The organism is Burkholderia crassaminum (assembly GCF_964265005.1).
Lineage (GTDB): Bacteria > Pseudomonadota > Gammaproteobacteria > Burkholderiales > Burkholderiaceae > Burkholderia.
In genome coordinates this window covers 3182183-3297525 of sequence record NZ_OZ183800.1, presented here as the reverse complement: position 1 = coordinate 3297525, position 115343 = coordinate 3182183, and the positions used below count along the sequence as shown (strand labels likewise).

General features: G+C 65.9%; 101 protein-coding genes and 3 pseudogenes (2 of these 104 running past the window's edge). 54 read left to right on the top strand and 50 right to left on the bottom strand.

What is annotated here, in order from left to right:
* The 3 genes from ACPTTF_RS31815 to ACPTTF_RS31805 form a co-directional block, all read left to right on the top strand.
* Positions 1-2890: the 3' portion of a hybrid sensor histidine kinase/response regulator gene (locus tag ACPTTF_RS31815; RefSeq protein ID WP_423369634.1), read on the top strand. It extends 215 nt beyond the left edge of the window; only the last 2890 of its 3105 coding nucleotides appear in the window; the start codon falls outside the window, past its left edge; it ends in the stop codon at positions 2888-2890.
* A 625-nt stretch (positions 2891-3515) separates the two neighbouring features.
* A complete protein-coding gene (locus ACPTTF_RS31810; RefSeq protein ID WP_423369633.1) occupies positions 3516-4184 on the top strand; it encodes a response regulator in 669 nt (222 codons plus the stop codon).
* A gap of 178 nt (positions 4185-4362) precedes the next feature.
* Positions 4363-7476 carry an ATP-binding protein gene (locus ACPTTF_RS31805; protein ID WP_423369632.1) on the top strand — a complete coding sequence of 1038 codons (3114 nt, stop codon included), beginning with the start codon at positions 4363-4365 and terminating at the stop codon, positions 7474-7476.
* Between the two features lie 344 nt (positions 7477-7820).
* On the opposite strand, the gene ACPTTF_RS31800 is transcribed toward ACPTTF_RS31805, so the two are convergent.
* The 12 genes and pseudogenes from ACPTTF_RS31800 to ACPTTF_RS31745 all read right to left on the bottom strand — a co-directional run bounded on the left by ACPTTF_RS31800 (position 7821) and on the right by ACPTTF_RS31745 (position 21785).
* The gene (locus ACPTTF_RS31800) at positions 7821-8363 is read right to left on the bottom strand and encodes a fimbrial protein (RefSeq protein ID WP_423369631.1); all 543 of its coding nucleotides are present in this window, start codon (positions 8361-8363) and stop codon (positions 7821-7823) included.
* Positions 8364-8590: 227 nt separating this feature from the next.
* The gene (locus ACPTTF_RS31795; protein ID WP_423369630.1) at positions 8591-9640 is read right to left on the bottom strand and encodes a fimbrial protein; all 1050 of its coding nucleotides are present in this window, start codon (positions 9638-9640) and stop codon (positions 8591-8593) included.
* Positions 9641-9666: 26 nt separating this feature from the next.
* Positions 9667-12375, bottom strand: coding sequence for a fimbria/pilus outer membrane usher protein (locus ACPTTF_RS31790; RefSeq protein ID WP_423369629.1), 2709 nt, complete (start codon positions 12373-12375; stop codon positions 9667-9669).
* Between the two features lie 116 nt (positions 12376-12491).
* Complete coding sequence (locus ACPTTF_RS31785) at positions 12492-13256, bottom strand: fimbrial biogenesis chaperone (protein WP_423369628.1); 765 nt, start codon at positions 13254-13256, stop codon at positions 12492-12494.
* 103 nt (positions 13257-13359) lie between these two features.
* On the bottom strand, positions 13360-13902 hold the full coding sequence (locus ACPTTF_RS31780; protein ID WP_423369627.1) for a fimbrial protein: 543 nt from the start codon (positions 13900-13902) through the stop codon (positions 13360-13362).
* Between the two features lie 728 nt (positions 13903-14630).
* On the bottom strand, positions 14631-15557 hold the full coding sequence (locus ACPTTF_RS31775) for a fimbrial protein (protein ID WP_423369626.1): 927 nt from the start codon (positions 15555-15557) through the stop codon (positions 14631-14633).
* A 290-nt stretch (positions 15558-15847) separates the two neighbouring features.
* Positions 15848-18493, bottom strand: a complete 2646-nt coding sequence (locus ACPTTF_RS31770; RefSeq protein WP_423369625.1) for a fimbria/pilus outer membrane usher protein — start codon at positions 18491-18493, stop codon at positions 15848-15850.
* A gap of 80 nt (positions 18494-18573) precedes the next feature.
* The gene (locus ACPTTF_RS31765; RefSeq protein WP_423369624.1) at positions 18574-19314 is read right to left on the bottom strand and encodes a fimbrial biogenesis chaperone; all 741 of its coding nucleotides are present in this window, start codon (positions 19312-19314) and stop codon (positions 18574-18576) included.
* 114 nt (positions 19315-19428) lie between these two features.
* Positions 19429-20013, bottom strand: coding sequence for a fimbrial protein (locus ACPTTF_RS31760; protein ID WP_423369920.1), 585 nt, complete (start codon positions 20011-20013; stop codon positions 19429-19431).
* A gap of 279 nt (positions 20014-20292) precedes the next feature.
* Positions 20293-20512 (bottom strand): annotated as a pseudogene (locus tag ACPTTF_RS31755) (aminocyclopropane-1-carboxylate deaminase/D-cysteine desulfhydrase family protein); the annotation flags it as partial.
* Positions 20513-20697: 185 nt separating this feature from the next.
* A complete protein-coding gene (locus ACPTTF_RS31750) occupies positions 20698-21303 on the bottom strand; it encodes an acyltransferase family protein (protein ID WP_423369623.1) in 606 nt (201 codons plus the stop codon).
* 62 nt (positions 21304-21365) lie between these two features.
* Positions 21366-21785, bottom strand: coding sequence for a fimbrial protein (locus ACPTTF_RS31745; RefSeq protein WP_423369622.1), 420 nt, complete (start codon positions 21783-21785; stop codon positions 21366-21368).
* Positions 21786-22739: 954 nt separating this feature from the next.
* Between ACPTTF_RS31745 and ACPTTF_RS31740 the strand changes: the two genes are divergently transcribed.
* The 5 genes from ACPTTF_RS31740 (at position 22740) to ACPTTF_RS31720 (ending at position 28778) form a co-directional block, all read left to right on the top strand.
* On the top strand, positions 22740-23333 hold the full coding sequence (locus ACPTTF_RS31740) for a fimbrial protein (protein ID WP_423369621.1): 594 nt from the start codon (positions 22740-22742) through the stop codon (positions 23331-23333).
* Between the two features lie 53 nt (positions 23334-23386).
* Positions 23387-24103: a fimbrial biogenesis chaperone gene (locus ACPTTF_RS31735; protein WP_423369620.1), complete on the top strand. Its 717-nt coding sequence runs from the start codon at positions 23387-23389 to the stop codon at positions 24101-24103.
* A gap of 122 nt (positions 24104-24225) precedes the next feature.
* On the top strand, positions 24226-26730 hold the full coding sequence (locus tag ACPTTF_RS31730) for a fimbria/pilus outer membrane usher protein (protein ID WP_423369619.1): 2505 nt from the start codon (positions 24226-24228) through the stop codon (positions 26728-26730).
* Between the two features lie 118 nt (positions 26731-26848).
* Positions 26849-27865 (top strand): fimbrial protein, encoded by a 1017-nt coding sequence (locus ACPTTF_RS31725; RefSeq protein WP_423369618.1) that lies wholly within the window; start codon positions 26849-26851, stop codon positions 27863-27865.
* Positions 27866-28478: 613 nt separating this feature from the next.
* The gene (locus ACPTTF_RS31720) at positions 28479-28778 is read left to right on the top strand and encodes a hypothetical protein (protein ID WP_423369616.1); all 300 of its coding nucleotides are present in this window, start codon (positions 28479-28481) and stop codon (positions 28776-28778) included.
* Positions 28779-28908: 130 nt separating this feature from the next.
* Here ACPTTF_RS31720 and ACPTTF_RS31715 read toward each other — a convergent pair whose 3' ends face one another.
* From ACPTTF_RS31715 to ACPTTF_RS31665, 11 genes are all read right to left on the bottom strand, one after another.
* Entirely contained in the window at positions 28909-29952 is a 1044-nt protein-coding gene (locus ACPTTF_RS31715; RefSeq protein ID WP_423369615.1) for an acyltransferase family protein, read from the bottom strand.
* Complete coding sequence (locus ACPTTF_RS31710; protein ID WP_423369614.1) at positions 29949-31091, bottom strand: hypothetical protein; 1143 nt, start codon at positions 31089-31091, stop codon at positions 29949-29951. The genes ACPTTF_RS31715 and ACPTTF_RS31710 overlap by 4 nt, the downstream gene beginning before the upstream one ends.
* The gene (locus tag ACPTTF_RS31705) at positions 31081-32364 is read right to left on the bottom strand and encodes a lipopolysaccharide biosynthesis protein (protein WP_423369613.1); all 1284 of its coding nucleotides are present in this window, start codon (positions 32362-32364) and stop codon (positions 31081-31083) included. The genes ACPTTF_RS31710 and ACPTTF_RS31705 overlap by 11 nt, the downstream gene beginning before the upstream one ends.
* A gap of 17 nt (positions 32365-32381) precedes the next feature.
* Complete coding sequence (locus ACPTTF_RS31700) at positions 32382-33536, bottom strand: polysaccharide pyruvyl transferase family protein (protein ID WP_423369612.1); 1155 nt, start codon at positions 33534-33536, stop codon at positions 32382-32384.
* Positions 33533-34789 (bottom strand): glycosyltransferase family 4 protein, encoded by a 1257-nt coding sequence (locus ACPTTF_RS31695; protein WP_423369611.1) that lies wholly within the window; start codon positions 34787-34789, stop codon positions 33533-33535. Before ACPTTF_RS31695 ends, ACPTTF_RS31700 begins: the two co-directional genes overlap by 4 nt.
* The gene (locus tag ACPTTF_RS31690) at positions 34786-37083 is read right to left on the bottom strand and encodes a polysaccharide biosynthesis tyrosine autokinase (RefSeq protein WP_423369610.1); all 2298 of its coding nucleotides are present in this window, start codon (positions 37081-37083) and stop codon (positions 34786-34788) included. Before ACPTTF_RS31690 ends, ACPTTF_RS31695 begins: the two co-directional genes overlap by 4 nt.
* Before the next feature lie 4 nt (positions 37084-37087).
* Positions 37088-37618 carry a low molecular weight protein-tyrosine-phosphatase gene (locus tag ACPTTF_RS31685; protein ID WP_423369609.1) on the bottom strand — a complete coding sequence of 177 codons (531 nt, stop codon included), beginning with the start codon at positions 37616-37618 and terminating at the stop codon, positions 37088-37090.
* Positions 37615-38790, bottom strand: a complete 1176-nt coding sequence (locus tag ACPTTF_RS31680) for a polysaccharide biosynthesis/export family protein (RefSeq protein ID WP_423369608.1) — start codon at positions 38788-38790, stop codon at positions 37615-37617. Before ACPTTF_RS31680 ends, ACPTTF_RS31685 begins: the two co-directional genes overlap by 4 nt.
* A 46-nt stretch (positions 38791-38836) precedes the next feature.
* The gene (locus ACPTTF_RS31675; RefSeq protein WP_423369607.1) at positions 38837-40252 is read right to left on the bottom strand and encodes an undecaprenyl-phosphate glucose phosphotransferase; all 1416 of its coding nucleotides are present in this window, start codon (positions 40250-40252) and stop codon (positions 38837-38839) included.
* Positions 40253-41122: 870 nt separating this feature from the next.
* Positions 41123-41455, bottom strand: a complete 333-nt coding sequence (locus ACPTTF_RS31670) for a DUF2322 family protein (protein ID WP_423369606.1) — start codon at positions 41453-41455, stop codon at positions 41123-41125.
* 201 nt (positions 41456-41656) lie between these two features.
* Positions 41657-42358 (bottom strand): flavin reductase family protein, encoded by a 702-nt coding sequence (locus ACPTTF_RS31665; RefSeq protein ID WP_423369605.1) that lies wholly within the window; start codon positions 42356-42358, stop codon positions 41657-41659.
* Between the two features lie 290 nt (positions 42359-42648).
* On the opposite strand from ACPTTF_RS31665, the gene ACPTTF_RS31660 reads away from it, so the two are divergent.
* Both ACPTTF_RS31660 and ACPTTF_RS31655 read left to right on the top strand, forming a co-directional pair.
* Positions 42649-42975, top strand: a complete 327-nt coding sequence (locus tag ACPTTF_RS31660; RefSeq protein ID WP_423369604.1) for a thioredoxin family protein — start codon at positions 42649-42651, stop codon at positions 42973-42975.
* 10 nt (positions 42976-42985) lie between these two features.
* Positions 42986-43405, top strand: a complete 420-nt coding sequence (locus ACPTTF_RS31655; RefSeq protein ID WP_423369603.1) for a secondary thiamine-phosphate synthase enzyme YjbQ — start codon at positions 42986-42988, stop codon at positions 43403-43405.
* 57 nt (positions 43406-43462) lie between these two features.
* Here the strand turns inward: ACPTTF_RS31655 and atsR are convergent, their stop codons facing one another.
* Genes atsR through ACPTTF_RS31640 form a run of 3 tightly spaced genes read right to left on the bottom strand, consistent with a single transcriptional unit; the run spans position 43463 to position 46707 of the window.
* Positions 43463-45274 (bottom strand): hybrid sensor histidine kinase/response regulator AtsR, encoded by a 1812-nt coding sequence (atsR, locus tag ACPTTF_RS31650; RefSeq protein WP_423369602.1) that lies wholly within the window; start codon positions 45272-45274, stop codon positions 43463-43465.
* A gap of 13 nt (positions 45275-45287) precedes the next feature.
* Complete coding sequence (locus ACPTTF_RS31645; RefSeq protein ID WP_423369601.1) at positions 45288-45788, bottom strand: molybdopterin-dependent oxidoreductase; 501 nt, start codon at positions 45786-45788, stop codon at positions 45288-45290.
* 46 nt (positions 45789-45834) lie between these two features.
* Positions 45835-46707 carry a helix-turn-helix domain-containing protein gene (locus tag ACPTTF_RS31640; RefSeq protein WP_423369600.1) on the bottom strand — a complete coding sequence of 291 codons (873 nt, stop codon included), beginning with the start codon at positions 46705-46707 and terminating at the stop codon, positions 45835-45837.
* Between the two features lie 358 nt (positions 46708-47065).
* Here ACPTTF_RS31640 and ACPTTF_RS31635 point away from each other — a divergent pair, with 358 nt between their 5' ends.
* The 3 genes from ACPTTF_RS31635 to ACPTTF_RS31625 all read left to right on the top strand — a co-directional run bounded on the left by ACPTTF_RS31635 (position 47066) and on the right by ACPTTF_RS31625 (position 49751).
* Positions 47066-47653, top strand: coding sequence for a tetratricopeptide repeat protein (locus ACPTTF_RS31635; RefSeq protein ID WP_166955302.1), 588 nt, complete (start codon positions 47066-47068; stop codon positions 47651-47653).
* A gap of 120 nt (positions 47654-47773) precedes the next feature.
* Positions 47774-48601, top strand: coding sequence for a hypothetical protein (locus ACPTTF_RS31630; RefSeq protein ID WP_166955300.1), 828 nt, complete (start codon positions 47774-47776; stop codon positions 48599-48601).
* A gap of 121 nt (positions 48602-48722) precedes the next feature.
* The gene (locus ACPTTF_RS31625) at positions 48723-49751 is read left to right on the top strand and encodes a hypothetical protein (RefSeq protein WP_423369599.1); all 1029 of its coding nucleotides are present in this window, start codon (positions 48723-48725) and stop codon (positions 49749-49751) included.
* A gap of 201 nt (positions 49752-49952) precedes the next feature.
* Here ACPTTF_RS31625 and ACPTTF_RS31620 read toward each other — a convergent pair whose 3' ends face one another.
* Positions 49953-50969 (bottom strand): 1-aminocyclopropane-1-carboxylate deaminase, encoded by a 1017-nt coding sequence (locus ACPTTF_RS31620; protein ID WP_166955298.1) that lies wholly within the window; start codon positions 50967-50969, stop codon positions 49953-49955.
* Positions 50970-51160: 191 nt separating this feature from the next.
* On the opposite strand from ACPTTF_RS31620, the gene ACPTTF_RS31615 reads away from it, so the two are divergent.
* Together ACPTTF_RS31615 and ACPTTF_RS31610 are read left to right on the top strand one after the other, a co-directional pair.
* The gene (locus ACPTTF_RS31615) at positions 51161-51661 is read left to right on the top strand and encodes an Lrp/AsnC family transcriptional regulator (protein WP_423369598.1); all 501 of its coding nucleotides are present in this window, start codon (positions 51161-51163) and stop codon (positions 51659-51661) included.
* 29 nt (positions 51662-51690) lie between these two features.
* Positions 51691-52016, top strand: a pseudogene (locus ACPTTF_RS31610) (RES family NAD+ phosphorylase); the annotation flags it as partial.
* 15 nt (positions 52017-52031) lie between these two features.
* On the opposite strand, the pseudogene ACPTTF_RS31605 reads toward ACPTTF_RS31610, so the two are convergent.
* A pseudogene (locus ACPTTF_RS31605) lies at positions 52032-52178 on the bottom strand (IS5/IS1182 family transposase); the annotation flags it as partial.
* A 75-nt stretch (positions 52179-52253) separates the two neighbouring features.
* Between ACPTTF_RS31605 and ACPTTF_RS31600 the strand changes: the two are divergent.
* The 12 genes from ACPTTF_RS31600 (at position 52254) to ACPTTF_RS31545 (ending at position 62972) form a co-directional block, all read left to right on the top strand.
* Entirely contained in the window at positions 52254-53093 is an 840-nt protein-coding gene (locus ACPTTF_RS31600) for a hypothetical protein (protein WP_423369597.1), read from the top strand.
* A 31-nt stretch (positions 53094-53124) separates the two neighbouring features.
* On the top strand, positions 53125-53622 hold the full coding sequence (locus tag ACPTTF_RS31595) for an Lrp/AsnC family transcriptional regulator (protein WP_423369596.1): 498 nt from the start codon (positions 53125-53127) through the stop codon (positions 53620-53622).
* A gap of 151 nt (positions 53623-53773) precedes the next feature.
* Positions 53774-54853 carry a homoserine dehydrogenase gene (locus tag ACPTTF_RS31590; RefSeq protein ID WP_423369595.1) on the top strand — a complete coding sequence of 360 codons (1080 nt, stop codon included), beginning with the start codon at positions 53774-53776 and terminating at the stop codon, positions 54851-54853.
* Positions 54850-56280, top strand: coding sequence for an aldehyde dehydrogenase family protein (locus ACPTTF_RS31585; RefSeq protein WP_423369594.1), 1431 nt, complete (start codon positions 54850-54852; stop codon positions 56278-56280). The genes ACPTTF_RS31590 and ACPTTF_RS31585 overlap by 4 nt, the downstream gene beginning before the upstream one ends.
* Positions 56281-56357: 77 nt before the next feature.
* Entirely contained in the window at positions 56358-57155 is a 798-nt protein-coding gene (locus ACPTTF_RS31580; protein ID WP_166955293.1) for an ABC transporter ATP-binding protein, read from the top strand.
* 31 nt (positions 57156-57186) lie between these two features.
* Positions 57187-57966, top strand: a complete 780-nt coding sequence (locus ACPTTF_RS31575; RefSeq protein WP_423369593.1) for a transporter substrate-binding domain-containing protein — start codon at positions 57187-57189, stop codon at positions 57964-57966.
* A 74-nt stretch (positions 57967-58040) separates the two neighbouring features.
* Complete coding sequence (locus ACPTTF_RS31570) at positions 58041-58718, top strand: ABC transporter permease (protein ID WP_166955290.1); 678 nt, start codon at positions 58041-58043, stop codon at positions 58716-58718.
* Positions 58719-58730: 12 nt separating this feature from the next.
* Positions 58731-59426 carry an ABC transporter permease gene (locus ACPTTF_RS31565; RefSeq protein ID WP_166955289.1) on the top strand — a complete coding sequence of 232 codons (696 nt, stop codon included), beginning with the start codon at positions 58731-58733 and terminating at the stop codon, positions 59424-59426.
* A gap of 43 nt (positions 59427-59469) precedes the next feature.
* Positions 59470-60639: a trans-sulfuration enzyme family protein gene (locus ACPTTF_RS31560; protein WP_423369592.1), complete on the top strand. Its 1170-nt coding sequence runs from the start codon at positions 59470-59472 to the stop codon at positions 60637-60639.
* Positions 60640-60664: 25 nt separating this feature from the next.
* Entirely contained in the window at positions 60665-61612 is a 948-nt protein-coding gene (gene dapA / locus ACPTTF_RS31555; RefSeq protein WP_423369591.1) for a 4-hydroxy-tetrahydrodipicolinate synthase, read from the top strand.
* Complete coding sequence (locus ACPTTF_RS31550) at positions 61609-62538, top strand: homocysteine S-methyltransferase family protein (RefSeq protein WP_423369590.1); 930 nt, start codon at positions 61609-61611, stop codon at positions 62536-62538. Before dapA ends, ACPTTF_RS31550 begins: the two co-directional genes overlap by 4 nt.
* Positions 62535-62972, top strand: a complete 438-nt coding sequence (locus ACPTTF_RS31545; RefSeq protein WP_423369589.1) for an Lrp/AsnC family transcriptional regulator — start codon at positions 62535-62537, stop codon at positions 62970-62972. Before ACPTTF_RS31550 ends, ACPTTF_RS31545 begins: the two co-directional genes overlap by 4 nt.
* A 300-nt stretch (positions 62973-63272) precedes the next feature.
* Here ACPTTF_RS31545 and mdeB read toward each other — a convergent pair whose 3' ends face one another.
* Positions 63273-66002: an alpha-ketoglutarate dehydrogenase gene (mdeB, locus tag ACPTTF_RS31540; RefSeq protein WP_423369588.1), complete on the bottom strand. Its 2730-nt coding sequence runs from the start codon at positions 66000-66002 to the stop codon at positions 63273-63275.
* Positions 66003-66164: 162 nt separating this feature from the next.
* Here mdeB and ACPTTF_RS31535 point away from each other — a divergent pair, with 162 nt between their 5' ends.
* From ACPTTF_RS31535 to ACPTTF_RS31525, 3 genes are all read left to right on the top strand, one after another.
* Positions 66165-66692 (top strand): Lrp/AsnC family transcriptional regulator, encoded by a 528-nt coding sequence (locus ACPTTF_RS31535; protein WP_039322783.1) that lies wholly within the window; start codon positions 66165-66167, stop codon positions 66690-66692.
* Between the two features lie 281 nt (positions 66693-66973).
* A complete protein-coding gene (poxB, locus tag ACPTTF_RS31530; protein WP_176048814.1) occupies positions 66974-68695 on the top strand; it encodes a ubiquinone-dependent pyruvate dehydrogenase in 1722 nt (573 codons plus the stop codon).
* A 104-nt stretch (positions 68696-68799) separates the two neighbouring features.
* The gene (locus ACPTTF_RS31525; RefSeq protein ID WP_423369587.1) at positions 68800-69240 is read left to right on the top strand and encodes a GNAT family N-acetyltransferase; all 441 of its coding nucleotides are present in this window, start codon (positions 68800-68802) and stop codon (positions 69238-69240) included.
* A gap of 322 nt (positions 69241-69562) precedes the next feature.
* On the opposite strand, the gene ACPTTF_RS31520 is transcribed toward ACPTTF_RS31525, so the two are convergent.
* Entirely contained in the window at positions 69563-70480 is a 918-nt protein-coding gene (locus ACPTTF_RS31520) for a LysR family transcriptional regulator (protein ID WP_423369586.1), read from the bottom strand.
* 119 nt (positions 70481-70599) lie between these two features.
* Here ACPTTF_RS31520 and ACPTTF_RS31515 point away from each other — a divergent pair, with 119 nt between their 5' ends.
* The 5 genes from ACPTTF_RS31515 (at position 70600) to ACPTTF_RS31495 (ending at position 76555) form a co-directional block, all read left to right on the top strand.
* Entirely contained in the window at positions 70600-71583 is a 984-nt protein-coding gene (locus tag ACPTTF_RS31515; RefSeq protein WP_423369585.1) for an aldo/keto reductase, read from the top strand.
* Between the two features lie 591 nt (positions 71584-72174).
* Complete coding sequence (locus ACPTTF_RS31510) at positions 72175-72765, top strand: class I SAM-dependent methyltransferase (protein ID WP_166955277.1); 591 nt, start codon at positions 72175-72177, stop codon at positions 72763-72765.
* Positions 72766-72919: 154 nt separating this feature from the next.
* Positions 72920-74359, top strand: a complete 1440-nt coding sequence (locus ACPTTF_RS31505) for an alkaline phosphatase (RefSeq protein ID WP_423369584.1) — start codon at positions 72920-72922, stop codon at positions 74357-74359.
* A gap of 32 nt (positions 74360-74391) precedes the next feature.
* Positions 74392-75783: an alkaline phosphatase gene (locus tag ACPTTF_RS31500; RefSeq protein ID WP_423369583.1), complete on the top strand. Its 1392-nt coding sequence runs from the start codon at positions 74392-74394 to the stop codon at positions 75781-75783.
* A 34-nt stretch (positions 75784-75817) separates the two neighbouring features.
* On the top strand, positions 75818-76555 hold the full coding sequence (locus ACPTTF_RS31495) for a hypothetical protein (protein WP_423369582.1): 738 nt from the start codon (positions 75818-75820) through the stop codon (positions 76553-76555).
* Between the two features lie 180 nt (positions 76556-76735).
* Here ACPTTF_RS31495 and ACPTTF_RS31490 read toward each other — a convergent pair whose 3' ends face one another.
* The 3 genes from ACPTTF_RS31490 to ACPTTF_RS31480 all read right to left on the bottom strand — a co-directional run bounded on the left by ACPTTF_RS31490 (position 76736) and on the right by ACPTTF_RS31480 (position 80159).
* Complete coding sequence (locus ACPTTF_RS31490; protein ID WP_423369581.1) at positions 76736-77875, bottom strand: acyltransferase family protein; 1140 nt, start codon at positions 77873-77875, stop codon at positions 76736-76738.
* Entirely contained in the window at positions 77872-78681 is an 810-nt protein-coding gene (blaOXA, locus tag ACPTTF_RS31485) for an OXA-1043 family class D beta-lactamase (protein ID WP_423369580.1), read from the bottom strand. The genes ACPTTF_RS31490 and blaOXA overlap by 4 nt, the downstream gene beginning before the upstream one ends.
* Positions 78682-79007: 326 nt before the next feature.
* Positions 79008-80159, bottom strand: a complete 1152-nt coding sequence (locus ACPTTF_RS31480; RefSeq protein ID WP_423369579.1) for a porin — start codon at positions 80157-80159, stop codon at positions 79008-79010.
* Between the two features lie 570 nt (positions 80160-80729).
* Between ACPTTF_RS31480 and ACPTTF_RS31475 the strand changes: the two genes are divergently transcribed.
* From ACPTTF_RS31475 to ACPTTF_RS31465, 3 genes are all read left to right on the top strand, one after another.
* Positions 80730-81767 (top strand): ABC transporter substrate-binding protein, encoded by a 1038-nt coding sequence (locus ACPTTF_RS31475; RefSeq protein WP_423369578.1) that lies wholly within the window; start codon positions 80730-80732, stop codon positions 81765-81767.
* Between the two features lie 70 nt (positions 81768-81837).
* Positions 81838-82803, top strand: coding sequence for an ABC transporter permease (locus ACPTTF_RS31470; RefSeq protein ID WP_423369577.1), 966 nt, complete (start codon positions 81838-81840; stop codon positions 82801-82803).
* Between the two features lie 14 nt (positions 82804-82817).
* The gene (locus ACPTTF_RS31465) at positions 82818-83639 is read left to right on the top strand and encodes a quaternary amine ABC transporter ATP-binding protein (RefSeq protein ID WP_423369576.1); all 822 of its coding nucleotides are present in this window, start codon (positions 82818-82820) and stop codon (positions 83637-83639) included.
* A gap of 33 nt (positions 83640-83672) precedes the next feature.
* Here the strand turns inward: ACPTTF_RS31465 and ACPTTF_RS31460 are convergent, their stop codons facing one another.
* Positions 83673-84704: an NAD(P)H-quinone oxidoreductase gene (locus tag ACPTTF_RS31460; protein ID WP_423369575.1), complete on the bottom strand. Its 1032-nt coding sequence runs from the start codon at positions 84702-84704 to the stop codon at positions 83673-83675.
* A gap of 120 nt (positions 84705-84824) precedes the next feature.
* Between ACPTTF_RS31460 and ACPTTF_RS31455 the strand changes: the two genes are divergently transcribed.
* On the top strand, positions 84825-85718 hold the full coding sequence (locus ACPTTF_RS31455; RefSeq protein WP_423369574.1) for a LysR family transcriptional regulator: 894 nt from the start codon (positions 84825-84827) through the stop codon (positions 85716-85718).
* A 145-nt stretch (positions 85719-85863) separates the two neighbouring features.
* Here ACPTTF_RS31455 and ACPTTF_RS31450 read toward each other — a convergent pair whose 3' ends face one another.
* From ACPTTF_RS31450 to ACPTTF_RS31425, 6 genes are all read right to left on the bottom strand, one after another.
* Entirely contained in the window at positions 85864-86412 is a 549-nt protein-coding gene (locus ACPTTF_RS31450; RefSeq protein WP_423369573.1) for a hypothetical protein, read from the bottom strand.
* Between the two features lie 78 nt (positions 86413-86490).
* On the bottom strand, positions 86491-88158 hold the full coding sequence (locus tag ACPTTF_RS31445; RefSeq protein WP_423369572.1) for a GMC family oxidoreductase: 1668 nt from the start codon (positions 88156-88158) through the stop codon (positions 86491-86493).
* A gap of 15 nt (positions 88159-88173) precedes the next feature.
* Positions 88174-89391 carry a mandelate racemase/muconate lactonizing enzyme family protein gene (locus ACPTTF_RS31440; RefSeq protein WP_423369571.1) on the bottom strand — a complete coding sequence of 406 codons (1218 nt, stop codon included), beginning with the start codon at positions 89389-89391 and terminating at the stop codon, positions 88174-88176.
* Positions 89388-90728, bottom strand: coding sequence for an MFS transporter (locus ACPTTF_RS31435; protein ID WP_423369570.1), 1341 nt, complete (start codon positions 90726-90728; stop codon positions 89388-89390). Before ACPTTF_RS31435 ends, ACPTTF_RS31440 begins: the two co-directional genes overlap by 4 nt.
* A gap of 132 nt (positions 90729-90860) precedes the next feature.
* The gene (aldA, locus tag ACPTTF_RS31430; RefSeq protein ID WP_423369569.1) at positions 90861-92285 is read right to left on the bottom strand and encodes an aldehyde dehydrogenase; all 1425 of its coding nucleotides are present in this window, start codon (positions 92283-92285) and stop codon (positions 90861-90863) included.
* A 335-nt stretch (positions 92286-92620) separates the two neighbouring features.
* Positions 92621-93559 carry a LysR substrate-binding domain-containing protein gene (locus ACPTTF_RS31425; RefSeq protein ID WP_011356424.1) on the bottom strand — a complete coding sequence of 313 codons (939 nt, stop codon included), beginning with the start codon at positions 93557-93559 and terminating at the stop codon, positions 92621-92623.
* 230 nt (positions 93560-93789) lie between these two features.
* On the opposite strand from ACPTTF_RS31425, the gene ACPTTF_RS31420 reads away from it, so the two are divergent.
* Positions 93790-94665: a LysR family transcriptional regulator gene (locus ACPTTF_RS31420; protein WP_423369568.1), complete on the top strand. Its 876-nt coding sequence runs from the start codon at positions 93790-93792 to the stop codon at positions 94663-94665.
* 89 nt (positions 94666-94754) lie between these two features.
* Here the strand turns inward: ACPTTF_RS31420 and ACPTTF_RS31415 are convergent, their stop codons facing one another.
* The 3 genes from ACPTTF_RS31415 to ACPTTF_RS31405 all read right to left on the bottom strand — a co-directional run bounded on the left by ACPTTF_RS31415 (position 94755) and on the right by ACPTTF_RS31405 (position 96672).
* Positions 94755-95021 (bottom strand): hypothetical protein, encoded by a 267-nt coding sequence (locus tag ACPTTF_RS31415; protein ID WP_423369567.1) that lies wholly within the window; start codon positions 95019-95021, stop codon positions 94755-94757.
* Positions 95005-95877: a hypothetical protein gene (locus tag ACPTTF_RS31410; RefSeq protein ID WP_423369566.1), complete on the bottom strand. Its 873-nt coding sequence runs from the start codon at positions 95875-95877 to the stop codon at positions 95005-95007. The genes ACPTTF_RS31415 and ACPTTF_RS31410 overlap by 17 nt, the downstream gene beginning before the upstream one ends.
* Positions 95878-95952: 75 nt before the next feature.
* Positions 95953-96672 (bottom strand): hypothetical protein, encoded by a 720-nt coding sequence (locus ACPTTF_RS31405; RefSeq protein ID WP_423369565.1) that lies wholly within the window; start codon positions 96670-96672, stop codon positions 95953-95955.
* A gap of 223 nt (positions 96673-96895) precedes the next feature.
* Here ACPTTF_RS31405 and ACPTTF_RS31400 point away from each other — a divergent pair, with 223 nt between their 5' ends.
* Entirely contained in the window at positions 96896-97153 is a 258-nt protein-coding gene (locus ACPTTF_RS31400; RefSeq protein WP_423369919.1) for a type II toxin-antitoxin system ParD family antitoxin, read from the top strand.
* 2 nt (positions 97154-97155) lie between these two features.
* Entirely contained in the window at positions 97156-97449 is a 294-nt protein-coding gene (locus ACPTTF_RS31395) for a type II toxin-antitoxin system RelE/ParE family toxin (protein ID WP_423369564.1), read from the top strand.
* A gap of 184 nt (positions 97450-97633) precedes the next feature.
* On the opposite strand, the gene ACPTTF_RS31390 is transcribed toward ACPTTF_RS31395, so the two are convergent.
* The 4 genes from ACPTTF_RS31390 to fae all read right to left on the bottom strand — a co-directional run bounded on the left by ACPTTF_RS31390 (position 97634) and on the right by fae (position 102215).
* Complete coding sequence (locus ACPTTF_RS31390) at positions 97634-98968, bottom strand: MFS transporter (RefSeq protein ID WP_423369918.1); 1335 nt, start codon at positions 98966-98968, stop codon at positions 97634-97636.
* 160 nt (positions 98969-99128) lie between these two features.
* On the bottom strand, positions 99129-100580 hold the full coding sequence (locus ACPTTF_RS31385) for an NAD-dependent succinate-semialdehyde dehydrogenase (RefSeq protein WP_423369563.1): 1452 nt from the start codon (positions 100578-100580) through the stop codon (positions 99129-99131).
* 46 nt (positions 100581-100626) lie between these two features.
* Positions 100627-101649, bottom strand: a complete 1023-nt coding sequence (locus tag ACPTTF_RS31380; RefSeq protein ID WP_423369562.1) for an aldo/keto reductase — start codon at positions 101647-101649, stop codon at positions 100627-100629.
* A gap of 41 nt (positions 101650-101690) precedes the next feature.
* Complete coding sequence (gene fae, locus ACPTTF_RS31375; RefSeq protein ID WP_124520836.1) at positions 101691-102215, bottom strand: formaldehyde-activating enzyme; 525 nt, start codon at positions 102213-102215, stop codon at positions 101691-101693.
* A 326-nt stretch (positions 102216-102541) separates the two neighbouring features.
* Between fae and ACPTTF_RS31370 the strand changes: the two genes are divergently transcribed.
* The 3 genes from ACPTTF_RS31370 (at position 102542) to ACPTTF_RS31360 (ending at position 104991) form a co-directional block, all read left to right on the top strand.
* Entirely contained in the window at positions 102542-103459 is a 918-nt protein-coding gene (locus ACPTTF_RS31370) for a LysR family transcriptional regulator (protein ID WP_044848054.1), read from the top strand.
* A 479-nt stretch (positions 103460-103938) separates the two neighbouring features.
* Complete coding sequence (locus tag ACPTTF_RS31365; protein ID WP_423369917.1) at positions 103939-104289, top strand: hypothetical protein; 351 nt, start codon at positions 103939-103941, stop codon at positions 104287-104289.
* 141 nt (positions 104290-104430) lie between these two features.
* Positions 104431-104991 carry a hypothetical protein gene (locus ACPTTF_RS31360; protein WP_423369561.1) on the top strand — a complete coding sequence of 187 codons (561 nt, stop codon included), beginning with the start codon at positions 104431-104433 and terminating at the stop codon, positions 104989-104991.
* On the opposite strand, the gene ACPTTF_RS31355 is transcribed toward ACPTTF_RS31360, so the two are convergent.
* Complete coding sequence (locus ACPTTF_RS31355; RefSeq protein WP_166955234.1) at positions 104992-105867, bottom strand: LysR family transcriptional regulator; 876 nt, start codon at positions 105865-105867, stop codon at positions 104992-104994.
* 161 nt (positions 105868-106028) lie between these two features.
* Between ACPTTF_RS31355 and ACPTTF_RS31350 the strand changes: the two genes are divergently transcribed.
* Both ACPTTF_RS31350 and ACPTTF_RS31345 read left to right on the top strand, forming a co-directional pair.
* A complete protein-coding gene (locus ACPTTF_RS31350) occupies positions 106029-107348 on the top strand; it encodes a DUF3422 family protein (RefSeq protein ID WP_423369560.1) in 1320 nt (439 codons plus the stop codon).
* Between the two features lie 34 nt (positions 107349-107382).
* A complete protein-coding gene (locus ACPTTF_RS31345) occupies positions 107383-107586 on the top strand; it encodes a hypothetical protein (protein ID WP_423369559.1) in 204 nt (67 codons plus the stop codon).
* A gap of 60 nt (positions 107587-107646) precedes the next feature.
* Here ACPTTF_RS31345 and ACPTTF_RS31340 read toward each other — a convergent pair whose 3' ends face one another.
* Entirely contained in the window at positions 107647-108225 is a 579-nt protein-coding gene (locus ACPTTF_RS31340) for a DUF3304 domain-containing protein (protein WP_423369558.1), read from the bottom strand.
* A complete protein-coding gene (cynR, locus tag ACPTTF_RS31335; protein WP_423369557.1) occupies positions 108188-109084 on the bottom strand; it encodes a transcriptional regulator CynR in 897 nt (298 codons plus the stop codon). The genes ACPTTF_RS31340 and cynR overlap by 38 nt, the downstream gene beginning before the upstream one ends.
* 113 nt (positions 109085-109197) lie before the next feature.
* On the opposite strand from cynR, the gene ACPTTF_RS31330 reads away from it, so the two are divergent.
* From ACPTTF_RS31330 to ACPTTF_RS31300, 7 genes are all read left to right on the top strand, one after another.
* Positions 109198-109857 carry a carbonic anhydrase gene (locus ACPTTF_RS31330; protein WP_111019455.1) on the top strand — a complete coding sequence of 220 codons (660 nt, stop codon included), beginning with the start codon at positions 109198-109200 and terminating at the stop codon, positions 109855-109857.
* Between the two features lie 30 nt (positions 109858-109887).
* Complete coding sequence (gene cynS / locus ACPTTF_RS31325; protein WP_166955223.1) at positions 109888-110358, top strand: cyanase; 471 nt, start codon at positions 109888-109890, stop codon at positions 110356-110358.
* Positions 110359-110465: 107 nt separating this feature from the next.
* The gene (locus ACPTTF_RS31320; RefSeq protein ID WP_166955221.1) at positions 110466-110933 is read left to right on the top strand and encodes a nucleoside deaminase; all 468 of its coding nucleotides are present in this window, start codon (positions 110466-110468) and stop codon (positions 110931-110933) included.
* Positions 110934-111447: 514 nt separating this feature from the next.
* A complete protein-coding gene (locus tag ACPTTF_RS31315) occupies positions 111448-112569 on the top strand; it encodes an ABC transporter ATP-binding protein (RefSeq protein WP_423369916.1) in 1122 nt (373 codons plus the stop codon).
* A gap of 10 nt (positions 112570-112579) precedes the next feature.
* Positions 112580-113566 carry an ABC transporter permease subunit gene (locus tag ACPTTF_RS31310; protein ID WP_423369556.1) on the top strand — a complete coding sequence of 329 codons (987 nt, stop codon included), beginning with the start codon at positions 112580-112582 and terminating at the stop codon, positions 113564-113566.
* Positions 113563-114402, top strand: a complete 840-nt coding sequence (locus ACPTTF_RS31305) for an ABC transporter permease subunit (RefSeq protein WP_166955215.1) — start codon at positions 113563-113565, stop codon at positions 114400-114402. The genes ACPTTF_RS31310 and ACPTTF_RS31305 overlap by 4 nt, the downstream gene beginning before the upstream one ends.
* Positions 114403-114603: 201 nt before the next feature.
* Positions 114604-115343 carry the 5' portion of a hypothetical protein gene (locus ACPTTF_RS31300; protein WP_423369555.1) on the top strand. Its footprint extends 106 nt past the window's final position, so 740 of the gene's 846 nt are visible here — the first part of the coding sequence; its start codon is at positions 114604-114606; the stop codon falls past the right edge of the window.

Below are 115343 nucleotides of genomic sequence, written 5' to 3'. Positions count from 1 at the left end.
CGTTGCGAACGCGCAGCTGATCTGGCAGGAGGCCAGCGACGCGCCGGCGGCCGTCGTCGACGAATTCTTCGCCAACGACCAACGCCTCTCGACCCGGCCGCATCCGTCACTCATCGTCGGTGTGCCGGCGCAAACCGGCAACCGCGCCGAAGTCGCGCGCTATCTGTCGCTGTCGGTCCTGCTGGCACGCATCTGCGCGGCCAGTTCGATCAATCGCGGGCGCACGCTGGAGGGCTACCACTACAGCGCGCGCACGGGATTGTTCGCGCTGATACCTCATCGGGACCGCGACGATCCGGCGCTGGTTTCGCCGGAAAGCCGCACACGCGTGCTGGACGCGCTGCGCGTCGATTTCGAGCGCCCGTATCCGGGCATCGCCGATGCGCGGCCTCATGTGCGGTGGCTGGCGCCGTTCACCGATCCCGTGTCCGGGCAGTCGCGCATTCGGCTCGCGGCCGAGGCGCGCGACAACGACAAGCCATTCGCGGTGCTCGTCACCGAATATCCGTCCGATTACCTGCTGTCCTGGCTTGCCGACTATCGCCCGGAAGGCGCGTTCTACATCACGACGGCCGATGGCCGGCTCGTCACGATGGATCCGTCGGCGCGCGATGCCGATCGCGTGGAAAGCCTGTTGAAGCTGAACCCGTGGCGGGGGGGCGCGTCGGCGTCGGGCGCGCCCGTGTTCCGCGATGGCTTCCTGTTGTTTCACGGCAAGCTCGAATCGACGGGCTGGACGCTTGCCTATGCGCTGTCGTGGACCGACATTGCGGCCGGCGTCGCGCGTTCGGCCGGTACGCTCGGCGCCGCGACGCTGCTCGCGCTCGCGGTCATGTGGGGGCTGCTGCTGCGCTTTCATCGGCGCGAGTTCGTGCCGCTCTACACGCGTTCGCAGCGTGTGTTCGACAGCGAAGCGCTGTGCCGCAGCGTGATCGAGATGGCGCCGATCGGGCTCGGGCTGATCGCGCGCGACGACGGGCGTTTCATGCTCGTGAGCCCTGCGCTCACGGACATGGTCGCGCGGATCGGCGGCGACTATCACGCGCTGTCGAGTCAGGTGGCCGACGCATGGCAGGCGCGCGGCGACGCAGGCGGCGTGTTGCACGACGACCTCCTGGTGGGGGGCGTGGAAGCCGCGCATCTGCACCTCGAATTCATTGCGTGCGGCGCGCGCTATCAGGGCACGGACGTGCTGATCGCCGCGGTCGCGGACATGACCGCCAAGCGGCAACTTGTGCAGCAGTTGGAAGAGGCCGTGCGCGCGGCCGATTCGGCCAACGCCGCGAAATCGTCGTTCCTCGCGGCGATGAGCCACGAGATCCGTACGCCGCTGAACGTGATTCTCGGCAACCTCGAACTGCTCGAGCGCTCGGCGCTCGATGCGACCCAGCATGATCGCGTGCACACGTTGCGCACGTCGGCGACGAGCCTGCTCGCGCTCGTCAGCGACATTCTCGACTTCTCGAAGATCGAGGCCGGTGCGATGTCGGTGGAATCGATCGAGTTCGACGTGATCGCGACGGTCGAGCGCGAGTTGAACGCGTTTGCGACGATCGCGAAAGCGAAGGGCGTACAGCTCTTCTGCGAGATCCATGCGAGCAGTACGCAACGGATGCGTGGCGATCCGACCCGGTTCGCGCAAGTGCTCCGCAACCTGCTGAGCAACGCGCTCAAGTTTACCGACGTCGGCCGCGTGACCGTGCGCGTCGCGGTCGTTGCCGAAAGGCACGGCACGCCGGAACTGGCGGTCGAGGTCGAGGACACCGGCATCGGCATCGCCGCTGAACATCGACGCAAGTTGTTCAACGCGTTTTCGCAGGTCGACACGTCGATCACACGGCGTTACGGCGGCACGGGGCTCGGGCTTGCGTTGTGCGACCGGCTCGTCGCGGCGATGGGCGGCTGCATCGAGGTGGCGAGCGAACCGGGCGCCGGCAGCCGTTTCACGGTACTTCTGCCGCTCGGCCTGGACATCGTCGCACTCGACCGGCCACGCACGGCTCACGCACACGGGCTGACGCTGATCGCCGCCCATCCCGGGTGGCGCGATTTTGCGTTGCCGCATCTGCGCGCATGGGGGTTCGGCGTCAGCGTGTACGACAGTCCGTCGCGTCTGCCGGCCGGCATTGCACGACGCGGCACGGTCATGCTGTTCGGCGATTCCGACACATGGTCGCACGCGGATCTGGCCAGCCTGAGCGATTGCGCACCGCTGATACTCGCGATACCTGACGGCCCGCTCGAACCGTACCGCGCGGGCGGCACGGTACGCGTATCGAGTTATTCGCTCGGAGGCTTGCGTGCTGCGTTGGCGCTTGGCGGCACGGTGGGAGACGAAAGCGGGATCGATGTCGCATCGGGCGATGACCCGCGGCGTGACGACTCGCACGCCCACGATCTGGCGCTGACCGAAACGTCGCGCGACGCGGCCGCGCAAGGCGTTCGCGCCTTGCGCGTGCTTGTCGCAGACGACGAAACGATCAACGGCTCGATTTTCAGCGAACAGTTGTACGCGCTTGGCTGTGCGGCAACCGAGGTCGGATCGGGGCGCGAGGCGCTCGAATTGCTGGCCGGCGACGACTGGGACGTGCTGCTGATCGGCGACGATCTGCCCGACATGCGCGCGCACCAACTGGCGGAAGCGGCACGCGGCGTCGATGCGGCGTGCGACGTACTGGTCGTGACGTCGCATTTGACGCCCGAAGGCATGCACCGCTACGCGGCAGCCGGTGTGCGACGCGTCTTGACGAAACCCGTGACGCTCAAGCACCTGCGCGGCGCGCTTGCACAAGCGCGGCAGCGTCGTGCGGCTACTTCGACGAAGGAGCCGTGCGCGGCCGCGTGCCCATCGGGCTCAACCAAACATGAAACGGCTTTGCATGACAAGTAACCAACAGCAGCGTACGCATCAACGCGTATCCAAAATAACAAAGGCAGGGTGCCGACGCACGTCGCGCGGCAGAGTTCAAATTAATACTGGAGGGGAACGCCGTGCGCCATGTAGGGAAAATATTCGCACTGTTGCTCGAATTTGCTGCACTCTCTGAGAAATCCCGCCGGGAATTCCTGACGATGATGAACGAGTTTCTGCTCATGTCTCCGGTTCAGCGGCGACGTGCGCTGATCGAGTGGAAAAATCGAGTGGATGACAAATCGCACGACCTGCCCGGCGATTCGAGCCACCGATAGCGCGACGTGTAGCGGCACGACCGCGCTGCGAGAGAGCGCAGCCGGACGCCGTCGCGGTATCCCGTAACAGCGCCGAACTGTTGCGAGTTTCGGCAAATCTGCGCGGCGCAGCCGTGCGGACAGGCCGTGCGCATCACGGGCACCGGCGCGTATCGTCCGCCGCGTGGCCCGCCCTGATTGCAGGGCGAACCGGGATTTATCTTAAAATTGAGTCACTATGAGTCCGGTGCGCCGATTGCGGCCAGCCATCGATACGATGGCGCGAGCGTGCCCCCCGTCGCAGCGGGGACCGGATGCGTGACTGAAAGCCTCGGGGAAACAGGAACATGGACGAATTCTTTGTGCGCGTGATGGTGGCCGACGATCATCCGGCGTCCGCGCTCGGCATGTCGCAGTCGCTGCAAGGTAACAGCACGATCAAGCTTGTGGGCACGGTTTCGAACTCGACGGACCTGGTTGCGGCGCTCGACGCGCAGCAGAGCGATGTGCTCGTGCTCGACTATGTGATGCCGGGCGGCAAGTACGGCGACGGGCTCGTGCTGCTGTCGTTCCTGCAGCGCCGCTATCCGGCGCTGCATATCGTGACGATCACGATGATCGACAATCCGAGCGTGCTGCGTGCGATCCACAAGCAGGGCGTGAGTTGCATCCTCAGCAAGTCGGACGCGATCTCGCACCTGATCGGCGCCGTGCATGCCGCATACGTCGGTGCGAATTACATGTCGCCGTACATCAAGCAACTCCTGCAGGACATCCAATCCGAGCCCGCCGCCCGCGCACTGACGACGCGCGAGATCGAGGTTGTCCGATTGTTCGGCGCGGGCTACACGGTGGGAGAGATCGCTGCGCAGCTGCATCGCAGCAAGCAAACCATCAGTTCGCAGAAGTCGAGCGCGATGAAGAAACTCGGGATCGTTCGCGACGCGGATCTGATCCGCTACAACGATGAGCAAAATCTCGCCGGCGCGGCTGACGACGATGCCTCGTCGACGTGACGCGGCGAGGGCCGGTTGACGCTCCGGTCGTTTCGGAGCAGGCGCCGCCGAAGTGACGCATTGCGTATGGATGGAGGCGCGCCACGCGACACGACTACCCTGTTTCCCAGGGAGCCGAGGCGCCCGCATCGGTGAATGATGCGGTATGCCCGGCCACGAGCAACGAGATCGAAACGACATGCCCGCAAAGCTGAAAAGACTTTTCTCGCACGGCGCGGTGGCTGTTCGCAAGCCATTCGAGCCGGGGCGCGTCCGGCGGCAGCAGCAGTTTCTGTTGTACGGCAGCGGCGCGGCGATCTCGGCGTTCATTCTGGTGTGCGCGACGCTCGTTTTGCTGCTCGACGTGCAGGAGTCGCTCGAGCGTTTCCGCGTCGAGTTTACGGGGCGCAGGGCCGAACTCGTCGCCGAGGTCGAAATCATGCGGGCGCTGCGGAATCGCTATGTCGAGGACATGGAGCTGCAGTGGGCCAGCGTCGCTGAAAATTCGCCGGGCCTGCCCGGGGTGCTCGCCGGCAAGCACGGCAAGCAGACGTTCGTCGGGCGAAAAGGGCGAATTGCGATCGCCGCATTCGCCGACATCCCGCCGGCCGTATCGGCGAACAGTCACTTGCCGTACCTCGCGCGCTATCTCGAGGGGGTTGAGGTGACAGGCGTCCTGCCGCCGCCGCAACCGGCCGATCCGGGCGGTTCCGCTTATCTGATCGATCCGAACGGCGATTTCATCGTTGCGACGGGGCATCCACTCGTGAAGCGGGCGCTTGCACTGCCAGCCGGTTTCGACGTGAGGGCACTCGTCGAGCAACTGCTGCCGACGACGAACGATACGGCCGCATCGACAGCGGATGCGGCCGTATTGACCGCGCCCGCCGTTCGTCGAAACGCGATTGCGCTGGACCGGCGATTCGATCCGGTGCTCGGGCGCTCCGTGCTGCGGATGGTGCAATGGGTGCGCGGCGCGAACGGCAAACCGGTCATCTGGTTCGTCATCAACAGCCTGCCGCTGATAGAGGGGATACTGCGCTCGCCGGGCGCCGGCAGGGAATACGCGCTGGTCGATTCCAGCGGAAATCTCCTGCTCGGCGGGCAACCCGATGGCGCGATGGTGGCCACTGCGCTCGAGCATGCGCGCCACGAGGCCGGCGAGCGAGCGGTCGCACATCGCGTCGGCATGAATTTCGTCGTCAGCGACCGGGTACCGAGATCGGACGAGGTGGTGATGGCGACCATCTCATGGCGTGCGGTTCTGAGCGACATTGCCTTGCGCGCGAGCTTGACGGTTGCGCCCGCGCTTTTCGCGATCGCGCTGCTGTGGATCGCAATCGTGATGTTCGACAGGCGCGCGCTGCGTCCTGCGAATCGGCGGGCGATTCGCCTGATCGAAAGCGAGGCGCTCAACCGGACGCTGATCCGCACGGCGCCGGCCGGGCTCGTGCTGCTGTCGTTCGTCGACGGCGAAGCCATCGTGCGCAACGACGCGCTGATCGCGTACGAGCGGGACGTGTCGGGCGAGCCGCTCGGCAAGCGGCTGTGGCGCGCGTACCGGGACGGCGCGCTTGCCGGCAACGCGCGTGCGCGCGTGACGCGGGAACTGGCCGTCGAGCGCGCGGGATACGGCACCGTCTATCTCGACGCGCACATCGTGCGTACCAAGTACCGCGGCATCGACGTGCTGCTGTGCACGCTGCTCGACATCACGGCCCGCAAGCAGGCGGAGGAGAAGCTGCGCGAGGCGCGCGAAGCCGCCGAGTTCGCGAACAAGGCGAAGTCGACGTTCCTCGCTACGATGAGCCACGAGATCCGCACGCCGCTCAACGCGATCATCGGTAACCTGGAGCTGATGGAGCGCGCGCAGATGGCGGCGCCGCTGCGGCGCCGGCTGGGGACGATCATGTCGTCGTCCGATGCGCTGCTGCGAGTCATCAACGACGTGCTCGATCTGTCGAAGGCCGAGTCGAACCAGATGGTGCTCGAAAGCATCCCGTTCGACCTGCGTCGTGTCGTGAACGACGTGGCCGCGATCTTCCGTCCGCTGGCGGATGCGAAAAACCTCGCGCTGACGTGCCGTATTGCACCGGATCTCGCCGATGGTTACGTGGGCGACCCGACACGGCTGCGGCAACTGCTGTCGAACCTCGCCAGCAACGCGATCAAGTTTACGAAGCGCGGCGGCGTGACGATCGACGTGCGGCTTGCGCAGCCGGGCTCGGCCGGTCGTGGCGTCGAAATCGCCGTCTGCGATACGGGCATCGGCATTCCCGAAGACAGCCTGCCGACCCTGTTCGACGTCTATATCCAGGCCGACGCGTCGATCTACCGGCGCTTCGGCGGCACGGGGCTCGGGCTGCCGCTATGCCGGCGCATCGTGGCGCTGATGCGTGGCGAGTTGAGCGTCGACAGCCGTCTTGGCGAAGGCACGACGTTCGTGGCCGAGTTGCCGCTGCCCGAAGCACCGTCCGGCTGGCGGGACGATGCGCCGGAACCCGGGACGTTCGCCGATGCTGCGCGCGGGTACGAAGCGGAGGTGAAGCCCGAAGGAGGGGCGGAGGCGGACGCGGACGCGGAGGCCGACGATGAGGAGCCGCTGCAAGTACTCGTCGCCGAGGATCATCCGGCAAGCCGGGCGTTGCTGCGCGACCAGCTCGACGCGTTGGGCTACGACGCGACGATCGTTTCCAACGGCATCGAGGCGATGCGCGCGTTCTTCGAGCGACCGTACGACGTCGTGCTGACCGATCTCGGCATGCCGGAACTCGACGGCTTCGCGCTCGCGAACTTCCTGCGCGAGCAGGGCGCGCGCGTGCCGGTGATCGCGATGACGGCGCATGCGACCGACGAGGATCGCAGGCGCTGCGAACAGGCCGGCGCGGTGGAGGTCGTGCTCAAGCCGCTGTCGATCGAGACGCTCGACGCGGCGTTGCGGCGGCATGCGGGGCGCGATGCCGCATCGCCCGCGCCGGCGCATGGGCAAGCGCCAGCCGCGCCTGCGATGACGGACGAGGTGCGGCGCACGCTGCGCGACGCGACGCTGCATTCGCTCGTGGCGATCGGTGATGCGCTCGCGAGCGGCGACGCCGATACGCTTCGCATCGAACTGCATTCGATGCGCGGCGGTTTCGCGCTGGCGGGCGACGTCGATGCGCGCGACGCATGTGCGCGCGCCGAACATGCGATGCGGGACGGCGGTCCGGAAGCATTGAAGCGCGTGTGGGATTCGACCGTGGAGGCGGTTCGGTTGGCACTCGGACGGCTGTCGACGGACGACGAGGCGGGCTCGCGTGTGTCGGGAAAATAGGCTGAAGTATTGACCGCCGGTTTTGGGCTGGAAGCCGTCGTGCTGCGCATCGCTAAATGAACATCCCGATAGCCGCCGCGCAGACACAGATGCGTTCCTGCCTGTGCAGGTATGGCCCGATCCTCGCGATAGCCACACGGAATGTCGAGGTGCGTGACAGTGGTCGGCCTGAAGACTTGTCGTCCTGATCGATCACGGATACGTAGTGGAAACACACGTCGTTTCGCCCGGACAAAAGGGCAATCGCACAGATTATTCTGGCGTGTTCGACGTCGAGCGCGCGGGCTACGACGAGCCCGCGCATCGGCGACACCCGGCGCGCGGGCGCGCGCCGGGAGCGTCGATTACTGATACATGATCGAGTACATCACCGACGTGTTCACCGTGCCCTGACCTGCGGCGCCGCCCGTCGCGACGTACTGCGCGTAGTACGGGAGATCCGCGGCACCGTTCGTCAGCGCGACGATCTTCGAGTTTTCGTCGGCCTTGCCGACCCCGATGTTGGTCGTATCGCCGTTGAGCAGACCGATTTCGACGTTCTTTGCCGTCCCCGATACGTTGATCAGTTGACCGGTCGTCGAGTTGACCGTGGTACCCGGCTCGAAGTGCGTGTAAACATTGCCCGTCGCCGGCGAGCAGTTCTTCAGGCCGATCTTGAACGGCGTGCGGCCGGCCGTCGTCCCGCCCGAAGCGAGCGACGACGTCGACACCTTCGGCAGCGCGACGGTGAAGTCCTTGTTGCCGGTGCCGTTGCCGTCGATCGTGCAGGTCTGCGTGCCGATCTTGCCGTTGATGGTGATCGTGCCGTCCGCGGCGTGCGACACAGCCGGCAGTGCTGCCGCGGCAGCGACGGTGAGAGCGGCGATGCTGGAGAATGCGAGTTTCATGTCAATTCCTCTAGTACTAGGAGATGTAAAAACGGACTCCGCCGTCGAGCCGTCCGCATGCCGTGACCGGCCGTACGGGCGACACCCGACTTCGTCCGTCAATGATCTTCCGATGCAATCCTGAAGGACTGCGAAACAGAAGCCTGTTTCGGCCATCGATCGAGCGATGACCGCCGTAGTGCACCGGCCGTTCGCGATTGCCTGCGCCCGGTACGCTACCGAATCATTTACTGATAGCTCATCGTGAACGTCGCGACACCCTTGACCGTTCCGCCGGACACCTGGCCGGTCGCAATGTATTGCGCGGACAGCGGAATGCTGGTCGTTGTCGCGGACGGCCCGACAAGCCATTGGTTGGTATTGCCAACGGCGATGGAATCCGGACCGTAACCGACGGGCTGCCCGTTTCTCAGGATGCGAAGCTTCACGCCTTTCGCCGACGAATCGGGCGTGAGGGTCAATTGATTGCCGGTATTGCTCTGATCGGTCAAATCGGTCAGTGTCACGTAAACCTTCGACCCGGATTTACAGTTCAAACCGATATTGAATTCCTTATCCCCCGCTGTTACGCCAACAGCATTGAGTTTGCTTGCCGCGATGGGCTGCAATGGCACATTGACCGACGGCGTGGTGACCGTGCAGGTATTCGGCATGATGATCAGTTTCCCGTTGCTGTTGTTCCAGTAGAACTGATATTGGGCTTTGGAGTGTGGATTTCCCCGGCTTACTACACCTACGTTCCACCAGCCGGCGGTATAGATCGGAAGCTGTGTGTTATATATCTCGTCATTGAGCTTGATTAATTCGACTTTGACGCGAAATCGGCCTTCAGTCGGTTTGGTAGCCGGATTCGCGGGGGCCCAGTCCTGAGTGGCGCCGCCATACACCATCATGACCTCTCCAGTATCAAGATTGGTAAAGCGCAATCCTAGCGAGTGCGTAGTGGCGGAGTACTTGGTGTAAACCACGCCAGGGATATTGGATTGGTACCCGCCACTAATGAAATAGGTTTGATAGCCTCCGGGCGGGGTCGTATTGGCACCGCAGACATAATCCATTACCGGTTCCACAGTCGTTGTTGCCAGAACGGCACCGTTCGGCGTGTCATAGGAGACGAACACATCGCCGAAGCTGAATCTGCGTTGGTAATCGTTCCAGTTTCCGTTGCCGTAACGGCAAAGATTGGTTTGCGCCAGGCTGGAGTTCGAATGAAGCCAGCTTGCAAAGAAAATCATGGAAATAAAAAGATATTTGAATCTCATGTTTTCATGTTCCATTTATCGTGATTTCGATTGAATTCGACTCAGTGAAAGGCGGCGCTCAGGTGCGAGTCATCGCTCGAGCGGACCGTCGCGTCGCCGGTTTGATCTGAATCGGTGAAATGCTCGCGTGCCTCCGTTGCGACGGCGTTTTGCGGGCGCGTATTTCCCGGCACGGTGCGTGCGCATATCGCGTCGACGCGCGCGTACACTTCGGCCTTGTCGTGTTTGGTCGGCAAGCGGTAGCTGAGCGAGCAGACTTCGGTTGCTCGATTGCCCCATTTCGCCGTCAGCACGCCGGTTTCGCCGAGGCCGCGGGCGAACAACATGCCGCCCTGTCCGGACAATCCAACGGTTTTTCCCTCTGCATCGACCACGGTGCTCCCGAACGGCACCGGTGCACCATCCGGCTGGCGCATCGTCAGCAGCACGGGGCGACCGGTCACTGTCTCGAACTTGAGCTTGACCACCGAATTCGCCCGCGGCGCGATCTGCTGGCTGGTCGACAGCATTTCGACGTCGGTCGGAATGCCCTTCGGGTCGAGCTCGACGGTGTTCATCTTGTACGGCGTCAGGTACGGGAGCACCGCATAGCCACGCCCGTCGATCCGGACGTCCGTGCCGTTCGTGATGCGCGCGCCGATGGCATCCTTCGCCTCGATGATCGCGGCCGTTTCGCCGAGGTCGTTGGCGAGCGTGATGCCGCCCGCATGGCCGACGACCGCACCCGACACGCCGACGGAGGCGCTCGAGTAGCCGCTGCCGCCGCTCGCGCTGCCGGAGAGCGTCGCGAACGGGCTGCGATACTGCGCGTTGCCGCCGCCGGACGTTGCGCCCTCGCCGGTGTTGACGTTCATGCCATACGAGAACGCGTTGGATTTCCCGACGGTGCCGGTCAGCGACATCTGTCCGGTGGTGCCTCCGCGGCTGTCGTGCGCGACGCTTGTGGTCAGCGTCGGCGCGTACGATCGCCGGCCGAGCGGAACCGTCACGTTGGCGTATATCTGGTTGTTAAGGCGACCCGAGTAGCCGTCGCGCTGTCGCGAAACGGACAGGTTGTAGCTCAGGTTGACGCCGGCAATCCGCAGGCTGTTGTTGTAGCCAAGCTGGAACTGCGTCGTCGTGCCCTGGCGGTTCCAGTAGCTGGACGTCGAGCCCACCGCGAACAGGCTGCCGCGTCCTTCGCCGAGCGTCTGGTTCAGCGTCAACTGAACCTGGTTGCGTTGCCGGTATGCGTTGTTCGGATCTGCTCCAGCCGCGGCCTGCTCACGGGCGTACATCGCGTCGCGCAGCTCCCAGTAGCCGCGAGACGAATAGCGATAGGCGGCGACCGCGATGTTCGTGCCGGTTGCCTCGACGGATTTGCTGTAGCTCACGCGTACACTCTGGCCGTTCGTCGCAGACACGCCCGGGATGCGTGCACTGGCGTGCGTGACGTCGACGGCGAGCGCGCCGACCGGCGTGTTGAAGGCCGCGCCGACCAGTCCGGCCAGATAGTTTTCCGCGACGATCGCGCCGACGTAACCCGTCAGCAGGTTGCTGATGCCGCGCTGATACGTGGCCTGCGCGAAATTCGGATGACGATCGAGTTGCGGCTCGCGCAACTGGCCGAGCGCGACGCCGAAACGCGAGACGCCGGGGCGCAGCGATTGCACGACCGCCGAATACGGCACCGTGAAGCTGCGCTTTTTGCCGTCGGCCTCGGTGACGGTGACGAGCAGGTTGCCGCCGTAGCCCGTGGCGTACAGATCGTTGATTTCGAACGGCCCCGGCGCGACGTTCGTTTCGTACAGCACGGCGCCGTTCTGCGTGACCGAGACGTGTGCGTTGCTCGTTGCGACGCCGCGAATCACGGGCGCATAGCCGCGCATCGAGTCAGGCAGCATCCGGTCGTCGGTCTCGAGCGCAACGCCGCGCATGCCCACGCTGTTGAACAGCGTGCCGTCGGTGTACGTCTCGCCGATCTTCAGTTGGCTGCGCCAGGCCGGCAGGTCGCGCTGCACATACGTATTGAGGCTTTGATAGCGGCTGTCGCCCTGCGATTGCGCGGTGTAGGTTCCGTTGTGCCGGAAATGCCAGTTCCCGATGTTGACGCCCGCATTCAGCCCCGCGTAGGCCTGCGTGCTTGAGTAACCCGACGACGCGTTGCGGTACGCGTTCGCGTTGTACTTGAGCGTCGCGCTCGGTACACCGTCGTCCCACAGTTCCGGACTGACGTAGCCGCGCGGATTGCGCAGCAGCGCCGCTTGCGGAACGCTTACGTTGAGGCGCAGTTCCGACATGTCGAATTCATACGCCGCGTCGGCGACCAGCTTGCCGATGTCGGTGCACTCGCCCGCTTGCACGCGTGCCAGCTCTGCGCGCCCGGTGTCGGTCAGTGCCTGGTCGTCGAGGCCGAGCCGCGCCACGAGCGTGCGATCGAAGCACGGCTTCGCGTCGGGTGCTCCCGCTTCCGCGTTGAAGCGGACCGTCGAGCGGCCGCTCCATGCGCCGTTGACGTAGAGGTCGACCAGATAGTCGCCCGCCGGGACTGGGTTGCCTTTCGCGAAACGGTCGAGATCGAGCCGCTGCCCGCGCGGCTTCATCATCAGCGTGTCGTTGAACTGAACCTGCGCGACGTCGAAACGGTCTGCCGGTGCGGCCATCGCGTCGACAGTCCAGCTGCCGAGCGTCGCCATGACGAGCAGATAGCCCGGCTTGAGCGCGAAACGCGCCGGTGCCTCCAGTGTTCGATTGTGATGATCTGTTCGCATGAATTCGATGTGTTAATGCCGCATCTGCATGATGCGAACGACGGATTGCCTGCGCCGATGCGATTGCCGCATCGGTCGGTCAGTTACTGGGTTGATTCAGGGACGGCCGGGAGACGTCAGTGCGTCTTCTTCGGCGCGTACTTGCCTTCGATGCCCGCGCCGTAGTCGTTGAGGAACGTGTAGTCGACCTCGATTGGCCCCGCAGGTAGCGACGGCACGTTGCCGACGTTGAATTGCTCGATGGCGCCGGGCTTGACCATGCCGCCCTTGTCGTTGGTCCACGTTGCGCCGCCGGACTTGACGGTCAGCTTGGTGAACGTCACGTGGTAGGGCGTCGGGTTCTTCGCTTGCAGCGCATAGCCACCGTCGGCCTTCGGCGCGAAGTTCCAGGTCACCTTCTCCGCGGACTCGTCGGCCACGCCTTGCAGTGCGGCGGGACGGAAGAACAGCTTGATGCGCGAGCGGAAGGCGAGCTGCAACAAATTGGGGGTGTCCGGATCGTCGGTCGCCTGCGGCGGGACGTCGAGCACGTTGAGCCAGTACAGCGTTTCCTTGTCCTGCGCGAGCGGCTCCTTCGTGTAGATCAACCGCAGGCTCTGGCCTTTCTTCGGATCGAGGCGGAACAACGGCGGCGTCAACATGAATGGCACCTTCGACTCGTCGGGCAGCGCGTTCGCGTTGCCGTCGTCCACCCAGGCCTGCACGAGCGACGGCCTGTCGCCCTCGTTGGTCAGCTTGACCGTGACCTCGCGCTCCTTCTCCGGATAGACCACGCGCGTCCCGCCGATTACCACGCTCGCGTCCGCTGCGCCAATACCGGACAGCGACGCGACCAGTGCCGCGGCGCCCACGCTCGAGCGCCAGTTCATTGGCATTCCCATCGCCGATTTCTCCTTGTAGATAAACAGATCACATCCCGTCAGTCGGACGCGGCCCGTGCGCCGCGTTGCTTCGCGAGCCCGGGCCGCTAGTCGCGAGACCGGATTACTGATACGAAACCGAGTACATGACCGAGGTGCCGACCGAGCCGGCGGTGGCGGAGCCACCCGTTGCGACGTATTGCGCGTAGTAGTCGAGCGTTGCCGCGCCACCCGAGATCGGCACGACCTGCGAGTTCTGCTGTGCCTGGGCCGCCCCGAGCTTGATGTTCGAACCGTCCTTGTTCAGCAGGCCGACCTCGACGTTCCTCGCGTCACCCGTGGCATTGAACAGCTGGCCCGTCTGCGCGTTGACCGTCGTGCCCGGTTCGAAGTACACCGAGGCATTGCCCGAGTTCGGCGAGCAGTTGGACAGGGCGATGCGGAACGGCTTGCGGCCGGCCGTCGAGCCCGGCGTGGACAGCGACGACGTCGACACGTTCGGCAGCGTGACGGTGAAATCCTTGCCGCCGCCGTCGCCCGAGATGTTGCAAGTCTGGGCGGTGATTTCGCCGGTGATCGTGATCGTGCCGTCCGCCGCATGGGCCGACGACGCGGCGGCGATGAGACCCGCTGTTGCCATCAGGATGGAAAGTGCTTTTTTGGACATGTGATTACCTGTAATTAATGGTCATGCGTCGAGAGACGACGCACCGACGTTTCCATTGCACTGCTGTCGTCGTTGCTGTTGCTGAGGCGCGTCGATAGCAGCGGCAGGAAACAGGTGATATTCTTTCTGAGTAAGAGCTTTGAAAGAATCGGATAAGTCCTAATAGCTGTATAAAAAATGTCGTTCACGTACGAAATATTCGTTAAACAACGTCAGGGAAAAATTGATTCATGAGGCTCGGCGGGTATCGATGACGTAGCCGGGGCGGTCGTGGAAGGAAGTTCACGGAATGGCCCGCCGCTCATGAGGCGGCAAGTCGGGAGTGCAGAGCAGTTGGGCAGTTCGTCGGACGAAGGATCGAGGATGCGCTGTCCCCGGGGGACTTCCTGCGGGGTGTGCGACGGCATGGCGATGCGTGCGTTCGCTAGCGCCGAGCACGCGATGCGGGACGGCGGTCAGGAAGCATTGAAATGCGTGTGGGATTCGACCGAGGATACCGTCCGGCTGGCGCTTGAACGGCTGTCGACGGATGACGGGCAGGGTTCGGACGAGCCGGGAAAATAGTCTGGGGTATTTGCCGTTGGCTGGTGACCGACGGTAATCGTGCAGTGCATGGCGGCTTCGACATTCCGGCGGCAGCCGCGCAAACAGAGAGGTGGCGGCCCGACGGTGATCCGTTCATGCGCCGCCGCTTCGCGGACGGCGCGTGCTGCGCCGTCCACTCATCGTTACTGGTACGAAAACGTAATCGTGCTGAGCGCACTCACGGAGCCTGGCTTGATCGTTTCCGCGACCTTGACGTATCGGGCCTCGAGCGGCACCGAAATTTTGGTGTTGGCTGCAGACGACTTGCCAACCGTCCATTGATTCGTATTTCCCTTGGCGGACGAATCCGGTCCGAAGCTCAACGGGGTGCTTTCACCCTTTTTGAGTATTTGAATCCCTACGCCCGCTGCCGTCGAATTGCGATCGAGGCTGAGGGTGCTGCCTGTATTCGCGGGATTCGTCGCATCGGTCAATGTCGCGTGAACACTGACGTTCGCGTCGCAGTTCAGGCCGACCGAGAACGGTGCCGATCGGGCAGATGCCACGTCGCCCGTCGCCTTGAGGCTTGCCGCGACCAGGGTTGGCAACGTGACCGAATTGGTTGCGCCGGATATGACTTTGCATGCCCTTGCCGTCACCTGCGTGCTCGTCGAGTACAACCGTGCCGATGGGCTACTTCCCGGAAGAAACGCCCCTCGATACTTCAGCCTGTAGTTGAAAAGCGTTGGCGACTTGGATGTGTAGCTTCCCGTCGCGAGCGGACCGGCCGAGACGAGTGTCACCTTTGCTGTAATCGAGCCTTTTTCCTTTGTATAACCAAGTGGTATGGAGAGTTCGCCATCTACAAGTGGTGCCATGGGGGGGGCACCGCCGCTGGAATCCGCTACTTCAACGACAAAGCCGATCCCGGGTATGCCGGTTTCGAAAACGGCAGCGGACATTCCATTGCTCGTTTTGTACGTCACATTCGGAATAGCCTTTGCGACCGGCGTAAAGACATATTCGTCATACTGACAACTCCACGTGTAACCGCCGACAGATGCAACCCAGTCGCTCGCGCTGGTCGAATTCGGAAATTGGCGACCCAAAGGAATTTCGTCCTGGGTCACACTGACAGTCCCGGGGAGCCTGGGGCTAAGCCCCAAGCCATAGCTACTCAATTCACAAGCAGAAAACGCGAATTCGGAAAATGCAATCGTGCACAGCGCCAGGCATTGCATCGTTCTTCGTATTGCGGAACAATTCGACGCGCGCAGCATGCCCCCACGCGGGTTCGCATTTCTCGCCGTATTCATCCATTTCATAAATCTGTCCCGTTAAATCGCAAACGATCCCGAAACTTTCGCAGGCTTTGCCGTCAGCGATGTTCGACCGTTTTCGTAGTGAATATTGCGTAACGTCACCGGCGCGCCGACGCAACACGATTCGGTACGGCCGGCGCGTAGCTAATGACCTCGCTCGCCACGCACGGCAGTTCAAGGCTCTGTAGCGGCTGGTAGGTCGCGGCGCGCTTGCGCACAGGCAGTGAGTACGACAGCGCGCACACCGACTTGCCGCGATCCGCTTCCCACTGCACCTTCAGTTCACCTTGATCCACGAGCCCGCGTGCGAGCAGCTTGCCGCCCTGGCCGACCGTGCCGACGTCCTTGCCGTCCGCATCGGTCACGGTCGCGCCGAACGGCACCGGCGAACCGTCGGCCTGCCGCGCGCGGATGACCGCTGAGCGTCCGTATGCCGTCTTGAACGTCAGCATCGGCACGGCACCCGCCAGCGGCGCGATGCGCTGGCTCGTTTCCTTCAGTTCGACATCGGTCGACAGCCCTTTCGGATCGATGCCGATGTCGTTCATCGCAAACGGCGTCAGGTATGGCACGACCGCATAGCCGCGCCGGTCGATTCGCACGCCCGACGTGTTGGTCACGCGCGCACCCTCGGCATTCGGCGCCTCGATGATCGCGAAGGTTTCCGATAGCGGCTGCGACAGCGTGACGCCGCCGCGGTGCGCGACGATCGCGCCGCGCGCGCCGGCCGAGAACTGCTGATAGTCGGCGGCTGCGCTGACGCTGCCGCTCAATTCAGCGATCGGGCCGCGGTACTGGATGCTCGCGCCGCCGTTGGTCTGCGACGTGCCCGACGAATTGCCGTGGTTCACGTTCAGGCCGTACGACACGTTGTTGTCGACGCCGAGCGCGCCCGACAGGCTCGTTTGCGCCTGCGTCGAGCCGCGCGTGTCGCGGCTGAGGCTGGTCGCGAGCGTCATCGGCCGCGTCTTGCCGAGCGGAATCGACAGGTTGGCGTAGTACATCGTGCTCGACTTGCCCCATGCGTCGCGCTGGCGCGTCGCCGACACGCTGTACGCGACGTTGCGGAACGTGTTGCTGTAGCCGACCGTGAAGTTGACGTCCGACCCGCTGCGGTTCCAGTAGGTCGACGCCGATGCGGTGGCGTTCAGGCTGCCGCCGCGGGCGCCGAGCGACTGGCTCACCGTCAGCGACGCGCGGTTGCGCTGCCGGGACACGCTCGCCGCCCCGGCGCCGAGCTGCGCCTGGTCGCGCGCCTGCATCGCGTCGTTCAGTGCGAAGAAGCCGTTCGTCGAATAGCGATACGCGGCGATTGCGACGTTCGTACCGGTCGCGGCGACGGCCTTTGCGTAGCTGATCCGGAAGCTCTGCCCCGAATAGCGGCGTTCTCCCGGAATCGACGTCATCGCATGCGTGACGTCCACGCCGACCGCGCCCAACGACGTGTTCAGTACCGCGCCTGCCATCGCGGACAGGTAGCCTTGCGCAAACGTCACGCCGCCGTAGCCCGTCAGCAGGTTCGTGACGCCGCGCTGCCAGGTCGCCTGCGCGAAGTACGGCGTGGTGTTCGGCAGGTTGCGCACGACGCCTGTCGTGAAGCTGTAGCGATTCTGGCCCGGGCGCAGCGACAGCGGCACCGCCGCGTACGGCACGGTAAACGAATGCACGGAGCCGTCGGCTTCCGTCACGTTGACCTTCAGGTCGCCGCCGTAACCCGTCGGATACAGGTCGTCGATCACGAACGCGCCCGGCGCGACGGTCGTCTCGTACAGCGTCGCGCCGTTCTGCGTGACCGTGACCTTCGCGTGGGTGTTTGCGACGCCGCGCACGACCGGTGCATAGCCGCGCTGTGACTCAGGCAGCATGCGGTCGTCGGTGTACAGGCGCACGCCGCGGAACGACGTCGAGTCGAACAGATCGCCGGACGTGTACGCGTCGCCGACGATCAGTTGCGACGACCACGCGGTCAGGTCACGCTGCAGGTAAGTCGCCACGTTCTCGTACTTCCTGCGGCCGCGATCGTCCCAGTTGAACGAGCCGTTATGACGGAAGTGCCAGCGTCCGACGTTGACGCCGCCGTTGACGCCGACGTAGCCCTGCGTGCTTTCGCCTTGGCCGCCGGTACGCGCGTGATATACGCTCGCGTTGTAGTCGAGCATGCCGACCGGGATACCCTCGCTCCACTGGTCGGGGCTCACGTAGCCGCGTGCCTGCCGACGCATCGAGATCTGCGGGATGCTCAGGTCGAGCCGCTGCTCGTTGAAGTCGTAGCTGACCGACGCTTCCTGAATGGCCTGACCGATACGCAGGCATGCGCCGTCGTCGTCAAGTGTCGAGCGCACGTCCTGCGGCAGCTTCGAAAAATCGACGCCGATCAGTTCGAGCTGCGCCTTGTCGAAGCATGGCTGCGCATCGACCGTGTTCGGCGCGCTCTTGAATTGCAATTCGATGCGGCCGACCCAGTCGCCGTCGACATAGACATCGGGTTTGTACATGCCGGCCCGCACGACGTTGCGGCGCTCGTAGCGCGACACGTCGATCGCGCCGCTGCCGTTGTTCAGGAAACCACCTTCGAACTCAACCTGCGCGAACTCCGTCTGTGCGATCTGCAACTCCCCGGAATCGGTTTGCGCCGCGTGCGTGTGCGTCTGCCAACCCGCGATGATCGTGAGAAGCAGCGCGCAGACCGGCTTCAGCTTCGGTTCTGTCTCCGCCTGCATGCGTGGTTGCCGCTTCTCTATCATTTAATCTTTCCTGTCAGTGTTTATTTGAGTGTTCGCCTCGGATCGAGTGGTCTGGCCGAATCGGCGACGCGCGCGTTACCTCATCGGGACACGGCAGCCTCGTTGGATCGATTGCCGCCCCAGTCGTCGAAGCTGCTGTACACGACCGTGCCGCCGGTTGCGTTCGCGTTCGTCGAACCCTTGACCGGGAACGAAGCGGTTTCGCCCGGACGCACGTAGCCCACGCCGGCGTCCAGCGTCTTGCCGTTCGCGTGTAGTGCGATGCCGCCGAGGTTGACGACGTATGGCGTCGGATTGGTTGCCTTCAGAACCAACTGGTTATCGGGATCGGCTGCGATCTTCCATGTGAGCTGACGTGGTGCGTCGGCTGCATTTCCCGGCAGCCCGTCCGGCCGGTACATCAGCTTCACGCGTGTGCGAAACGCGATCATCAGGCGATTTCTGTCGTCGTCGGCCGACGCTTTCGGCGGCACGTCGAGCACGTTCAACCAGAACAGAGACTCCTTGTTGGCCGGTAGCGCTTCGCCCGAGTGAATGATCCGGATGGTTTGACCTTTGCCGGCCTCGAGCCGGAAGATCGTCGGCGTCATCACGAACGGCACGTCGATCTGGTCCGGTGCGGCACGCTCGTCACCCGTGTCGATCCACGCCTGAACGAGGGCCGGCGCCTTGCCGTCATTGGAGAGCTGAACCGTGACTTCCTTGTCGGCACCCGGAAATACGACACGTGTGCCGGAAAGCGTCACGCTCGCCTGCGCGCTCATGCAGGACAGGGCGGCCATCAGTAGCGCCAGCATGCGATAGGGGGCCGCAAGTTTCATCGTCATCCTCCTTACATTATGTAGTCCGAATAAAAGTCGGAGGAAATCGAGAGATTTGCTCCGACGAGCCGGCCTCATCCGGAGGCCGGCTCTCTCACTCAATCAACCGAGTGCTCAGGGATAGATCAGCGAGTAGGTGACGAACGAGTTCGCCGAACCGCCAGTTGCTTCGCCGGTTGCGACGTATTGAGCCGAATACTGCAGCGTTGCGGTGCCGGCCGTCGTGTCGATATCGACGATTTGCGAGTTCTGGGCCGAGCTTTCGGCACCGACCTTGATCGGCTGATACTTGTCGTTCAGGATGCCGATTTCGACGTTTTTCGCCGCATCCGCACCAGTCAGCGTCAGACGGCCGGTTGCGAGGTTCACGTTCGGGCCGGGTTCGAACGCCACCGACACCTTGTTTACCGGCGCCGGAATCGTCGTGCCGTTCTCGTCCTTGTCCGTCGTGCAGCCGGTCAGCGTGAGCTTGAACGGCGTACGGCCCGCGGTCGCGCCTTCGGCTGCGAGCTGGTTGGTCGATGCCTTCGGCAGCGTGACGGACAGATCGTTGACACCTTCGTTGACCTTGCAGGTCGACGCGACCACGGAGCCCGTGAAGTTGATCGTGCCGTCCGATGCATGTGCTGCCGAAGCTGCGGCCAGACCGGCCACGGCAACGAACAGGGAAAGCGCGGTGGTGCTTTTCGCAATTTTCATTGATTGAGTTCCAAACGGTGGATTAAGAAAGTGATGAAAACGCACATGAGATCCGTCTGGGAGGAGGGACATGACGTGAATCCCATTGTGTGCATTTCGATACGTATTTTCCTTATGTGCGGCATGGTGGGAAATGGGACGATAACTAAAAGTGCTGTCCATTTGTCTAGTACAAGTACTAAAAAAGAAAGTTGGGTGAGGATTGTTAGGTAACCTGCATGAATAGTTAAATTTCGCGGGTGTGCCGGGTCGGAGGCCCGGAGGATGTGATGAGGACGGGCTTTGGCGAATGTCGATCCAGAGGGCGTCCGGTGCGAGCTGCTCGTCGGTGCCGGTCATAAGTGAAATCTGGATGTTGCCGATTCGGTCGTACACTGCGTCGCAGTAGTCCACCCAGTTTTTCCCGCACGAGTACGCGCTTCATCCCGAGATGCGCGATGATCGCCGCAACGTGCTGCGTCTGGTTTGACCGACTGTCGCCGATCGACACAAGCGCATCCGCGCGCCGCGAATCACCCTGATGCGTCGAACATCGACGGGCTCAACGTGTATCCGGTTGTGCCGCGTACGCGGGCCGATACGCAGGGGGCGAATATCGATCGATAGTTCGAGTATCGGCTCGATCCATCGCCGCGGCAGCGGGCGCGGCCAGCCAGGTCCGGCCTGGTCGCATCCCGCTTGCAATCACGTCGCCGATTCAGCCGTACCGCGTGCGCGCCGGAATCTCCGGTTCAGCGCTTTCAACATCGGTCGTTCGATCCATACGTGACAGACGTAACCGCAGATGCAGGCCACACCTAGGATCGTGCAAGCGGCGCCGAGGCCCGCCCCCGTGCGTGGATCGGCGCGTAGTCCGGCAAGCTTGCCGGCCATGCCGATCACGTAGGGATGGATCAGATAGATCGAATAGCTGGAGGTGCCGAGCGCGGCCATGATCCGGTTCCTGTTGGTCCAACCACGCCTGTCCAGCGCGACCAACGCGACGATCAGCACGAACGCGGGGCCGCCCCACAGCACGACCCGCACGAACCCTTCCGGTGTGCCGTAGCACATCTGCAGCAATGGAATCGCCGCGATGGCGGCAATGGCGACGGCGGCCCAGACGGACGCGGCGATCCGCTTCACGATGCTGGTTTGCAGCACGCCGTGCGCCACGACACCAAGACCGAATTCCAGCACGAACGGCTGACCGGCGGGCGCTCGAACGGCTGTCGACGGATGATGGGCCGCGCTCAGGCGAGTCGGGAAAACAAGTCTGAGTATTTGCCGTTGGTTCGCGACGGACGGCAAGCGTGCCGTGCATCGCCGCTTCGAGGGCTCGCGAACTGCACTCGATGCCGTCGTGCAACCGGCTACTGATAAGACAACGTAAAGGACGCACGTGCGTTCACCGACCCCGGCGTGATCTTGGGTTCGGTCTTCACGTATTTCGCGAAGAGCGGAATGGTCAGATTGCCGTCGCTGCTTTCTGTCAGCGTGCCCGCGAGCCACTGATTGGTGTTCCATTTCTTCGACGAGTCCGGGCCAAAACCGAGAGGCGTCGCGCTTCCTTGCGTGTAGCGCGGTTCCCGGGAACCGCGGCATGACCGCTTGGTCGAGTTGTTTCGACGCGTGAACCGTTTGCAGTCGCCATTACTGCCTTCCTGTGGCGCTTCCTCAAATCTTCCGATGTCGTCCGACGTGCCTTCGCACTGTTCGAAGCCGGTCAGGTGCCTGCGTGTCCCGTTCCCTCCTGAGCGTGGCACGCGCCAATGCGACTCGAACGAAAACATCAATGGTCCGTTGACGCAGTACTTCCGTCGAGGGAACCAATCTCTCGATTTATTCGCGAGCTGAACTCAAGACATGGCCAGATGGCTCGATGAGCGTCCGTGAAAGACCCTGAACTTCGCTACACCAGTGGCGAGATTCCAGCTATCTGTTGCGTCGTCTGGTTGATTCCGCACCCGATATCCAATGTTGCAGACGGCAGCGAAGTGATTGAAATCCCGACAGCAAGATCCGGCACAAGGGAGCGGCCGTGGTCTTCACCATACGCGTCCATACGATCCGCTCGACGCGGTGAGTCGAAATGACGTTGATTTTGTTAAATCTATTTGATGATCAATGGCTTGAATCCGCGGGAGATGCAAATTCGTACTTGCCCCAAGAAAAGGCATCGTGATTCTCGTGCTTGTCCTATTTGAGGGCGGCGGCCCGGTTGATAATATTGTGGCTCATGGAATATTCTATTTAAAAAGATCGATTTCAGATTGACATTCTTGAATTTCGGGGTTGGTTAATCTTGCGATTCTGATCAAGCCGATGCTTGATTCGCTGAATGATGGCGAAATTCTCCGCGCGCTGGGGCAGTTGTCACGGAAGCGCGAGGTGATCAGCTTTATCTGTCCGGCCTGTCGAATCACCAGATCGACGAGCGGTTAAAAAAGGAAGGCAGGCGATCAGCTCTCGGAAATTGAGCGTGATGGAAGGCTTGGCGTGAAGAACAACGTCGCCATGATCAACTATGCGACCTGTCTCGACCTGGTCGCCGGTTCGGGCTGACTGCGCGTTCAAGATTTTTCGAGCCTCGGCCGGAGTGTCGAGGGAATTCTTTCCTCAAGATTCGGAGGTGATGAAAAACTGATAAATCACAATAAAGTTAGTTATGCAAATTGTATGAAGGCGGATGTCCGATCGGACAAATGTCACCGAAAATTCTTTATTAGATATTGAGTGAGTTAGAAATGAAAAAAATCACGATGATGGCTGCTGCTGCTGGTTTCGCATTCGCGGCGATGAACGCTGCTCATGCTGCGGACGGCACGATCAACTTCACGGGCGAGATCGTGGCGGCGTCGTGCGGTATCACGGGCGGCAACGGCACGTCCGTGACCGGCGGCAAGGGCGAGCAGTCGATCGACGTCAAGATGGGCAAGGTCAGCGTGGACGCGCTGGGCAGCACCGCCGGCGGCGGCATCGCGGCCGGTACCGCGATCAACCTCAACCTCGATTGCGGTGCGACCGGCAAGGGCCTGAACACGGTCAAGGTGCGTTTCGACCCGGCCAGCGGTTCGGGCGTGGACAGCGACAACAACAAGCTGCTGAAGACCACCGGCACGGCCAAGGGCGTGGGCATCGGTATCTACAACACCGCGGGCACGCTGCTGAACCTGAACGCCAACGAGACGTTCGATGCGCCGCTGGTTGAAGGCGGCACGGCCGAAGCGCCGACCTATACGGCCAATCTGGCGCTGCGCGCCGGCTACGTGAAGAGCAACAACGCAGTCGAAGCCGGTAGCGCCAACGGCACGCTGCCGTTCACGTTGACCTACGAGTAATCCACCTCCGGGCGGGGGAGCGTCCCCGCCCGACTAACAGGATCCCATTCGACATGAAACGATTCCACTTTGCTGGGCTGGCCCTGGCCGGCTCGCTGTTGTTGTCTTCGGGCGCTTCGCTCGCTGGTGTCACGCTCGACGGAACCCGCATCGTGCTGGCCGCGCCGAGCAAGGAGGCGTCGATTCTGGTCCGCAATCGCGCGCCGGCCGATGTGATGATCCAGTCGTGGATGGATGCGAGCGACGGGAAGTCGGACGTGCCGTTCGCGATCACTCCGGCGCTCAACCGCCTCGGCGCGGAGAAGCAGCAGACGCTGCGCGTCCTCTACTACGGCCAGGGCCTGCCCGCCGATCGCGAGTCGGTGTTCTGGCTCAACGTGCAGGAGATCCCGCAGAAAGCCAAGGACGACAACACGCTGCAGATTGCCGTGCGTCAGCGCATCAAGTTCTTCTACCGGCCCGCCAGCCTGCCCGGCAAGGTCGAGGAGGCGCCTGCACAGCTCCGTTGGAAGCTCGTGCAACGCGACGGTCAGGCGCAGCTCGAAGTCAGCAATCCGTCGGCTTATTTCGTCTCGCTGGCGTCGGTCAAGGTGCAAAGCGGCGGCCGGGACTATGCCGCAGCCGCCGAGATGGTGCCACCGTCCGCCACGCGCCAGTTCACCGTCAAGGATCTGCCGGCCGGCGCCGCCGCGGCGGGCGTGAAGGTCCACTTCGAGTCGATCAACGACTACGGCGCCGTCGAACCGCATGACGGCACCACCGCTGGTTGACGCGACCAGCTCGATACATCGTATTCCTCTTCATCTTCGTTATCCCCGGGTCTGTGCCGCGGGGCGGGGCGTGTTCGCGCTTGCGATTCCGTTCGGGAGGTGAATCAACTTAGAGAAAAGGTATGGAGAACTTCACGAAGGAACGGGATGTCTGGACAGCCGCGCAGATCGGTATGCCGTGCCTTGCGTTGCTTGGCCTGGTGCTGCCGGCGCATGGCCATGCGGTGGAGTTCAACGAATCCTTTTTGCGCAAGGGCGAAGGGCCCGTCGAGCTGAGCTATTTCGAGAAGGGCAGTTCGGTTCCGCCCGGCAGTTATGACGTCGACGTCTACCTGAATCACACGCTGGTCAAGCGTCAGGACGTCATGTTTCGCGCGGACGCCGACGGTGCCGTCAAGCCGGCGGTGACGCTTGGGCTGTTGCGCACCGCCGGCGTCAACGTCGCGCGGCTGGAGAAGGACGGGCGCATCGCCGCGGGCGCGGACGACACGACGATCGTGGACCTGCCCGCCGTGGCGGATGGCGCTTCGGTGGAGTTCGAGTCCAATACGCTGTCGCTGAACATCAGCTTTCCGCAGTTGTATGTGTCACGCACCTCGCGTGGCTACGTGGACCAGTCGCTGTGGGACGACGGCATGCCCGCTTTGTACAGTGACTATCAGGTCAGCTACAGCCGCAACGATAGTCACGGCAACAGCAACGAGTATTACTTCGTTGGTTTGCGCAACGGCTTCAATGCCGGCGGCTGGCGTTTCCGCAACGAATCGTCGCTCACCGGCACGACGGGCGCAGGCAGCCGCTTCACCAGTAACCGCAGCTACGTGGAGCGCGATATCCGGCGCCTGCGCAGCAAGGTGGCGGCAGGCGAACTGTATACGTCGGGCGATATCTTCGACAGCGTGCGCTTCGTCGGCGCGCAGATCGGCACCGACCTCGGCATGCTGCCGGATAGCGAAGTCGGTTTCGCGCCGGTCGTGCGCGGCATTGCCGAGAGCAATGCAGTCGTGGAGGTGCGGCAGAACGGCTATGTGATCTATTCGACGCCGGTGCCGCCCGGCGCGTTCGAGATTACCGACATCTATCCGAGCGGCTCGAACGGCGACCTCGAGATCCGGATCACCGAGTCGGACGGACGTGTGCGCCGATTTACCCAGCCGTACTCGTACCTGCCGGTCATGGTTCGTCGCGGCAGCCTGCGCTACGCGTTCTCCGCCGGCCAGTATCGCGTTCAGGGACAGTCGAGCCCGAAGTTCACGCAGGGCACGCTGGTGTACGGCGTGTCCGACAACTTCACCGGCTACGGCGGCATCATCGCCGCGGACAACTACGTGGCGGCCGCCCTCGGCATCGGCATGAACACGCGCATCGGCGGCATGTCGCTGGACGTCACGACGAGCCGGTCGCGCACGTCGGCCGGCACCCGGCAAGGGCAGAGCTTGCGGTTCCTGTATTCGAAGACGCTCTTTCCGACCAACACGACGTTCACGATGGTCGGCTACCGCTATTCGACGGACGGCTACCGCACGTTGAGCCAGCACGTGGAGGACACGGATCGTACGTACGGGCCGCGCCTCATGCATCAGAAGAGCCGCCTGGACGTGAACGTCAACCAGCCGCTCGGGAGCGGCTCGATGTTCGCCGGCATCGGCGACACGACCTATTGGAACGGCGAAGGACGCAGCCGGCGCCTGCAGGTCGGCTACAGCAACAGCTACAAGAACATCAGCTACAGCGTGTCGGCGTCGCACATCCAGGAGTCGGGGCCGTTCGGGCGGCCGGACACGCAGTTCAACGTGTCCGTCAGCATTCCGCTGGGCAAGGCGTCGAGCACGCATCGCCTGTACGCGAACGCGGTGTCGTCGACCCACGGCGACTTCAACGTGCAGACCGGCGCGTCGGGTTACCTGAACGAGAGCAATACCGTCAACTACGGTGTGCAGGCAGGCTATAGCCGCGACGGCGGCGGCTCGGGCGGCGTCAGCGCGGGCTGGGATACGCCGAATGCGAGGCTGACCGGCAACTTCACGCAGGACCGCGCGGGCCGGCACTTCGATGTGGGCGGGTCGGGCTCCGTCGTCGTTCATGGCGGCGGCGTCACGCTTGGCCAGCCGCTCGGCGAGACGTTCGCCGTGGTCGAGGTGCCGAAGGTGCCCGGCGTGTCGCTGGGCGGTTCGCAGATTCGCACCGACCGCCGTGGCTATGCCGTGGTGCCCTATCTGCAGCCCTACCGCATGAACTGGCTCAACATCGATCCGTCCAGTATCGGCACCCAGACCGAAATCGCCGAGAACGCCAAGATGGTGGTGCCTACGCGCGGGGCCATCGTCAAGACCCGCTTCGAGGCCGAGTCGGGGCGGCGCGTGCAGTTCGAGCTGAGCCAGGACGAAGGCGGCAAGGTGCCGTTCGGTGCCCAGGCGTACGACGCGAAGGGCAAGCTGCTCGGCATGGTGGACAACCAGTCGCGCGTGCTGGTGTTCGGCATCGAGGACAAAGGCAGCATCGACGTGCGATGGGGCGACAGGCAATGCACGATCGGCTACGCGCTGAAGCCGCAGAACAAGGAGCTGGCGTACGAACGCCAGCCGGTGACCTGTATGCGCGCCGGCACGGTGGTCGGCGCCAAATGAACCGCATCCGGAAAGCGTTTTGCGTTGCTGTTCGCCAACAAAGTGCGGCCGCTGGCGGTGGCTGTGAAGCCACTTTTCGGCCTTTTTGCAATGCGTCTAGATCAAGTGGGTGGTGTGAATGATTACCAAAAAGAAGGCTTTTATCGGGCTCTGCCTGGCGCTCGCTCCAATCTGGGCGTTGGCGGCCTGCACGGCCAATACAACGGATGGAAAGGATCACTACATAGTGTCGGTATCGGGGTTCAATCCGCCTCCCTTCAGCCCCGGTGATATTCCCATCGGCGGAGTGATCTACGAGGCGACTGCGAAAGGGTTATTGTTCAAGAACGCGGCGAATCCATCTTCCCCCAGTACGAGCTGCGATCTTCTGACAAACACTTACGTGACCGGCATCGGCACTCTGGGAGCTAACAATATTTATCCGACGACCATCCCGAATATCGGAGTACGGATACTGGCTCCCAATGGGAAATTCTTCCCCTTTGTCGACAACTTTCCTCCATGGCGGACGGTCTCTTGGAGCACGGGTTACCCGCCGAAGATACAACTGATCAAGACAGGAAACATCACAGCACCAGGCGTATTGACCGGTGCCTACGCCCGCTACACTGCGAACAGCGCAGCTGGCCAGACACTTGTCGAATACCAGTTCGCTTCGCCAGTTATCGTCACACCCAGGGTCCCGACCTGCAACGTCGAGAGTCCCTCCAGCATCCCTGTGCCCATGGGGCGTGTGATGTCGGCGACCACTTTCTCCGGCGTCGGATCGACGGCCCCGCCCCAATCGTTCTCGATCAAACTGCGGTGTTCGGGCGGCGATCTGGAAACGACGACTCGGGCCTTCGTCACGCTGACCGACGCCGCGAATCCCGGAAACACGTCGAAGACCCTTTCGCTGTCGAGGGACGCGACAGCGACCGGGGTTGGCATCCAGATCCTCAAGGATGATGTCGTGCTGGGATACGGGCCGGATTCCAGCGCCGCCGGCAATACCAACCAATGGTATGCAGGTACCGTCAAGCAGGGGCAGGTCGGCATGTCGATTGACCTGCAGGCACGCTATATACAGACGGCTCCGAAAATCACGGCGGGGAGAGCACCCGCCGCCGCGACCTATACCCTGAGCTATCAATAGTTGCCGGTAACGTTCGCTGAGGGATTGCTGGTTTTCGGTATTGAGGAGCCGGGCGGCATCGACGTGTGCGGGGGTAACGATAGTCGTGCCGTCGGCTACGGGCCGCTGCCGCAGAACAAGTCGCAGATGTACGTGCGGATGCCGCTGGCGATCCGTAAGCCGGCGGGCTGATGGCAGGGCGAAACCTCACTTGAATTGCGCAATGCGCAGGGGCGCGCTCGGGCGGCGCAGTGCCCCAATGGCGACGCCCGGGAAACGTCGCCCCCTCTGTAATTGGGGGGATCCTGATGTATCCCGCGCCGGCCGAAGCCGGGACAGGCAGACGCGACAATGAATTTCGTCGTCCAGTACAACGGAGCGCCGCGGCATCCCGCCAGCCGTCTGGCACGGGGGACAAGTTGCGCAGCGTTTGCGAGGGTTTTCCCGGTGGAACCGGGGTACTCCGGCAGGATGCTCGTGGAGTTCATCCGAACGTGGATGGAAGTGGGAAAGTGCGACACGCCCCCCATCGATCCCCGCGCGTCCTTCTACATCTCCACCAGTCCAGAGCCCCGGTTTTCCATCATTGGCGCCCAGGCAATTCACCGCGCGACGACGCGACGATCGTTGCGGTGTGGTCAACGACGTGCTCGACTTGTTGAAGGTCGGACCGAACCAGATGGTGCTCGGGAACATCAAGTTCCGTATGCGAAGCATATCCCGAGACGTTGCCGAAATCTTTCGTCCATTCGCCAATGCGAAGCATCGGACGCTTGCGTGCCGCCTGTCACTCGAATTGACCGACGGCTACGTCGGCGATCCGGTTCGACTGCAACGGATCGTCACGAATCATGTCAGCAATGCGATCAAGTTCACGAAGCTCGGCGGCGTAACGATCGACGCCCGGCTGGCGCGGGCGTGCGGCGTGTCGTGAAGAATTCCGGCCAGCCTGCGTGCGGTGGGCGGGCGGATTCGCCGGTGGCGGGTGTCGGACAATAGTTCGGGTGTCGGCTCGATCCGGTGCCGCGACAGCCGAGTCCAGCCTTATCGCATCCCGCTTGCGATCACGTCGCCGATTCAGCCGCGCCGCGTGCGCGCCGGAATCTCCGGTTCAGTGCCTTCAACATCGGTCGTTCGATCCATACGTGACAGACGTAACCGCAGACGCAGGTCACGCCGAGGATAGCGCAAGCGGCGCCAAGGCCCGCCCCCGTGCGCGGATCGGTGCGTAGTCCGGCAAGCTTGTCGGACATGCCGATCACGTAGGGATGGATCAGATATATCGCATAGCTGGAGGCGCCGAGCGCGGCCATGATCCGGTTCCTGTTGGTCCAACCACGCCTGTCCAGCGCGACCAACGCGACGATTAGCACGAACGCGGAGCCGCCCCACAGCACGACCCGCACGAACCCTTCCGGTGTGCTGTAGCACATCTGCAGCAATGGAATCGCCGCGATGGCGGCAATGGCGACGGCGGCCCAGACGGGCGCGGCGATCCGCTTCACGATGCCGGTTTGCAGCACGCCGTGCGCCACGACACCAAGACCGAATTCCAGCACGAGCGGCTGACCGAGATGGCCGACGACGGTCGCGCCGCGTGGGTCGAAAACGGCCACGCATGCGCACAGCAACGCGAGTGTCAGCGCGGCAAACACGGTCGCATGACGTGCGCGCACGCAGCCGAGCGCAGTTGCGACGACGAGATAGAACAGCATCTCGTACTCGAGCGTCCAGCCGTTGAGATTCAGCGGCCCCCAATGGCCGTTTTCCTTCACGTACGGGATGAACAACAGCGACTTGACGAGATAGTCGGGCGCCGCCGTTGTCGTGTTCAGCCAGTGAGGACGCAGCAGCGCGATCGCGTAGATGCCGAGCGTCGTCACCCAGTAGAGCGGCACGATCCGGATCAGGCGCTTGACGAGGAAATCGCGTCCCTCGTGCGGCGCGACGCACGACATGATGAACCCGCTGATCACGAAGAAGACGTCGACGCCGGCTTGCCCGGACGGCAGCACGTGCAGGTGATAGGCGACAACCGCGAGCGCGGCGAGCGCCCGCGCGGACTGGATGTTCAGGTAGATGGGCTGGTGTCGCGTGTTCGCGCTCATATGCTCCCCCGGATCGCGCGCTGCGAAGGCGGGATTGCGGACGCAGACGCGTGCGCTTCGACGTCGCTTGCGGCGCCCGCGTCGGCGCCAGGCATGGACGTCGAACGATCCGGCCGGCGCACCTGGCGCGCGAAACCGGCGAACTGCATCGCGCACAGCAGCGACACGCTCGACAAATGACGCGTATAACTGCCGAGATCGGGCTCGAACAGCATCGACACGGCGACATGCCCGATGACGAGCGACGCGAGCACGTCGCGGGCCAGTTGGCCGTTGCCGGGCGTGCGCCGCCACACGGCGGCCAGCGCGATCCAGACAAACCCTTGCATGGCGATTTCCTTCGGCCCGGGCGAGAACAGCACCGGCAGATTCAGCCGCAGCGTCGCGTACAGGTAATCGACGCAGAACGCGAAAAACGACGTTGGTGCAACCGGGTTGTGGAAGCTGGTGCGCGCGCCGTACGGCGAACCGTATGCGAGGTAGTCCGCGGCCATGTCGCGCGGATGCAGCAGCAGGTAATACGCGTCGTTCGGCAGCAGCACGAGCACGAGCGGCGCGGCGAGCATCAGCAGCGTCCTGCGGCGCCATGAGCCGCGCCGGAACAGCAGCACGGCGAATGTGACCCCGAGGATCAGCACGAAATAGCTGCGCACGATTGCCGCATAGGCGCCGTACAGCACGACGGCCGCCGCGATCGCGACGAGCGCCGGGCGGCGTTGCGCGACCCTGGCCAGCACGATCGCGATCAGCACGACAAGCGTGTCCTTGCTCGCGACGAACAGGTTGAAGAACACGCAGGGCACGAGCAGCACGAGGCTCGCCGCGAGCGAACCGATGCGGCGCCCCTGCGCGATCATCAGGCAGATGAACAGCGCGCCGACCGCGACGGTGAACGCGTGAGTGCCGCCGACGCCCAGCATCGTGTAGAACTTCGCGACGGCATCGAACGAGGTGCCGTCGTAGCCGCCCGATCCGCCGATCTGGCTCTGGATCTTCTCCGCGTCGCGGAACACGTATTCCGGCAGGAACGTGCCGGCCTTCGCATAGACGATCCAGTAAAGCAACACGGCCAGCGCCGCGATCGCGCGGGTCAATCCGCGACTGAGGGTCGGCCCCGCGCCAATCAGCTTATGCAGCATCGGATACGCTCCTCCGGATCGCGCCGGCCGCGTGGATTCGCACGCTGCGCAGGACGATCGGCGCCAGCGCGGCGACGATCGCGATGCTGGCCGTCAGATGCGCGAGCGCCGCACCGGTCGTGCCGAAACGCGCGATCAGGTACCACGCGGTCGGCACGCAAACCAGCGCGATGCCTGCCATCGACAGCGTGACGGCGACGCCGGTCCGCAACGCGATCGCGGCCGCCCACAGCACGTCGGCAGCCGCGCGCAGCACGAACGACGCGAGCAGTACCGCCAGCAACACGACCTCGTGCGCACCGGCCCGTTCGTTCGCGAGCCGAAACAGGTCGTCGTGCACGGCGAGGATCGCGACGGAAAGCAATGTCGCCAGCCCCGCGCTGGCCGCCACCGCACGGCGCAGCCGACGACGGAAGTCGGCGGGGTCGTCCGTGAGCACACGCACGAAACCTGGCGCGGCCGTGGCGACGACCGTCGCCAAGGCGATCGCCTGCACGGCGTTGGCGACCGACCACGCGAAAACATAGCGGCCGAGTGCATCGGCACTTGCGTGACCATTGGCGATGAAGCGCTCGACGTACTGCAGGATCGACAGCAGCCCGCCTGCCGCGTAGAACGGCAGGCCGCGCAGCCAGACCTCGATCATGTCGCGGGCCGCCGGCATGCGTGCGATTCGCCCCGCGTGGCCGGCCCGGCGCGCAAGCACGCCGATGCGATGCCACGACACGGCCACGACGCACGCATTGCATGCGAACCACAGCGCGAATACGGCTTCGATCGAGCGTATCGCACCGACGAGCAGGCCGGCGCACGCGATGGCGGCCCATCCGCCGGTGCGGACGAACTGCAGCAACGAGCCCGCGCGCGGGCGGTGCAGTGAAAACATCCATGTATTCGTTTCGAATGCCGCGTGCTCGGCGAGCGCAACGAGCAGGACGCATCCCAGCACGCGCGTCGACAGGCCGAATTCGTCGGCTGAAAAACCGGCGAGCGATGCGATCGCGAGCGACGTGCAGATCAGCAGATACAGCCCGGCGAACGCGGTGCCCAGCCTGCGCGCCTCGCCGATCGCGGGCAGCGGGTCGCTCGCGCTCAGCCGGCGGTTGAGTTCCGTGCTGAAGCCGAGCCCGAGCAGTTTCGACGCGACGACGGATGCGGCGACCGCGAGCCCGTAGACGGCGAACGCATCGAAGCCGAGTGCGCGCGCGATGATGATCGTCAGGCCGAACTTGAGGCCGAGCGCGGCGAATCTGAGGGTGAGTCGAATGAGCATTGGCAGCCTTCAGGTCGTCACGCGTATCGAGCCGCGCGCAACGCGTCGACCACGTGTTCGCGCGCGGTGCGAATCCGGTCGAGCCCCGTGCGGGCCGATTGCCAGAACGCGGTTGCCGAGCCGTCGGCGAGGATCCTGTCGGCGACGGTGTCCGAATCGAACGCCGCACCGTTGACGACCCAGTCGTCGAGATGCAGATCCGCATACGCGCCGAAGCCCTTGCGCTCGTAGCTGACGTGGAACGCCGGCACGCCTTGCAGCACGGATTCCAGCGCGCCGTGCAAGCGCACCGAGACGACCCAGTCGGGCGCATCGTGCGCGAGCAGCGTTTTGAGCGGCACGAGCGCGTCCTGGATGCCCATGTCGCGGTAGTACGCGGCGTCGTCGTTGCCGCGGCAGGCGCTCTGCACCGCGAACGAGATGCGGCAGTACGGGCGGACGCGCTCGATCAGCCGCGCGACCGATGCGGCGTAACGCGCGCACTGCGAGCGGCTCCATGCCGGCGGGCGCCGCAGCACGAATGCGATATGCCGCGTGCTGTCGCCGGAGCGGGCGGCCCGCTGCAGGATCGTGTTGCTGCGGCGCTCGAAATCCAGCACGGCGAGATCGGGCGCGCGGCGCGTGTTCGCATTGGCGGCAAGGAACGCGGACGAGCGGTCGTCACGCACGAATACCGTGTCGAACGATGCGAGCAGGCGGCGCAGGTGCGTGCCCACGGGCCACGTCGGCCGCACGGGGCCGATGCTTTGCGGCAGGTACACGACCGGTTTGCCCGAGGCCTTCGCCGCGCGCATCTGCAGCAGATGGCCAGCTTCCAGCTTCAGTGCCTCGAGGCAATTGAGCGCGCGCAGATAGCCGCCGCCGACGCCGACGATTAGATCGACGCGATCGAGCAGGCCTCGCAAGTCGTGCAGCCTCCTGTTCGCGTGGACCGGCAGCACGAAGCGGGCCGCGCCTGTCACCCGCCTCGTGCCGCGGTCGGCAAGCACGGGTGCCGCGGCGACGTCGTCGTAGGCGGGAAACGAAGCCGGATCAGCCGCGACGATCGAGATCCGGATTGCATCCCCGAATGCCTCGCGCAGCAACCCGACGGACAGATCGACCAGCAGGCCGTCCCCGGAATTACGCGCGCTGTACGCATGCAACAGTGCTATGTGGGTGGTCGGGGTCATTTCGGTTCCTGGTGAGCGACGTTGCGGTAGAGCGCGAGGGTGCGCTGGACCATCGCGGCGGCGGAATAGTGTTCGAGTGCGTGCGCGCAATTCGCGCGCATGCCGCGCCGCAACGCCGTGTCGTCAGCGAGCGTGACGACGGCGTGCATGAAGTCGGTCGTGTCGTCGTCGTTCGGTACCACGAGGCCGATGTCGTGCGAGCGGATCAGTTCGGCTGCACCGGCCACGTTCGATGCGACGATCGGCACGCGCGCGGCCAGTGCCTCGAGGCAGACGTACGGAAAGCCTTCGTAGCGGCTCGGCAGCGCAAAGAGGTCGAACGCGGAGAAGTAGCGATTCGCGCCTTCCACGGCGCCGACGACGCGCAGGTTCGGCGGCACGTCGTCGGCATCGGGGCCGGCTGCCGTGTCGAAATCGCCGGGGCCGATCACGACGAATTGCACCGCGCTGCCGCACCGGCGATGGACGCCGCGCGCGATGCGCACGAGCCGGTCGACGCCCTTCTGGTGTTCGAGACGACCGACGAAGCCGACCACGACCGCATCGCGCGGCAAGCCGAGCGCGCGCCTCGCGTCGTCGCGCGGCATCAGCCGCGGCGGCGTCACGCCGTTGACGATCGTGTCGATGCGGTGGTCCGGAATACCGAGCGTGTCGTGCAGATGCGCCGCCTCGTCGCGCGAGACCGCGACGATCCGGCTCGAGCGCAGGCAGCCGAGCACGCGCTCGACCGTGCCGTAGAAGCGGCGGCGCCAGCCGCGCAGCGACGGGTTCAGCGTATACACCGCGTGCGGCGTATACACCTGCCGCCAGGGGCCGATGCACAGGCGCGCGATCGCGCCGGCCTTCGAACTGTGGCTGTGCACGATGTCGGGGCCGATGCGCAGCAGATGCCGGTAGAGTCGGGCGACGGCGATCGCGTCGCGCCAGCCGACCGCGCGCCGCATCGGCACCGCGTGAACGGATCGGCAATGTGCGAGTACGCTCGCGTCGAGAATCGATGCGTCGAAACGCGGGCCTTGCGGAATGATCAGATGCAGTTCGATGCCGTCGTGCGCGCTCAGGCCGCGGATCAGGTCGGCGAGATGAACGGCGACGCCGCCGCCCGCTGCTTCGACGACAAGCGCGATGCGAAGGCGCGGATGCGGGCCGTGGGCCGTGCGCGCGGCGGGGCCGGGCGGCATGGTGAGGGCGGGCGCTCGGGATGCGTCCGTGGCGGGGCGCGCGTTGCGCCCGAGATCGATCGTGTCGCTCATCGCGAACCTCCTTGGCGAAGCCGTGCCGTCAGCGCACGCAGTGCGCGGCGTGCCGGCGATGAATGGGTGTCGCGACGCGGCGCGTTGCCGTATCGCGTATAGCGGTAGGCGCCGTAGCGGCCGCCGTAACGGCCCGCGCGCGGGATGACGCCGTTGAGCAGCACGCCGGCTGTCGCGATGCCGTTGTGCGCGAGCTGTCGCGCGGCTTCGCCCAGTTCGGCGAGACGCGTTGCGCCGGCGCGGGCGACCAGCAGCACGGCGCCGGCATGCCGGCCGAGCACGACCGCATCGGCGACCGCGAGAATCGGTGCGGAATCGATGACCACCGCGTCGTAGCGCGCCGACCAATCGCCGAGCAGCGCGGCGATCCGCTCGTCGGCGAGCAACGCATCGGGGTTCGGCTGCAATGCGCCGGTCGCGACGAAGTCGAGGTTCGGCACGACGCTCGTGTGAATCGCGTCGTGCGGCGCGATGTCGCCCGACACGATCTCGGCGAAGCCGCGCTCGCGCGCGACGCCGAAATAGTCGTGCAGATACCCCTTGCGCAGATCGCCGTCGACGAGCAGTACGCGTGCCCCGTTCGCGGCGAGCAGGGCCGCGAAATTCGCGGACACGAACGACTTGCCCGCGCCCGGTGCCGGGCCGCTCAGCAGCAGCACGTTGTTGCGTGCGCCCTGCATCGCGTAGCGCAGCGCGGTGCGCAGGCTGCGCAGGCTTTCGATCGCCGCGTCGTGCGGATCGCGCACGCTCAGCAGATGCGGGCCCGGCGCGTGGGCGGCCATCCGGCGTGCGACATGCCGCTGCTCCGGCGAATCGGGAATCGTCGCGTAGACGTTGATGCCGAGGTGGCGCTCGATTTCGTCGGCGCTGTCGACGCCGCCGAACAGGAAATCGCGCGCGAATGCGAGCCCGACGCCCAGCACGAGACCGAACAGCGCGGCCGCGCCGATCACGATGGTCCGCTTCGGGCGGACGGGCTCGTCGGGCACGGTCGGCGCGTCGACGAGCCGCACGCTGCCGGTCCGGCCCGCCTTCACCAGTTCGAGCTGCTGAGCGTTGCCGAGCAGCGCGGTATACAGATCCGTGTCGACCTTGACGTCGAGCATCAGCCGCAACGCGTTCTGCTGGAGATCGGGCAGGCGCTTCACGTGCTGCTCGACGTCCTGCTGCTGGCGTCGCAGCGTGCCGATCTGCGCGTCGATCGCGATCATGTCGGGATGCCCGGGCGCGAAACGCGTGGCCATCTCGTCGCGCTTCTGCTGCAGTTCCAGCAGGCGCGTTTTTGCGTCGGCAGTCTGCTGCAGCACCAGCTTCGCTTCCTCGGTCAGGTCGACTGCGCCGTGCGCGTTGCGCATGTCCGTATAGCGCTGCTCGGCTTGCTGAAGCTGCTTCTTGAGGATCGGCAGTTGAGTGTTGAGGAACGCCAGCGACTGCGCTGCATCGGCGGACCGGCGCTCGATGTGTTGTCGGACGTAGTGGCTCGCGATGGCCTGCAGCGTGGCCTGAACGCGCTGCGGATCGGGGCCGCGCAGCGTCGCGACGATCACACCCGACTGCTTGACCTTCTCCTGCACGTCGAGCGTGCGGCGCAGCGTGTCGATGGTCTCCGCGCGCGACTGGCGCACGACCGTGAAACGCGTGCCGGGTTGCGCGTCGACGCGCGCGAGCTCGACGACGAGCGGGCCGTTTGCCGTCCGGAACGTTTCCGTCCGGCCGTGCTGCCCGACGACCGGCGCGGACAGGCCCGGCCCCGAGAGCCGGTAGCGTCCGCCGTCGAGCACCGTCAGTTCGAAACGGTCGCCTTCGAGCGGTTTCGGCACGTCGAAGCGGGGGAGATCGGCGCGCTCGTTGCCCCACGCATAACCGCCGAGGCCCAGCACGCCGGGGCGCGCGACATCCGGGTTGAAACGCGAGATGAAATCGCCGACGACCGGAAAGCGCTTCGGCCGCACGTCGATATAGCTGCGCAGATCGTCGACGGCGCGCGTGACGACGAGCCGCGACGCGAGGATCTGCGCTTCGGCCGCGGCCGTCGACTTCACGTCGAACAGCGACGACACGTCGCCGAGCAGGCTCTTCGCGGCCGATGCGTCGCCGCTGTCCTCGATCTGCAGCAGGATGTCGGCCTGGTATTGCGGATGGCTGAGGAATGCGTACAGCGTGCCGGCGCCGACGCATGCAGCGGTGACGCACGCGATCAGCCAGCGATGGGAGACGAACGTGTCGATCACGCCGGCCAGCGTGATCTCGTCGGCATGCTCGGGCATGCGCGGAGGGGGAGAGGTTGGCATCATCGGTTCAGTCCGGAAATCGGGAGGAAGCGGCAGGCGGCGGGGAGGCGGCGTCCGTCGAGGCGATGGGCTGCGTGGCCGACGCGAGGCGCGCGCACCAGTCGTCGACGCCGTGCTCGATGAGCTGAAGGCTCTGCTCGAACAACGGGCGCGTGCCGCAATACGGATCGGGCACGTCGAAGCCCGGACGTGCGTGGCCGGGCGCCGCGCAGAATTCGCCGAGCGTGAACACGCGGCCCAGCAGCGACGGATGGCGGCGCTCGAGCGCGCGCTTCTGGACGCGCTCCATCGTCACGATCAGGTCGGCTTGCGCGCAGAGCGGCGGTGTGAGCAGGCGCGCGCGATGTGCGGCGATGTCGAGGCCGCGTTCGCGCATCAGCGCAACGGCGAAAGGCTCGGCCGGATGCCCGACGAGCGCGCCGAGGCCGGCCGACTGCACGTCGACACCCGGCAGGCGCGCGCGGAACAGCGCCTGAGCCATCGGGCTGCGGCAGATGTTGCCGACGCACACGACGAGCAAGGTGGCGAGCGCGCTCATTTGATGGCGAGCGCCGCGGCCATGGCGCTGGAGTTGACACCGGGCAGCAGCAGGCTCAGCACGCGGCTGAAGCGCACGAGGCTGTTGCCGTCGACATAGACGATGTCTTTCGGCTGCAGCTCGAACTCGTTCGCGAGGACCATCGACACCGGCGAGCGCGCGTCGAGGTGGAACACCTGCGGGCTGTCGGTCTGCGAGCCGCGGATCACGAACAGTTGCGCGGCGTCGGCCGTGTTCGGATTCACGCTGCCGGCCTGCGACAGCGCGTCGGACAACGTGAGCCCGCCGTCGCGCAGCGGTAGCGCGAGCGACGGCTTGTTGACCTCGCCCATCACGTAGACGCCGTAGTCGCTGCGGCTCGGCACATGCAGCAGATCGCCGGCGGCGAGCACGATGTCGGCCGGATTGCGGCCCTGGCGCAGCAACTGCGTCAGGTCGAGCGGATGCGACACGCCATCGCGCACGAGTGTCATGCGGCTCTGGTCGGCGGCCGGATTCAGGCCGCCTGCGCGACCGAGCGCTTCGTAGAGCGTCATCGGCACGTCGTTGACGGGCTGGTTGCCCGGCGCGCGCACTTCGCCGTCGATGTAGACCTGCTTCGACCGGAACGACGCGACGCGCAGCGTGACCTGCGGATTGCGGTAGGCACGCGCGAGCGCATCGGCGACGCGCGTTCGCGCGGCGTCGGCGGTGAGGCCCGCGACGCGAACCCGGCCGGCGAACGGGAACGTCAGGTCGCCGTTCTGATCGACGACGAAGCCGGTGACGGGATCGGCGGCGTGCGGCGCGTTCGGCGTCGCCGCGCCTTGCGCGGCCGCCAGCTCGGGGTGATCCCATACGGTGATCTGCAGCACGTCGCCCGGGCCGATCCGGTACGCGCCCGGCGATGTCGTCAGCAGGTCGACTTGCGCGGCCAGTTGCTGCGCCGCCTGCGCCTTCAGTTGGCGAATCAGGTCGGGGCCGATTTTCCGGATCTCGTAATGCGGCGCTTCACCGTCGGGCCGGGCATCCGTCGCGGATGGCGGGAGCGGCTCGACCATCCGCATGCCGGGGGCGAGCGCGCAGGCGGACAGCGCGACGCTGAGCGTCGCGATCGACAGTATCGGCAACAGGCGGGCGCCGCGCGGGCGCGCGGCTCCGGTCCGCGCGCGTGCGGCGGATTCCATAGGCATGGCTTTCTCCAGGAATGGGCGCCGCGCGGCGGCACCCTATGCGTGATCAGTACGCGTTGTGATGTGTCCAGCCGCACGCGATCGTCGCGACGACAATCCGCATATCGAGTGCGAACGACCAGTTACGCAGGTAATGCAGATCGGCTTCGACGCGGCGCTGCATCTTCTCGACGCGATCCGTTTCGCCGCGCAGGCCGTTGATCTGCGCCCAGCCGGTAATGCCGGGCTTGACGCGGTAGCGATGGATGTAGCCGTCGACGATGGTCTGGTACAGGTCGTCATGTTCGAGCGCATGCGGACGCGGGCCGACGACGGACATCTCGCCGCGCAGCACGTTGATGAACTGCGGCATCTCGTCGAGGCTCGTGCGGCGCAGGAATGCACCGATGCGGGTCACGCGCGGATCGTTGGGCGTCGCTTGCCGCACGCCGCCGTCCGCGTCTGCATGAATCCGCATCGTGCGGAACTTGTAGATCGAGAACGCCTTGCCGTCCGCGCCCTTGCGTTGCTGACGGAACAGCGCGGGGCCGGGCGAAGACAGCCGGACGGCTGCCGCGATCGCTAGCAGCAGCGGTGCCGTACCGACCAGCACTGCCGCCGCGAACAGCCGATCGAAGATCGCTTTCTGAACCAGCGCGCGAGGCGACAGCGGAGACGCGACGAGGTTGATCGCCGGCGCGCCGACCAGGTCGACCATTTCGCCGTCGAACATCGCAAGCTGGCTGACGTCGGGCACGAGGCGGACGTTCACGAGGTCGTGCCGGAATGCATCGAGCACGTGAATGACGGCACCGGTTTCGGTGATCGGCAGTGCGATCCAGACTTCCGGGATCGCCTGCGCCCGCACGTGCGCGGCGAATGCATCCAGCGTCTGAAAAACATCGATGCCGATTGCGCTGCCTTGCGCCGAACAATCCGGATCGAGCACGGCTGCCGGGCGATAGCTCGCCGACGGCGATTGCGCGATCCGTTCGAGCACTGCGGCGCAATGCGCGCCGCCGCCGACGATCGCGACTTGCCTGACGCGTTCGCCGTGGTGGACGATCCGTTCGAGCGTCGCGCATGCGATGAGCCGAAACGCGACGAGTGCGATGCCGCTTGCCGCCGCCCAGAACAGGAACCCGTTCAGCGGCACGGACAACGCGCCGTGCATCGCGAACATGACGATCGCCGACCCCGCGAGTGCGATCAGCCATGCCGTAAAGGTCAGGATGGCGACGCGATATTTCGCGCGACGGTGCGGTGTGCGGGCCATGCCGAACGCCGGGAACAAGACCGTCGCGAACGCCGCAGTGCTGGCGACGATCGCCACGCAGCTGGACGGATCGACATCGTCGCCGGGGAAAAAACGGGCCGCCGCAGCAGCACCGACCGCAATCAGCGTGACGTCGACGATGCGTGCGAGCAGCCCATCGACTGCCTGCGGCGCTGCGGGGCGCCGCTCTTCGAGTGCCGTATGCATATATCCTTCACTACCGTATTTGTCTGATGGGGCGTGCGTCACCCTTCGCACGACACAACGCGTCGCGGCACGGGAGTGCCGAGCGGTGTCAGTGCTTCCGTTTCACGGGAAGGGGAGATGCGGGGAGGGAGCGCCGCCTGCCTTATCGGTTGGTCGCGTGCAGCGCATTGAGGCATTCGTGAACGAGGCCTGATCAATGCGACGCGTCTGAATCAACTCGACCGGAATCAATTTTCGTCAACCGGGGAAGGGATTTAAATGGGACGCGTATTAAATGACCTCGTATGCAACTGGTACACGTACGAATGCGATGAGACCGGGTTTTTGAGATGCGTGTGCCGCGAACGAACAGGCCTCGATTGACCCAGTCGTCGGAGCAGGGCGCGGAGAAGCGCGCCGGCATGGGCAAGGGGCGGGACGGTAGCCGGCGATGCCGGGGCGGCATGCGGTTTCGGGTAGGGCGATTTGCGATGCGTCGCAAAAATTCGGCGCCGGCGCGTGATGGACGAAGTGATTCGCAGGCGGCGGCGTGGGCGACCGGTGCGAGGTCATGCCGAAATCAGGACTACAAAGCGAAAAAATGATGACTTGCGCGCGACGCCGTCATTGATCGCATGAATGCGGTCGCCTGCGTGACGGCATGGGCAGGGGCACGCGTTTCATCAGGTCGGGCCGACACGCAGGCTGGCGACCGCGCGTGTTCGACGCAAGCGTTGCGTCGTTGCTGACGCTTGCCTGCGGCCGATCAGGCATGACTGAATTGCTGCGGTTTTGCGGGCGGGACGACGATGCGGCATGCATTGGCGCCCATCGAAGAGATGCATGAGCGTGCCATGCACTCATGGTCGGCATCGTTGTCCCGCCTGTCTTTCAACCCTTCGCGGCGACGTCGATGCGCAGCGCTTCGCCGCCGGCGACGATCGCGAGCAGGCGATCGACGTTCGGGTGCGCGCCGGGGCGGTTGCGTGCATCGGCGGTGTGTTCCGCGAACACCGCGAGGCCGTGCTCGGCTGCGTTTGCGTCGAGCACACCGAAGGCTTGCTTCAGGTAGTTGTACACCGCGAGCGAACCTTGCTTGCCGGGCTGATTCTCGATGCTGGCGACCACGTCGCCGGTCGCGCCAACGAGATCGATGCGCGCGATGCCGTCGATGGCCGGCAGTTGCGCGAGGTTGTCCTTGAATACTGGGGTCGGTTGAATCACTGAAAACACTCCGTCGGTTCGGTCATGGGCCAATGAAGGTGGCCGGCCGTATCTTATCCGATCGGTTTCGGTGCGACGGCCGTGCGCGACGCGAGCGACCGGCCGGATCGCGCCCGATCACGCGGACGATCGCGAGCGACGCGGGAATCAACAGGGCGGCACCGGCACCGGCGAGCGCGCGGCCCGCGACATCGCGTTTCGTTACCGCCCGGCGTCGGCCGGCACACCCGCGTGGCGCGAGCGCTCGATGTCGGGGCTGCGATACGCGCGCTCGGGAATCTCGGCGAGCCGCGACGCGTGCACCTGGTGCGGTGCGAGGCCGTAGAACTTCTGGAAGCTCATGATCAGCGGCGACCATTTGTCTGGGTCGATGCGATCCGGATGCCCGTCCATCAGCAGGTCGGGATGCACGTGCACGCGCTGGATGCGTAACTCGAATACGCGGATGTGGCCGCGCAGGTCGGGCGCTTCTTCGCCGATGCCGTGTGTGGCCGCGACGACCGCCTCCATGTGCACCGGGCATTCAAGCGCGCGCGGCGGCGATACGGTTTGCGATGGCGCTTCGGTGAGTCCGGCTGTGCCGAACTTGTCGGGTTCGTACATGTAGCCCCTCGCGCGCTTGCCATCGGGCACCGGATACGTGCCGGTCGTGCGCGCGATCCGGTCGACCGCGGGCGCCTGCACCGACGCCGGCAGGTTCAGTACGCATTCGCCGGTACGCAGCAGGTTGCGGGTGGTCTGCGAGCTGGCGGCGATGCCGATCACGCCGCGCCAACCGAGCCAGAATGCGGACGAGATCGGCGCGAGATTGGCCGTGCCATCCTCGTTCAGCGTGCTGACCAGCACGACGGGCGTGCCGAAATAAAGGATGTTCGGTTCGGTGACGCAATGCGGAGCATTCATGGTCGGGGTCGTCGCTTCGTTGAGGGGATCAGTCCGCATGCTGATCCTCTCGCGGCGGCCCGGCGCTCCGATTCTTGTTGTTTCATCCGGATGGCGGCAGCGAGATCGAGGAACGGGAATGGCGCGTCATGCGCAGGCGGTGCCCGGAAGACGGCAGGCAATCGAAACCGCCGGCTTGCGCGTCCGCGTGCGCCGGCATCGCGCTTGCTTTTCCGCTACAGTAGGACATCACCGACCGCGCCTGCCGACCCGGCGTGGTCACGTTCCGGTATTCCACACGAGGGCCCCCGATGCACACCCCGCAACGCTATTCCGAAGAAGCGCCCACGCGCGCGGAAGTCGACGCGCTGACCGGCGCGACCGTCATCGAATTCGGCGCGAACTGGTGCGGCATCTGCGCGGGAGCGCAGCCCGCGATCGTCGCGTCGTTCTCTGCCCATCCCGCCGTGCGGCACCTGAAGATCGAGGACGGCCCGGGCCGCCCGCTCGGCCGCTCGTTTCGCGTGAAGCTGTGGCCGACGCTGGTGTTCCTGCGCGATGGTGTCGAAGTCGCGCGCGTCGTGCGCCCCACCGACGCGAAGCAGATCGAAGCCGACGGCTTCGCCGCGCTGGCCTGACGTCACGGTCATGCAACAAGCCATCACCCACATCGCCGTCGACACGCACGGCAGCGGCCTCGTCGAATTCACGTCGCAGGCGCGCGCGTTCGTCGACCAGCAGGCGATCCGTACGGGCCTGCTCACCGTGTTCTGCCGCCATACGTCGGCGTCGCTGCTGATCCAGGAGAACGCCGATGCGTCGGTGCGGCGTGATCTCGAACGCTACTTCGCGACGCTCGCGCCCGAGGATGCCACGCGCTACGAACACGACACCGAAGGCGCCGACGACATGCCCGCGCATCTGCGCACGGCGCTCACGCAGGTGCAACTGTCGATCCCGGTCGAGCACGGGCGGATGGTGCTGGGCACGTGGCAGGGAATCTACCTGTTCGAGCATCGCCGCGCGGAGCACCGGCGCGACATCGTGCTGCACCTGATCGGCGAGTAACCAGGAAGGTGAGCGGTAGCGTGTGATGCCGTGCGCGTTCGCACGCTGTGCACTGGCTCAGGCGAGCAGTTTCTCGACGAGTGCGCCGAGTTCGCGCAGGTGGACAGGTTTGGGCAGGAATTCGTCGAACACCTGCTTGTTCTCGCGCAGCGCGGCCGATTCGTACGCGCTGACGCCGAGGATCGCCGGATGCCGGCCGTCGTCGTCGGGTACCGCGACCGCGCGAATGCGCCGCGCGACCTCGAAGCCGCTCAGGTCCGGCAGTTCGAGATCGAGCACCACGATGTCGTAGCGGCCCGTGCCGAAGCGCGCGATGCCCTCCTGCCCGGTGCCGCACAGATCGGCGTCCATGCCGAGCGCCGACAGCATCGCACCGAGCGTTTCGCGTGCGTTGTCGTTGTCGTCGACCACCAGCGCGCGCCGGTCGCGGTGCGCGGCGGCCTGTGGCAGCGCGGGCACATCGCCGGCTGCTTCGTGGGTGTCGGGCACCTCGGCCGGCAGCGTCACGACGAATTCGCTGCCTTCGCCGACCACACTCCGAACATCCACATGCCCGCGCAGCGTCGTCACGATTTCGCGCACGACGGCGAGCCCCATGCCGATCCCGTCGACATGCAGGCCGATCGCATCGTTCGCGCGGTAGAACGGCTCGAAGATCTTCGACAGATGCTGTTTCGCGATGCCGGCGCCCGTGTCGCGCACCGAGATGGTCAACTGCTGGCCGGCCGGTACATCGGCGCGCGTGATCGATACGTCGATCGACCCGCCGAGTGTGTACTTCACGGAATTCTCGATCAGGTTCGACAGCACCTGCCGCAGCAGCTTGCGGTCGGAACGGACGGCAAGACCGTGCGGCTCGACCTGCTGCGTGATCACGATCCGCTTGGCCGCGATCTTCTCGCGCAGCGGCTCGATCACTTCGGCAAGCAGCGACGCCATGCCGACGGTTTCGAGTTCGGCGAGGCGCTTCGTCGAGCGCAGCTTGATGTAGTCGGTCAAGTCCTTGACGAGCGCTTCGAGCGACAGCGCGGAGTTCTGCAGCCGGCGGATCGTCTTGAGGTTCGCGTCGGATTGCGGGCGCGCGAGCAGGATCTCGATCGACCCGCAGATCGCCTGCAGCGGCGTGCGCAGCTCGTGGCTGACCATGCCGAGGAAGGCGTTTTTCGCCTCGATCATCTCGAACGCACGGTCGGACGCCTTGCGTTCCGCATCGAGCGCCGCGTCCTGCCGTTCGAGCAGGTCGTCGCGTGTGCGCATCGTATAGAACAGCAGCAGGAACAGCGCGCAGAGGATCACGCCGAGCACGATGCCGAGGATCAGGATCGCGCGCTGCTTTTCCTTCAGTTGATGGAACGTGAAGTCGCGCTGCGCCATCTCGATCGCGCGGAAGTAGTTCGCGAGGCTGTTGACCTTGGGCCAGTACGCGTCGACGTCGTCGATCACGCGCTGTGCGTTCTTCGGCGTATCGCGCAGCAGCGGCACGTCATGCTTCAGGCGCGCCATGAATTCGCCGAGCGCCTCGATCTCGTTGCGCGCGCGCGGGATGCGCAGCCAGTATTCGGACACTTCGGACGGCCGCTGCAGGAACCCGAACGACACCGACAGGCTGTCGAGCTGCATCTGCACGTGGTCGAAGTCGTCGTCCTCGTGCGTGGCGTAGAGAATCAGCTGGCGGTCGAAGCGCGTATAGACGTTCCGGTATTGCGCGGCCGTCCAGAACACGCCTTCACGCGGCCCTTCGAGCACGCCCTCGTTGACCGACGTCGCCAGCAGGTCCCACAGCAGGAACGCCCACGCGGCGAACCCCATGATCCACAGCGACCCGAGGACCAGGATGATTTTCCGGTTTTTCCATCGCCGACGCTTCATCTCGCGAGCCGGCTCACTTCACCGTCAGGCCGATGATCTGCCAGGCGAACTTGGCTTCGCCGAGCGGCGTCTTCAGTTCGTCGGGATACTCGTCGCGCGGATACATGATCCACAGCGGGCCGTAGTTGTCGTTGCCGAGCACCTTGCCGTTCATCGTCCGCGCGAGGATCACGCCGTACCGGTCGGCGTCGGAGACGGGAATCGTGAACGTGTATTCGTCGACGCAGCGGAATTCGATCTGCGTGCCGTGCGCGCCGACCGTCTTCAGGATGTCGGACAGGCGCGGGCCAGTGAAGGTCGCCTTCGGCGTCCAGCTCGTCGACGTGACGATCGTGTGCTGCGGCAGCGCCATCAGCGCCTGTTCGGAAAACACGTAGGCCGTCTTGCCGGACTGGTTGCTCTTGTCGATCTTGCCGTCGACGGTGAACGTGAACGAAGCGGCCCATGACGCCGCGGCCATGCCGAGCAGGCAGGCTGTCAGCAGGCTTCTGGCCCAGATGGTCGAAATTCGCATGGCTTTCCCTCGGTCGTGTAATTGTGGGTTGTCTGTTGTTCTGGTTTCAGTTCGCGGCGGCGGCGGCCGGCAGCGCGATCTTCAGTTCGCGCGCGACTTCGGCGAACAGGATCGGCAGGCGCACCGGCTTTTCTTCGCAGCGCGCGTTGTAGTGCGACACGATGTGCGCGATCTCGTCCTCGCTTGCTTCTCCGGTCGAGATCTTGCCGGTCAGCAGGAAGATCGGGGCGCCGCTGTTCTCGCTCGAGCGGATGCCGCGCACGAGATCGGCGGCGGTCTGGTCGCCGAGCATCCAGTCGAGGATGTAGCCATCGAAATCCTCGACTTCCAAAGCCTTGCGGAACGTGGCGCCGTCGAAATACGGGATCGCGTTCACGCCTTTTTCGATGAAATACTCGCAGACCGTTTCGGCGACGTCCCGCGAATCGTCGACCACGGCGATCCGTGCCGCGTACACGTTCGGCTGGGCCGAGCGCAGCTCGATCACGTCGACCGGATAGGTGCGGCCCTCGCGCGCGTGCTGGCGCTCGGTGATGAGCCATTCGCCTTGCCACTGCAGCGCGACGAAGTCCGTTTCGATCTGGCTGCTGGCCTTGGTCGAGATCGCGGCGCGGCAGCGGAAACGTCGCGACTCGATCACGAGCGTCGCCTCGATCATCTCGGCGGCGGCCGGCTGCGTGCCCTTGTCGTCGAGCAGGATCGCGGGCGGCACGCCGAAGTGCGTCGCGATGTCCTGCAACTGCGACAGGTTCCACGGAATCAGGCCTTTCATCTTGCGCGTGACGACCGAGAAGCTGAGGCCGAGCACATTCGCGATCGTCGTGTTGTGACTTCGCGGCGGAATGCCGTTCCGGTTCAGTAGGTCGCGCACCTTGTTGGCGGTGATGAGATCGACGTTGGCCTGCTCGCTGTTGGACATCTCGATGGGGTCTCCAGGGGTTTTTGGCGAGGAAGAGCATATCAAAAGTGACGCGTCATGCAAGCTTTGAAAAGACGAATGACCTTGACATGCCATTTTTCTCCATTATTATTGCTCACCACGTCACCTTTGTTTGTCGCGTCATGTTTGGAGATCGCAGCCGGCGGGAGCCGGTACAACGAAAAGCGACAACAATGAAGCGGTGACTGAACGATTCGAAGAGAGAACCTGAGAGAGCCTTGGATTGCGTGTCGGCGTGGCGGATTGTATCCGTTGCGCCGCGCGCCACCGGGTGCGAGCTCACGGGGGTGAAAGGCTCGAAGAATTGCGGCGCCAATAAAACTTGAGGAAAGTACCAATGTACCGCCGTCTACTCGCACCGGGGCTGCTGTTGCTATTGGCCGCGTGCGCGCAGGATCCGTCCGCCACCAGCAACACGGTGCGGATCTGCGACGACACAGGTTGTTCCGATCGTCCTAAAGATCAGGTGTCCTATCAAAAAAGGGACGATTCGGAAGACCAGGAAAGCCCGCGTATCGCTGCGCTGAAGCAGACCGCGAAGACCCAGCCGAAGGCCGCGTATGACCTCGGCCTGCGCTATTTCCGCGGCGACGGCGTGCGCCAGGACAGCTACCAGGCACTCAAGTGGATGCGCGACGCAGCGGAGCGCGGCGACCTGCAGGCGCAGAAGGCGCTCGGTAGTTTCTACCTGTTCGGCCTTGAGGAAATGGGCTCCGACGCGCGCGAAGCGGAGAAGTGGCTGTCGATCGCGGCAGGCCGCGGCGACAAGGAATCGAAGAAGCTGCTCGACCTTGCACGCAAGGCCAAGAAAGAAGACGAAGAAGACTGGAAATGGCGCACGCAATGGCGTGACGTCTATTACGGCTACTGGTACTCGGGCTATCCGTACTACGGCGTCTGGCAGCAGACGTACTGGTACTACTGACCGGGCCTGAAGCAACGGGGGCAGCAGCGGGGAGACCACCATCGCGCGCCAGCCGGGGGGCTTATCGAAGTTCGCACGAACACATAAGCCGAACAACGACTCTAATCGATCGACAACGACATGAAGACCAACCTTTCCCAACGTCTCACTCAAGGTGCGCTGGTCGCAGCGCTTTGCGCGTCCGTGACGGGCTGCGGCGGCGTAGTGACGCCCGGCGGTCAGAACGCGGGCGTGACCGGTGCCGCCGCGGGCGGCACGAGCGCCGGCGCCGATTCGGGGCTGCAGCGCTGCGCGTCGCCGCTCGGCACGATCGCCGTTGACGACGGCCGTAACGCCGACTGGTGGGGCCCGTTCGGCAGCGCGACCAAGATGACGACCATCGACCCGCTGCTGCGCCTGGCCGTCCAGCAGTCGAACTGCTTCGTGATCACGTCGATCGGCAACCAGAAGAGCGACGCGCGCCTGTCGCGCATCACGCAGTTGCAGCGCAACTCGGGCGAATACCGCGCGGGTTCGAAGCAGCAGAAGGGCCAGCGTGTCGCGGCCGACTACTACATGGAACCGCAGATCGTCATCAACGATTCGCCGATCGGCGGCATCGGCAGCATGATCGGCGGGCTGATCGGCAACAGCGCGGTGGCGGCCGTGGCCGGCCATCTGCAGACGAAGGCATCGGTCGTCACGCTGACGCTGTTCGACGTGCGCTCGGCCGTGCAGATCGCGGCGTCGGAAGGCAGCTCGACGGCGACCAACTACGGCGCGGCGCTGGGCGGCTTCGGCGGCGGCGTCGGCGGCGCGCTCGCGGGTTTCTCGTCGACGCCGGAAGGCAAGGCGACCGTCGTCGCGTTCATCGACGCGTACAACAAGATGGTCGTCGCGCTGCGCAGCTACAAGGCGCAGGACGTCAAGGGCGGCCTCGGCCGCGGTGGCCAGCTCCAGGTCAACTGACGTTCAACGGCCGGCGGCGGGCCGCCGGCCGTGTCCCGATTCCTGATTCGTGACTGTCCGTGCGCGCGGGGGGAACCGCGCGTGCCGGCTTCGTTCGTCCTTTTCGTTTGAGGTGACCCCGATGAAAGCCGTTGCATTGATCGCATTGACCTGCCTGGCGCTGACCGCTTGCGGCGGCGACGACAATTCCCCGTCCGCATCGGCTGGCGGCGGATCGGGCACGAGCAACAACGGCGGAACCGGTGGAACCGGCGGCACGGGTTCCGGCGGGACGGGGAGCGGCGGCAGTGGCGGTAGCGGCAGCGGCGGGTCGGGAAGCGGCACGCTGACGTGGCGCTACGAGGCGCAGCCCGTCGCGGCCGACAAGGCGAGCTTCCTGACGCTGGTCAACAGCGAAGGCGCGAAGGGCTACCGCTATCTTGGCGACTACTACTACAACGCGGGCAACGGCGGGACGCAATCCGTCTTCGTGAACGACGGCACCGCGCAGACCTATACGTACCAGCTGCAGACGGCGCCGGCCGACATGACGTCGTTCGTCAACGCGGCCAACGCGCAAGGCTCGAGCGGCTACCGCTACGAAGGGCCGCTCACGTACGGCGATCTCTATCGCAAGGACGGCGGCTCGTCGGCGACCTACACGTATACGACGACGGGGCTGCCCGCCGACACGAACGCGTTCCTCACGCAGGCGAACGGCCAGGGCCAGTCGGGCTACTGGTTCCTGGGGCCGATCGTAGTGGCGTCGGTGCAGGCGAACATCTACATGAAGAACAACGCATCGAGCGCGACCTATACGTACGATGCGCTGGCGCCGACGTCGACCGTCAGCGACTTCATCGCGCAGGCCAATAGCGAAGGGGCGAAGGGTTATCGCGCGAAGGGTGCGATGGCGTTCGGCGCGACGATCTCGTGGGTCTACGTGAAGGACCAGACGCAGTCGCCGACCTTCACGTACCAGTCGGCCGCGATCCAGTCGACCGGCGCCAGCTTCGTCCAGCAATCGAACACGTATGGCGCGCAGGGTTCCGCGTATCTGAGCGATATCGCGCTGGGCATGGCGTCACCGGTGATGGCGTCGTTCTACTTCAAGCCGACGAACTGCACGGGCTTCCTGTGCACGACGCTGAATCCGCTCACGCAGAACTGAGCGGACGCTTGCGGCACGGTGGCATGATGCGGACCGTGCTCCGCCGCATGGCGCGCGCCGCCTGAATCGAGTGCCTCAGATGCGCCACGTTATCCCTGGGCGCATCTTTTGCCGCCGGCTTGCCGGCGGTGTTTCGTTTGAGGGGTCGTCGCGCATCGGCACACGTGTCATTTCGCGTGCCGACGCCCGACGGACCTCTCGTCATCCGTTCCGGAAAATCTCCGCATACGCGCTCAGCGCCGGCACGCCGCCGAGATGCGCGTACAGCACCTTCGAGCCCGGCTCGAATTCTCCGCGCCGCACCTTGTCGATCATCCCGTGCATCGACTTGCCTTCGTAGACGGGATCGGTCAGCACGCCTTCGAGCCGCGCGCACAGCCGGATCGCTTCGAGCGTGCCTTCGTTCGGCAAACCGTATTCCGGCCCCGCGTACCGCGTGTCGAGTACGACGTCCTGCTCGTCGATGCGACGCCCGAGTTCGACGATCTCGGCCGTATGCCGTGCGATGCGCGTGATCTGAGCATGCGTTTTCTCCGGCGTTGCAGACGCATCGATCCCGATCACGCGATCCGCGCGCCCGTCGGCCGCGAAGCCGACGACCATTCCCGCCTGCGTGCTGCCCGTCACCGAGCACACGACGATGTAGTCGAACTTGAAGCCGAGTTCGGCTTCCTGCTGCCGCACTTCCTCGGCGAAGCCGACGAAGCCGAGCCCGCCGAACGGATGCTCGGAGCAGCCGGCCGGAATCGGATACGGTTTGCCGCCGGCCTGCCGCACGCTTTCCATCGCTTCTTCCCAGCTGCGGCGGATGCCGATGTCGAAACCGTCGGCGACGAGCCGCACGTCGGCGCCCATCATGCGCGACAGCTGGATGTTGCCGACCCGGTCGTACACGGGATCGTCGTAGTTGACCCAGTGCTCCTGCACGAGCACGCATTTCATGCCGAGATGCGCGGCGACGGCCGCGACCTGGCGCGTCTGGTTCGACTGCACGCCGCCGATCGACACGAGTGTGTCGGCACCCTGCGCGAGCGCGTCGGGGATCAGGTATTCGAGCTTGCGGGTCTTGTTGCCGCCGAACGCGAGGCCGCTGTTGCAGTCCTCGCGTTTCGCGTAGAGCTCGACCTTGCCGCCGAGGTGTTCGCTCAGTCGCTTGAGCGGCTGGATCGGGGTCGGGCCGAACGTCAGCGGGTAGCGGGGGAAACGTTGCAGGTTCATCGACAAGCTCCGAAAGGCGGTGGGCAGGAAACCGGATCGGTCGGGTGCTGCTCGCACGCCGTGTCCCGATGGAAAAATGATAGACAGGACGGCGCGAAATGAGCTTGCGAAATAAATCGTGAAGACCTACGTTATCGACGTGACGGTGAGCATCGAGATAATTTTGATTCGTGAAATCGACAGGAAACGCAATGAAATTAGATCGCGGCAGTACATCGCCGGCCGATGCCGCGCCGGCGCTCGACCGCATCGACCGCGCGATCCTGCGGCAGTTGCAGCAGGACGCGTCGATCTCGAACGTGAGCCTCGCCGCGAAGGTCAAGCTGAGCGCGCCGGCGTGCCTGCGGCGCGTCGAGCGGTTGAAGGAGATGGGGCTGATTCGCGGGATCGTCGCGCTGCTCGACCCGAAGCCGCTGGGGGCCGGCATGCTCGTCGTGATCGGCTTCGTGCTCGATCGTTCGACGCCGGAGGCGTTCGCCGAATTCGAGAAGGCCGCGCAGAAGGTGTCGGGATGCGTCGAGTGCCACGTCGTGACCGGCGAGTTCGACTACTTCATGCTGGTGCGCACGCGCGACAACGAAAGCTTCAATCGCTTGCACGCGGAGCAACTGCTCTACCTGCCGGGCGTGCGGCAGGTGCGCTCGTTCATGGTGCTCAAGGAGATTCTGTCGACGCACGTGCTGCCGGTGTAGCGCGGAGCGTCGGCCATGCGTCGACGTCGATGCTCGAGGCACTCGTCCGTATGTCCGGCTGGCTTCCCGCCGGCGGATTTTTTGAGTGACGCTGGAAGTGCCCGACATCGTCCATGACATCGCGTACCAGCCGAACCTGCCGGACGATTGGGCGACACTGTCGCGGGATCCTGAGTCGACCGCCCGGATCGGGCAGGCCTGGCTTGAAACGGGCGCGCAGTTGGCGATGCACGTACCGTCGGTCGTCTGCCCGACCGACTTCGACTTGTTGCTGAACCCGCAGCATGCGGATTTTGCGTCGAGCGTGAAAGTGATCGGCAAGGAAGCGTTCGCGCTGGATCCGCGCCTTTTCGGCCAGATCGTGTTGACACTATCGAAGACCTTTGACGATCAGGGCGAAGTCGATAAACGCGGTGAACATCACATCGAGCTTGTCGAAGCTCGAAAAGATGCGACGAAAACCCTTCAGGCGTCGGAATAGCCGTTCGACTTCGTTTCGACGCTTGTACATCTCACGATAGCGTGAACATGCGCTGGCGCATCGTCGGGCGGGTTTTCCATAATTTCGACAAAATTCATCCTCCGAGAGCGCATGTTCTCCGTTTTTCGTCGTCAATCGCGCCTACTGAGATTTTTCTCGCCGCGGCCGAGCGATATGATTTCTCGAATCCAACACCCGTCAGCAGAACCATCGGGGCGCGCCGGCACGATTCCGGCGCGGCACCGCGAGCATCGAGAGAGTTTCATGCCGGACACGCCATTCGTCATCGTTGAACGCGCCCGTAGGCGAACCGCGCAGGTCCGGTTCGGCGATACGCCCGCCGTCTTGCAGGACGGCCCCAAGTGGGTTTGCCAGATCGTGCCGGACGGCGCAGTGCGGACCGGTGTCGAGCCGATTCCGTCGGCGCGCGTGGTCGAGTTGCTCGGCCGCCTGAAGCCCGCGAACGTCGCGTTGAACGGTGCCGCCGCGCATGCCGACGGCTGGCTGGCCCGTTCGGCGCCGGATGCAGTCGGCCAATGCCGGGCCTATGCCCACCTGGGCGCGGACCGGACCCTGGAGATGGTCGGGATGCCAGGCGTCGGCCCCTGGCTAGCCGAGGGCGACACGTGGTGGCCCGGTACATACGAGTTGCCCCTGCTCGAGCATTTGTCCGCGACCGTGCCGCCGCTGTACGGCCTGCCCGGCGCGACCGAAATCGCGTCCGCGCATCTGCTGATGAGCCTGACCGCGATCGACGGCACAGCGCTCGTGACGGAATCGGACGACGGCATCGAGCGCCCGTTCCGGATTCCCGCGGGCGTCGACACGATTCATTTCGAGCCGGTCCGCATCGACGGGCCGGCACCGCGTTGGCGCGAAACGCTTGTCGCGGCGTTCGACCGGGTCCGGCATCTGGTCGGGCTCAAGTCGACCCGCCCGTTCTATCTTTGAATTTCACGCCGTTCACCCGGCAAGCCTCGCCATGACCGACGCACTCGACGCCTTCGACCGCAAGATCCTGACCATCGTCCAGCGCGACTGCACCGCGACTGCGGACACCATCGCCGAGCGCATCGGCCTGTCCACGTCCGCCGTGCAGAAGCGGCTGAAGCGGATGCGCACCGAAAAGATCATCTCGGCGGAAATCGCGGTTGTCGATCGCGCGGCGGTCGGGCGCCCGATGACCTTCATCGCCGCGATCGAGATCGAACGCGAAAACTACGAGACGATCGCGAAGTTTCGCGATTGGTCGAAGTCGCACGACGAGATCCAGCAGATTTACTACGTGACGGGCTCCGTCGACCTGATCGCGATCATCACCGCGTCCGACGTCGAAGCGTACGACCGATTGTCCGCGCGGATCATGCAGAGCAATCCGATGATTCGCCGCATCAACACAAACGTCGTGCTGAATCCGCTCAAGATCGGGCTGTTCGTGCCGGTCGAGAAGGACGGAGACGACGAGCCACCCGCCGGCTGACGCGAACGCGCGGCGCGACGACGGCCGAACCGGCCGTCCCGCGTGACGAACCGCAATGCATGCATGTCGATGTCGGACGAAACGCATAATTTGGCAATCGATTCGCACCACTAATCTGTTTCCTGAATTTACTGAACAGGAGATGATCGAAATGGAACTCAAGTTGGCACTGGTCGGCTTCGGCGGCGTCAATCAAGGACTGGTCGAGCTGCTCAAGAAGAAGCGCGCGATGCTGTCGGCCGCGGGGCTCGACGTATCGGTCACGATGGTTGCGGATCTGCGGCTCGGGATCGCGACGAATCCTCGTGGCATCGCACTGGACGTACTCGACGAAACCGCACGGCGCGGCGTCGATGCCAAAGCGTTGCACCGCGATCCCGGCACGCTGGTGTCGCCCGACGTCGACCTCGGCGCAGTACTGAAGGCGATTGCATCGGAGCACGTCGATGTCGTCGTCGAAGCGACCTTCACCGATCCGAACACGGGCGAACCGGCGCTGTCGCATTGCCGCACCGCGCTCGAATGTGGCAAGCACGTGATTACCACCAACAAGGGGCCGATCGCGCTCGCGCAGCAGGCGCTGTCGCGGGTCGCTGCGCAGTCGCGCGTGTGCCTCAAGTACGAAGGCACGGTGATGAGCGGCACGCCCGTGCTGCGCCAGCTCGCGACGACGCTGCGCGGCTGCGACGTGAACGGCTTCGCCGGCATTCTCAACGGCACGTCGAACTTCGTGCTCGGCCAGGTCGAGGGCGGCGCGAGCTTCGACGCGGCGATCCGGGACGCGCAGCAGCGCGGCTACGCGGAAGCGAATCCCGCGGCCGACGTCAACGGCTCAGACGTGCAGCTCAAGGTCGTCATTCTCGCGAACACGCTGTGGAACGCGGGCCTCGAGCGCGGCGACGTGACCTGCCGCGGAATCGTCGAGCTGACCGAGGACGACGTGCGCGCCGCGGCGGCCGACGGGATGTCGTGGCGGCTGATCGGTTCGGCGCTCCGTCATCCGGACGGCACGGTGACTGCGAGCGTCGAGCCGCGCAAGCTGGCGGCCGACCATCCGCTGCGCGCCGCGAGCGGCGTGACGAATGCGATCACGTTCGACACCGACGTGCTCGGCGGCGTGACGATCAGCGGGCCCGGTGCGGGCCGCGAGGAGACCGCGTTCGCGATCCTGTCGGACCTGATCGAACTGGGCGAGCGCATCGGCGCCGCCGCACCGGAGGTGCTCGCATGACCGCGCGCGATGCAGTGATCGACGATCTCGCGACGGCCGGCGTGGCCGACGTCCGGTCGCCTTATGACGGGGCCGTTGTCGGCACGGTCCGCCTGTCACCGGTCGAGGCGGCACCGGCGCTCGTCGAGCGCTCGCTCGCGGGTGCAAGCGCGGCCGCGGCGTTGCCGCGCAGCCGGCGCGCCGAGATCCTGTCTCGCGCGGCGGCTCGCGTCGAGGCGTGCGCGGAGAGTCTCGCGCGCACGATCGCGCTCGAAGCGGGCAAGCCGCTGCTGCAGGCGCGCAAGGAGGTCGCACGCTGCGTGAACACGCTGCGCCTGTCCGGCGAGGAGGCGAAACGCCTGGTCGGCGAGACGATCCCGTTCGATGCGTATCCGGGATCCGAGGACCGCAGCGGGTACTACACGCTGGAGCCGCTCGGCGTGATTCTCGCGATCACGCCGTTCAACGATCCGCTGAACCTCGTCGCGCACAAGCTCGGGCCGGCGATCGCGACCGGCAATGCGGCGATCCTGAAACCGTCGCTGCTCGCGCCGCTGTCCGCGCAGGCGCTCGTCGAAATCCTGTGGGAGGCGGGTGTGCCGCGCGACGCGCTGCAGATCGTGCACGGCAGCGCGGAGATCGCGTCCGCGCTGGTTCGCGACCGGCGGATCCGGATGGTGACGTTCACGGGCGGCCCGGCCACCGGCGAGGCGATCACGCGCGACGCAGGGCTCAAGAAGATCGCGATGGATCTCGGCGGCAACGCACCCGTGATCGTGATGGCCGACTGCGACCTGAAGGACGCCGCCGAATCGTGTGTGTCGGGCGCGTTCTGGGCCGCGGGCCAGAACTGCATCGGCGCGCAGCGGATCTTCGTCGCCGAGGCCGCATATGAGCCGTTCGTTCGCTACTTCGTCGAGCTGACCCGCAAGATGGTCGTCGGCGATCCGCTCGACGACGCGACGGACATGGGGCCGATGATCGGCGAGGAACAGGCGATGCGGATCGAACGCTGGATCGACGAAGCGGTGGCGGGCGGCGCGACGGTGCTGACCGGCCATCGCCGGCGCGGCGCGCTGGTCGAGCCGACGGTGCTCGTCGACGTGCCATGCGACGCGCGCGTGTGGACCGACGAAGTGTTCGCGCCGGTCGTGACGATCACGAAGTTCACCGACCTGCAGCAGGCGCTCGACGCCGCGAACGCATCCGAAAGCATGCTGCACGCAGGTGTGTTCACGAGCCGGCTGGAGATCGCACTTGGGGCAGCGGAGCGCCTGCAGGCGGGCGGCGTGATGATCAACGATTCGTCCGACTACCGTTTCGATGGCATGCCGTTCGGCGGATTCAAGTACGGGTCGCTGGGCCGCGAAGGCGTGCGGTTCGCGATGACGGAAATGACGCAGCCGAAGGTGGTCTGCTTCAGGCGCAACCGGATGCTGTCGAGCTGACGCGAGGTGCCGGCGCGTGAGGCGCCGGCACCTCGTGGACCGGGGCGGTGTGCAACGTATCGATTAAGGAGTCGGGAATGCCAGCAGCAATTCCTGCATGCAAGCCAGCGGCCGACGTGCTGGTGGTCGAGGATATTCACAAATCGTTCGGCGGCGTCGAGGTGCTCAAAGGCATCTCGCTGACCGCGAGAAATCATGAGGTCGTGTCGATCCTCGGCAGCAGCGGATCGGGCAAGAGCACGTTCCTCAGGTGTATCAACCTGCTGGAAACGCCCGACCGCGGCCGGATTCGCGTGAACGGCGAGACGCTCGCACTGAAGCCGACGGGCCGGGACGGCGCGCTCGTCGCCGCCGATCCGAAGCAGGTGATGCTCGTGCGCCGCAAGCTTGCGATGGTGTTCCAGCAGTTCAACCTGTGGGCGCACATGACGGTGTTGCAGAACGTGATGTTCGTACCGGTGCGCGTGCTCGGCGTGCCGAAGCGCGAGGCGCGCGACAAGGCGATCGCGATGCTCGAACGCGTCGGGCTCGCGGGCAAGTGCGAGCACTACCCGAACCAGTTGTCGGGCGGCCAGCAGCAGCGCGTCGCGATCGCGCGCGCGCTCGCGACCGATCCCGAGGTGATGCTGTTCGACGAGCCGACGTCGGCGCTCGATCCCGAGCTCGTCGGCGAAGTGCTGAAGGTGATGCGCTCGCTCGCAGACGAGGGGCGCACGATGCTGGTCGTTACGCACGAGATGGGCTTTGCGCGCGAGGTCGCGAACCGCGTCGTGTTCGTCCACCAGGGGCGGATCGAAGAGGACGGCAGTCCAGACGAAGTGTTCGCGAATCAGAAATCGCCGCGTTTCCAGAAGTTTCTGTCCAGCATCATCTGATGCGGACCCATTGCCAACCGGAGGGGAAATCATGAAGAAACTGCTTCAGTCGCTGTGCGTGGGCGCGGCCTTGCTCGGATCTGTCGCGCATGCCGAACAGGTCGTCCGGGTCGGCACGCTCGCCGATTACGCGCCGTTCGAATACAAGGACGCGTCCGGCAAGCTGCAGGGCATGGAGATCGACATCGGCAAGAAGATGTGCGACGCGATGAAGGTCAAGTGCCAATGGGTGACGATGGACTTCGATGCGTTGATTCCAGCGCTGAAGGCGAAGCAGATCGATGCGGTGCTCGCACAAATGTCGAAGACGCCGGAACGCGAACAGTCGGTCGATTTCACGCGCGTGTTCACAACGGCGCCCGTGCAGTTCGTCGCGAAGCAGGGTTCGGGCATCACCGACAACCCGGCCGCGCTGCGCGGCAAGACGATCGGCGTGCAGACCGCGTCGACGCACGAATCCTATCTGCGCCGCCGACTGCCGGCGAGCAAGTCGGGCGTTAGCGTGAAGGTCTACCAGACCCTCGACGAGGCGTGGCTCGATCTCGAGGCCGGCCGTGTCGACGCCGTGCTCGCGGACAACACGGTGGCCTACGACTGGCTGGAAAAGGCCGGCAAGAAGGAGGGCTTCGACTTCGTCGGCAAGCCGATCACCGACACGGAGATCTTCGGCGACGGCACGGCGATTGCCGTGCGCAAGGGCGACGCGCCGCTGAAGACGCTGTTCGACAAGGGCATCGCGCAGGTGCAGGCCGACGGTACGTTCTCGGCCGCCAACAAGCGCTATTTCCCGTTCAGCATCGCACCGCAATAACCGCGCATCCGGATCGTGCGGCCGCCGGGCGGCGCCGCGCGCACGGTCCGCGCCTCACAAGGAGCGATACCACGATGGACATGTTGGTGAACTACGGCGCCCAGATTGCGGCGGGCGCGCTCGTTACGCTGGAGCTTGCGGTGGCTGCGCTGGGCCTTGGCATGCTGCTCGGCATCGCCGGTGCGTCGGCGAAGCTGTCGAGCGTGCGCTGGCTGAGCGGCGCGACCTACGCGGTGACCAATTTCCTGCGCGGCATTCCCGAATTCCTGATCCTGCTGATCTGCTACTTCGGGCTGTCACGGATGCTGAACACGCATTTCGACGGCGCGATCACGGTCAGCCCGTTCTCGGCCGGCGTGATCGCGCTCGCGCTGGTGTTCGGTGCCTATTCGTCGGAGATGTTCCGTGGCGCGTTCCTCGCGGTGTCGGCTGGGCAGATCGAGGCGGCGCGCGCGTACGGGATGACGCGCCTGCAGACGCTGTGGTTCGTCCGCCTGCCGCAGGCGTGGCGAATCTGCCTGCCGAGCCTGAACAACATGTGGCAGAACCTGCTGAAGGACACCTCGCTCGTGTCGATCGTCGGGCTCGAGGACATGCTGCGCAAGGCCAACATCGCCGCGCAGTTCACCAAGCAGCCGTTCGTCTTCTACATGGCGGTCGGCCTCGTCTACTTTGGCTTTCTCGCCGTTTCCAACCCTGCGTTCGCGTGGCTCGAACGCATCGCGGGTCGCGGCTACGCGAAACGCACCTGAACAGGCCTTGCCATGAACGACTTTCTTTTCCTGCTCGGCCAGTCCGGCCCGGACATCGCGCGCGGCGTGTGGATGACGCTGCAACTGCTGGTGCTGTCGTGCGCGCTCGCATTCGCGCTCGCGGTGCCGCTCGCCGTCGCGCGCAGCTCGGAGAGCCGCTGGCTGGCCATGCCGAGCGGCCTCTTCATGTCGGTGTTCCGCGGCACGCCGCTGCTCGTGCAGATCTTCGTGCTGTATTACGGGCTCGCGCAGTTTTCGGTCGTGCGCGCGTCGCCGCTGTGGCTGCTGGTCGGCGGCTCGTTCTCGTGCGCGTTGTGCGCGCTGACGCTCAATCTGGCCGCCTACATGGCGGAAGACATCCGCGGCGGGATCGCCGGTGTGCCTGCCGGCGAAAAGGAGGCCGCACTCGCGTTCGGGATGAGCCGCTTCATGCTGACCTGGTACGTGGTCGTGCCGCGCGCCATCGGCATCGTCGCGCCGACGCTCGGTAACGAGATCGTGCTGCAGCTCAAGTCGACCGCGCTTGCGAGCACGATCACCGTGCTCGACCTGACGGGAGTCGCGCGGCGCATTTCGATCGAAACCTATACGACCGACGCGCTGATGCTCGCCGGCATCGTGTACGTCGGCATCACGGCGGTGCTGTCGGCCGTGCTGAGACACGTGGAAGGCTCGCTGAACCCGCATCTGGGCCGCGTGCGCGCATAGCGGCGCGGGATGGACCCAACGCATCGAACGATCCGAGGACGACATGGGATACAAGCTTGAAACGCTGGCGCTCGCCGCCGACCGCGAAGTGACCGACGAGAAGACGGTCGCGCCCGCCATCCACTATTCGGCCGTGTTCAAGGCCGCCGGCAGCGAGGAATTCGCGGAGATGTCGAGCGTGCCGCAGCACCCGCGCAACTACACGCGCTACGGTAACCCCGTCCATGAGCGCGTGAAGGCGATCATGGCCGAGCTCGAAGGCACGGAGACCGCGCTCGTCACGGCCTCCGGGATGGGCGCGATTACGACGGCGATTCTCAGCGTCGTGAAGGCCGGCGATCACGTGATCGGCCAGACGCGTCACTACATGAGCACGACGAAGATGCTCGACGACATGCTGCGCAAGTTCGGCGTGGACGTAACGTTCGTCGACCAGGCCGACGTCGCCGGGTTCGACCGCGCGATCCGTCCGAACACGCGGCTGATCGTGCTCGAGACGCCGGTCAATCCGCTGCTGTTCGTGACCGATATCGCCGCTGTGACGGAGATCGCGCGGGCGCGCGGCATCCTGACGCTCGCGGACAACACGTTCGCGTCGCCGGTCAACCAGCAACCGCACCGGCTCGGCGTCGACATCGTCGTACACAGCGCAACCAAGTACCTGGGCGGCCATCACGACCTCACCGGCGGCGTGATCTGCACGAGCCGCGTGCTCGCCGAGCAGATCTGGCATACGCACATCACGCTCGGCTCGGTGCTGTCGCCGATGGACGCGTGGTTGCTGCTGCGCGGTTTGCGCACGCTGCCGCTGCGCGTCGAGCGGATCAATGCGAATGCGCTGGTGCTCGCCGAATTCCTCGAAGAGCAGCCGAAGATCGAGCGCGTGTTCTACCCGGGCCTGCGCAGCCATCCGCAGCACGCGCTCGCGTGCCGGCAGATGCGCGGCTTCGGCGGCGTGATCGCATTCGGCGTGCGGGGCGGCTACGACGACGCGCGGCGTTTCGTCGAGGCGCTGCGCGTGCCGCTGAACGCCGGCAACCTCGGCGGCGTCGATTCGCTTGCGATCCACACGGCGTCGATGTGGGCCGGCACGATGTCCGCGGAACAGATGCGCGCGGCGGACATTCCGCTCAACTTCATCCGCTATTCGGTCGGCATCGAGCATGTCGACGATCTGAAGGCGGACATCGCGCAGGCCCTCGAACGTATCTGACTTTCCGGCTCACGCCCAACGAACCATGAACCCAATTTCCCATCCGATCCGAGGTAGCATCGTCGCGCTCGTCACGCCGATGCACGACGACGGCAGCCTCGACCTTCCAGCGCTGCGCGCACTTGTCGACTGGCACGTCGCGAGCGGCACCGCAGCGCTCGTCGCAGTCGGCACGACCGGCGAATCGCCGACCGTCTCTGTCGACGAGCATCTGCGCGTGATCGCAGCCAGTGTCGAGCATGCGGCGGGCCGCATTCCGGTGATCGCGGGCAGCGGCGCCAATTCGACGGCCGAGGCGATCGAGCTGACCGCGCGTGCCAAGGCGCTCGGCGCGAACGCGTCGCTGCAGGTGGTGCCGTATTACAACAAACCGACGCAGGAGGGCTTATTCCGGCATTTCACGCGGATTGCCGAGACGGTCGATTTGCCGGTCATTCTGTACAACGTGCCGGGCCGCACCGTGGCAGATCTCGACAACGACACGGCGCTGCGTCTCGCACGCGTGCCGGGCATCGTCGGAATCAAGGATGCGACAGGCGATCTCGAGCGCGGGATGCGCTTGTTGCGCGCGGCGCCGGCCGGCTTCACGATCTATAGCGGCGACGACGCGACAGCGCCTCTGCTGATGCTGATGGGCGGTGGCGGCAACATCTCGGTGACCGCGAACGTGATGCCGCGCGCAATGGCGGCGCTGTGTGACGCCGCGCTCGCCGGCGACGCGGCCACGGTGCGCGCGTTGCAGCGTGCACTGATCGAGTTGCACGGCGCGCTGTTCACCGAAGCGAATCCGATCCCGGTGAAATGGCTGCTCGCGAGGATGAGCAAGGTGCGCGAAGGCATCCGGCTACCGCTGACGCCCCATGACGCGCGCTTTCATGCGGCACTGGTGGCCGCGTATGAGCACGCCGAAACCCAATGCGAATCGATCCTTGGCCAACACGCGCGGACTGCATCGCAGGAGCACGGACAGTGAACGGCATCACGGTACTCGACGGCGGCATGGGGCGCGAACTGGCGAGGATCGGCGCGCCGTTCCGGCAGCCGGAATGGTCGGCGCTTGCGCTGATGGAAGCGCCGCACTATGTCGGTGTCGCGCACGACGCGTTCATTGCGGCGGGCGCAGACGTCATCACCGCGAACAGCTATGCGATCGTGCCGTTTCATATCGGCGAAGACCGGTTTCGTCGCGATGGCGCGACGCTCGCGGCGCTCGCCGGGCAGCTCGCGCGGCAGTCGGCCGGCCGCGCGGGGCGGCCAGTGCGCGTCGCGGGCTCTCTGCCGCCGACGGGCGGTTCGTACCGGCCCGACCTGTTCGACGCGGCGCACGCCGACACGATCCTGGCGACACTCGTCGACGGGCTCGATCCGCACGTCGACCTGTGGCTGGCCGAGACGCAGAGTCTGACCGGCGAGATCGGCGCGGTCCGGCGCGCGCTTGGCGCGAATCCGAAGCCGCTGTGGGTGTCGTTTACGCTGCGCGACGAGATGGACGGCGGGGTGCGGCCGGTGCTGCGGTCGGGGCAGACGCTCGACGAGGCGGTCGACGCCGCGTTGTCGGCGCGCGCGGCTGCGCTGCTGTTCAACTGCAGTCAGCCCGAAGTGATGGGCGCAGCGGTCGAGACGGTGCGCAATGTACTCGCGCGCTCGGGCTCGACGCTGCCGGTCGGTGTTTACGCGAATGCGTTTCCACCGCAGCGCGACGATGCGCAGGCGAATGAGGCGCTTCACGGACTGCGAGGCGATCTCGATCCGCACGGCTATGCGCAATGGGCGGAACAGTGGATGTCGCTCGGTGCGCAGATCGTCGGCGGATGCTGCGGGATCGGTCCCGATCACATTGCAGCGCTGCGGGGCGCGGTGGATGCCCGAGGTGCCGACAGCGCAGGAACGCCGCGATGAAAGTAGACGGCATCGACCAGAAGATCATCGACGCGCTGTGTGCCGATGCACGGATTCCGCTTGCCGCGCTGGCCGACCGGATCGGCCTGTCGCGGCAGGCCGTCCGCCACCGGGTCGACAGGCTGGAAGCGCTGAAGATCATCGTGGGCTATACGGTGCGGCTCGCGTTGCCTGACGATGCTGCACCGGTGCGCGCGGTGATGCTGGTCTACCGCAAGGACCGGATGCGCGGCGCCGACGTGCTCGCGGCGCTCGAGCGAATCGCCGAGGTGCGCGACTGCGCGGTGCTGAGCGGTGAGGTCGACCTGCTCGTGCAGATCGAGGCAGCGTCGCACGAGCGCGTCAGCGAGATCTGGGCGACGATCAGCGCGCTGGACGGCGTGCAAAACATGACAACCTGTTTCGTGCTCGATTCGGTGATACACAAGCGGTGAGCCATTCGACACTTCGCGTGGTGTACGAAGCAGTAAAGCGAGCGCCGGCTTGTTATCCGGGCGTCTCGCGTTTGAGTTCGTTGCGAACGGCTCGTCGGCAAACCACTCCGATGTTGCAACCGTGTACGAACTCGAGGTGCAAACCGGACTGCGATTCCCCGGCACGAGCGATAGGCCGGATCGGGATTGTCAACTTCGCCTCGATCGTCGAATGTCATCGAGAGTGTGAACGCGACCTGGCCAGTCGTATTGTTCGGGGCGACGAGCAATCGTTGGCCGCCGCGCGATCGTGCCGTCCGGTCAGCGCTGCCACGGCGCCACGTCAGGCTGCGCCGTCTTGCCGAGCCGTTCGCGCGCGGTGCGGACGACCGCCGCGTCGAGCTCGCCACCATCGACCAGCGCCTTCAACGCAGCAATCACGATACTCGCGCGATCGACCTCGAAGAACGCGCGCAGTGCATCGCGCGTGTCGCTGCGACCGAACCCGTCGGTGCCAAGCGTCACGTAGCGGCGCGGCACGTACGCGCGGATCAGCTCGGGCACCGCGCGTACATAGTCGGTTGCGGCGATCACGGGCCCGCGCGTTGCGGCGAGCGCGGCGGTTACGTAAGGCGTTGTGTCGGCATCGTCACCAAGCCGCGTGCGGCGTTCGGCCTCCATCCCGTCACGCTGCAATTCGCTGAAGCTTGTGACGCTCCAGACGGCCGCATCGATACCCCAGTCGTCCTTCAGCATCCGCTGCGCAGCGAGCACTTCGCCGAGAATCGCGCCCGCGCCGAACAACTGCACGCGCGCGGTTGCATTCGAATCGGACGGCAGCCGGTGCATGCCCTTCAGAATGCCCGCACGCCGCGCGTCCGGATCGTCTTCGGGCATCGATGGCTGCGCATAGTTCTCGTTCATGACGGTCACGTAATAGAACACGTCACGCTGCTGCTCGACCATCTCGCGCATGCCGGCATCGACGATCGTTGCGACTTCGTACGCGAACGCCGGATCGTACGCGCGGCAGTTCGGAATCGTCGACGCCGCGAGATGGCTGCTGCCGTCCTGGTGCTGCAACCCTTCGCCGCCGAGCGTCGTGCGCCCGGACGTCGCGCCGATCAGGAAGCCGCGCGAGCGCTGGTCGGCGGCGGCCCAGATCAGGTCGCCGATGCGCTGGAAGCCGAACATCGAGTAGTAGATGTAGAACGGCAGCATCGGCAGGTCGTGCACGCTGTACGACGTTGCGGCGGCGATCCACGACGAGATCGCACCCGCTTCCGAAATGCCTTCCTCGAGGATCTGGCCGCGCGTGTCCTCGCGGTAGTAGAGCATTGAACCGAGATCCTCGGGCTCGTAGCGCTGGCCGAGCGGCGAGTAGATGCCGACCTGCCGGAACAGGCTCGCCATGCCGAACGTGCGGGCTTCGTCGGCCACGATCGGCACGACGCGCGGGCCGACGTCGGGATCCTTGATCAACGCGGTGAGCATGCGCACGAGCGCCATCGTCGTCGACATCTCGCGGCCGGCCGCATCCAGCGCGAACGCACCCCAGGCCGGCATCGAAGGGACGGTCAGCCCCTTCGATGCCGCCATCCGCCTTCTGGGCAGATAGCCTCCCAGGGCAGCCCGGCGGGCATGCAGGTAACGCATTTCCGGGCTGTCTTCCGCTGGCTTGTAAAACTTCAACTGCTCGACGTCGCCGTCCGACAGCGGCAACCGGAAGCGGTCGCGGAACGCTTTCAGGTCGTCGACGTCGAGCTTCTTCTGCTGATGGGTCGTCATCCGGCCCTGGCCGGCCGCACCCATCCCGTAGCCCTTCATCGTCTTCGCGAGGATCACGGTGGGCTGGCCGCGATGGGCGAGCGCGCGCGCATACGCGGCGTGCAGCTTGCGCGCATCGTGGCCGCCGCGGCGCAGGCGGTCGATTTCGGCGTCGGTGAGCTGCGCGGCGAGTGCTTCGAGCGCCGGGTCCTGGCTGAAGAAGCGCGCGCGGTTGTACGCGCCGTCGTTCGCGGAGAAGGTCTGGAACTGGCCGTCGACGGTATCGGCGAACGCGCGCGCGAGTGCACCCGCGTGATCGCGTGCGAACAGCGGATCCCAGTCGGACCCCCACAGCACCTTGATCGTGTTCCAGCCGGCGCCGGCGAACAGCGCCTCGAGCTCGTCGATCACGCGGCCGTTGCCGCGCACCGGACCGTCGAGCCGCTGCAGGTTGCAGTTGATCACGAACACGAGGTTGTCGAGCCCCTCGCGCGCGGCGAGCGACAGCGCGCCGAGCGATTCGGGCTCGTCCATCTCGCCGTCGCCGAAAAAGCCCCACACGGTGCGGCCGGCGGTGTTCGCGAGCCCGCGATGCTGCAGGTAGCGCATGAAGCGCGCCTGGTAGATCGCGTTGATCGGGCCGATGCCCATCGAGCCGGTCGGGAACTGCCAGAAGTCCGGCATCAGCCACGGATGCGGATACGAACACAGCCCGGGCCCGGCGATTTCACGGCGATAGTGCGTGAGATGGTCTTCGCCGAGAAAACCTTCGAGATACGCACGCGCATAGACGCCCGGCGACGAATGGGGCTGGAAGTACACGAGATCGCCGCCCGGGCCGCCTTCATGGCCCGCGCCGGCGGGCGTCGCGCGGAAGAAGTGGTTGAAGCCGACTTCGAACAGGTCGGAGGCCGACGCGTAGCTCGCGATGTGGCCGCCGAGCTCGCCGTATGCACGGTTTGCCCGCACGACCATTGCGAGCGCGTTCCAGCGCAGCGCGGCGGACAGCCGTTCCTCGAGATCGGCGTCGCCCGGGTAGGGCGGCTGTTCGTGCGCGGCGATCGTGTTCAGGTACGGCGTGACAGGGCCGCGCGGCGCCGCGAGCCCGCGGGTGTGCGCATGCGCGGCAAGCCGGCCGAGCAGGTATTGCGCGCGTTCCTTGCCGACGTGCGCGACGACGGCGTCGAGCGCCTCCAGCCATTCGGCGGTTTCTTCAGGGTCGGCGTCGGCGTGCGCTGCGCCCGCGCGCCGCGTGGCATCGATACCGTTCGACAGGTCCGTCATCGCAGGTCTCCCGCGCGCCGGTTCGAGCGGCGCGCATCAGTGGCAATCGGTCGGATCATGCTACCCGCCGATCCGCAAAATATGCGTCTGATTTCATTGGGATTTCGCGCACCGATAGTGTAAATATTCCGGTTGTGGCCACTCTTCCGGAATATTTCGACCATGAGCTCAAACCCGCGGCGGCTCGACCGCATCGACATCGGCATCCTGAACCAGCTTCAGCAGAACGCGCGGATCACGAACGCGGAACTCGCGCGGGCGGTGAACCTGTCGGCCACGCCATGCTTCAACCGCGTGCGCGCGCTGGAGAAGCTCGGGCTGTTCCGGCAGCAGGTCACGCTGCTCGATCCGGAGCCGCTCGGGCTGCGGATCAACGTGTTCATCCAGGTCAGCCTCGAAAAGCAGGTCGAGGATGCGCTGCAGCGTTTCGAGGAAGCGATCTCGCAGCGGCCCGAGGTGATGGAGTGCTACCTGATGTCGGGCGACGCCGACTATCTGCTGCGCGTCGTGATGCCCGATATGCGCACGCTCGAGCGTTTCATCATCGAGCGCCTGACGACAATCCCCGGCGTGTCGAACATCCGGTCGAGCTTCGCGCTGAAGCAGGTGCGCTACAAGACCGCGCTGCCGCTGCCGGCGGCGGGGTTGACGCTGGTCGATCCGGACGAGGCCGCGTCGGACTGGAGTTGAGCGCGGCGCTTGCCAGCCTTGTTTGCCGGGCCGCCTTTCAGCCAGCTTGCCCGCCTGTCCGTTCGATGACGGATGGGTGACCGGGCCATGACAGGCGTCTTGCATTGCCGGAACGGATCGAACGAATCTCGCGCGTGAGCCTCATAGGGCAGTCGGCGCGTCTGCATCGTGGCGACGCGGCGCGGGGCAGGCGCGTATGCTCGTCGTGTTGGCGGTAGGCGGTATCGGCCTCCGCCGGGCGGGTTCATGCGTGTCTCCATCCATCAACCAGCGAGGGCATCATGGCAAGACAGACGATGGCGGAATACCTGGCGAAGACGCTCGCGGCAGCGGGCGTCGAGCGCATCTGGGGCGTGACGGGCGACAGCCTGAACGGCCTGTCGTTCAGCCTGAGCCAGATCGGCTCGATCCGCTGGATGCACACGCGGCACGAGGAAAGCGCCGCGTTCGCGGCCGGCGCGGATGCCGCGTCGACCGGGCGGCTCGCGGTGTGCGCGGGCAGTTGCGGCCCCGGCAACCTGCACCTGATCAACGGTCTCTACGACTGCCACCGCAATCATCAGCCGGTGCTCGCGATTGCCGCACACATCCCGTCGACCGAAATCGGGCTCGGCTACTTCCAGGAAACCCATCCGCAGGAACTGTTCCGCGAGTGCAGCCACTTCGCGGAGCTCGTGACGAACGCGTCGCAGTTCCCGCGCGTGCTTGCGCGCGCGATGCGCACCGCGATCGACGAGCGTGGTGTCGCGGTGATCGTGCTGCCGGGCGACATCGCGCTCGGCGACGGCCCGGAAGAAGCGCCGGCATGGAGCGAAGCGGCGCCGCCGTCGATCCTGCCGGCCGATGCCGATCTCGACCGGCTCGCCGCGCTGCTCAATGCGTCGGACGCGGTCACGCTGCTGTGCGGCAGCGGCACGCAAGGCGCGCACGACGAGGTGGTCGCGCTGGCCGACACGCTCGGCGCGCCGGTCGTCCATGCGCTGCGCGGCAAGCAATTCGTCGAATGGGACAACCCGTTCGACGTCGGGATGACGGGGCTGATCGGCTTCAGCTCGGGCTATCACGCGATGGAATCGTGCGACACGCTGCTGATGCTCGGCACGGATTTCCCGTACCGGCCGTTCTATCCGTCGAACGCGAAGGTCGCGCAGATCGACTGGAAAGGCTCGCAGCTCGGCCATCGTGCACCGCTCGCGCTCGGCCTCGTCGGCACCGTGAAGGAAACGATCGCGGCGCTGCTGCCGCGCCTGACGCGCAAGACGCAGCGGCGCTTCCTCGAGAATGCGCTGAAACACTACGCGGCTGCGCGCAAGGGGCTCGACGATCTCGCGGTGGCCGAGCCGCCGGGCCGCGCGATCCATCCGCAATACCTGACGAAGATCGTCGACGAAGTCGCGGCGGAAGATGCGATCTTCACGGCCGACGTCGGCACGCCGACGCTGTGGGCGGCGCGCTACCTGACGATGAACGGCAAGCGGCAACTGCACGGCTCGTTCAATCACGGCTCGATGGCGAACGCGATGCCGCAGGCGCTCGGCGCGCAGGGCGCGCATCCGGGGCGGCAGGTGGTGTCGCTGTCCGGCGACGGCGGGCTGTCGATGCTGCTCGGCGATTTGCTCACCGCACGCCAGCTCAAGCTGCCGATCAAGATCGTCGTGTACAACAACAGCCTGCTCGGCTTCGTGTCGATGGAGCTGAAGGCGGCCGGCTATCTCGATACGAACGTCGACCTGAGCCCGACCGATTTCGCGGCGATCGCGAAGGGCGCGGGCATCTTCAGCGTGCGCGTCGAGCATTCGGAGAACGTCGAGGAAGCGCTGCGCATGGCGTTCGCGCATGACGGGCCGGCCGTCGTCGACGTCGTCACGTCGAAGTACGAGCTCGCGATGCCGCCGAAGATCGAACTCGCGCATGCGAAGGGCTTCAGCCTGTTCATGCTGCGCGCGATCCTCAGCGGGCGCGGCGACGAGATCGTCGAGCTGGCGAGAACCAACCTGCGGTGAGACGTGCCGCGTGCGATGCTTCGGGCAGCGCACGCGGCGTACCGCATCGACGAACGCGCCGGGGTGCGTTCGTCGTCGCATGACGAATTGAACAATACAAAGACATGGCAATCGAGATTCGCGCCTACGAGGCATCCGACCTGCACACGCTGTCGGCCATCTGGTTCGACGCGTCGTTGCACGCGCATCCGTTTCTGGGCGAGGCGCGGCTGCGCGAGCAGCGCACGCTGGTCGAAAAAGTCTATCTTCCCGACGCGGAAACCTGGGTTGCGTGCCGTGCCGGCGAACCGGTCGGCTTCATCGGCCTGCTCGACGGGGCGATCGGCGGATTGTTCGTCGTGCCGTCGATGCACGGCCACGGGATCGGCCGCGCGCTGGTCGAGCATGCGCTCGCGCTCAAGGGGGCGCTCGATCTCGAGGTGTATGCCGACAATCGCGATGCATGCGCGTTCTACACGCGGCTCGGCTTCGAGGAAATTTCGCGGCGCGACGAGGACGACGAAGGCTTGCCGTTCGCGAACATCCGGATGCGCGCCACGCGCTGAGCGGGCGGGCAGGAAGCGTGCGCCGCGTTGCGCGGTACCGCACTGCCAGGCACCACACAGCCCGGCACGGCTCGGCAACGGCTCGGCAACGGTACGGCAACGGTACGGCAACGGTACGGCAACGGTACGGCAACGGCACCGCACCGCACGGCACCGCACAGCCCGGCCCGGCACAGCACGGCACAGCACGGCACGGCACGGCACGGCACCGCCCGGCCCGGCCCCGGCACGGCAACGGCACCGCACGACACGACACGACATCGACATCGACATCGACATCGGCCGCGATGCTGTTCCGGTGCGCTTGTGCTTGCGCGTGCGTTCAGGCCGGCGCCGCTTCGCACCCGGCGGCCACCCACTCGCGCACGGCCTCGACGAACAGCCGCAACGCGGCCGGCGGATGCCGGTTCGCCGGATAGTAGAGGCACAGGCTGTCGAACATCTGGCTCCACTTGGGCAGTACCTGTACCAGTCGCCCCGACGCCAGATGCTCGGCGACGCGCGATTCCGTGACCCACGCGATCCCGATGCCGGCCAGCGCCGCGTCGATCATCAGCGTCTGGTTGCCGAGCGTCAACGGCCCGTCGACATCGATGCTCACGCGCTTGCCGTCGCGCATCAGGTCCCAGCGATAGAGCGCGCCGCTTTCGAAGCGGTAGCGGATGCACGCGTGGCGCGTGAGGTCCTGCGGGCTTTCCGGCGCCGCGTGCCGCGACAGGTAGCCGGGCGATGCAACCGCGACGAAGCGCATCGGGCCGCCGAAGCGCACGGCGATCATGTCGCGCGGCACGTCCTCGTGAACGCGGATGCCGGCGTCGAATCCGTGTTCGACGATGTCGATCAGCCGTGAATCGACGACGAACTCGACGTGGATGTCCGGATAGCGGGCGACGAAGGCCGGCAGCACATGCCGGATCAGCGGACGCGACGCGGCCTCCGACGCGCTGATCCGGATCTGGCCGGACGGGCGGTTGCGGGCGGTGGCGGCGTCGTTCAGCGCGTCCTCGAGATCGGCCACCGCGGGCCGTACGCGCACCAGCAGCTGTTCGCCGGCCTCCGTCAGCGCGACCGAGCGCGTCGTGCGGTTGAACAGGCGCACGCCCAGCCGCGCTTCGAGGTGGCGGATCGTATGGCTCAGCGCCGACGGCGACACGCCCAGAATGCGCGCCGCGCCGCTGAAGCTGCGCTGCTCCGCGATCGTGATGAAACTGGTCAGTTCGCCGATGTCGGTGCGCTGCATTTGTGAAAATTCCTCAATAACGCGTGAAATGGTACGCCGATTGTTGAGTGGCATCCATCAACCTACACTGGCTTCCTCGGCATCCCGTCGAACTTTTTCATCTTCAGCAGGAGAGCGTCATGCAAAAGCGCATGCTTGGTAAGAGCGGCCTCGAAGTCTCGGCAATCGGGCTTGGCTGCATGGGATTGAGTTACGGCTACGGCCCCGCGACCGACAAGGCGAGCGGCATCGCATTGATCCGCAGCGCGTTCGAGCGCGGCGTGACGTTCTTCGACACGGCGGAAGCGTATGGCCCGTTCGCCAACGAGGAACTGGTCGGCGAGGCGCTGGCGCCGTTTCGCGACCAGGTCGTGATCGCGACCAAGTTCGGTTTCGAGGACGGCCTGCCGATGAAGGGCGTCGACAGCCGGCCGGCGCATATCCGTGATGTGGCCGACGCGGCGCTGAAGCGGCTGAAGGTCGATCGCATCGACCTGTTCTACCAGCATCGCGTCGATCCGAGCGTGCCGATCGAAGACGTGGCCGGCACGGTCAAGGACCTGATCCGCGAAGGCAAGGTCGCGCACTTCGGGCTGTCGGAAGCCGGTGAGCAGACGATCCGCCGCGCTCATGCGGTGCAGCCGGTCGCCGCGCTGCAAAGCGAGTATTCGCTGTGGTGGCGCGAGCCGGAGGCCCGGATCCTGCCGACGCTCGAGGAGCTCGGGATCGGCTTCGTGCCGTTCAGCCCGCTCGGGAAAGGCTTCCTGACCGGCGCGATCGATGCGAACACGACGTTTGCGGAGAACGATTTTCGCAACCTCGTGCCGCGCTTTTCCGAGGACAACCGCAAGGCCAATGCGGGCCTCGTCGACCTGCTCGGCCGCATCGCGACCGATAAAGGCGCGACGCGCGCGCAGATCGCGCTGGCCTGGCTGCTGGCCCGCAAGCCGTGGATCGTGCCGATTCCGGGCACGACGAAGCTGCACCGGCTCGACGAGAACGTGGGCGCGGCCGCTGTCGTGCTGACGGCTGACGATCTCGCCGCGATCGAGACCGCGCTGCAGCAGGTCACGATCGTTGGTGAGCGCTATCCCGCGCAATTCCAGCAGCGCATCGATCGCTGATTGGGCGGCGGGTGGCGGGCATCCGCCATCCGCCATCCGGCATCCACCATCCACCATCCGGCATCCGGCATCCGGCATCCGGCATCCGGCATCCGGCATCGGGCATTGGGCATCGGGCATCAGGCATCAGGCATCAGGCATCAGGCATAAGGCATCCGGCATCAGGCATCAGGCGCGAGGCACCCGGCACGAGGCACCCGGCACGAGGCACCCGGCACGAGGCACCCGGCACGAGGCACCCGGCACGAGGCACCCGGCACGAGGCACCCAGCACGAGGCACCCAGCACGAGGCACCCAGCACGAGGCCCCCGGCTTCCGGCAGCAGACACCAGGCATCCGGCGCGAGGCATCCGGCAGCGGCGAGCGAGCAGTGTCCTGCAGCGCGCTCGCGCTTTGGTCAGGCGTATCAGGGACAATCTTCACGTCGCCTTAAGTTTGCGTTTCCTAGAATCGATTTGATCGTCGCTCTTCCTGCGACGGACCGATTCGTCCAGGAGGATGCGCATGAACCGGAGCCGTGTCGCCGTAGCCCTGTCCCACGTCGCCTTCGGCATGTCGAAGCCGCAGGCGCAGCCGGTCGAGGCCCGCCGATGATCTGGCCGAACGCATGGCGTGTTTCCGCACTGTTCGTGCGCGAGTGGGTCGGGCGTCCGGCCGCGGTGGGCGCGTTGTGCCCGAGTTCGCGGCAGCTGGCGCGCGAGATGGCCGACGCGGTGCCGGACGGCGACGGGCTGGTCGTCGAACTCGGCGGCGGTACCGGCGCGATCACCGCGGCCTTGCTCGAGCGCGGCGTCGCGCCGCGGCGGCTCGTCGTGGTCGAGCGTTCGCCGGCTTTCGTCCAGCATCTGCGGCGCCGCTTTCCGGGCATCTCGATCGTGTCAGGCGACGCGCGGCAGCTCGAGCGCCTGCTGCCGCCCGAGGCGCGCGTCGACGCGATCGTGTCGTGCCTGCCGCTGCGCACGCTGCCGCGTGAGGACGTGACGGCGATCATCGGCCAGTGCCATCGCGTGCTGTCGGCCGACGGCGTGATGATCCAGTTCACGTACGACCTGCGGCCACCCCGCCGTCATCCGCTGGGCGATTCGGCATTTGTTGCCTGCGGCAGCCGGATCGTCTGGGCAAACATTCCGCCTGCGCGCATCGTGACCGTGCGCAGCATCGCCGCCGAACACGCGGAATGACGCCGCTGCGCGCGCGGCGCCCGAGCGTGGCGCCGCGCCGCATCCTTTCATATTTCCTTCTAATCCTTCCAATCACCATTCATATTGCCGTCACATCAGGTTCCTAACATCGCCTTTCATTTCGAAAGCATCAACGGCGGGGAGAACCGGCAACATGAATCGAATCAAAACGGCGGCGCTGCTGTGTGCGGGCGCCTTTGCACTTGCCGGATGCGGCAGCGACGACGGCCCGACCAGCACGTCGCCCACCCAGCCGCCCGTTCAGACGGCCGCGCGCAACGTGATCTTCTTCCTCGGCGACGGCATGGGGATCACGACGCTGACGGCCGCACGCATCTACGGCGTCGGTGAAGACGGCGCGCTCACGATCGACACGCTGCCGGAAACCGCGTTCGTGAAGACCTATTCCAACGATGCGCAGGTGACGGACAGCGCGCCGTCGATGTCGGCATACATGACCGGCGTGAAGACCAACAACGAAGTGATCTCGATGTCGCCCGACACGAAGGCGATCGAGCCGACCGCGAGCCTGACCGGCAACTGCGGCGCGAACAACGGCAAATCGGCGACGACGCTGCTCGAGATCGCGAAGGCGAAGGGCTGGGCGACGGGCGTCGTGACGACCACGCGCGTCACGCACGCCACACCCGCCGCGACCTATGCGCACGTGTGCCATCGCGACGCCGAGAACGACATCGCGGCGCAGCTCGTGCCGGGCGGCGCGGGCTACAACGGCGCGCTGGGCGACGGCGTCGACGTCGTGCTCGGCGGCGGCACGCAATTCTTCGTGCCGAAGGACGGCGGCGGCAAGCGCACCGACGGGCGCAACCTGGTCAACGAGCTGAAGGCCAAAGGCTATGCGTTCGCGCAGAACCGCGACGACCTGCTGGCCGCGGATGCGACGAAGAACGGCAAGCTGGTCGGCCTGTTCTCGTCGAGCCACATGAGCTACGACCTCGATCGCGGCGCGACGAAGGAGCCGAGCCTCACCGACATGGCGACGCGCGCGCTCGACGTGCTGCAGAAGAACCCGAACGGCTATTTCCTGATGGTCGAAGGCGGCCGGATCGATCACGCGCTGCACGACACCAATGCGAAGCGCGCGCTGCAGGACACGGTCGCGTTCGACAACGCGATCAAGGCAACGATCGACAAGGTGCGCAAGACCGATCCCGACCTGAAGAACACGCTGATCGTCGTCACGGCCGACCACGACCACACGCTGGTGCTGAACGGCTATGCGGCGCGCACCGGCAAGACCGAGGCGGGCAAGCCCGGCGTGCTGGGCGTGCTGCGCAGCTACCAGACGGGTGCGGTCGCGAAAGACGCGGACGGCGCGCCGTACACGATCATCGGCTTCGGCAACGGCGAGAACCGCGTGCAGGGCAGCCGCGCGGGCACCGCGCTCACCGACGCGGTGACGGGCGCCGACGATTATCGCCAGGAGGCGGTCGTGCGGATGGACAAGGGCAACGAGACGCACGGCGGCACCGATGTGTTCCTCGGTGCGATCGGCCGCGGCGCGGATGCGTTCCACGGCGTGATCGAGAACAACAAGGTCTTCGAGCTGGTGCGCAACGCGGTGCAGCTGTGAGCGCCGACCATACGGGTACAGGGGAATACAGGATGTCGACCATCAAGTGCATCGCGGCGGCGCTGGCCGTCGCGGGTTTCGCGTGCGGCGCGGCGCAGGCCGCCGGCCAGGCGAAGAACGTGATTTTCTTTCTCGGCGACGGCATGGGGCCGACGACCGTGACGGCGAGCCGGATCTACAAGGTCGGTGAGTCGGGACAACTGACGATGGAGAAGCTGGCGCGCACCGCGCGCATCAAGACCTTCTCGAACGACGCGCAGACCACCGACAGCGCACCGTCGATGGCCGCGTACATGACCGGCGTGAAGATGAACAACGAAGTGCTGTCGATGTCGTCCGACACGCGCGCGGTCGCGCCGGGCAGCGACGCGAACGGCAACAAGACGGTCAACAACTGCGCGCCGGGCAACGGCCAGCCGGTCGCGACGCTGCTGGAGCTGGCGAAGGCGCGCGGCAAGGCGGTCGGCGCGATCACGACGACCGAGCTCACGCACGCGACGCCTGCCGCGACTTATTCGCACATCTGCCATCGCGATGCGCAGTACGACATCGCCGCGCAGGCGTCGCCGGGCGGCGCGGGCTACAACGCGGCGCTGGGCGACGGCGTCGATGTGCTGATGGGCGGCGGCCGCAACCACTGGACGCCGTTCGATCCGGTGGCCAACAAGCGCGGCCGCGCGGACGGGCGCAACCTGCTCAACGAGATGAAGGCGAAGGGCTACACGGTCGTCGCCACGAAGGATCAGCTCGCGCAGGCCGGCAACGGCAAACTGGTCGGTTTGTTCAGTTCGACGAGCCATCTCGAGTACGAGCTGGACCGCGTCGCGGGCAAGGGCGAAGGCCCGTCGCAGCCGAGCCTTGCCGACATGACGTCGAAGGCGATCGACGTGCTGTCGAAGAATTCGAACGGCTACTTCCTGATGGTCGAAGGCGGCCGGATCGACCACGCGCTGCACGGCACCAACGCGAAGCGCGCGCTCGAGGACACGGCGGCATTCGACGAAGCGATCCGCGTCGCGCTGTCGAAGGTCGACCTGTCGAACACGCTGATCGTCGTGACGGCCGACCACGACCACACGATGACGATCAACGGCTATTCGAAGCGCGGCAACCCGATTCTCGACATCAGCCGCAACTATCGCGACGGCCAGCCGAGCAAGGACGCCGACGGCAATACCTACACGACGCTGGTGTTCGGCAATGGCGCGAACCGGCCGAACGTGCGCACGTCGGTCGATTCGGCCACCGCGACGAACGAGGCGTATCTGCAGGAAGTCGGCGTGCGGATGGGCAGCGCGGGTTCGGAAACGCACGGCGGCGGCGACGTGATGCTGTTCGCCGACGGCGCGGATGCGAAGGCGTTCAAAGGCACGATCGACAACACGAAGGTGTTCGGTCTCGTGCGCTCGGCGTTCGGTTTCTGAGGCTGGTGATTAGCACGATGAACGGGAACGCTCGATGAAACGTCAGATCCTCTGTGCGCTCGCTTGCGGGATGGCTGCACTGCCGGCTTTTGCAGCGGCGGACCTCGACGCCGTGCTGCTGCACGAGAGCCGCACGGTGACGGCCGACGGCGTGACGCGCACGACGCTGTATCGCGAACGGATGGTGCGGCGCGACGGGCACGTGTGGGTCGAACGCGTGCTGCCCGCCGCGGCGGCCGGCGGCGGTCATGGTGACGATCACGATCATGACCACGACGCGGGCCGCCGCGCCGGCGTGCAGCCGGCCGCCGCCCACGCGGGCCACAAGCATTTCAACTTCCAGGCGGCCGCGCGGCACGTGACTTACGACGGCAAGACGGCGCGCATCGAGTACGTGGATGCGGCGAACCGGACGGTCGTCAGCGTTCCGCCGGCCGAGTACGAAACCACCGGTTTCGACGGCTCGTGGGACAACGCGTATTACGTGACGCCGCCGTCGCAACTGAAGCGGCTCGCGGTCGCGAAGCGCGGCGACGCGCCCGGCACGCGCTTGTACGAGCAGGCGGTCGACACGCCCGGCGCGCGCGGCGTGAACCGGATCCTGTGGAGCGAGACGCTGCAGGCGCCGCTGTCGGTCGAGTACCGGAGTGCCGACGGCCGCGTCGTGCGCAAGCTGACGTTGACGCAGGCGCCGGCCGCGCGGCGCGAGCCGTTGCCGTGGACGACGCTCGCCAGCTACACGCGCAAGGAATACGCCGACTATCTGGATTGACCGGCGGGCGGCCACGCTCGACCGATCACGCAACGGCTTCTGTCGCCCGGTCGATCGTACGATTCGTACGCGGGGTTTGCGGTCAGGCCGGCCGGTATCGCAATCGCGATACGGCCGGGCGCTGGCCGCTTTTTTCTTTTTCCGACGTCGTGTTGCCCGGCAGGGGATGCCGACGATTCGCTAGAGCTGCGCGCCGTCCGGCACACGTGCCGCAGGTCGCGACGCGACCCGCTTGATGAGGCGGTCGAGCGGCGTCGCATAACCGCGCGCAATCGCTGCGCTCAACGCGGCCGACAGCGCCAGATACGCGACGAGCAACCCGAGCTTGCCGTCGCCGTGCATGCCCGACGGCGGCCAGAACGTGCGCAGCGCGCCGAGCACGATCAGGTGGAACAGGTACAGCTCGTAGCTCAGCGTGCCGGCCCGGCGCAACGGCGCGAGCAGGCGGCCCTGCGCGCGCGTGCCGTTGACGTGCGCGCCGATCAGCAGCACGGCCGTGCCGAGCGCCATCGCCGTGACGCCGGCGACGTGGCTTTCCGCGATCGGCCAGGCCAGGTAAAGCACGGCCATCGCCGCTGCGACGGGCCACAGCACGAGCGGCGCGGCAAGCCGCTGCCAGCTTTTGCGTTCGGCCAGCAACGCGGTGCAGCAGCCGATCGCGATCCCGTCGAACGACGCAAAGTACGCATAGAGGAACCCGCCTTCGTCGCCGGCGTGCGTGAAGCGGTACACGGGCCCGATCGCGGCGACGATCACCCAGAACGCGACCAGCCGTGCATCGCGGCGCAGCGCGATGCACAGCAGCGGAAACGACAGGTAGAACACCTCTTCGACCGACAGCGACCACAGCACGCCGAGCGCGTAGTTGACCCACCCGTATGCGCCGATCAGCACGTTCATCCAGAACGTCAGCGACGCGAGATTCACGAGCCAGAACGACACCGCGATGCCCTCCGGTGCATGGTTCTGGAAGATCGGCACGCCGGCTGCCGCGAGGCCGTTGACGAGCGCGAGCAGCAGGAGCAGGCACGGCACGATGCGCGCGACGCGCGACACGTAGAACGCGCGCACGTCGATCGCGCCGAGGTTGCCCCAGCGGTGCCGCGCATTCGACGTGATCAGGTAGCCAGAGATCACGAAGAACATCGTCACGCCGTAGTTGCCGTTACGCGCCACCGCATGCACCGCATCCCAGCCGAATATGCGCGCGAGCGACGTGTCGCGCAGCGAGTAAGGGATGTTGAAGTGATGCAGCAGGACGAGCACGATCGACACGCCGCGCAGCAGGTCGATCCGCGCGTTGCGCGGGCCGGCGCTCATTGCGGCCCGCCCGCTTCGGCGAGGGCCGGCAGCGTCGCCAGGAACGTGTCGCGTGCGCGCAGGCCGGCGTTCGGCGTCTGCCGCTGGTCGTCCTGAATCAGGTACGCGAACACGAGCTTGCGCGGCCCTTTGGCCGCCCAGCCGACGAACCAGCCGTACGCGTGCGACGCATCGTATTTGCGCCCCGGCGACCCGGTGCCCGTCTTGCCGTGCACGATCCAGCCGCCGGGCTGCGTGTCGATCAGCGTGATGCGCTCGGTCATGTCGTACGCGTGCGCGCTGACGGGCAGCGTCCGGTTCGCGATCTTGCGCATGAAGCCGACCTGTTCGAGCGGCGAGATGCGCAGCGACGCGTTGACCCATGCGCCCATCACGCCGTTCAGTTCACCCTGCTGGCTGGTCGCGTCCGCGTTGCCATAGCCGAACGCGGTCGTGTACTGCTGAAAGCGCGCCTGCCCGAGCGCCTGCGTGACCTGCTGCGAGTACCAGAACACCGACAACTTCATCCATCGCGCCGGATCGGTCGGCTCGCGCCACGGCGCGCCGCCCCAGTCGGGGTAGCCGGCGTGGAAGTCGAGCGTCGGGGTGTGCTCGTCCTTCAGGACGCCCGCATCGAAGCCCATCAGGCTGATGGCGACCTTGAACGTCGACGCCGGCGTCACGCGGGTCGCGCAGTCGCCCTGCTGCACGAGCACCTGGCCGGTGGCGGCGTCGGCGACGACGGTGCAGATCGGGCGGGCATGGGAAGTCGTGGTGGCCAAAAGGCCGGCGGCGAAGGTGAACAGTGCGCGGCGCCAGTGCTTCAAGTGACACTCCTTGGGGATGGGCAGCAGACGCACGGCGAAGGCGAAAGGCTGCAGGCCGTGCGCAATGAAGGCGACGGCCGGCATCGAGGATGGCGGGGATGGCGGCCGTTGCGCAGGCCCACAGTGTATCGACGGATCGTCGTCCGTTGACCTGTTACGGTTGACGGGGCAATCGCGCGCCCGTTACCCGTTCCGGCGGCATCGGCCGGTCACGCGTGGCGGCGCGCATGAAAAAACCCGCCGGCAGGCTTGCGCTTGCGGGCGGGCGAAGACACCTCGGGCCGACCGGCGCGGGTGTCGCGTGAAGAACGGAGAACCGGGTTGCGTCAGAACTTGTGGCGCAGCGCGACGCGCACGGCCACCTGGTTCGACGTCGACGACGGCGCGTCGGTACCGGGGATGAACGCGTTGTCGAGGATCGAGTTCGTCTTGTCGCCGGCGATGTGCTGGTACGCGGCCTGCACGTACACGTCGGTGCGCTTCGACAGGTTGTAGTCGGCCATCAGCCCGGCCGAGTGGATCTTCGGCTTCGCGTTGCCGGTCGATGCGTCGTACTTCTCGAGCGACAGCACGTACTGCGCGCCCACCATGAACGCCGGCGTGATCTGGTACGAACCGTTCAGCTCGAAGTTCTGGTACTTGATCGCGCTGACCGTCGCGCCCGGGGCGATGATCGCGCCCGGCGTGCCGAGGTAGCCGTTGCCGGTCGGGTTCTTGTAGTTCGAGTTCGTGTACGCGAAGCCGACCGTCGCCTGGCCGAACGTGTAGTTGATGCCCGCGCCGAACACGCGCATGCGCTCGGCGATGTAGCTCGCGTCGTTCGCGGTGATCGCGCCGGCCGAGCCGTCGCCAGGATGGTTCGCCTGCAGGTACGCGGCGCCGATCAGCAGCCCGTTGTTCTGGTATTGCGCGCCGAAGCTGTACGCGCGGTTGTCCGAGAAGTTCGTGCTGTTGCTGAAGCTGTATGCGCCGCCGAACGTGAAGCCGCCGAAGTTCGGGCTCGCGTACTTCACCGTGTTGTCGAGGCGGAACGAGTTGTCGGTGTTGTCGTTGTCGAACGGGTGCGCGAGCAGGTAACCGCCCCAGTTGCCGTTGGCGGTGGTCGGTGCGAGATAGTCGACGACGGAGTCGTACTGGCGGCCGAACGTCAGCGTGCCGTACTGCGCCTGGCTCAGGCCGACGTACGCCTGGCGGCCGAACATGCGGCCGCCCTGGTTGAGCCGGCCGGTGTTCACGTCGAAGCCGTTCTCGAGCTGGAAGATCGCCTTCATGCCGCCGCCGAGATCCTCGCTGCCCTTCAGGCCCCAGCGGCTGCCTTGCGCGTAGCCGCTCGCCATCTCGTAGACGTGGCCGGTGCCGACGTTGTTCGTGTAGTTCAGGCCTTCGTCGATCACGCCGTACAGCGTGACGCTGCTTTGCGCGAACACGGGGGCTGCGAAGGTTGCCGTTACGGCGAGCGCCGTCAGGGTCTTTTTCATTGAGATCTCCGGGATGTCCAGCTTGTATCGGTTGTCGTGAGCGCGTCCGGCGAGGCGCGCCCCGTCATCCGGGGCGACCTGGCGCAGCGCGCGCGGCGCCGGAAGCGCGCAATGCGCGGCGGCGCGGCGACCGGCTGTGCCGGGTCGTGTCTCCTCCGTTGACACCGCGCATTCTTCCCAAGCCGAAAAGGATCCGAAAGCGAGTAATTTCGATGGATGGGATCGGGTTCGCCAATGGGGTCGCGACAGGCCGTTTCGACAGTCGAAACGGGGTGCGTTGCACCACGGTTCATGGCCGGGCGCGCAACGGCCGAACGGGGGGGCGATACCGCCCGCGTGGGGCCGTGCGAGGGCGCGTCAAATCGGCTGAGAGGCCCGTCCGGCGGGCTTGGCAGGGTGTTCGGCGATCGATTGACGCTGCCGATTGCAATGATCGGAATTACTCGTTTCCCTAAACATATTGGCGGCTGAAACATGCAGACTGACCGGACGTGGCTGGATGCACGATTCGCCGGTCGCCGCGCATGCCGCGACGCACAAACAACAGATTCGATTTGGAGACGACCCACCATGCAGATTCGACGACTGAAAACGGTCCTTCTCGCCGCCGCGGCGATCCTGTCCGCGCCGGCGGCCCACGCGGCCGGCGGCGCGTGCGCCGACGGCAAGACGGTCCATTTCGCGGGCATCACGTGGGAGAGCGGGTCGTTTGCGACCGAAGTGCTGCGGCAGATCATGGAGAAGGGCTACGGCTGCAAGACGGACGTCGTGCCGGGCAGCACGGCCGCGACCGAAACGGCGCTCGCGCGCAACGACCTGCAGATCTGGGCCGAGCAGTGGACGGGCCGCAGCGAGATCACCGCGAAGGCGGTCGCGTCGGGCGCCGTGAAGCTGATCGGCGACACGCTGCCGGGCGGCACGACCGAAGGCTGGTTCGTGCCCGACTACGTGGTGAAGGGCGATCCGGCGCGCAACATCAAGCCGGTCGCGCCCGGGCTCGTATCGGTCGACGATCTGCCGAAGTTCAAGCAGGTGTTCGCCGACGAGGAGGAACCGGACAAGGGCCGCTTCCTGAACTGCCCGACGGGCTGGGACTGCGAGCGCGTGAACACGCGCCTGCTCAAGGTGCTGAAGCTCGACCAGTCGTACACGAACTTCCATCCGGGCACCGGCGCGGCGCTCGATGCGGCGATCGCGTCCGCGTACCAGCGCGGCGCGCCGATCGTGTTCTATTACTGGGGCCCGGCCGCGCTGATGGCGAAATACAAGTTCACGGCGCTGAAGATGCCGGCCTATAACGAAGCATGCTGGAAGACGTTGCGCGACGAGAGCAGCACGCACCAGTGCGCGTCGTCGTACATGGTGTCGCGGCTGACGGTGGGTGTGTCGAAGCCGTTCGCCGATGCGAATCCCGATCTCGTCGGCGTATTCGGCAAGGTGCGTTTTCCGATGGACTTCCTGAACCAGACGATCCTCGAGATGACGACGAAGAAGATCGACGGCGCGGCGATGGCCACGCAGTTCCTGAAGACCCGCCAGGACATGTGGAAGCAGTGGGTGCCGGCCGACGTCGCGCAGAAGATCGCCGGCAGCCTGAAGGGCGCGTAACCTGCGCGCGGCGGCGGGCCCGCGCCCGCCGCCGCCGTCACGCGCCTTCGCGGCGCGACGGAGAATCAACATGAACGGCTTCTTTCTGCACCTGTCGATCGCCGACTGGGTGAACAGCGCGCTCGAGACGTTCGTCGCGCAATACGGCGACAGCTTCCATCATTTCAGCGTGCTCGTATTGCGCTACCTGCTCGTGCCGCTCGAAGGCGCGCTGCGCGTGGCGCCACCGTGGCTCGTGCTGCTGGTCGTCGGCGCGATCGCGTGGAATGCGACGCGCCGTATCGGCCTCGGCGTGCTCTTCATGCTGCTGCTTTACGCGATCGGCTGCTTCGGCCTGTGGGACAAGCTGATGCAGACGCTCGCGCTGATGCTCGTCTCGACGGTGCTGTCGGTCGCGATCGGCGTGCCGGTCGGCATCCTCGCCTCGCGCAGCGCGTGGCTGCGGCGGATGCTGCTGCCCGTGCTCGACGTGATGCAGACGCTGCCGAGCTTCGTGTACCTGATCCCGGTGCTGATGCTGTTCGGGCTCGGCAAGGTGCCCGCGATTCTCGCGACGATCATCTATGCGCTGCCGCCGCTGATCCGCCTGACCGATCTCGGCATCCGCCAGGTCGATCCGGACGTGACGGAAGCCGCGCGTGCGTTCGGCACGACGCGCTGGCAGCTGCTCGTCAACGTGCAGCTGCCGCTCGCGCGGCCGAGCATCATGGCCGGCATCAACCAGACGACGATGATGGCGCTGTCGATGGTCGTGATCGCGTCGATGATCGGCTCGCGCGGGCTCGGCGAGGACGTGCTCGCGGGCATCCAGACGCTCGACGTCGGCAAGGGCACGCAGGCCGGCCTCGCGATCGTGATCCTCGCGATCGTGATCGACCGGATCAGCCAGGGCTTCGGCCAGGAGCAACGTGCGCGCCGCCGGCTCGCGCAGCAGCGCCGGCAGAAGGGCGCGTCGCGCGTGCCGTACCGGCTGCCGCGCAAGGCGCAGTCGGCGGGCGTCGATTCGAATCAGGCGACGCAATCGTCGCGCGCATAGGAACGGAGACAGACATGGCGACCATCGACGTCAAACACGTGTACAAGCTGTTCGGGCCGCAAGCCGCGCATGCGCGCGTGCTCGACCTGCTGCGCTCGGGCAAGCGCAAGGCCGACGTGCTGGCCGAAACGGGCTGCAACGTCGGGCTCAACGACGTGAGCCTCGGCATCGAGTCGGGCGAGATCTTCGTGATCATGGGGCTGTCGGGTTCCGGAAAATCGACGCTCGTGCGGCACTTCAACCGGTTGATCGAACCAACGGCCGGCGAGATCGTGATCGACGGCAGCGACGTGATCAAACTCGATGCGCACGGGCTGCGCGAACTGCGCCGCTTCAAGGTCAGCATGGTGTTCCAGAACTTCGGGCTGCTGCCGCACCAGACCGTGCTCGACAACGCCGCGTATGCGCTGCGCACGCGCGGCGAGAAGCGGCACGATGCGGCCGAGGCTGCGCGCAACTGGCTGACGAAGGTCGGGCTCGACGGGTATGGCGATCATTATCCGGACGAGCTGTCGGGCGGGATGCGGCAGCGTGTCGGGCTGGCGCGCGCGCTGGCGGCCGATACCGACGTGCTGCTGATGGACGAAGCGTTCTCCGCGCTCGATCCGCTGATCCGCACCGAGATGCAGGATCAGCTGCTCGAATTGCAGGCGACGCTTGCGAAGACGATCGTGTTCATCACGCACGATCTCGACGAAGCGCTGCGCATCGGCGACCGGATCGCGATCCTGCGCGACGGCACGCTCGTGCAGGTCGGCACGCCGGACGACATCCTGTCGCGTCCGGCGGACGATTACGTGAAGCGGTTCGTCGAGAAGCGCTCGAGCGTGAACTGACGCGCGTCACTCCGCCCGGGCCGCGTACCGCGTTCACCGCGCGCGGTGCGCGGCCGTCGTCAGCACGATCTTGCCGACGTGCACGCCCGAGTCGATCAGCACGTGCGCGCCGCGCGCGTCGTCGAGCGGGAAGGTGCGGAACACCTGCGGCTTGACCGTACCCGCCGCGACGTGCGGCCACAGGTGCCGTTCGAGTTCGGCGATGAGCGCGCCCTTTTCCTCCGGCGTGCGCGAGCGCAGCGTCGAACCGATGTGCGTGAGGCGCTTGGTCATCATCGGCCACACGTCGAGTTCCTTCGCCGGCCCGTTCAGCGCGCTGACCTGCAGAATCCGCCCGTTCATTGCCGCGGCCCGGTAATTGCGCGCGACGTAGTCGCCCGCGATGATGTCGAGGATCACGTCCACGCCCTTGCCGGCGGTGATCCTGTCGACTTCGGCGACGAAATCCTGTTCGCGGTAGTTGATCGCGTGATCCGCGCCGAGTTGCAGGCTCGCGGCGCGATGCGCTTCCGAGCCGACCGTCGTGATGATGGTCGATGCGCCCATTGCCTTCGCGATCATCGTCGCGGTGGTGCCGATGCCCGACGCGCCGCCGTGGATCAGCACCGATTCGCCCGCCTGCAGCCGCCCGCGCTGAATCAGGTTCAGCCAGACCGTCAGGAACGTTTCCGGCATCGCGGCGGCTTCGATCATGTCGAGTCCAGGGGGCAGCTTCATCGTCGTGAGGTGATGGGCGACCGCGTATTCCGCATAGCCGCCGCCCGTCACCAGCGCGCTGACCCGGTCGCCCGGCGCGAAGCCGTGCACGGCTTCGCCGGTCGCAACGACTTCGCCCGCGATTTCCAGGCCCGGGATGTCGGACGCGCCGGGCGGCGGGTTGTACAGCCCCTTGCGTTGCAGCACGTCCGGGCCGTTCACGCCGGCGGCGTGAACCCGGATCAGCACTTCGTCGGCCTTCGGCCGCGGCACGGGGCGACGTGCGGTCGCCAGGACGTCGGGGCCGCCGGGGCGGGTGATTTCGACTGCCGCCATGTCGGCGGGAACGGGGGAGAGCGTATCGGACATGTTTGCCTCTAAAAGACAGGTGAGTGGTCGGTGAAAAAAGTATAGGCTTGGGCGTTGATGAATTCGCGCAGCGATTTTCACGACCACAGATGCAAATTTGCATCACACCGGAGAAGGCGCTTGAACTGGGACGACGCACGGATTTTTCTCGCGATCCACCGGGAACGCAGCCTGCGCGGCGCCGCGCGGGCGGTCGGGCTCGATCAGGCGACGGTCGGCAGGCGGCTCGCGGCACTCGAGCGCGCGCTCGGCGCGACGCTGTTCCTGCGCACGTCGGCCGGGTACGTGCCGACCGCGGTGGGCGAGGTCGCGCTGCGCAACGTGGAGAAGATGGAGCAGTCGGCGATCGATCTGGTGCGGCAGACCCAGGGCGTCGACCGGCGCCTCGCGGGCGACGTGCGCGTGACGACGACCGATACGATCGGGCTCGAATTCGTGATGCGCGCGATGCGCGACCTGCACGACGAGCATCCGGACGTGCGCGTGCTGCTCAACACGTCGACGCAGGTGGAGAACCTGGCCAAGCGCGAGGCGGACATCGCGATCCGCACGATCAAGCCCGACAATCCCGATCTGCTCACGCGTCGGCTCGCCGCGTGGCCGACGGGGTTGTACGCGTCAGAGGAATACCTGGCGCGGCATGGCGAACCGGTGCCCGGCACCGGCTTCGAAGGGCATGACCTTGTGTGCTTCCTGCCGCACCTGAATGCGCGCAGCCCGCTCACGGTGGTCGGCGAGCCGGTGCGCGCGGGGCGGATCGTGTCGGGGCTGAATTCGAATCTCATGCTGCGCGCGGCGGCGCGCGCCGGGCTCGGGCTCGCCGAACTCCCGGTGCCGATCGCGGAGCGCGACGCGCTGGTGCGCGTGTGGCCGACGCGTACGTCGGCGCGGCCTTACGAAGTCTGGATGGTGACGCACAAGGATTTGCGGCATACCGCGCGGATGAGCGCGATGATCGATCACATCGTGCGGGTGTTTGGCGATGTGCCGGTGCAGGGCGGGGCGGGGGATTGAGGCGGGGACGGCGACCGGATCGCGATCCTGCTCGGCGGTACGCCGGACGATATTCCGTCGCGGCCGGCCGACGATGATGTGAGGCGGTTCGTGGAGAGGCGCACGAGTGTGAACCGGGCCGGCGGTGGTGTGTTGCGAGGCGACACTACTTGCCGGCCGTGGTCGACGTGACGACCGATATGTCGGTCAGCCGCACGCCGTACGGGCCGACCAGTTCCTTGACGCGGACGATGCCCGACGTGCTTGCGTCAGGCAGATCCAGATCACGGTTGCACACCGAGACCGGCGCATCGAGGCCGGCGTCCATGAAGGTGACCTCGCGCCGGCAACCCTTCGGACCAGACTCGTCCAGTGCGAATCTGGCTTCGAAGGAGCGGGGCGAATGCGCGGTCATCCTGACCAGCGCGAAGAGCGTGAAGTTGCCGAACATCATGCCCAGGCCGCCGAACATGAAAAGGCAGAAAAGGAGCTCCTTGAGGCCGCCCGCCTTTCGAAGGTCTGACGTGACGATGACGGCAAGCAGCGCGAAGGCAATGGCGAATCCGGCGACGACAGCCGAGGAACCGGGCCAGTCCGCGGGGTAGCAGCGCTCCGTCGCAAACAGGCCGACGAACATGATGACGAGTGGCGCGAGAATCAGAGAGAGAAAGGTGATTGCGTGCCATCTCTTCATTTCTTTTTTTTGTGTCGCCATTGAATCGGGAACCTGTCGCGCGAGGAGGAAGACCTCGTGAATTATGAACGACTTTCGACAGGCCCCCTTGGCGACCACTCAGTGCGCGACGGGCTCCCGTTCGCCTGTCCGCGCGCCAGTCGTCTCGCCGCGCCGCGCCTCCGCCAGAATCAGATCCGCGCCTTTCTCCGCGACCATCATCGTCGGCGCATTGATGTTGCCCGACGTGATGTTCGGGAACACCGACGCATCGACGATCCGCAGCGCCTGCAGCCCATGCACGCGCAGCGACGCATCGACCACTGACGTCGCCGCGTCCGATCCCATCGCGCACGAGCCGCACAGGTGGTAGATCGAACCCGACTGCTCGCGGAAATACTGCAGCATCGCTTCGTCGGAGTCGATCTGCGGCCCCGGCGAGATTTCCTCGACGGTCATCGACTTCAGCGCCGGCGCGCGCATCAGCGCACGAATCACCTTGCTGCCCTGCACGGCTTCGTCGAGATCCTTCTGCGTGGTGAGCGCGTTGATGTGGATCTTCGCGGCATCTTCCACGCGGTTCGACGCGATCTCGATCGTGCCGCGGCTCGTCGGCCGGCACGGGTTGAATGCGATCAGGAATCCGGAGTAAGGCTCGGGCTTGATGCTCGCGCGGTCGCTCTTCGGGATCCGGTACGACAGCGGGTTGAAGTAGAGCTGGATGTTCGGTTCCTGCGTATCGGCCGTACCACGGAAGAAGCCGCCCGCCTGGTTCACGCTCATCGCGAGCGGGCCGCGTTTCGTCAGCAGGTAGCGCAGCCCGATCTTCATCTTGCCGAGCAGCGTGCCCATCTCGTCGTTCAGCGTCGGCCGGTTCGCCTTGAAGTAGAAGCTCACGCACAGGTGGTCCTGCAGGTTGCGGCCGACGGCCGACAGCGCATGCACGAGCGGCACGCGGTGGCGCGCGAGCAGCGCCGGATCGCCGACGCCCGACAGTTGCAGCAGCTTTGGGGTGTCGACCGCGCCGGCCGCGAGGATCACCTCGCGCGCGGCGACGAGCGTTTCGTCGCCTTGCTCGCCCGCGACGACCACGCCGGTCGCGCGCGTGCCGTCGAACGTCACGCGCCGTACGAGCACGCCCGAGCGCAGCGTGAGGTTCGCGCGACCCAGCGCGGGACGCAGGTACGCGAAGCTGCTGGAACAGCGTTCGCCGTGCTTCGTGTTCAGGTCGTAGATGCCCGCGCCTTCGAACTGCGCGCCGTTGAAGTCATCGGTGCGCGGCAGGTTCAGTTGGCCGCAGCCCTTCAGGAACTCATGGACGATCGGATGCACATCGGCCTTCATCGACGTGATGTGGATCGGCCCCGTCGCGCCGTGATGCTGCGGATCGGTCGCACCGGCCGCGTGGGTTTCGAGCTTGCGGAAGTACGGGAGCACGTCGTCGTAAGCCCAGCCCGGATTGCCGGCGGCCGCCCAGTCGTCGTAGTCGCTGCGCTGGCCGCGCACGTAGACCATCGCGTTGATCGAGCCCGACCCGCCGACCACCTTGCCGCGCGGACAGTAAAGCGTGCGATCGGCGAGCTGCGCTTCGGGCTCGCTGTAGTACATCCAGTTGTAGCGGCGGTTGTAGTAGGTCTTCGTGAAGCCGACCGGCACCTTGAACCAGAACGACGCGTCGCGTTCGCCCGCTTCGAGCAGCAGCACCGAGTGCCGGCCCGATTCGCTCAGGCGGTTCGCGAGGATGCAGCCGGCCGAGCCCGCGCCGACGATGATGTAGTCGTAGCTCATGTGTGTCCTTTGCGCTCAGCCCTTCGCGGGGGCGAGATCCTTCACGTCGACGGGGTGTTCGCCCATCTGCAGGTGCAGCCGTTCGCCGGTGTACGGCGTGTGACGGCGCACGACGTCCATGTCGAGTTCGATGCCGAGGCCCGGCTCGTTCGACGGGATGATGTAACCGTCTTCCCAGCGGATCGGCGTCTTCACGACTTCCGCGTGGAAGCCGCCCCACGTCATGATGCTTTCCTGAATCAGGAAGTTCGGCGTGCAGGTCGCGAGCTGGATGCTCGCGGCCGCGCCCACCGGCCCGTTGTACAGGTGCGGCGCGATCTGCGCGTAGTGCACTTCGGCGAGCGTCGCGATCTTCTTCGCTTCAAGCAGGCCGCCCACGCGCGCGACGTTCAGTTGCAGGATCGATGCGCCGCCCGCCTGCAGCAGCTTGTGGAATTCGTACTTGGTGGTCAGGCGCTCGCCGGTCGCGATCGGAATCGACGTGTGCTTCGCGACTTGTGCGATCGCTTCTTCCTGGCCGGGGGGGACCGGCTCCTCGAACCACAGCGGGTCGTACTTTTCGAGCCGCTTCGCGAGCCGGATCGCCGACGACGGCACCATCTGCCCGTGCGTGCCGAACAGCAGGTCGGCCTTGCTGCCGACGGCCTCGCGCACCTTGCGGCAGAACAGTTCGCAGCGGTCGAGCACCTCCAGCGACAACTGGTGGCCCGAGTACGCCGTGTACGGGCCGGCCGGGTCGAACTTGACGGCCGTGAAGCCGAGCTTCACGTTCTCGGCCGCGCATTCGGCGGCGAGGTCGGGATCGTCGTAGTCGTATTCACCTTTCGCGTTCTTCGGGTACAGGTACGTGTACGAGCGCAGCCGCTCGTGGATTTTCCCGCCGAGCAGTTCATACACGGGCTTGCCGGCGGCCTTGCCGATGATGTCCCAGCAAGCCATTTCAAGGCCGCTGACGACGCCCATCATCGTGAGGTCGGGCCGCTGCGTGAAGCCGCTCGAATAGGCCTGGCGGAACAGCCGTTCGACGTGATGCGGGTCGCGGTTCAGCAGGTGGCGTTCGAACACGTCGTCGATGATCGGCGCCATTGCCTTCGGGCCGAAGGTCGCCGAATAGATCTCGCCGACGCCTTCGATGCCGTCATCGGTCTTCAACTTCACGAAGATCCAGTACATCCCGCCGATATGCGGCGGCGGCACGGCGACGATATGGGTTTCGAGCGAAACGATCTTCATACGGACTCCTGGATACGGTGAATGCGGTTGAGGCGGACTTTGAGGAAGGCGGCCGCGCCCGCGCCGCACAGCGCGATGGCCGCGATATAGCCGAAATAGAGCTGGTAGCCGTGCGCGCCCGGGTAGGTTTGCGTCACGTAGCCGTTGATCAGCGGCACGAACACGTCGGGCGAATAGCCGAGCACCGAGATCAGGCCGATCGCGAGGCCCGCGCAGTGCGTCGGCACCTTGCAGTCGTCGAGCAGCGACCAGTACAGGCCGCGGATCGCGTAGGTGAGGATGCCGATGAACAGCACGAGCACGACGAGCATCGCCTGCGGGCTGTGCGCGGGCGCGGCGATCAGCCCGACGAGCGACAGCGCGGCGAGTACGAGCGCCCAGAACAGCACCGACACCTTCGACACGCGGTCGCCGAGGAAACCGCCGCCGATGCCGCCGACGGGGCGCATCCACAGCTTGAGCGTCGTGATGAAGCCGGCCGCCGTCGCGCTGAGCCCGAAATTGCCTTCGTGCAGGTAGGCCGAGAAGCTGTAGGTCGCCCAGAACACCTGGTAGCCGCAGAACACGATCGCGGCGACGAGCCACAGCTCGGGGATCGCCGCGAGCGTCTTCAGGTCGGTCAGCACGTTGCCTTTTCGGCGTTCCGTCACGGCCTTGCGTTCGTTCGTGCTCGCCGGATCCTTCACCAAAGCGAGCAGCACACCGAGCGCGATGCAGAAGAACGCGTACAGATGCACGACGAGCCTGAAGCCGGCCGCATCGGTGCCGCCGCGCGCCTGCGTCACATAGGCGAACAGCGTGATCGCGATCGTCGCGAGCAGCGCCTCGATGAGCCCGCGGCCGCCGTCGAGCAGCCCGAAGAAGCGGCCCTGTTCGTCGGGGCCCGCGATCATGTTCACGCGCTTGATCACGGCGGCCCAGAACGTCAGGCCGGTGGTCAGCCCCCAGCCGCCGAAGATCAGCACGAGCGTGTCGAACGACGGCCCGGTCGCGTAGACGAGCCCGAGCGCGCCCGTTGCGAGCAGCGAGAAGCAGATCAGCCAGCGCGGCGACAGGCGGTCGGCCAGCCAGCCGCTCGGCAGGTAGCTGACGAGGAAGATCGTGCCGAGCGACGAATACAGGTAGCCGAGCTGCACGTCGTCGATATGGAAGAACTGCAGCATCGTCGGCTGGTACACCTGCCGCAGATACAGCATCGGGTAGATCGCGCCAGCGGCAATCACGAGCAGCAGCAGTTGCAGGTAGCGTTGCGCACGGGAATGCTGCGACGCGTGAGCGTCGAGCGCTTTGTCGTGCAACGCGAGCGATGCCGCGGGCGTCGACGGTTGGGTCGGCATGATGTCTTCCTCCATCAGGCGTCCTTGAAGCGGAGGCCTGCAGGTTTTTTATGTTCTGGTTGAATCAGGGGCGGCGCGCGCGGCGTGGTGTCGTGGTGCGCGCGCCGGAAACTGTGCGTTGGCGCGGCGGTGTCAGTACTTCATGACGACGAGGCGCGTCTGCGTGAATTCGAGCATCCCGTGCTTGCCGTCGTCGCCGCCGAGGCCCGAGCGCTTCCAGCCGGCGTGGAAGCCCTGGTACGGATCGGCCGGCGTGCGGTTCACGTACAGCTCGCCGGCTTCGATCGCGTTCGCGACGGTCATCGCGGTGCGGTAATGCTCGGTGTAGAGCACCGACGACAGGCCGAACTGGTGGTCGTTCGCCTGCGCGATCGCTTCGTCGATCGTCGTGTAGCGCAGCACGGGCATGATCGGGCCGAAGGTTTCCTCCTGCACGATCTCCATGTCCTGCCGCACGCCGGTGAGCAGCGTGGCCGGGTAGAAGAAGCCGGGGCCGTCGGGGATCGCGCCGCCGGTTTCGAGCGTCGCGCCTGCCGCGATCGCGCGTTCGACCATCCCGTGGATGTGCGCGCGCGCCGATGCGCTGACGAGCGGGCCCATCCGCGTGGCGTCTTCCGTACGGTTGCCGATGCACACGGCCGCCATCTTCTCCTTCAGCAGCGCGACGAAGCGGTCGTGCACGCTGTCGTGCACGTACACGCGTTCGATGGCCGTGCAGAGCTGGCCGCAATGGGTCGTCTTCGACGCGACGAGTGCAGCGGCCGCGCGTTCGAGGTCGGCGTCGGGCTCGATGATCGCGGGCGTCTTGCCGCCGAGTTCGAGCGACGGCTTGGCGATGTTCGCCTTGCAGTAGTCGAGCACCTTGCGGCCCGCGTTCACGCTGCCGGTCAGCGTGATCATCCCGACTGCAGGGTGCGTGCACAGCGCTTCGGCCGTCGCGTGGTCCATCGTCAGGATGTTGACGACGCCCGGCGGGAAGCCCGCATCGTCGGCCGCCTTCGCGATCTCGAACGCGGACACCGGCGTGTGGTTGCTCGGGCGCACGACCACGGTATTGCCGGCGATCAGCGCGGGCGCGACCTTGCGCAGCAGCGTGTAGACGGGATAGTTGAACGGGATCAGGCACGCGACGACGCCGATCGGCTCGCGCTGCAGGAACAGGTTTTCGTCGGGCGTGTCGCTCGGGATGATCTCGCCCTCGATCCGGCGCGCCCACTCGGCGTGGTAGCGCGTGATCTGGCCTGCGTAGACGGCCTCGTTCGACGCGTCCTCGACGCTCTTGCCGGATTCCTGCGCGAGCGCCGCGCCGATCTCGGACGCGCGTGCGGTCAGCGCGTCGGCGAAACGGTGCAGGTACACGGCGCGCTCGGCGCTCGGCAGCTTGCGCCACGCCTTCTGTGCGGCCGCCGCGGCGTCGACGGCGGCGAGTGCGTCGGCCGGTGTCGCGGCGGGCACGCGCGCGAACGGCGCTTCGGTGGCGGGGTTGTGGACGACGATGAACGCGTCGCTTTCGGGGGCGACGAAACGGCCGTTCACGTAGTTGCGTTCGGTGCGCATGAAGTGACTCCTCCGATGAATGCAGGCGGATCGCTTCGGGTGGCGACACGCGCGGTGCGGGACAGAGGCCATTCTCTTCATGCGTTTAGCGCACGACAAACGACTTATTTTCGCGCCGGGCATGAGAAAAACGCACGTTACTCGGCCGATCAGCCGGAATCGCGCGTCCGGCAAGGCTGCCGTGGCGCGGGCCGGGAGCGGGGCGGGCGGCGGCGGGGCCGCATTTTCCGACGGGTCCGGATGCGCGTGGGGGCGGAAGCCGGTAAGGTGTCGGCCGCGCCTGGGGCTTCGGCGCGGGCGGGGCGGTCAGCTATGCCTCGGGGACGGGGCGTGCGCTAGGCCAGCGGCACCTGCGGAAGCGGCGACGACGGTTCGAGATGGCGCTTCGCGAGCCACACTTCCTGCTGCAGCCAGTCGCGGAACTGGACGATGTGCGGCAGGTTCGTCTGCTCGGGCCGCGTGACGAACCAGTACGACTGGTGGCCGTCGACGTGCACGTTGAGCACCTGCATCAGCTGCCCGGTCGCCAGTTCGCGCGCGACCATATGGCGATCGGCGATCGTGATCCCGAGGCCGTCGATCGCCGCGCGGATCGCGTGGTCGAGCAGGTCGAATTCGTAGCCGCCGCGCGTGTCGACGTCGGCGATGCCGGCGGCCTTCAGCCAGTGCTGCCAGGTCAGGTAGCGCTGGTCGTCGGTGGCGAGCACGTGCAGCAGCGTGAAGCGGTTCAGGTCGATCGGCGCGCCGTCCTGCCGCAGCCGCGCATACAGCGCCGGCGCGCAGACGGCGATATGCTGCTCCTGCATCAGCAGGGCGTTGTCGAAGCCGTCCCATTCGCCGTCGCCGAACCGGATTGCGCAGTCGAGCACGCGTGATTCGCCGAGGCTGTCGTGAATGCGGGTCGTGAGGCTCAGCTCGAATTCGGGATGCGCGTCGCGCAGCCGGCCGAGCCGCGGCATCAGCCAGCGCGCGGCGAAGGTGGGCGGCACGTTTGCGCGCAGGCGGTTCAGGTGGGTTTTTTCCTGCAGGCTGCGTACGGTCAGCTCGATCTTGTCGAACGATTGCTGCAGCGCGCGCAGCAGTACGCGGCCGGCCGCCGTCAATTCGAGCTGGTGATGGCGGCGTTCGAGCAGGGTTTCGCCGAGCTGGCCCTCGAGCTGGCGAACCTGCCGGCTCACCGCGCTCTGCGTCACGTTGAGCAGTTCGGCCGCGCGTGTGAAGCTGCCGGTGCGGCCGGCCATCTCGAAGGCTTTCAGCGCGTTCAGCGCCGGCATCTTGCGTCTCACGGGGCGGTGTCGTGTTTGGTGCGGGATGCTTATTGTAGGCGGGTGGCGCGGGCGCGGGGACGATGAATGGATGCGACGGAGGGCGCGGGCCCTCGCGGTTTTGACGGCGCGGCGATTGGCGCGCCTTGTTGCGATCAGGCTGCCCGCAGGAGGGACGGCGGTGACGGCCGGCAACAACACGAACGATACGAACGATACGAAAGAAAGGGACACACATCATGCGACGCCTGCCATCGTTGATCGCACTGCGATTTTTCGAGGAGACCGCGCGTCACCTGAGCTTCAACCGTGCGGCGGTTTCGCTGTGCGTGACGCAGGGTGCGGTGAGCCGGCAGATCCGGCTGCTCGAGGAAGCGCTCGGCGCGCGGCTGTTCGAGCGCGATCACAAGGGCGTGCGCCTGACCGATGCCGGCCAGCGGTTGCTGCCGTTCATCGGGCAGGCGTTCGATACGATCGAACGCGGCGTCGACGAAGTCGCCGCCACGCGGCCGGGTGCGAAGCGGCGCCTGACGGTGTCGCTGCCGCCGACGTTCGCGACGCAGTGGTTTTCGCCGCGGCTCGGCACGCTCGCGGAGGCGCTGCCCGACGTCGAGTTGTCGATCCGCACCGAGCCGGCCGACGATTGCCATTGCCACATCCGCTTCGGGCGCGCGGCGCGCGCCGGGATGCAGTCGGAGTTGCTGATGATGGAGCGGCATGCGCTCGTCGGTGCGCCGCGTTATCGCGGCGATGCGCTCGACGTGCTGCTCGGCCGGCTGCCGTCGCTGCATGTGCTGCACGAAGGCAAACGCCTGACGCTATGGGCCGACTGGTGCGAGCAGGCGGGCGTGCAGGTGGCGCGGATCGGTGACGGCATCGAGTTTTCCACGCTCGAACAGGCGATCCGCGCGGCGCGCAAGGGCGCGGGGCTCGCGGTGGTCGACCTGAACATGATCGAGGAGGAGATCGGCGAGGGTAGCCTCGTGCGGCTGTCGCCGGTGCAGCCGATCGGGCCGTTCGGTTATTGGCTCGATGTCGAGCCGGAGAGTGTCGCGGTCGAGCACGTGGTTGCGCTTGCCGCGTGGTTGCGGGAGCAGGCGGGGCGGAAGGGGTAGGGGGCGGGCGGACGGCCTGGCATCACCGTGTGCCGATGCCTGCCGTCACGAGGTCGGGCGGATCGTTCCGGCGGCCGTACTGCAATCTGTCAGAGAGTGTCACCAGTCGCGGAGTACAAATCGGGATCCAGGCCGAAGTGCATGAACGTTTCCCGGCCACCGATGGCTCTGGCCTCGGCTTCCGAGATGATGGGCAACTGGCACTTCGATGGATCGATGCGTCCCACGTTGAAGACGGTTCTCGGCAGCGGTGCTGCGGGCATGCTGGTCGGCGGTGCGGCCAGTTCGGCGGAGGATGTACGCGCGAGACTGCGACGAAGTTCGTGCGCGAGGAATTCTTCAAGGAGTCGCCTCATTTCCGCGCGCCGGACGACACGATTCCCGTTCGTCGTGCGACGGCGTGCCGCTGACGGCCGCACAATCCGGAATCGGGCGATCGGGCTGTGCTTTTCTGTCATCGTAAATCCCCTTCTCGATCAAGTAATCCCGTAGCGCCAGCACGGATGCGCCATGCGGTGCAACGTCGAAAGTCACCCACCGATGTGATCCGGCGGCTCGCCAGAAGTTTCGCCCGATTCGAGTCGCATAGAGCATGCGTAGTGATCGAAGCGATCCATCGGCCAACCCGACCGGATATCCCTGGAAATACTGGAACAGGGCTGCCTCGTCGGCATGCACACCAGGAATGGGCGCATCGAAGCCAAACCTTGGCCACGCGTAATATCCAAGGAGTCGCGGCCCGCCGGGTTCCGGCGGCGACTTGCGGCCACCCATCGCCAAAGCGCTGATCCGCGCGATGCCCAACGTATCACACGCTCGAACGATCCTCCAGAGCATGGCCGCACCGAACCCGGCGGCCGCACTGTCGGCCAGATCGATTGCACTGAGTTCAAGCACTCGCCTGTCGGCGGTCTGGAAAACAGTTATCCGGTTTTCCGATCGGATCAAGGTCGGATGAGTGACGGCGAATGTCAATTTGCCGGTACTGTCGAGATAGGTTTGAACATCCGATCCTGCCGGCGCACCACACAACGACACGAGCAACTTGTCGGAAACCGGGCAGTCGACGCCAAGCAATGCGGCAATGTCCAGGTCGTTTCGTTCGATCGCCAGTCGATCGTCGAAAAACGTCGCCTCATACGGCAGCGTGTGACTGAGATCGACGTGATGGGCGGACATGGCTGCTGACGAAGAACAGAAAGTCTTCAGCATAGCGGCGCGACTCCGGTTCGCCGAGTCCGCCAAACGGCCAGCTCCGGTAAGGAATGGTGGCCCGTTCCACCCGCCTTACGTCCAGTCGAACGTCAACAGCGCTACGCGGCTGACCGGTTCGTAAAACAAGAGAATCCAGTCAGCCCCCATCGCGCGATACTCCCACCCCGTCACGCCGGCGACGAAGCGAAAGCGCGCACCGTCGGGGCCGATCGGCCGGATATCGTCCGGATTGCTGTCGTCGATCGGAAAATCCGAGGTGCCCGACCAGTTGCCCCAGCCGACCGATCCGCCAAGCTGGTCGATCAGGTTGCACGGTTTTTCCTGGCTGAAATCGCGCTCGTCCGGCGCGTACTGATTGGACGAGTAGAGCACGCCGTATTCGGCGAACCGCTTGCGCGCGGCTTCGATGCTGGCCTGTTGCTCGGCGTAGTGCGCCTCCAGTTCCTTGCGATAGCCCGCGTCGTGCGCGCCGGGCGGGTTTTCCAGATAGAAGTAGCGCGGGTCGCCGAGCAGCGTGTAGCGGTTGTTGTCGTCGAGCCGGAACCCGATCCAGTTCGCGCGCAGATAGTCGTTGTGGTACGCGGTCGTGTCCTGCCCGACGAGCCCGTCGTACGGTTCGACGGGGCTGAGCAGGTGGATCCAGCCCTCCCACGACGGATTGACCGTCGACAGGTCGATCGACACGAGCGGATGCAGGTGGCGCGCGAGTGCGGCATGGGGCTCGGCAAAGACGTCGGTGTCCGACGGGTAGACCTTCAGGCCGGGTTGTGGCGTGACGATGTCTTCGATCATGATCGGTCTCCGCACGGTGAGGATCCGGCAAGGCTACACGAGTGAAGGCGAAAACCGGATGAATGCCGGCGCCGCCGCGGCCTGTGCGAATCCCGTCCCGCTCCATCCACCCGTTCGGCTGTGAAGGCATTCGCGTCGATCCGTCTGGAGATCGTCTTCTTGATAATAGTTGATAACCGGGATACGCTTGACCGATCGAATTCAATCCGGTCGGGAGGTCGACATGATCAGTGCGGAACTGGGCCAGCAACTGGAGGCTTACGTCGCGAAGCTGGTCGAATCGGGGCGTTACGGATCCAAGAGCGAAGTGCTGCGCGAAGGCGTGCGCCTGATCCAGGATCGCGAGGCGCAACTGAATGCGCTGGACGCAGTGATCGCGCGCAGCCTGGCCGATGCGGAAGCAGGACGTGGCGCCGAGGCGGCGGAAGTCTTCGATCGTCTGGAGGCGAAGTATCGGGCACAGGCGAATCGTCAGGCCTGACCGTGCGACTGTCTGATTTTGCGATTGCCGAACTCGAGACGATTGCCGATTGCATCGCGCGTGACAATCCGCAACGAGCCGTGACCTTCGTGCGGGAGATTCGCGACAAGTGTCTGGGTCTTGCCGGGATGCCGCTGGCGTTTCCGCTGGTGCCGCGCTTCGAGCGTCACGGCGTGCGGCACCGCGTGTATGGCAACTACCAGATCTTCTATCGGGTCGTCGGCGATCCGCCTGCGCGGATCGACATCCTTCAAATTCTGCACGGGGCGCGGGATTACGCGTCGATTCTGTTCTGAGCGATATCGGCAATCGCGTCTTCTCGCAGGGAACACGAAAATCCGCCGGCCGCATTGCATGAACCCGGCTTCGGCCGGGTTCGTTCAGATCGCATTCCGCATCGCCACGGCGCATGAGCCGTATGTCGCTGCGAAAGCACCGAGCGCGACGACGCGCGCGCACGCCCGCACCCCGCCTCCATCGTCAATGCCCCGACGCCTCCTCCAGCGTCAGATGCTTCGTCTCCGGCGCCCACGCGATCGACACGATCATCCCCACCAGCAGCACGCCCGCGAGCGCGAACATCGTCGCGTGAAAGCCGAGCGTCGCGATGCCGGCCGGCAGCAGGAACGTGCCGATCGCCGAACCGAGCCGGCTGCACGCGATCGCGAGGCCCACGCCGCATGCACGCACTTCGGTCGGGAAGCACTCGGGCGGGAACACGCCCACGAGGTTGCTGAACGCCGACATCGTCAGCGTGAAGATCGCGAACGCGACGATCATCGCGATGGCCGCCGACGACGGCAGCACCGCCAGCGCGACGAGCGACGCGCACGTCACCGCGAACGAGCCGATCAGGAAGCCGCGTCGCGACAGCCGGATCGTCAGCCAGATGCCGATCAGCGCGCCCAGCACGAGAAACGCGTTCAGCAGCAGGTCCGCACCGAAGCCTTCGGCGAGGCCGATCGTCTTCAGGATCGTCGGCAGGAACGTGTAGATCGCGAAATACGGAATCACGAGGCACACGAAGAACGCGCAGTTGAAAATCGTGCGGCGGATCAGGTCGCGCTGGAACAGCCGCGCGAAGCCTGCATTCGCATGCGGTTCGGCCGAACCATCGAGCATCACGTGCGGCCCGAAATGCTTCGCGACGATCGCGCGCGCCTCCTGTACGCGGCCCTTGCCGAGCAGCCAGCGCGGCGATTCGGGCGTGCCGATCCGCAGCACCAGCACGATCAGCGCAGGCAGCGCAGCCGACGCGAGGAGCCAGCGCCATGCATCGGGCGTCGCATCGCTGTATGCGAGACCGAGCACGTTCGCGGCGACATAGCCGATCGTCCAGATCACGCTGAACGAGCCGAGCAGTGCACCGCGATGCTTGCGCGGCGAGAATTCGGCGAGGATCGCGTGGCCGACCGTGAAGTCGCCGCCCATCCCGAAGCCGATCAACACGCGCAGCACGCACAGTTCGAGCGGCGACGTGACGAAGCACTGCGCGAACGCGGCCGCCGTGATGATCACAAAGCTCGTCAGGAAGATCTTCTGCCGGCCCATCCGGTCGGACAGCCAGCCGAACACGAGACTGCCGAAGAAGATGCCGATCAGCGCCGAGCTGCCGATCATCCCCATCCAGAACGCATCGATCGGCATCTGCTTGCCGAGCGCGGCGAGCGCGTAGCCGATCGTGCCGAGCGTGTAGCCCTCGGTGAAGTGCGCGCCGAACGTCAGGCCGGCGATCTTCACGTGGAAACGGTTGAGCGGCACGTCGTCGAGGGCGACGGGGCGGTGCGGCGCATCGGCGCCACGCGACAGCGGCAGCGCGCGTGTGGTGCCGGATTGAACGTTGGCTTGGGTCAAGCTGCCTCCTGGATTGTTATCTGGCGCGCAGCGGTGCGCGCGGGCGGAGCGCCGCCGCGAGCACCGTGCAAGGCGCCGCGCAGCCGGACGGCGCGCGGCGCGGGTCGACCGCGGGGAGCGGTCAGCGGCCGAGGCCGGCCATCAGCGTGTACTTGAGTTCCACGTATTCATCGAGGCCGTACTTCGAGCCTTCGCGGCCGAGCCCCGATTGCTTGACGCCGCCGAACGGTGCGACTTCGGTCGAGATGATCCCGTCGTTGACGCCGACCATCCCGCTTTCCAGCGCACCCGACACGCGCCACGCGCGGCCGAGGTCGCGCGTGTAGAAGTACGCGGACAGCCCGAACGGCGTGTCGTTGGCCGCGGCGACGGCCTCTTCCTCGGTCGTGAAGCGGAAGCAGCCGGCGACGGGGCCGAAGGTTTCCTCTTCGGCGATCAGCATGTCGGGCGTCATGCCGGTCAGCACGGTCGGCTCGTAGAACGTGCCGCCGAGCGCGTGACGCTTGCCGCCGATGAGCACGTTTGCACCTTTCGCGGTGGCATCGGCCACGTGCCGCTCGACCTTGCCGAGCGCCGCCTCGTTGATCAGCGGCCCCTGGTCGACTTCACCCGCGAGCGCGTTGCCGACGCGCAGCGTGCGCACGGCATCCGCGAGCTTGCGCGTGAACGCGTCGTACACGCCGTCCTGAACGAGAAAGCGGTTCACGCACACGCAGGTCTGGCCCGTGTTGCGGAACTTCGACGCGATCGCACCGACGACCGCCGCATCGAGATCGGCATCGTCGAACACGATGAACGGCGCGTTGCCGCCGAGTTCGAGCGACAACTTCTTCAGCGTGTCGGCCGACTGCTTCGCGAGCAGCTTGCCGACCCGCGTCGAGCCCGTGAACGACAGCTTGCGCACGACGGACGAACTCGTCAGCGTCTCGCCGATCGCGACCGCATCGCCCGACACCACGTTGAATACGCCGGCCGGCACACCCGCGCGCTCGGCGAGCACGGCGAGCGCGAACGCCGACAGCGGTGTTTCCTCCGACGGCTTCAGCACCATCGTGCAGCCGGCCGCGAGCGCGGGGCCGGCCTTGCGCGTGATCATCGCAAGCGGGAAATTCCACGGCGTGATCGCCGCGACGACGCCGACCGGCTCGCGCGTGACGACGATCTGCGAATCCGGCTTCGGGCTCGGGATCACGTCGCCGTACATGCGCTTCGCTTCTTCCGCGAACCATTCGAGAAAGCTCGCCGCATACGCGACTTCGCCGCGCGCTTCGGCGAGCGGCTTGCCTTGCTCGCGCGTCAGCAGCTCGGCGAGCTCGTCGCGATTCTCCAGCATCAGCTCGCCCCAGCGCTTCACGCGTGCGCCGCGTTCCTTCGCGGTCAGTGCGCGCCACGCGGGAAACGCGTGTGCGGCCGCGTCGATGGCGCGCTGCGTGTCGTCGGCGCCGCCTTTCGCGACTTTCGCGATCGTCTCGCCGGTCGCGGGGTTCAGCACCGGATAGGTCGCATCGCTCGCGCCATGCGATTCGTGCCATTCGCCGCCGATGAAATGGCCGGTCCTCAGAAATTCATTCATTGTGTGTCGTTCCTTCAGTGCCTCGGAGCTTCAGTCCTTCAGTCCGTCAGTCCGTCGCGAAACTGCCCTGCGCCGGACGCGACGCGCGCGCGATGCGCTTGCCGGCCGTGTAGTCGTTGATCAGGTCGCACGGCGTGTAGTTGCGTTCCAGTTCGTGCAGCTCTTCTTCGGTGAGCTGCGTTTCGAGCGCGCCGAGCGCGCTGTCGAACTGCTCGACGGAATCCGCGCCGACCAGCATGCTCGCGATGCCGGGGCGGCTCAGCACCCACGCCTGCGCGATCTGCGCGGGCGGTACGCCGCGGCGCTTCGCGACCTTCGCGACCGATTCCGCGATCGCGAGCGACGAAGCATCGCCGTACATCTGCGCGGTGAAGAAGTCGGTCTGGTTGCGCGTCGATTGCGGCTCGCAGGTGAGCAGGCCGCGGGCGAGCGGGCTGAACACCGACACGCCGACGCCCTGGTCGATGCAGTACGGCACCATCTCGCGCTCTTCCTCGCGATACGCGAGGTTCAGCTGCAGCTGCATGTTGATCGGCTTGTCCCAGCCGTTTCGTTCGCAGGCCTGCATGATCTTCGCGAACTGCCACGTGTACATCGTCGATACGCCGATATAGCGCGCCTTGCCCGCGCGCACGATGTCGTGCAGCGCGCTCATCGTTTCCTCGACGGGCGTGTTCACGTCGAAGAAGTGCAGCATGAAGATGTCGATGTAATCCATCCCGAGCCGCTTCAGCGAAGCGTCGATGCCGTCGAGCACGTGCTTGCGCGAATGGCCACCCGCGTTCGGATAGCTGCCCATGTCGTAGCCGACCTTGGTCGTCACGACGAGCTCCTCGCGGCGCGCGTTGCGCTTCAGGATGCGGCCGACCACTTCCTCGCCGACGCCTGTCGAATAGAAATCCGCGAGATCGATGAAGTTCACGCCGGCGTCGAGCGCGCGGCGCACGATCGGCTCGCTCTGCGCTTCGTCGAAGATCCAGGGCTTCCATTCGGGGGTGCCCATGTTCATCGTGCCGAGACACAGGCGGGACACCTTCAGGCCGGACTGGCCGAGGCGGACGTATTCCATGTTTCCTCCAGGTGCGGCCTTGTGTCGGCCGCTTGTCGTCGTCAGTTTTTCTTCGGGGTGTAGAACGGGTTCGACACATCGCGCGCGGCGGCGAACACCGCGTCGCGATGCGGCAGCCCTTCCATCGCGGCGACGATCGCGTTGCGGCACGCGCGATAGTTGTTCTCGAACACGGCATCGAGATCGTCGGTCTGCGGGTTCACCCAGTTCGCCGACACGACGACCCAGTCGTTCTCCGCTTCGGGCGGCAGCGTGCCGTTCTCGAGCGCTTCGGCCACGGCCTTCGCGATGCCGGCCTGCGATGCGCCCCACGTGGCGTTGCCGTGGAAATCGTTGGCGATCTGCGCCTTGTTGACGTACAGCGTGAGCGGCTTGGTCGGCACGCCCGGCTGCGCGATCACGACGAACGGCGCATGGCCGGCCGACGGCGTCGCGAGGGCCGTGGCGAACGCCTGGCCCGCCGGGCCGTTGCGCGGGCCGACCAGCACGTTGATGTGCGCGAGGTTGACGCCGGGGCCTTCGAAGCCTTCGCCGATGTAAAGCTGCCTGGGTTGGGATGCGGTCATTGCGGTGTCTCGTCGATGAGGTTGGGTGTGAGGCGATTGTGGTGGGCCGCGGCGCGGCCGGTGAATCGATGTTTTCTGATCGGGCTATGAGTTTTCGTCGTCTCCGGGAATGCCCTGAGCCCGGTGCGCAGACGCCCGCCGGGCGGACCTCGGCCGGTGTCATGACGGCGGGCGGGGCGGGATCGGCGGGTGGGCATTCGCGAACCGGCTCCGGGTTTGTCATACCCGGGCAGGGGTTGGAGGGCCGGGCGCATCCGGACAACAATCGGCGTACTCCGAGCCCTATCTTTCGTCTTCCCTTCTTTTTTCGAAAGCGAGTAATTCCGATGGCTGCCATTCAAAGGCCCGATTGGTCGAAGCTCAGTTCGCTCGATCCGGAGCTGATCCGCGCATTCGTCGCCGTGGTCGAGAGCGGCGGCTTCACCGCGGCGGCCCGGCAACTGCATCGCACGCAATCGACGATCAGCCTGCGCATCCGCACGCTCGAGGAGCGGCTCGACACGCACCTGTTCATGCGCAACAGCCGGCGGCTCGAGCTGTCGCGCGACGGCGAGAATTTCCTGATCCATGCGCGCCGCATCATCCAGGTGCAGAACGACGCGATCCTCGCGCTGAAGCAGGCGAGCAGCGACCGCGGCGTCGTGCGCTTCGGGCTGCCCGAGGACTATGCGGAGCTGTGGCTGCCGGACCTGTTGAAGTCGTTCTATGCGATGCGGCCGGGCGCGCGCTTTCACGTGCATTGCCGCACGTCGCTCGAACTGCTCGAACGGCTGCAGGCCGGCGAGCTCGACGTCGCGCTCGTCGTGCGGCACGGGCCGAACGCGGGCGGGCGGCTGCTCGGCCGTCACGAGGTCGTGTGGGCCGCGCACCGGGATTTCGCGCTCGGCCCGCAGGCGTCGGTGCCGCTCGCGCTGTTTCCGGAGACGTGCTGCTACCGGCAGCGCGGGCTGCAGGCGCTCGCGACGGCCGAGCGGCCGTATCACGTCGTCTATACGAGCCAGAGCCCGACCGGCATCAAGATCGCGGTGAATCACGGCGCGGCCGTGACGATGATCGACCGCTGCACGCTGCCCGAGAACTGGCGCGTGCTCGACGAGACGGACGGGCTGCCGCCGCTGCCGGCGGCCGATCTCGAACTGCATCGCTCGCCGGGCATCTGCGATCCGCTGACCGACGATCTGGTGTCGCTGATCGAATCGATGGTCGACGAGCGGCGGCGCGCGTCGCTCGAAGCGTTCGCGTAGCGGGGCGACCGATGCGCAGGCGGGGGCGGCGCGAACGGTGGCGCGCGGCCGCGGCGCCGGCGCGATGACTGTGAGATCGGCCGCCGGTCGCCTGCTTTTAGCTGCCGCCCAGTGCTCACCGACCACCGACCGCCGCCCAGCGCTCACCGACCACCGACCACCGACCGCCGACCGCCGACCGCCGACCACCGACCACCGACCACCGACCACCGACCACCGACCACCGGCCACCGGCCACCGGCCACCGGCCACCGGCCACCGGCCACCGCCCAGCGTCCAGCGTCCACCGCCCACCAGCCACCAGCCACCAGCCACCAGCCACCAGCCACCAGCCACCAGCCACCAGCCGCCGCACGGTGACGTGTCGCATCCCCCGTCCCGCTTTTTTGCACCGGCAGCCCGTTTCTTTGCACGACGTTTATGCGGTCTCTTCTAAGCTGGGCATGTGTCTAACAGCCGAGACGGCTTCCGTCCGCTCCATGACCTTCATTCATCCAGTTCCCGCCTTCAATGTCGCCGGCCGCCAGTTGCTCGCCGGCGCACGCAACAACGTCATTCCGTTCCCGCCGCCGCGCCCGCGCCTGCGGTTGCCCGTCACGTTGACGGCCGATTCCGGCGAACACGCGCACGCCCGGCTCGCGGCGCTGCTGCATTCCCCGCTCGGCGTGTATGTCGTCAGCGCGCGTGCCGTGCGCGACGTGGTTCACGTGCACTTCGACATTGCACCGGAAGACCTGGATTTCACGCTGCACATGCTGATCGCGCAGCAGGCCGATGCGGTGATCGGGCCGGTCGCGCGCCGATTGCGCGTCGGGCCGAAGGCACGGTGAAGCGGGGGACGGGTGTTGCCCGTTCCTTGACGGCTTGTCCGATCCGCCGCCCGATCGCCGGTTGCCGTGCTGTTCGCCCGCAGGCGGCGGACAGGCGTGCGACACCGCGTGCGCGGCGCCGATCCTGAATACGGAGGGGTCATGGACCTCATGGAAGCAGTGCATGTCGCGCGGCCGGCAAGCCGCCGGGTACGGACGGCGTCGCTGCCGTCGGGCCAGCAACTCGCGCGTCAGCTCGTGACGACGGTGCGCGTGGCCGAAGTGCTGCTGCATCAGGCGATCGTCGTGCCCGACGGGCATCAGTGGTCGGTCGACACCGAGCGGGTCGACGCGGCCGGCGGGCCGCTCGCGGCCTGGGAGACGTGTGTGACCTGGCGGATCGGCAAGGTGTTCGCCGCGACGGTCAACCCGGCCGCGCGCGTCAACGATCGCAACCAGGTCGCGGTCGAGATCCGGCTCTGCCTGCCCGAACAGGACTACCTGGCCGAGCGGCGTGTGAGCACCTTCGGCCGCCGCCACGGCAACCGCTTCGGCGCGACGCTGTCGGTCGCGTCGGGCGCGCAGTGGGGCTGGCAACGCGCGGAGCACGTCGCACCGGAGCACCGGCAGGTGCGCGGCGATACGCTGGAAGCGCTCGTCGATATGGTGGCCGCGAACGTCAACGCGGCGCTGGGCGCGGCCGGGTTTGGCGCGATGCGCTGATTACGCGTCGCCGGCCTGCCCGGTCTGACGCTGCAGGTCTTCCATCAACTGTTCCGCGAGAAAGTCGCACGGCGGCCGCTTCGATTTCGTGCTGCGCGCGAGAATCAGTTCGAGCGGCGGCAGGTCGGGCAGCCCGTGCGCGCGGCCGAGCATCGACAGTTGCGCGGGAATCGCGCAGCGCGCGAGCGGAGCGACCGCGAGGCCGGCCTCGACCATGCTGAGCAGTCCGAGCAGGCTCGGGCTTTCATACGAAGTGCGGTACGGCACCTTCGCGCGTTCGAGGCTGCGGATCGCGTTCTCGCGCGCGACGCTGCCCGGCATGAACACCGCGATCGGCAGCGGCCGCTCTTCCCACACGCGCGGCCCGTTCGTCATCGCGGCCCACGCCATCGGCTCGTGGCGGATGAAGTCGCCCGACAACCCCTTGATGCGCGTGCCGCAGACGAGATCGACGGTGCCCTCCTTGATCAGCGGTGCGAGCGCGCTGCTCGGCAGCCCCATCACCTGGATCTCGACCTTCGGGTAGGTTGCCGAGAACTTCTTCAGGACCGACGGCAGCAGCGACGACGCATAGTCATCCGGCACGCCGATCACGACCTTGCCGGTCACTTCCGGCCGCACCACGGCCGCCCACGCCTCGTCGCGCAGCGCCAGCATTCGTCTGGCAAATCCCAGCAGCACCTCGCCTTCGCGCGTCAGCACGATGCTGCGCGGCTTGCGCACGAACAGCGGCCGCCCGATCGCGTCTTCCAGGCTCTTGATCTGCATGCTCACGGCCGACTGCGAGCGGTTCACGGCCTCGGCGGCGCGGGTCATGTTGCCGGTCTCCGCGACGGCGACGACGGTGGCCAGCACGTCGTGATCGAGCATCTTCATGGGTATCAGGAAAACTGAACGTAACGATCAGCATTATGCGTTTTTATTGTTGCTGTGTGTCTGCCATAGTGCGATCACGCTGGCGTTTCGCCCGAGGGTGGCGCGGCGTTCAGGCCGGTTGATCCGGTGTGCAGGACTGAACAAGGAAGCGTGGTGTATCGATGATCGACCATCCGTTGCGCGCCGCACTGGCCGCGGAATTGCATGCACGGCCGTTCCTGCGGCTCGCCGAAGCCGTGTCGCTCACGCATTACGCGATCTACGCGGACGGCCAGCCCGACATCCACGAAACGCTGCTGCACGCGCTGTGCCGCGATACCGGCATTGCCGCGCCGCACGAAGGCGCGACGCACTACGCGGTGCAGTCGCCGAGCGGCTGGCACCTGAAGTGGGAGCGCCACACCGAATTCTCGACCTTCACGTTCGTCGCGCCGCGGCGCGACACCGGCTATTTCGACGATCTCGCGATCGAAGGCATTCCGGCCGCGTGGTTCGCTCGGCTCGCCGGCATCCGCTTCGTCGCGGTGCGCATGGAGCTGCTGACGGGTGACGCCGCGCGGCTCGTCTGCGGCGACCTGCGTCGCTGGATCGACGGGCCCGCGCTCGTCGGCAGCAACGTGCTCGGCGGCGGCAAGGTGTTCTGCGACTGGCATGTGCGCGACGACGGCTTCATGCGTTTTCTCGTCGTCGACGAGGATTTCCGCGAGGAGCAGGGCGGCCGCCTGCTGCAGCGCCTGTATGAAATCGAAACGTACCGGATGATGGCGCTGCTGGCGCTGCCCGTCGCGCGCCGGATGAGCCGCGAGCTCGACGAGATCCACGCGGCGCTGCACGCATTGATGCAGCGGATGGACGCGAGCGGCGCCGACGGCGACGATACAGCGCTGCTCGTCAAGCTCACGCATCTCGCGGTACGGGTCGAATCGCTGTCGGGATCGGGCGCGCGCTTCAGCGCGTCGCGGGCGTACGAAAAGCTCGTGCTGGCGCGCATCCACGAGCTGCGCGAGGAACGCATCGAAGGGATGCCGACGATCGCCGAATTCATGGAACGGCGCTTCGCACCGGCGATGGAAACCTGTCGCAGCGTATGGGCGCGCCACGAACAGATCGCCGCGCGGATCGCACGGGCGGTCGACCTGCTGCGCACGCGCGTGAACCTCGCGCAGGAAAAGGACGTGACGCGCCTGCTGGCGGGCATGGAGCGCACCGCGCGCAACCAGCTGCATCTGCAGCACGCGGTCGAGGGGCTGTCGGTGGCAGCCATTTCGTACTACGTGCTGTCGCTCGCGACGGCGGCGTTCAAGGCGCTGCACGTGATGAACCTGCCGGTCGATCCCGAACTGGCGGAGGGCCTGCTGATCGCGCCGGTCGTGTTCGCGGTGATTCATATCACACGGCGCACGCGCGCGCAGCTGGCGCGATCGGAGGCGGCGCACGACGGCACGACGGTGCAGGCTGCGGTGTTGAAGCAGGTCGGTTAGAACATCTAAAACATATTCAGGTAAAGGAGTGGAGATGACTTTTTCGCAGAAACAACCGGAGTTTTACAGCGGTTTCGATGCCGCATTCGACGAACCGGCACCGGATGACGTGGGTGTGCCCGAGGCCGCGCGCGTGACGTCGTATCAGGCCGTGCTTCAGGAGCCGATGACGTCGCTCGTCGGGAATACGATCGATCGGCCGGATGTCGCGGCGGTGGCGATTCTCGGTTACAACTGATGCAACGCTGAGCGAGTGTTCTGCGCGGCCGCGCAGCGTCGACGAGCAAGCCCTTCCCGATCAACCGGTGGCGTGCATCCGCGGCATCGTCGGGTACGCCACCCATCGGGCGTCGATCTTGCGGCCGGGCAGAAAATGAAACTCGATATAGCCGTCGCGCCGGTTCGGCAATGCCGGCACGGCGACGTCGGTTTCGACGATTTCAGGCGCCTGGTTCCGGGCGTCTTCTTCAGGCGTCAGATCGTACGTGATCCTGACGTGCCAGATCTTTTTGTCGCGCGGTACGCTCATGCAGCACACCGTGCCGCCCCCGCCGCCGAACTGGCGTGCGTGCACGCTGCCGGCGCCGAAGCCATCAACCACGAAGCTGTAGATGCCACGATCGGTGTAGTTGAATCCCACGACACGATACGGGCCGTCGGCGCGCGTCTGTGCGTGGACCCACCAGGCCGCGCCCACCAGCAGCGCTGCGATGGCAAGCGGGTTGAGCGTCATGCGGCGTAGCAGGTTCGGCATGTCGATGTTCTCGTGAATCGGTTCGTCGGCGACGATCCGTTGTTGGTTGTGCCCGGGCGCGTGACGCGCGCGCCGGCGGCCGACGTCATCGCGCGCGCCTGACAGGCCCGGCCCCTTGCGCAAGCGCCAGTTCGACGAACGCGCGCGCGGCCGCGCTCCGGTACGCCCCCTTGCGTTGCAGCAGCACGGCCGTACGCCGCAGGACAGCCGGATCGAGCGCGACGGCGACGAGATCGTCGTGCCCGCTCGCGATCGTCGCGGGCAGCAGCGTCGCGAGGTTCGTGCGGCGCACGATCTCGATCACCGCGCCCAGCGAATTTGCTTCCATCAATACGCGCGGCCGCACGTCGTGCTCGCGGAAATAGCGATCGATCTGCACGCGTGTCGCGAACTCTGCCGTGAGCAGCACGAGCGGCGCGTCGTGCAGCGCGCGCAGGCCGGCCTTGCGTTTCCCGGCGAGCGCATGCCGGCGGCTCACGACGAGCGCGAGTGTTTCGACCAGCAGCGTTTGCGCTTCGATATCCGCCGTCTGCACCTCGTCGAACGCGATGCCGACATCGAGCTCGTCGTCGACGAGCAGCGCCTCGATGCGCTCCTGCGACATCTCGCGCACCGACAGCGCCACATCCGGATAGCGGCCGTGAAACGCCTCGACGAGCGGCCCGACGAGATAGCTCGTGAAGGTCGGCGTAACCGCGATCCGCAGTGAGCCACGGCTCAGATCCTGCACGTCGTGAATGGCGCGCCGGCCTTCCGCGAGATCGTGCAGCGCCTGCCGCGCATAGCGGAAATACACGTCGCCGGCATCGGTCAGCCGCGTCACGCGCCCGGTGCGGTCGAACAGTTGCGCGCCGAGCGTCTCCTCGAGCTGGCGGATCTGCTGGGACAGCGCGGGCTGCGACACATGCAGCGCGGCGGCCGCGCGCGTGAAGCTGCGATGCTCGGCGACGGCGAGGAAGTAGTGGATATGGCGCAGCAGCATGGCGGTTCCTATAAGTCCTGCTTATCCGGTGGATCATAAATCAGTCTTTTACGTTATTGGAAGTCCGGCGTAACCTGCCCTTCATCGATTCCACCCGCACCGGAGAACACACGATGAAGGACATCATCGAAGGCTTCCTGAAGTTCCAGCGCGACGCCTACCCGGAGCGTGCCGCGCTGTTCCGCGATCTTGCGCGCAGCCAGAATCCGCGGGCGCTGTTCATCTCGTGCTCGGACAGCCGGCTCGTGCCCGAACTCGTCACGCAGCGCGAACCGGGCGACCTGTTCGTGATCCGCAATGCCGGCAACATCGTGCCGTCGTACGGCCCCGAGCCGGGCGGCGTGTCGGCGTCGGTCGAATACGCGGTGGCCGCGCTGCGCGTGACCGACGTCGTGATCTGCGGCCATTCCGATTGCGGCGCGATGACCGCGATTGCCACCTGCCAGTGCATGGACCACATGCCGGCCGTCGGCCACTGGCTGCGCTACGCCGATTCGGCGCGCGTCGTGAACGAGGCGCGTACGCATCGCAGCGAACGCGAGCGGATCGACTCGATGGTGCGCGAGAACGTCGTCGCGCAACTGGCGAACCTGAAGACACACCCAGCCGTGCGGCTCGCGCTCGAAGAAGGGCGGCTCGCGCTGCACGGCTGGGTCTACGACATCGAATCGGGCTGCATCGACGCCCATGACGGCGCGACCGGCCGGTTCGTCTCCCTGGCGGACCATCCCGATGTCCGCGCCACGCCCGCGACGCTTCCCGTCGCGGCCTGAATCGCTCCTACCCCATCACGAGGAATTGCCATGATCCAGTCCCAGCACAGCCAGACCGCCCGCCACGCGCTTGCGGAGACCGTCGTTCTCGCGAAGGCGCGCAAGAACCTGTCGTTCGCGCAGCTCACCGAAGGTACGGGCCTGAGCGAAGCGTTCGTGACCGCCGCGCTGCTCGGCCAGCATGCGCTGCCGGCCGATGCGGCGCGCAGCGTCGCCGACAAGCTCGGCCTCGACGACGACGCGGTGCTGCTGCTGCAATCGATCCCGCTGCGCGGCAGCATCGACGATCGCGTGCCGACCGACCCGACGATTTACCGCTTCTACGAGATGCTGCAGGTGTACGGCACGACGCTGAAGGCACTCGTTCACGAGAAGTTCGGCGACGGCATCATCAGCGCGATCAATTTCCGGCTCGACGTGAAGAAGGTCGACGATCCCGAAGGCGGTTCGCGCGCGGTGATCACGCTCGACGGCAAGTACCTGCCGACCAAGCCGTTCTGACGCCGGCGCGGCACCACGGCAGCGGTGCCGCGCAGGTTTCCGCCCGACGTGCGTCGGCCGCCGGCCGGCGCACGTTCCCGCCATTCCGTTTCTACGAGGACGCAGCCATGGATTTTGTGAAACGCACGATCGATCTTGCGATGAAGAACGTGGAAGAGGGCGGCCGCCCGTTCGCGACGGTGATCGTCCGCGACGGCGAGATCGTCGCCGAGAGCCCGAACCTCGTCGCGCAGACCAGCGATCCGACCGCGCACGCCGAGATCCTCGCGGTGCGCGACGCGTGCCGCAAGCTCGGCACCGAGCACCTGACCGACTGCGAGATCTACATTCTCGCGAGCCCGTGCCCGATGTGCCTCGGTTCGCTGTACTACTGCAGCCCGAAACGCGTGGTCTACATCACGACGCGCGAGGACTACGCGCCGTTCTACCGCGACGACCGCAAGTATTTCGAGCTCGACACGTTCTATGCCGAATATGCGAAACCGATCGAGGAACGCCGGCTGCCGATGGTGCAGCACAAGCACGGCGACGCGATCGCCGTCTACCGGCGCTGGAAGGAACTGAACGCGAAGTGACGTGACCCGCGCGGCGCACAGGCCGCGCTTGGCAGCCGCCCGGCTGCTCGTTTTCCCGACCCCCCGTTTCACCCTCCGTGTCACCCGGCGGCGCCCTTGCCGCCGGAGCGCCCGCGCTGCCGCGCGGGGCCGGGTCGTGCCCCCGTTTTCCCGCCTCCCCAAACATCGATCCCGTTCAATGTCCGGAACGGAAATCCGCGATCCAAAAGGTTTTTGACGGGTTTAAAAATTCGCACTGGAGACGACAGAAACGTGCGGAAAGCCCGATGAAAACCGATGAAATCTTCATGACAGCCAGCGCGGTGCCTCCGGTCGTTCGCGACTGATTGCCCACGATCGCCGTGCGTGCCCCCACACCTGTTTCGTTGCGCCATTCGTTCCGGACGAGGAATCGCTCGATCCCTCTCCGCCAGCACCGCGCGACTGCCGACCGGTCGCGCCTGACGCCTGAGATTCGCTTACCTGCTTAAAACGGACCATCATGAAACGGGATTCATTCAGTACACCTGATGCGATGCATCGACCGGCGACGGACATGCTCAAGCCGAACGACGCCTTCGTGCGCATCGAAAACGTCGTGAAGAAATTCGGCGACAGCACGGCCGTCGACAACGTGAACCTGACGATCGCGAAGAACGAGCTGTTCGCGCTGCTCGGCAGCTCGGGCTGCGGCAAGTCCACGCTGCTGCGCATGCTCGCCGGGCTCGAGACGGCGACCTCCGGCAAGATCTTCGTCGACGGCGAGGACCTCGCGTCGCTGCCGCCGTACCGCCGCCCGGTGAACATGATGTTCCAGTCGTACGCGCTGTTCCCGCACATGACGGTCGAATCGAACGTCGCATTCGGCCTGAAGCAGGAAGGCACGCCCAAGAACGAGATCAAGGAACGCGTGGCCGACGCGCTCGCGCTCGTGCAGATGAGCAAGTACGCGCAGCGCAAGCCGCATCAACTTTCAGGCGGCCAGCAGCAGCGCGTCGCGCTGGCGCGTTCGCTGGTCAAGCGCCCGAAGCTCCTGCTGCTCGACGAGCCGATGTCCGCGCTCGACAAGAAGATCCGCCAGAAAACCCAGCTCGAACTCGTGAACATCATCGAGAAGGTCGACGTGACCTGCGTGATGGTCACGCACGATCAGGAAGAGGCGATGACGATGGCCAGTCGCCTCGCGGTGATGAGCGAAGGCAAGATCGTGCAGATCGGCGCGCCGGGGGAAGTCTACGAATTCCCGAACAGCCGCTTCTCGGCCGAATTCATCGGCTCGACCAACCTGTTCGAAGGCCGTGTGGTCGAGGACGAACCCGATCACATCTTCGTCGAGAGCGACGACCTCGAAGCGCGCATGTACGTGAGCCACGGCATCACGGGCCCGCTCGGGATGCCGGTCGGCATCTCGGTGCGTCCGGAACGCATCCACGTGTCGCGCGAGAAGCCCGGTTCGAAACACAACTGGGCGCGCGGTGTCGTGACCGACATCGCGTACATGGGCAGCTACTCGCTGTACCACGTGCGCTTGCCGAGCGGCAAGACAGTCGTGTCGAACCTGTCGAGCTCGCACCTGATGAGCGATACGGCTCCGGCGTGGAACGACGACGTGTTCGTGTCGTGGTCGCCGGCGAGCGGCGTCGTGCTGACGCAATGAGGACGCCACGATGAGAACCTCTGCTTCCACTCCGTCCGCGCCGGTGTCGTCCGGCGCCGCGAGCACCGGCGCCGGACGGTCGCGCCCGGGCCGCTTCGCGCTGCTGTCGCGCTTCCTGCCGTCGGGCCGCAGCGTCGCGATCGGCGTGCCGTTCCTGTGGCTTGCCGTGTTCTTCGCGCTGCCGTTCGTGCTGGTGCTGAAGATCAGCTTCGCCGACCAGGTGATGGGCATCCCGCCGTACACGTCGCTCGTCGAGTTCAAGGACGGCGTCGTGCACTTTGCGCTGCAGCTGTCGCACTACGCGTTCCTGCTGCAGGACGACCTGTACATCGCGACCTACCTCAGCTCGCTGAAGATGGCCGCCGTGTCGACGGTGCTGTGCCTGCTGATCGGCTATCCGATGGCGTACTACATCGCGCGCTCGGAGCCGAACCGCCGCAACGTGCTGATGATGGCCGTGATGCTGCCGTTCTGGACGTCGTTCCTGATCCGCGTGTACGCATGGATCGGCATCCTGAAGGATGACGGCCTGCTGAACCACACGCTGATCGCGCTCGGCATCATCCACACGCCGCTGCGCCTTTATCACAGCGATGCGGGCGTCTACATCGGGATGGTCTATTCGTACCTGCCGTTCATGGTGATGCCGTTGTACGCGCACCTCGTGAAGATGGACCTCACGCTGCTCGAAGCCGCATACGACCTCGGCGCGAAACCGTGGGTCGCGTTCACGCGCATCACGCTGCCGCTGTCGAAGAACGGGATCATCGCGGGCAGCCTGCTGGTGTTCATCCCGGCGGTGGGCGAGTACGTGATTCCGGAACTGCTGGGCGGCGCCGACACGCTGATGATCGGCCGCGTGATGTGGGATGAATTCTTCAACAACATGGACTGGCCGATGGCGTCCGCGGTGACGGTCGCGATGGTGATGCTGCTGCTGGTGCCGATGGCGCTGTTCCAGTACTACCAGGTCAAGGAACTGGAGGACGCGAAATGATCAAGCCGAGCAAACCGCTGTCGACGGGCGTTCTCGCCTTCGGCTTCCTGTTCCTGTACATCCCGATCATCAGCCTGATCGTGTACTCGTTCAACGAGTCGAAGCTGGTGACGGTGTGGTCGGGCTTCTCGCTGAAGTGGTACAGCGCGCTGCTGGACGACGACGAGCTGCTGACCGCCGCATGGCTGTCGCTGAAGATCGGCCTGCTGACGGCGACCGCGTCGGTCGTGATCGGCACGTGGGCAGGCTTCGTGCTCGCGCGCTTCGGCCGCTTCAAGGGCTTCACGCTGTACACGGGGATGATCAACGCGCCGCTGGTGATTCCGGAAGTGATCCAGGGCATCTCGCTCTTGCTGCTGTTCGTTGCGCTGGAGCAGATGTTCGGCTGGCCGAAGGGCCGCGGGATGCTGACGATCTGGATCGGCCACGTGATGCTGTGCGTGTCGTACGTGGCGATCATCGTGCAGTCGCGCGTGAAGGAGATGAACAAGTCGCTGGAGGAAGCGGCGCTGGATCTGGGCGCGACGCCGCTGAAGGTGTTCTTCGTGGTGACGCTGCCGCTGATCTCGCAGGCGCTGCTGTCGGGGTGGCTGCTGTCGTTCACGCTGTCGATCGACGACCTGGTGCTGTCGGCGTTCCTGTCGGGGCCGGGGTCGACGACGCTGCCGCTGGTGGTGTTCTCGCGCGTGCGGCTGGGGCTGAACCCGGAGATGAACGCGCTGGCGACGCTGTTCATCACGGCGGTGACGATCGGCGTGATCGTCGTGAACCGGATGATGATCGCGCGCGAGCGGCGCCGGGTGGCCGACATGAAGGCGGCGTTCGCGGTGGCGTGAGCGTGAGCGCAGGCGTGATGGCGTGATCGCGTGATCGCGTGACGAAAGCGACGGCGGGCCCGTAACGGGCCCGCCGTTTGCATTGGCCGCTTGCTGGCGAGGCGGGTAACGGGGCGGTCGTGTGCCGCGTGCTTTGCTGGCATCATGTCGGACAATTCCACGACACACGTTCCTGCCATGTCCTGCCACCCGTCAAGAAGAATGGCGCCGCTGATCGGCGCTGCCGCCGCCGCGGTCGCGATGAGCCACGGATCATGGGCGGCCGCCGCGCCGGCCGCCGACACCCGGACCCTGCCGGCCGTCGGCACGACGTGGTGCTACAGCGTCGGCGAGGGCCACGTGACGCCGATGACGCTCAAGGCCGTGCATGACGGCGTCGCGAGCTACGACGCCGGGCCGGCCGCCGCACCGGTGAAGATCGACGAGGACATCTCGACCTATACGACGCCGAATCCGGCGCGACACGGCCAGCGCAGGCTGCTCGTGTTTCCGCTGAAGCCGGGCAAGCAGTGGGAGGACCGCTTCGACGAAACCGTGACCTCGAGCATCGGCCGCGGATGGGCATGGCATTACCGCTACCAGGCCGTTGCGTCGAGCGAGGTGATCGGTACGGAGAAGCGGCAAGTTGGCGCGGGCACGTACGATACGTTCGTGATCGTGCGCACCACGTCGTGGACCAAGAGCGAACCCGGCACGACCGATGCGACGCTGCGTGAAATGGGCATGCATTGCGACGCGCCGGAGTGCACGGTGTCGGGCTACAGCAGGGAAGTATCGTGGTATGCGCCGTCGATCGGGCGGGTCGTGCTGCGCGCGAATGTGCAGAGCGGGTTCGAGCCTTCGATGACCGACGGTTCGCCCGATGCGTCGCTGAAGAACGCGGGCTCGCTCGTGACCGAGCTGGTCGGCTATGGCGACGATGCCACCTGCAAGGCGGCACA

Excerpts from the sequence above, each read along its gene's own strand:
- aldA (WP_423369569.1), bottom strand. The coding sequence starts at position 92,285 with ATGCGCACCGAACGCAACTACGTGAACGGCCGTTTCGTCGCCCCCGAA.
- ACPTTF_RS31615 (WP_423369598.1), top strand. The coding sequence starts at position 51,161 with ATGAAATTAGATCGCGGCAGTACATCGCCGGCCGATGCCGCGCCGGCG.
- ACPTTF_RS31715 (WP_423369615.1), bottom strand. The coding sequence starts at position 29,952 with ATGAGCGCGAACACGCGACACCAGCCCATCTACCTGAACATCCAGTCC.
- ACPTTF_RS31660 (WP_423369604.1), top strand. The coding sequence starts at position 42,649 with ATGCACACCCCGCAACGCTATTCCGAAGAAGCGCCCACGCGCGCGGAA.
- ACPTTF_RS31585 (WP_423369594.1), top strand. The coding sequence starts at position 54,850 with ATGACCGCGCGCGATGCAGTGATCGACGATCTCGCGACGGCCGGCGTG.
- ACPTTF_RS31710 (WP_423369614.1), bottom strand. The coding sequence starts at position 31,091 with ATGCTGCATAAGCTGATTGGCGCGGGGCCGACCCTCAGTCGCGGATTG.
- ACPTTF_RS31360 (WP_423369561.1), top strand. The coding sequence starts at position 104,431 with ATGGACCTCATGGAAGCAGTGCATGTCGCGCGGCCGGCAAGCCGCCGG.
- ACPTTF_RS31495 (WP_423369582.1), top strand. The coding sequence starts at position 75,818 with ATGAAACGTCAGATCCTCTGTGCGCTCGCTTGCGGGATGGCTGCACTG.
- ACPTTF_RS31575 (WP_423369593.1), top strand. The coding sequence starts at position 57,187 with ATGAAGAAACTGCTTCAGTCGCTGTGCGTGGGCGCGGCCTTGCTCGGA.
- ACPTTF_RS31525 (WP_423369587.1), top strand. The coding sequence starts at position 68,800 with ATGGCAATCGAGATTCGCGCCTACGAGGCATCCGACCTGCACACGCTG.
- ACPTTF_RS31600 (WP_423369597.1), top strand. The coding sequence starts at position 52,254 with ATGTTCTCCGTTTTTCGTCGTCAATCGCGCCTACTGAGATTTTTCTCG.
- cynR (WP_423369557.1), bottom strand. The coding sequence starts at position 109,084 with ATGCTGCTGCGCCATATCCACTACTTCCTCGCCGTCGCCGAGCATCGC.
- ACPTTF_RS31350 (WP_423369560.1), top strand. The coding sequence starts at position 106,029 with ATGATCGACCATCCGTTGCGCGCCGCACTGGCCGCGGAATTGCATGCA.
- ACPTTF_RS31465 (WP_423369576.1), top strand. The coding sequence starts at position 82,818 with ATGGCGACCATCGACGTCAAACACGTGTACAAGCTGTTCGGGCCGCAA.
- ACPTTF_RS31470 (WP_423369577.1), top strand. The coding sequence starts at position 81,838 with ATGAACGGCTTCTTTCTGCACCTGTCGATCGCCGACTGGGTGAACAGC.
- ACPTTF_RS31770 (WP_423369625.1), bottom strand. The coding sequence starts at position 18,493 with ATGATAGAGAAGCGGCAACCACGCATGCAGGCGGAGACAGAACCGAAG.
- ACPTTF_RS31305 (WP_166955215.1), top strand. The coding sequence starts at position 113,563 with ATGATCAAGCCGAGCAAACCGCTGTCGACGGGCGTTCTCGCCTTCGGC.
- ACPTTF_RS31760 (WP_423369920.1), bottom strand. The coding sequence starts at position 20,013 with ATGAAAATTGCGAAAAGCACCACCGCGCTTTCCCTGTTCGTTGCCGTG.
- cynS (WP_166955223.1), top strand. The coding sequence starts at position 109,888 with ATGATCCAGTCCCAGCACAGCCAGACCGCCCGCCACGCGCTTGCGGAG.
- ACPTTF_RS31415 (WP_423369567.1), bottom strand. The coding sequence starts at position 95,021 with ATGAGGCGACTCCTTGAAGAATTCCTCGCGCACGAACTTCGTCGCAGT.
- ACPTTF_RS31690 (WP_423369610.1), bottom strand. The coding sequence starts at position 37,083 with ATGATGCCAACCTCTCCCCCTCCGCGCATGCCCGAGCATGCCGACGAG.
- ACPTTF_RS31400 (WP_423369919.1), top strand. The coding sequence starts at position 96,896 with ATGATCAGTGCGGAACTGGGCCAGCAACTGGAGGCTTACGTCGCGAAG.
- ACPTTF_RS31735 (WP_423369620.1), top strand. The coding sequence starts at position 23,387 with ATGAAACGATTCCACTTTGCTGGGCTGGCCCTGGCCGGCTCGCTGTTG.
- ACPTTF_RS31500 (WP_423369583.1), top strand. The coding sequence starts at position 74,392 with ATGTCGACCATCAAGTGCATCGCGGCGGCGCTGGCCGTCGCGGGTTTC.
- ACPTTF_RS31790 (WP_423369629.1), bottom strand. The coding sequence starts at position 12,375 with ATGCGAACAGATCATCACAATCGAACACTGGAGGCACCGGCGCGTTTC.
- ACPTTF_RS31695 (WP_423369611.1), bottom strand. The coding sequence starts at position 34,789 with ATGAGCGACACGATCGATCTCGGGCGCAACGCGCGCCCCGCCACGGAC.
- ACPTTF_RS31635 (WP_166955302.1), top strand. The coding sequence starts at position 47,066 with ATGTACCGCCGTCTACTCGCACCGGGGCTGCTGTTGCTATTGGCCGCG.
- ACPTTF_RS31330 (WP_111019455.1), top strand. The coding sequence starts at position 109,198 with ATGAAGGACATCATCGAAGGCTTCCTGAAGTTCCAGCGCGACGCCTAC.
- ACPTTF_RS31655 (WP_423369603.1), top strand. The coding sequence starts at position 42,986 with ATGCAACAAGCCATCACCCACATCGCCGTCGACACGCACGGCAGCGGC.
- ACPTTF_RS31740 (WP_423369621.1), top strand. The coding sequence starts at position 22,740 with ATGAAAAAAATCACGATGATGGCTGCTGCTGCTGGTTTCGCATTCGCG.
- ACPTTF_RS31440 (WP_423369571.1), bottom strand. The coding sequence starts at position 89,391 with ATGAAGATCGTTTCGCTCGAAACCCATATCGTCGCCGTGCCGCCGCCG.
- ACPTTF_RS31625 (WP_423369599.1), top strand. The coding sequence starts at position 48,723 with ATGAAAGCCGTTGCATTGATCGCATTGACCTGCCTGGCGCTGACCGCT.
- ACPTTF_RS31490 (WP_423369581.1), bottom strand. The coding sequence starts at position 77,875 with ATGAGCGCCGGCCCGCGCAACGCGCGGATCGACCTGCTGCGCGGCGTG.
- ACPTTF_RS31800 (WP_423369631.1), bottom strand. The coding sequence starts at position 8,363 with ATGAAACTCGCATTCTCCAGCATCGCCGCTCTCACCGTCGCTGCCGCG.
- ACPTTF_RS31780 (WP_423369627.1), bottom strand. The coding sequence starts at position 13,902 with ATGTCCAAAAAAGCACTTTCCATCCTGATGGCAACAGCGGGTCTCATC.
- ACPTTF_RS31685 (WP_423369609.1), bottom strand. The coding sequence starts at position 37,618 with ATGAGCGCGCTCGCCACCTTGCTCGTCGTGTGCGTCGGCAACATCTGC.
- poxB (WP_176048814.1), top strand. The coding sequence starts at position 66,974 with ATGGCAAGACAGACGATGGCGGAATACCTGGCGAAGACGCTCGCGGCA.
- ACPTTF_RS31515 (WP_423369585.1), top strand. The coding sequence starts at position 70,600 with ATGCAAAAGCGCATGCTTGGTAAGAGCGGCCTCGAAGTCTCGGCAATC.
- ACPTTF_RS31745 (WP_423369622.1), bottom strand. The coding sequence starts at position 21,785 with ATGTTTTCGTTCGAGTCGCATTGGCGCGTGCCACGCTCAGGAGGGAAC.
- ACPTTF_RS31505 (WP_423369584.1), top strand. The coding sequence starts at position 72,920 with ATGAATCGAATCAAAACGGCGGCGCTGCTGTGTGCGGGCGCCTTTGCA.
- ACPTTF_RS31795 (WP_423369630.1), bottom strand. The coding sequence starts at position 9,640 with ATGGAACATGAAAACATGAGATTCAAATATCTTTTTATTTCCATGATT.
- ACPTTF_RS31620 (WP_166955298.1), bottom strand. The coding sequence starts at position 50,969 with ATGAACCTGCAACGTTTCCCCCGCTACCCGCTGACGTTCGGCCCGACC.
- ACPTTF_RS31420 (WP_423369568.1), top strand. The coding sequence starts at position 93,790 with ATGCGACGCCTGCCATCGTTGATCGCACTGCGATTTTTCGAGGAGACC.
- ACPTTF_RS31700 (WP_423369612.1), bottom strand. The coding sequence starts at position 33,536 with ATGACCCCGACCACCCACATAGCACTGTTGCATGCGTACAGCGCGCGT.
- ACPTTF_RS31315 (WP_423369916.1), top strand. The coding sequence starts at position 111,448 with ATGCATCGACCGGCGACGGACATGCTCAAGCCGAACGACGCCTTCGTG.
- ACPTTF_RS31560 (WP_423369592.1), top strand. The coding sequence starts at position 59,470 with ATGGGATACAAGCTTGAAACGCTGGCGCTCGCCGCCGACCGCGAAGTG.
- ACPTTF_RS31630 (WP_166955300.1), top strand. The coding sequence starts at position 47,774 with ATGAAGACCAACCTTTCCCAACGTCTCACTCAAGGTGCGCTGGTCGCA.
- ACPTTF_RS31380 (WP_423369562.1), bottom strand. The coding sequence starts at position 101,649 with ATGGAATACGTCCGCCTCGGCCAGTCCGGCCTGAAGGTGTCCCGCCTG.
- fae (WP_124520836.1), bottom strand. The coding sequence starts at position 102,215 with ATGACCGCATCCCAACCCAGGCAGCTTTACATCGGCGAAGGCTTCGAA.
- ACPTTF_RS31310 (WP_423369556.1), top strand. The coding sequence starts at position 112,580 with ATGAGAACCTCTGCTTCCACTCCGTCCGCGCCGGTGTCGTCCGGCGCC.
- ACPTTF_RS31590 (WP_423369595.1), top strand. The coding sequence starts at position 53,774 with ATGGAACTCAAGTTGGCACTGGTCGGCTTCGGCGGCGTCAATCAAGGA.
- ACPTTF_RS31410 (WP_423369566.1), bottom strand. The coding sequence starts at position 95,877 with ATGCTGAAGACTTTCTGTTCTTCGTCAGCAGCCATGTCCGCCCATCAC.
- ACPTTF_RS31510 (WP_166955277.1), top strand. The coding sequence starts at position 72,175 with ATGATCTGGCCGAACGCATGGCGTGTTTCCGCACTGTTCGTGCGCGAG.
- ACPTTF_RS31675 (WP_423369607.1), bottom strand. The coding sequence starts at position 40,252 with ATGCATACGGCACTCGAAGAGCGGCGCCCCGCAGCGCCGCAGGCAGTC.
- ACPTTF_RS31665 (WP_423369605.1), bottom strand. The coding sequence starts at position 42,358 with ATGAATGCTCCGCATTGCGTCACCGAACCGAACATCCTTTATTTCGGC.
- ACPTTF_RS31345 (WP_423369559.1), top strand. The coding sequence starts at position 107,383 with ATGACTTTTTCGCAGAAACAACCGGAGTTTTACAGCGGTTTCGATGCC.
- ACPTTF_RS31445 (WP_423369572.1), bottom strand. The coding sequence starts at position 88,158 with ATGAGCTACGACTACATCATCGTCGGCGCGGGCTCGGCCGGCTGCATC.
- ACPTTF_RS31705 (WP_423369613.1), bottom strand. The coding sequence starts at position 32,364 with ATGCTCATTCGACTCACCCTCAGATTCGCCGCGCTCGGCCTCAAGTTC.
- ACPTTF_RS31365 (WP_423369917.1), top strand. The coding sequence starts at position 103,939 with ATGACCTTCATTCATCCAGTTCCCGCCTTCAATGTCGCCGGCCGCCAG.
- ACPTTF_RS31320 (WP_166955221.1), top strand. The coding sequence starts at position 110,466 with ATGGATTTTGTGAAACGCACGATCGATCTTGCGATGAAGAACGTGGAA.
- ACPTTF_RS31805 (WP_423369632.1), top strand. The coding sequence starts at position 4,363 with ATGCCCGCAAAGCTGAAAAGACTTTTCTCGCACGGCGCGGTGGCTGTT.
- atsR (WP_423369602.1), bottom strand. The coding sequence starts at position 45,274 with ATGAAGCGTCGGCGATGGAAAAACCGGAAAATCATCCTGGTCCTCGGG.
- ACPTTF_RS31535 (WP_039322783.1), top strand. The coding sequence starts at position 66,165 with ATGAGCTCAAACCCGCGGCGGCTCGACCGCATCGACATCGGCATCCTG.
- ACPTTF_RS31355 (WP_166955234.1), bottom strand. The coding sequence starts at position 105,867 with ATGAAGATGCTCGATCACGACGTGCTGGCCACCGTCGTCGCCGTCGCG.
- ACPTTF_RS31460 (WP_423369575.1), bottom strand. The coding sequence starts at position 84,704 with ATGTCCGATACGCTCTCCCCCGTTCCCGCCGACATGGCGGCAGTCGAA.
- ACPTTF_RS31385 (WP_423369563.1), bottom strand. The coding sequence starts at position 100,580 with ATGAATGAATTTCTGAGGACCGGCCATTTCATCGGCGGCGAATGGCAC.
- ACPTTF_RS31480 (WP_423369579.1), bottom strand. The coding sequence starts at position 80,159 with ATGAAAAAGACCCTGACGGCGCTCGCCGTAACGGCAACCTTCGCAGCC.
- ACPTTF_RS31730 (WP_423369619.1), top strand. The coding sequence starts at position 24,226 with ATGGAGAACTTCACGAAGGAACGGGATGTCTGGACAGCCGCGCAGATC.
- ACPTTF_RS31475 (WP_423369578.1), top strand. The coding sequence starts at position 80,730 with ATGCAGATTCGACGACTGAAAACGGTCCTTCTCGCCGCCGCGGCGATC.
- ACPTTF_RS31725 (WP_423369618.1), top strand. The coding sequence starts at position 26,849 with ATGATTACCAAAAAGAAGGCTTTTATCGGGCTCTGCCTGGCGCTCGCT.
- ACPTTF_RS31680 (WP_423369608.1), bottom strand. The coding sequence starts at position 38,790 with ATGCCTATGGAATCCGCCGCACGCGCGCGGACCGGAGCCGCGCGCCCG.
- ACPTTF_RS31570 (WP_166955290.1), top strand. The coding sequence starts at position 58,041 with ATGGACATGTTGGTGAACTACGGCGCCCAGATTGCGGCGGGCGCGCTC.
- ACPTTF_RS31765 (WP_423369624.1), bottom strand. The coding sequence starts at position 19,314 with ATGAAACTTGCGGCCCCCTATCGCATGCTGGCGCTACTGATGGCCGCC.
- ACPTTF_RS31520 (WP_423369586.1), bottom strand. The coding sequence starts at position 70,480 with ATGCAGCGCACCGACATCGGCGAACTGACCAGTTTCATCACGATCGCG.
- ACPTTF_RS31435 (WP_423369570.1), bottom strand. The coding sequence starts at position 90,728 with ATGCCGACCCAACCGTCGACGCCCGCGGCATCGCTCGCGTTGCACGAC.
- ACPTTF_RS31640 (WP_423369600.1), bottom strand. The coding sequence starts at position 46,707 with ATGTCCAACAGCGAGCAGGCCAACGTCGATCTCATCACCGCCAACAAG.
- ACPTTF_RS31545 (WP_423369589.1), top strand. The coding sequence starts at position 62,535 with ATGAAAGTAGACGGCATCGACCAGAAGATCATCGACGCGCTGTGTGCC.
- dapA (WP_423369591.1), top strand. The coding sequence starts at position 60,665 with ATGAACCCAATTTCCCATCCGATCCGAGGTAGCATCGTCGCGCTCGTC.
- ACPTTF_RS31405 (WP_423369565.1), bottom strand. The coding sequence starts at position 96,672 with ATGATCGAAGACATCGTCACGCCACAACCCGGCCTGAAGGTCTACCCG.
- ACPTTF_RS31810 (WP_423369633.1), top strand. The coding sequence starts at position 3,516 with ATGGACGAATTCTTTGTGCGCGTGATGGTGGCCGACGATCATCCGGCG.
- ACPTTF_RS31425 (WP_011356424.1), bottom strand. The coding sequence starts at position 93,559 with ATGCCGGCGCTGAACGCGCTGAAAGCCTTCGAGATGGCCGGCCGCACC.
- ACPTTF_RS31565 (WP_166955289.1), top strand. The coding sequence starts at position 58,731 with ATGAACGACTTTCTTTTCCTGCTCGGCCAGTCCGGCCCGGACATCGCG.
- ACPTTF_RS31595 (WP_423369596.1), top strand. The coding sequence starts at position 53,125 with ATGACCGACGCACTCGACGCCTTCGACCGCAAGATCCTGACCATCGTC.
- mdeB (WP_423369588.1), bottom strand. The coding sequence starts at position 66,002 with ATGACGGACCTGTCGAACGGTATCGATGCCACGCGGCGCGCGGGCGCA.
- ACPTTF_RS31370 (WP_044848054.1), top strand. The coding sequence starts at position 102,542 with ATGGCTGCCATTCAAAGGCCCGATTGGTCGAAGCTCAGTTCGCTCGAT.
- ACPTTF_RS31450 (WP_423369573.1), bottom strand. The coding sequence starts at position 86,412 with ATGGCGACACAAAAAAAAGAAATGAAGAGATGGCACGCAATCACCTTT.
- ACPTTF_RS31785 (WP_423369628.1), bottom strand. The coding sequence starts at position 13,256 with ATGGGAATGCCAATGAACTGGCGCTCGAGCGTGGGCGCCGCGGCACTG.
- ACPTTF_RS31580 (WP_166955293.1), top strand. The coding sequence starts at position 56,358 with ATGCCAGCAGCAATTCCTGCATGCAAGCCAGCGGCCGACGTGCTGGTG.
- ACPTTF_RS31645 (WP_423369601.1), bottom strand. The coding sequence starts at position 45,788 with ATGCGAATTTCGACCATCTGGGCCAGAAGCCTGCTGACAGCCTGCCTG.